Genomic DNA, 92,537 nt, shown 5'->3' on the forward strand with positions numbered 1-92,537 from the left:
TCTGTCGCGCGATCGTAACTTGAGCGAGGAAGGCCGAGTCGCAGGCTCGCACTCGCACCCGCAGCGAACGGCGGGAAGGTCTGCAGCGTGTGAGTTCGGGGATGCCTCGATCTCGCGACCGCGGCGAATGCTCGGTTCGATCGGCCGCGCCTCGGCATCTGTAGAAGAGGTAAACGGCAACTTTTGGCCGATCTTGACACTCGTTCTGTGCTGCAAACGCAAAATTCTCGGTCATCGACTGGTATCGTGTGAGCCCGGTCCCGAACTTGGGGATTTCGCGAAACTATTCCACCGCCAAGCAGGTCCGCAGACCTTGCCGCTCCTTTCGTGAAATTTCGTTTCGCGTCCGTGGGCGACTTAACCGTCTGAGCTGGTCCCTTCCCGCGTTTCTAGCCAATCGGATATCATTCGCCGGATCATTTCCGGCCTGGTCGGCACGTCCTCCTCAGTCCGCCGGACGTCATCGATAGCAGCAAGCATGTCCGCATCTATCCGGACCATGACCGGAGAAGTGTCGGCTTTCGGGCGGCCGCGAGATTTCATGATATCTTCCCTTGACTTCACAATATCATAAAACCATGTAAGACGTGCGGACGCAAGAGCGGCAACTCAAGCGCCCGCACTGACCACAGCGATCTGCAAGGAGATCCCTAATGGCTGAGCACGGCCCTACCACGCATCCGGCGCGGTCCGGAACCGATCCGGACTCTTTCTCCACCAACGCCAACGCGCTCGATCGGCTCATCGATCGGCTGCACGCCGCGATCGATCTCGAGGCGCTTGTTGCGCCGCGATTTTTTGATATCTCGCTGTCCAGCATTGCGCACGAGACGGCCGATGCCTGGGCCAGCTGCGAGACGTCCGCGATGCATTTCCTGTCGCGCGCCCACTTGCACCCGGCGCACGCACTCGCCGCCGAACACCTTCTGGATGTCCTCCATGATCGCGGGTGTGATCGTGAGCGGCTCTGCGCTGCGCCCGTCGCACTCCTGAGCGCTGCCGGACGTCTGGCAGGACAGGAGGACATCGAGAGCATCGTGCTGGTGCGGCAGCTGTCGCATCTCGCCGGCCTGCTCCGCGCCGTGGTCGAGGAGGCCGCGCGCTCTTTCGAGGCGGACCCCGATCCGGAGCAGCCGGCAGCGCCGATCCTGCACGCCTGATCTTCACCCCTACCCGCGCAGATCCGCACGTGTCGGATCTGCGCGCCCTTCCGCCAAATGTCCCGAGGAGACCCCGAATTCGCGAAGTCATCCACCCTCCCCTGTGTCATCGATGGCATCGAAGTCGCGGTCCGGCCCGCCCCGGTCGTTGCTTCCCTTCATGAAGCCGCCTCTCGCGCGGGCTTCGAAATTCTCGCCCGCCTCGATGACTGCGCCCGTCTTCTGATCCGGTGCCGCCGGTGCGGCGGTGTCTCGGTCAAACGCCGAAGCGTCGTCCGGGATCATCGTCCGGAATGTCACCACTGCATCCGCGCGCGCCGCGCCCACGCCGCGGCGGAGATCGGGGCAACCCTGCTCGGGGCCGATCCGCAGCACCGCCACTACGGCATCTTTCGGCTGGCATGCGGACACCTCGTCCGCCGGCAATACCTGCGCGTCGAGCGGGCCGCCGACGGTGGCCACGCGGCCGGCTGCGGAGAGTGCCGAGAAGCTCGGTATGCCGACGTCGCAGCTCAATTTGGCTGGTCCCTGACCGGTCCCGCCGAGACCGGCCGGGTCGGTTATCGAAGCTACCGCCACGAATGTGGTCGGACGCAGGATGTCTCGGTGGGCAACATGTCGAATGGGGACGTCGATTGCGCGCGATGCGGAGAGACGTGGACGTCGAAGCCGAGCCAGATCTACCTCTTCCGCATCGATCTAGCCTGCGGGCGGATCCTGAAACTCGGCTATTCCTCGAACCCTCGGCGGCGCCTGCGCCAGCAGCTCGGGATCGCGCGCGATGTCCCGACGCGGATCCTCCGGACGGTGCAAGTGTCGACCGGCCATCAGGCCGTCTGCGTCGAGAAGTCGGCCCATGCCGAGATGCGCCGGCACCATCCGGACCTGATCGTTCCCAAGAGCGCCTATGGCAACGCGATCAACACGCGCACCGAGATCTATCGCGCGGACGCCGAGGCCGTCCTTTGCGCGATCCTGGATCGGATAGAGCGCGACCTCGCCTCCTGATCCCGCCGCATCCTTGAGCCCTTCGATCCGGACGGCCCTCAGGCTGTCCGCTCCCCTTCCGCCACCGGAGACCCGCCCATGCCCCGATCCACTTCACTGCCATGGTCCCCTTTTGCGCGGTCCTTCGCCCGCGACGTGCTCGCGGAGCTGGCACGGGCACGCATCCTGCTCGACCGCGCGCTGTCGCAGCGCCCTCACGGCATGGCCGCTGTCGCCGATATCGAGACGCTTCCGCTCGCAGACCGGGTCGCCGCAGACTATCGCGGCGTGCCTGCCGCGAGCACCATGACCGAGGCCGAGATCGCGGCCTGCATCGCGGCCGGTCGCGATCCCTGGGCCGAGGATCTGCATGGCCGGCCGCACAAGCGCATGATCTCGGCCCCGCTCGCCGGCATGAGCATGGCGCTCCGCATCCTCGCGCAGATGCCGACCGAGGACGATCTTCGTCGCGTCGGCAAGAGCGGCGCGCTGACGGCGATCTCCATGCCATCGCGCGCGGAGCGCACGTATCTTCACCAGGAAGCGCATGATCTTCTCACCGCCGTCTCGCGCGCTGCGAAAGTCCGCGGAATCGCGTGGGAAAATCCGGCAATCCGGATCCACGGTGCAGACACGGACGGAGTGCGCCGGGACCACGCGCGGGAACGGACCGAGTTCGAAAGCGCCCTCAACCGGTCCATCGCGCGGGGCAAACCGATCTGCGCCGTCGTGGGATTTCCCCACGATCTGCCGGGCAACGGTTACGCGGTCGCGGACCGCGTGTTTCCCATGCCGACGCTCTCCGCAGAGATGGTACTGGAGCTTCTGCGCGCGACGCATTCCGTCACCGGCGAGATCGCCGAGGACGCGGTGCGGGATCGGCTCCCGAATGACGACAAGCTGGCAAGCCTGCCGCCGCCCCTCCTCGAACATGCGTTCGCCGCCGAAACCACCCTCGAGGTTACCGAGCGGCTCTCCCGATACGTCGAGCGTCGCAAGCCCGCCTCGGGCCCCATCCTCGACGACATGGCGTTACCCACATCCTTGCGCAATGACCTCGACAGCATGCTCGCCGACCTCGGCGCATGGCGGACCGGGTCACTGGACTGGTCAGAGGTCTCCAGTTCGCTCTGTCTTTCCGGCCCACCCGGCACCGGCAAGACCCTGCTCGCGAGCGCGCTTGCGGGCAGTGCTGGTATCCCACTCGTGGCGACGTCATACGCCGAATGTCAACGCCATGGGCATCAAGGTGACGCGCTGCGGGCTCTCCACGACGCCGTCGAAAAAGCCATGACCGAGGCCCCCGCGGTGGTCCTAATTGACGAGCTGGACTCGTTCATGGTCCGGGGCGGCGATAGCCACAGCGCACGCTACAACGTCGGCATGGTCAATGGATTGCTCGAGCAGCTCACGCGGCTGCATGAAGCTCCCGGCGTACTGCTCATCGGCGCGACAAATCATCCCGAGCGCGTCGATCCCGCGATCCTGCGCCACGGGCGCTTTGACCGCCACCACACATTGCGCGAACCCGATCAAGCCGGCATCAGGCTCATCCTGGCGCGTAACCTCGGCGGCGGCTCGGGGTGCCTCGACCTGGCGCCGCATGCCGTGCGCCTCTCGGGCTGTTCCGGCGCAACCGTCGCGGCCGTGGCGCGCGACGCGAAAAGCCGTGCTCGGCGCGAGGGCGCGACGATCCGCGAAGATCACCTCGACGCGGCTATCCAGCAGATGGCACCGGACCGATATGGTGAGCATGTGTGGCGTATTGCTGTCCATGAGGCCGGCCACGTCGTGGTCAATTGGCGCCTGACTGGAGAGATCCCGGGCAAGGTCCGCATCACGCCGCATGGAGGCGAGGTCGCCGGCGCGCATCGCCCGGTCGAGACGCTCGACAGCGCGCACGACCGCATCGCCGCGCTCTTGGCCGGGCGCGCTGCGGAACGCGTGCTGATTGGTTCGATCTCGAGCGGTGCAGCCGATGATCTGCGGCAGGCTACCGAGCTCGCATACAACATGAAACATGTGTGGGTGCTCGACGACGAGCATCTGCTTGCGCTCCCACCGTCGACCGGCCGCATGCTACCGGGAACACCGCTCGGCGACGACTTGGAACGCGTTCTTCGAGGCGAGGCGGAGCGTGCGGAAGAGCTCGTCCATGGAGCCAAGGACCTCGTTGCGACGCTTGCACATGACCTCGTCGAGCAACGGGAGGTCAGCGCTGAAAAAATCAAGACCATCCTGGAAAGGATGCTGGGCGATCGGCGCGTGGAGACGACTTCCAATTCGACCCGACCGACCGGTTCCACGCTTGGATAGTAGACCCCGGCCGTAGTCCTGGTACCTTCCTCTCATTATCCGAGGTCATGATCGATCTTACACTTGTAGAGAATGTCCGCCGCGAAGCGCGCAAGTCGTAGCGATCCTTGTGGAACACCACGGGATCAACGAGCGATGGACGTGTCGGGTGCTCAACTGTTGCCGGATAACCATGCGCTGCAAGCGATCTGACAAGATGACCTCTTTACCGTGAGCGACTCAAGGAATTGACGCGGGTGCCGCGCCGGTTCGGCTGCTGGCGGCTGCGAGTCTTGCCTCGCGCCACTTGGGAAACGAGCTGAACCACAAGTGCCTGTTTTGCATCTACCGTAAAGACCAGATGCACTTCCGGCGCCGCGGCGAGCGCAAGCTGGCCATAAGCACGCGGGCTCTGAGGACGTTGTCGCGGGGTCCGAGGGTACCCGCACGCCGAACTCTCATCGCCCTGAAACGTAACCCAGGTGGTCAAGCTTTGCCCATCCAGTGTCCGCAAGGGACCGACTGTATCGCCGGATTTAGCCGCGCAAGCATCTCATCTCGAAACTGCGTGGTGTCGCGATACGTCCGGTCCGTTTCGTCCTGCGGTGTGTGTCCGACGATATCCTGAACGACATCCTTTGCAATCGCGCTGTCATTCCGCATCAGGGTAACAAACCGGTGGCGCCACGAATGGAAGACCTTGCCGACAAGGTCGGGGCCAAGCTGTTCATCCAGGACCTTTTTCCAGTCCTTGTAGAACACGCCACCATAGGAGCCCCCTGCCGTAGGTTTCAGCTCCGGGAAGAGGTCGATCTCCCCGCGGTCCCGCAAGCCGTCGACGTAGTCCCTGAAGCCGAGCTCCATCAGGCCATCGTGGATTGGAACGCAGCGCCGTGAAGACTTGTTCTTGAGGCGCCTGTTCCGATTCGGCCGGATGTCGAAATGGGGAATCGAGTGATCCGTAACTACGTCGTCCAGCATCATTCCCGCGATTTCTTCCCGTCGCATACCGGTGAGATCAGCGATTATTGGCATCCAATAGAGCCCGAAATCGGCGAACGACCTACCGTCTCTGCCCGTTTCAGGGCAGCGCCCCTCACGCCAGACTGGGTGATCCGTCAACTTGGTGACGTCGTCATCCGAGAACGCAAGGCGCTCGTTGCATTCGCCATCTTCAGGGCGCGAATACAGATCCTCGAAGAACAATGTCGCCTGCGGCACGATGCCGTGTTTCGCACGTGCGAAAGTCAGGAAATCCTTGATGATACCGAAGTTGCGATTCTTTGTGTTGGCGGACAGGCCGACGTCTTCCTCTGGCAGGTCCTCTGCACGTTCTACCAATTCGTGGATGGTCCGATCTCTGTCCGCCCGGCTCTTGCCGTGGATCTTCGGAATTTTGTCCATGGTATCGCCGTATTGTGCAAGATCCGACTGGGTCAGATCGATCAGAAATCTGGCCGAGATCGCCTGGGAGAAATGACGCAGCACGGACCTCCTCTGCCTGACGTCCTTGGCGATCTTCTTGGCTTCTCCCTCGCACTTCGTCCGCTTGTTCTTGGCATCAAGATGAGCGGCAATCAGGTCCGCGATGCCGTCATTGCGCGCATTCTGCACCGCGCCTTCGGCGTTGGTCTCTCGGACTGGGCGGCCGTAGATTGCGGAGAAGTGTGCAACATTCGCCTCAGGTGTTTCGACGATCATCGACTGAGTAGGCTCTGCCTCGCCACCCTGATTTACATGATCGTAGCACGCTTTCTCATCAAGAAGACGGAAGGGGCCGACACTGGCTCGACGGTCCGAGGCCTCGATCGCCATTGCGCGCGCACGTAGCCGGAGGGCAATGCTCGCACGGACATCAGGCTGCGAAAGGTCATCTCTTCCGATCACTGTCTCCGCCGCATCCTTCACGCCACGGAGGAAATCCGGTGACCGGAGCTCCGCTCGCAGGCTCTCGATTTCTTTACAGATCGTCAGAAGATGACCTTCCGTGAACCCGTCCAGCATTAGATCACGGCGATCTTCGTCGATCAGGCAAGCGCCGGACCCGCGCGCCGCCACGATACGCAGCGCGACCGACCGGCACTTCTCGTCGAAGTACCGGGTCCGCCACTCCTCAGGTGACGACGCTTCGGGCTCGTAGTAGCGTTCCTCGTCGATCCGGGTAAGGGCTTGGGCCACTTCCGCCGCGAGAAAACGCTGAGCCTCAGCGTGAGAGATACGCTGGCTTTTCACGGCGAGGATGAATGCCAAGAATTTTTCGTTTACAATGGCAGCGAGACGATTTGCCGACGAAAAGTTTCGGGTCCTCAGGCTGACCTGCAGGAATCGACCCTTGCCGAAGGCCTTCGGCACCCTCCGGCGCCAGACGTATACGGCACCGCGGCGGTGGACATGATTGATCCCGTGCATCTTCATCTTCCCTTGTTTGGGAGATGCGGAATGACGCGCGAACGGCTGCCTGTATCACACCCATGTTGCACACCCATGTGATGCACTGGGGAAAAAGACGCTGTTCGGCGGCAGAAATTACATATCTATCAACACTTTACGGGAAGGCTGGCTGGGGTGGTAGGATTCGAACCTACGGTACACGGTACCAAAAACCGCTGCCTTACCGCTTGGCTACACCCCAACTGGCGGGCTACTTACGATGGGGCCGCGCGGGGATCAAGACCTTCCGGCGGGAAAATCGGCGGCGGGGCGATGCGGGCCCCGGAGGCGCGGATCGCAAGATCGGGCGGGGTCCCGGACACGATGTCTGCCGCCCCCTCGGGGTCGAGCGCGGCGCGGCCGCGGCCGGCGCGCTTGGCGGCGTAGAGCGCGACGTCGGCACGGGCGATCATGGCCTCGGGATCTACCGGGTCCCCACCCGCGTGCCAGGCGATGCCGATGCTGGCCGAGACATGGCAGGGCTGGCGGTCGTAAAGCACCGGCTGCTCGAGATCGGCGATGAGCCGCTGCGCCACCGCGAGGAGATGCGGCGCGGGATGCACGCCGGGCAGGACCAGCAGGAACTCGTCGCCGCCGATGCGAGCGGCGGTGTCCTCGGCGCGCAGATGGCGCACGATGGCGGCGGCGGCGTGCTGCAGCACCCGGTCGCCCGCGCCGTGCCCGAGGGAATCGTTCACCTGCTTGAAGTGGTCGAGATCGAGGTGCAGCACGGCGAAGGCCTCGCCCGAGGCGGCGGTGCGCGCCAGCACGTGATCGGCGGCGCGCCGGTTCTTGAGCCCGGTCAGCGTGTCGGTGAAGGCCTGTTCCTCCGCCGCGATGCGGGCCGCCTGCAGGCGACGGTTGAGCCTGCGCGAGGCTTCCATCGCCGCCGACTTGGCCTCGAGCACGAAGAGCATCTCGACGGTGAGGTCTGTCGGCGGGAAATCCGCACTGGTCAGCGCGTGATTCTGGACCGCGGCACCGACCGAGATCCCGAAGGAGAGGTTGACCACCGCGCCGCCGCCGCGGTCGGGCAGCAGGTGCGCGATGAAGCCGGTGCGCGGCGGGTCGCGGAAGCGCAGGTGCAGCTTCCGGTCGCCCGCGCCCTGGAGGGCCGCGAAGTCGTGCACGCGGCGGGGGCGCACCACCTCGAAGAGGTCGAGGAACGCCCGCCCCTCCCACGGCGCCGGCGCCACGAGCTTGCGCAGGGTCGGCCCGGCGTCGAGGATGCGGCCCGCGCGGTCGAGTTGCACATGCATGGGACAGAGCGCCTTGAGCAGGCGCCGCTCGAACGTCACGGCACCGCCCTCCGCCGGTCGGCGCCGAGGACGAAGCTGCGCCCCTCGGCATAATCGGCCTCGACCAGGTGGACCGTCACCTCCTCGGACCCGTCGGGCAGCGCGCGGTGCTCGAGAAGGGCCAGCGCGCCGTAATCGTCGGCCATGGCGCGCAGGAGGCCCACCAGCACGTGGCCGAAGCCCGGCCAGTCGGGCCCGCCCTCGATGCGGAAGACGAGCCCGGCGCCGTCGTGCAGCTCGATCTCGGGCAGGTCGAGATCGGGCACGGCAAGCCGCACGCGGTCGGGCAGTTCCTCCAGCGAGTGCAGGAAGTCGAGGAAATCCGTGCCGCAGAAGCGCAGGAGCCGACGGATCGACTGCGCGTTCGGATGCGAGACGAGGTAGGTGCCCACGTCCTCGAGCATCGCCTCGGGCGGTTTCTGCAGCACGCGCGCGGCGGCATCGCGCAGCCGGCGCGTCATGTCGGAATCGTAGGGCAGCATCGCCTCGAACTCCTGGTCGTCGAGCCCCGCGAGCCGCAGCGCCTCCTGCGGCGCCCATGCGCCGTAGGTGTCGAGCAGGAAGGACAAGAGCACCCCGTTCACGAGACCCAGCATCAGAACACTCCGCGGCGTGCCGGGGACGATGCCAGCCAAAGTTTAACCGTCGGGTAACGCGCTGGATTTTAACGATGCGCGGTGCGGAGGGACGGCGCGGCGGCGTCGAGCCAGCCCGGCAGCCCGCCGATATGGGGCAGGACCGCGTCCGCCGCGTCCTGCAGGTCGGCCGCCGTCGCGGGCCCGGTCAGCACGGCGAGCGCGGTCATGCCGGCGGCGCGCGCGGCGTGCAGGTCGTGCAGGCTGTCGCCGACCATCGCGATGCGCGCGGGCGGGATGCCGACCGCGTCGGCGAAGGCGAGGAGCTGGCCCGGCGCGGGCTTGCCGCCGAAGCCGCTGTCGTAACCCGCGACGAAGTCGAAGCGGTCCGCGACGCCCGCCGCGTCGAGATGCGCCCGGGCCGCGGCGGCCGCGTCGTTCGTCGCGACGCCGAGCCGCAGCCCGCGAGCGGCCAGCGCGTCGAGAAGCGGTGCGAGCGGCACCGCCGGAACCTGCGGGGCGCGCGCGGCCTCGGCGACGAGCAGCGCCTCGAGCCGCTCGAGGCGGGCATCCGGCAGGTGCGGGAGGAGGCGCAGCGCCGCCTCGCGCGTGGTACCGGCGATCACGGGGCTTTCCGGCAGGAAGCGGCAGGTCGCGCGGTCGAAGCCGATGGCGGCGGCCAGCGCCTCTGCCCTGCCCCTGTCGGGCCCCGCGAGCCGGGCGAGCAGCGCGTCCGCCCACGCGTTCCACGTGGCGGCGAAGTCGAAGAGCGTGCCGTCCTTGTCGAAGAGGATCGCCTCGATCCGTCGGGCGGTGAGGGTCACGTCCAGTGGACCGCGCCCCCGCCCGGCAGCGCCTGCCGCGCCGCCATCGGAAGGCTGTAGTCGAGGCCCGTGTCGTCGCAGAAGCGCCGGACCCAGGCATCGTCCATCAGCAGGAAGTCGAGCACCGCCCCCTGGAAGTCCGGATCGGACAGGTTGGCGCGAAAGCTGTCCTCCCCGGCGCCGGTCGAGCCCATGAAGACCGGCAACAGCTCGTCGTCCGCGGCGAGCCAGGCCACGGCCTGCAAGCCCACGGTTTCGGCAATGTCCTGCGAAATGCTCATGTCCCGTTAACCTGCGAAACGGATTCTTAACCAATCGAACTAAAGACTGGCGCAAGGTCGTGGGCAAGGCCCCGCAAAGCGGGCCACCACCACAAAGAGGATGTCCACATGCCGGGCCGCATTCTGATCGCGGACGACATCGCCACGCAGCGGATCGGCCTGCGGGTCAAGCTGGCCTCGGCATGTTACGACGTCCTCCAGGCGACGTCGGGCACCGAGGCGCTCGACGTCGTGCGCCGCCACCGGCCGGACCTTGTCATCGCCGCCGACAGCCTGCCCGACATGAGCGGCGTGCAGCTCTGCGCGTCGCTGCGGGCGCTCGGGGGCGACGCGCCGCCCTGCGTGCTCGTCCAGCCCGCGGACATGCCCGAGGCGCGGGTGGCCGCCCTGTCGGCCGGGGCCGAGGACGTGCTGGTCCGGCCGCTCGACGAACCCGTGCTGCTGGCGCGGATGCGCAGCCTCCTGCGGGCACGCGATTCGGAACGCGAGCTGCGCCTGCGCGAGGACACCTGCCGCGCCTTCGGAATGGCCGAGGCGGGCGCGGCCTTCGACCGGCCGGCACGCATCGCGCTGCTCGGCGACCGCGGCGCGGCCGACATCGAGCGTCTGGCGGCGGACCTGCGCCGTGACGTGCGCGGCGCCGAGATCGTGCTCGCCAAGCGCGAGGAACTGCTGCGGAGCGCGCCGGGCCGCTGGGAGGTCTGCGTGATCCTCGCCGGCCCGCGGCCGCGTGGCAGCCTCGACCTCCTGAGCGACCTGCGCGCCAGCGCCGCCACGCGGCGGGCGGCGATCCTCTACGTCGCGGCCTCGGGCAACGGGCCGCAGGCGGCGACGGCGCTCGACCTCGGGGCCGACGACATCCTCGTGGGCAGCCCGCCGGCCATGGAACTCGCCATCCGCATCCGCAAGCAGGTGACGCGCAAGAAGGTCGCGGACCGGCTGCGCGACACCGTGCGCGAGGGGCTGCGGGCGGCGCTGACCGATCCGCTGACCGGGCTCTACAACCGCCGCTACGCGCTGCCGCATCTCGACCGGGTGGCCGAGGCGGCGCGCGCCGCGCGACAATGCTGCTCCGTCCTGATGGCCGACATCGACGCCTTCAAGGCGATCAACGACCGGTACGGCCACGCGGTCGGCGACCGCGTGATCGCCGCCGTGGCTTTGCGGCTGTCGCAGAACCTGCGCGCCTCGGACCTCGTGTCCCGCTATGGCGGCGAGGAATTCCTCATCACCCTGCCCGATGCGGACCTCGCGCAGGCGCAGGTGACGGCGGCGCGGCTCTGCGCGCAGGTGCGTACGCACCCGGTGCCGGTGGGCCCCGACGTCGCGGCGGTGCCCGTGACGATCTCGATCGGGGTCGCCGCGGGTCCGGGCACCGGGCCCGAACCCGGCCGGCGGATGATCGAGCTTGCGGACGCTGCGCTCTACGCGGCCAAGACCGGGGGCCGCGACCGGTACTTCGCCGCGGCCGTCGTCGCGCTCGACCCCGTGCCGGGCGCCGCCGCGGACCGCGCGCCGCGCGAGCCCGCCGCGGCTCAGCGCCGCTCGGCGAGGCGCGCGATCTCGCGCGAGAGCCGCTCGGCATAGGCCGCGCGGTCCTCGGGGGCCATGGCGGCGAGGAACTCCACCAGCACCTCCTGCCCCCGCGCACGCCGCTCGGTCGCCCGCTCGTTCTGCTGCCCCAGCGCGCGGTCGAGCGCTGCGGGATCGAAAGGATCGGCGCGCAGCGCCGCGGCCGTCTCGCGGTAGCCGTCGAGGAAGGCCGCGCGGCGCGCGGCGCGGTCCTGCGGCGCGTCCGCGTCGCGGCCCATGTCCTGCCGGATGGCCTGCCGCAGGGCGCGACGTTCCTCCTCGGTGAAGGCGCGGTAGTAGACGAAGCCGTGATCGGGCCCGCGCGCGCCGCCGCGATGGGGCCCCTCGCGCAGGAACGTGCCCGCGACGATGCCGCCGACGACGAGGTTCGCGGCCAGCGACAGGACAAGCGCGATGCGCATCCAGCGGCCGCGGCGGGGTTGTGCCGTCTCCATGCCTAGCGCTCCGTCAGCAGGGCGACGTCGAAGACCGTCGCCGGTTCGACCAGCGCCGCGAACTCGCCCTCCGCGGTGCCCGCGCCCAGCACGTCGGCCACCGCGTCGGGCGGGCTGACGCCGATCCAGATGCCCGCGCAGGTCGCCGCGACGAGTGCCGCGGCCTCGGGCCAGGACCGCCGGAGCGCCGCGCGCCAGCCGCCGCGGCCGGTGCGCGCCCGCACCGCGCGGCGCCGGGCCTGCGCGGTCACGGCATCGTCGGCGATCCGCGCCAGCAGCGCCGCGGTGGGCGTCGGCGTGGCCTCGCGCGCGGCACGGAAATACGCCTCGAGCGGGTCGTCGGGCCGCGATCTGTCAGGATCGGTCATCTGTGTACCCCAGGTCTGCGCGCCGGCCGAGCAACCGCTCCTCCAGCGCCCGCTTGCCACGCGCGACGAGACTTTCCACCGCGCGCGGACCGATGTCCATGATGCGGGCGATCTCGGGATTGCCGAGACCCTCGAGGTGCCGCAGCACCACCGCCTGCCGCTGCCGCTCGGGCAGATCCGCGAGCGCCGCGTGCAGCGCCGCGGCGCGGTCCCCCGACAGCATCCGCGCCTCCGCCGAGGGCGCCTCGTCGGCGACCTCGGGCGCGTCGTCGAGCGGGCTGCCGCGCCGCCGCCGGATCCGGTCGATGCAGAGGTTCGCCGTGACCCGGTAGAGCCATGTGGTGATCCGCGCCTCGCCCGCACGCCAATCCGGGGCGATGCGCCAGAGCTTGAGCATGGCCTCCTGCGCCACGTCCTCGGCCTCGGTCGCGTCCGACAGGAGCCGGCTCGCATGGGCGAAGACCCCGGGCACGAGGCGCAGGGTCAGCGCCCGTGCGGCCGCCGCGTCCCCGGCCGCATAGAGCGCCAGCAGCTCCTCGTCGCTTCGCTCGTCCATCGCGTCCAGCGGCACCGTCTTCCCGTCCTGCGCCTATGCCGTTCCGCCCGCATCCGCAACGGCCCCGCTCCGCCAATGACGGCGGCGCGGGGCCCGTGCCTCAGCGGTCGTGATGCCGGTCGCGCATCGCCGCGTGGCCGGCCCGCATCTCCTCGCGCGAAAGCGCGCCGTCGCCGTCTGTGTCGAGCCTGTCGAACATCGCGCCGCGGTCCCGGCGGGACTCGACCTCGGCGAGACTGAGCGTGCCGTTTCCGTCCGAATCGAGCCGCTCGATCATGCGCGCGATGCGCGCGTCACGCCGGGCGACCCGCATCGTCTCGGCCTGCGCGGCCATCTCCTCGGCGGTCAGCTCGCCGTCGCCGTCCGCATCCGCGGCGGCAAAACGCGCGCCGGCCGGGTCCTCGAACTCCTCGGCGCTGACCGTGCCGTCGCCGTTCGCATCGAGCCGGGAGAAGCCCGCGCCCCGCTCGTGCTTGTGGTGCATCATGCCGCCGTCGCGTCCCTGCGCGTCGGCCGCCGCGGGGGCCAGCGCCAGCGCGGCGCAGAGAGCCGCCGCGCCCGCGGCCATGAGGGTGGATGCTCGAACCATCTGGGTCTCTCCCGTTGTCCTGTTCCTGTGTCCGGGCGGAGCGCGTCTGCCTCGTTCCGACCTGTCTGTCGAACGGGCGGGGCCGCGGCTTCCGTCGCGCGGGCGATCACGGCTGCGTGAGACGGAGCCCGCCCCGCCGCGCGACACGGAGCCGCAAGACCGCCACTGGGGGTTTCAAAACCGGGCGCATGGGACCATGGTGCCGCCGTGCCGCCCCCGGAGTGCAAGACATGACCCACGGAAACGCGATCGAGACGCGCGAGGAGCGCCCCACCTGGCCCGCGCTCCGCCGCGGCTGGCGCCGGCGTTGCCCGAATTGCGGCAGCGGGCACATCCTGTCGGGCTATCTCAAGGTGCGCGACGCGTGCCCGGTCTGCCGCGAGCCGCTGCACCATCACCGCGCCGACGACGGCCCGGCCTACCTGGCCATCCTGATCGTCGGGCACCTGATGGCGCCGCTCCTGCTGTTCGTGTTCGAGACGTGGCGGCCGGAGCCCCTCACGCTCTTCACCATCTTCGCGGTTGGTTGCACGGCGCTCACGCTGTACCTTCTGCCCCGGCTGAAGGGCGCCATCGTGGCGTTCCAGTGGGCGCGGTTCATGCACGGCTTCGGCAGAGCCGCGTGACCCGCACGCCCGCCGCGACATCGGGACGGGCCAGCGACATGACCGACGGCAAGGACAGGGTGCGCGACGCCGCGACGGTGATCGTCCTGCGGGACCGCGCGACCCGGCCACGCATCCTGATGGGCCAGCGCGGGGCGCGCGCGGCCTTCATGCCGAACAAGGTGGTGTTCCCGGGGGGCGCGGTCGACCCGGCGGATCACGCGGTGCCGCTGGCGCGGGCGGTCCCCGCCCCATGTGCCGACCGGCTGGCCGAAGGGGCCGCGACCGACCTCGTGCACGCGCTGGCCGCGGCGGCGATCCGCGAGCTGTTCGAGGAGACGGGTCAGGTTCTGGGTCGGCCCGGCGACTGGCCGGGGACCCTGCCGCAGGACTGGCAGGATTTCGCGGCGACCGGCCACGTGCCCGATGCAGGCGGGTTGCAGTTCGTGTTCCGCGCCATCACGCCGCCGGGACGTCCGCGGCGGTTCGACGCCCGCTTCTTCCTCGTCGACGCGGCCGCGCTCGCCGGCGATCCCGACGATTTCTCCGCCGCCTCGGACGAGCTGTCGCACCTGCGCTGGGTGCCGCTCGACGAGGTGCGCAAGGTGGACATGCCGTTCATCACGGAGGTGGTGCTGGCCGAGGTCGCGGCCCGCGCGCACGATCCCGCGCCGCCCGCCTCGGTGCCGTTCTTCCGCAACGACGACGAGGAAAGCCTGTTCCTGCGCCTGCGCGGGCAGGCGGCGGGCACGCCCTGAGGCGGCGCCCGCCGCCGACGGTCAGAGCGCCTTCTGCAGCGCCTCCGCGAGGTCCGTGCGTTCCCACGAGAACCCGCCGTCGGCATCCGGCTCGCGGCCGAAATGGCCATAGGCCGCGGTCCGCTCGTAGATCGGCCGGTTCAGGTCGAGATGGGTGCGGATGCCGCGCGGCGTCAGATCCATGACCCGCGGGATCGCCGCCTCGATCGCCTCGGGATCGACGCGGTCGGTGCCGTGCGTGTCGCAGTAGATCGACAGGGGCCTCGCCACGCCGATGGCGTAGGACAGCTGGATCGTGCAGCGTTCCGCGAGCCCGGCGGCGACCACGTTCTTGGCGAGGTAGCGCGCGGCATAGGCGGCCGAGCGGTCGACCTTGGACGGGTCCTTGCCTGAGAACGCGCCGCCCCCGTGCGGGGCCGCCCCGCCATAGGTGTCGACGATGATCTTGCGCCCGGTGAGCCCCGCATCCCCGTCCGGACCGCCGATGACGAAGGTGCCCGTGGGGTTGACCCACCACTCGGTCGTGTCGGTGAACCACTCCGCCGGCAGCACCTCGCGGATGTAAGGCTCGACGATCGCGCGGATGTCGGCGGAGCTCTGGCTCTCGTCGGCATGCTGGGTCGACAGGACGATCTGCGTCACGCCCACGGGCTTTCCGTCCTCGTAGCGCAGGGTCAGCTGCGACTTGGCGTCGGGACGCAGGAGCGGCTCCTTGCCGGATTTCCGCGCCTCGGCGAGCTTGAGCAGGATCTGGTGCGCGAAGAGGATCGGCGCCGGCATCAGCGCCTCGGTCTCGTTCGTCGCGTAGCCGAACATGATGCCCTGGTCGCCGGCGCCCTCGTCCCGGCCCGCCTGCCCGGTCACGCCCTGCGCGATGTGGGCGGACTGTTCGTGCAGGTAGTTCGAGATATCGCAGGTGGCGTGGTGGAAGGCATCCTGCTCGTAGCCGATGTCCTTGATGCAGGCTCGCGCGATCTCGGGGATGCGCTCCATGTAATCCTTGAGCTTGTGCTGGTCGGCGAGCCCGACCTCGCCGCCGATCACCACGCGGTTCGTGGTCGCGAAGGTTTCGCAGGCAACCCGGGCGAGCGGCTCCTCGGCGAGCAGCGCGTCGAGGACGGCGTCGGAAATGCGGTCGCAGACCTTGTCGGGATGCCCCTCCGAAACGGATTCGGAGGTGAAATAGTAGGATTTGCGGGACATTGAGTGCTCCATTGGATAACGCTGCCACGCCAGGAAGCCGTTGTGACAGGTCTGTGGCCGCCCTTGCGGCCACCGTGACGCGTCTGCCTAGACCGGGGCCCCGACAGCGTCAACGCGAAAGCTTGCGCCGCCGACCGGGCGAAACCGCGCCGGCGAGGGCCGCGAGCAGGATCGCCAGCGCCGCGGGCAGGTCGCCGCTTCGTGCATAGGGCGTGGGCGGCAGCGGCGGCGGCAGGCGGTGGTCCAGGTGACCGGCCTCGCCAAGGGGCAGCGACGCCAGCACCCTGCCGCCGCCGTCGATCACCGCAGAGACGCCGGTATTGGCCGCGCGCAGCATCGGCAGCCCCTGCTCGATCGCCCGCATGCGCGCCTGCGCGAGGTGCTGGTAGGGGCCCGACCACGTGCCGAACCACGCGTCGTTCGTCAGCTGCAGCAGCATGCCGGGCCGCTCCGGCGCGCCGCCCACGTCCTGCGGAAAGACCGCCTCGTAGCAGATGAGCGGCAGCGCGCGGCCGAGCGATCCGAGGTCCATCAGCCGCGGACCGGGCCCGGGCGTGTAGCCGCCCTCGGCCCGCGCGGCGAGCCCGGAGACGTTGATGTGCCGGAAGAGCCAGCGCGCCGGCATGTATTCCCCGAAGGGCACGAGGTGGTGCTTGTCGTAGACGTCGCGCACCTGTCCGCCGGGGCCCAGCACGTAGGCGGAATTGTAGTAGCGGCCGCCCTCCTCGCGCTGGATGCCGATGACCACGGGCGCGCCGCGGGCGGCGTCCGCGATGATCTCGTTCGCCTGCCCCGCATTGTCGAGCAGCATGGGCAGCGCAGTCTCCGACCAGACGATCAGGTCGGGGCGCTCGGGGCCCGCGGCGGTCGCATCCACCTGGCGACGGAAGAAGATGGGCACGAGTTCGCTCTGCCACTTCTCGTCCTGCGGCGCGTTGGGCTGCACGAGCCGCACGACCGGCCGGCCGTCGAGATCCGCCGCGGGCGGCGCGAGGAGCGCCCCGCCGCCGAGGAGCGCGGCGCCGGCCATGGCCACGGCCGCGCCTGCGCGCCAGTCGCGCGCGAGGACGGCGCGCGCGCCCCCCCACGCGGCGGCGAGCGTGACGAGCGTCAGGCCGTGCGGCCCGAGAAGCGCGGCCCAATGCGCGGCGGGCGTCGGCGTCCAGACATAGCCCACGAGGCCCCAGGGAAATCCGGTCAGCACGTAGGCACGCGCAAGTTCAGCCAGCGCCCAGAACGGCACGATGCGCCAGCCGCCGCCCAGGCGCGCCGCCGCCCAGAACGCCGCCGCCCAGAAAAGCGCGAGCCCGCCGGACAGGCCGAGAAGGCCGAAGGGCGCCATCCAGCCGGTGACGGCCGCGTCGATCAGGAACGGCTCGACGATCCAGGCCATGGAGACGGCGAAATAGCCCGCGCCGAACGCCCAGCCGGTCCAGCCCGCCCGCCCGGGATGCATCGCCCCGGCAAGCAGGACCAACGCGCCCACGAGCCCCGCGAGTGCGACCGGCCAGAGGTCGAAGGGCGCCTGGCCCGAGGCAAAGGCCGCGCCGCAGAGTGCCGCCGCGAGCGGACGGGCCAGTCTGCGGACGCGGCGCTCCGACGCCAGCGCGGCGTCAGCCATGGTCCGGGTGGACGGCTCCCGCGGCGCGTCCGGTCAGCGCGCCGGTCCCGGTCGCGCCGGGCAGCCGCACGCGCAGCCGCTTGATCCGGCGCGGATCGGCGTCGACCACCTCGAATTCCAGCCCGTCGGGATGCGGCACGACCTCGCCGCGGGCCGGCACGTGGCCCGCCAGCATGAAGACCAGCCCGCCCAGCGTGTCGATCTCCTCGGGGTCGATGTCCTCGTCGTCGGTCAGCTTGCGCCCGATCGCCGCCTCGAATTCCTCGAGCGGCGTCTTGGCGAGCGCGAGATAGCAGCCCGAGCGTTCCTGGGTGAAGTTCTCGGCCTCGTCGGTGTCGTGCTCGTCCTCGATCTGGCCGATGACCTGTTCGATCAGATCCTCGATCGTCACGAGCCCGTCCACGCCGCCATATTCGTCGATCACCAGCGCCATGTGCCGACGTTCGGTCTGCATCTTGGTGAGCAGCACGCCGATCGGCATCGAGGGCGGCACGAAAAGCAGCGGCCGCAGGATGCGCTTGAGGTTGAAACGGGTGTCGCGCCCGTTGAAGCCATGCTTCAGCGCGAAGTCCTTGAGGTGCGCGAGGCCGACGGGAGTGTCGAGCGTGCCGGAATACACCGGCAAGCGGGTCATCCCGCTCTCGCGGAAGACCTGAACGAGGTCGTCCCGGGTGATCGTGTCCGGAACCGCCACGATGTCGGCCTTGGGGATGGACACATCCTCCACCCGCATCCGGCGGAGGTTCAGGAGGCCCGGCGCGCCCTGCACGCCCGTCATCCCCCCGTGTCCGTTCATCTTCTCCTCGTCGTCGTCCTCCGACGATCCGAAGCTGAAGAAGCGTCTGAAGAAGCCACCCTCTGCGGGGTTCTGCTCTTCGTCCTGGTTCGTCTCGGGCGCGCTGTGCGCTGCCGTAGACGAATCGTCGCTGTCGCCCATCTGTGTCGTGAACCCTGTCATTCTACGGGCCGTTCGGCCCAGTCAGTCCGGAAGCGCAGTTCCTTACGCACCGTCACGCGGCGCATATGGGTCCTCCACCCCCAGTTCGGCAAGTATGGCAGCCTCGGTCGTTTCCATCAACGTCGCGTCGCCATCCCGTTCGTGGTCATAGCCCAGAAGATGGAGCGTTCCGTGAACGACAAGGTGCGTCACGTGATCCGCAAGCGGTTTTCCGCCGATCTCTGCCTCGCGGAGGCAGGTGTCGTATGCGATGGCGATGTCCCCCAGTTCGGCCGGGCCGTGCGGCCCGCCGGGCTCGGGCCGCGCCGGCGCACCGCCGTCCGCCTCGGCAAATAGCTCCTCCGCCGGCCAGCTCAGCACGTTCGTCGGCTGGGGTTTGCCGCGAAAAGTGCCATTCAGCTCGGCGATGCGCGCGTCGTCGCAGCCGAGGACCGCGATCTCGAAGCCCGCGGGATCGAGGCCCAGATGCGCCAGCGCCGCCACCGCGGCACGTTCCGAAAGCCGGTCGAGCCCCGCCGCGTCCCAGCGGGGATCCTCGATGACGGTGTCGGTCAGCATCACGCGCGCCGGCGCCTCACGCCGTGCCCTCCGCGTCGCGGTCGTAGGCCTCGATGATTGCGGCCACCAGCGGGTGGCGCACCACGTCGCGCGCGGTGAAGTAGTTGAACGCGATGCGCGGCACGTCCTTCAGCAGGCGCTCGGCATCGGCGAGGCCCGAGGGCACGCCGCGCGGCAGGTCGACCTGCGTGCGGTCGCCGGTGATGACCATGCGCGAGCCTTCGCCGAGACGGGTCAGGAACATCTTCATCTGCATCGACGTGGCGTTCTGCGCCTCGTCGAGCACCACGAAGGCGTTCGACAGCGTCCGCCCGCGCATGAAGGCCAGAGGCGCGATCTCGACCTGCTTCTCCTCCATCATCCGCGCCAGCATCTTGCCCGGCATGAAGTCGTTCAGCGCGTCGTAGAGCGGCTGCATGTAGGGGTCGACCTTCTCCTTCATGTCGCCGGGCAGGAAGCCCAGCCGCTCGCCCGCCTCGACCGCGGGGCGCGACAGGATGATGCGGTCGACCTGGCCGTGGATGAACATGTTCACGCCGACGGCGACCGCGAGGTAGGTCTTGCCGGTGCCCGCGGGCCCGATGCCGAAGCAGAGCTCGTTCTGGTAGAGCGCCCGAACATAGGCCTTCTGCGCCTCGGTGCGCGGCTCGACCAGCTTCTTGCGGGTCTTGATCTCGAGCGGCGAGGACCCGAACATGTCGAGCTGGTCGTCGGGCACGGGCGCGGCCGACACGCGGAACTCGCGGTCGATGTCGCCCTGCCCCACGCTCTTGCCCTGCTCGAGCCGCTGGTAGAGTGCCGACAGCACCTCCTGCGCCTCGTGCTGGGCGTCGGGTTCGCCGTGGATCATCAGCACGTTGCCGCGGCGCAGGATCTGCACGCCGAGACGCGTCTCGATGTCCGTGAGGTTCCGGTCGAACTCTCCGCAGAGCTCGATCAGAAGCCGGTTGTCGGGAAATTCAAGGACGGCTTCGCTGAGGGTGCCTGTGCTCACACGTGTCTCCGGTTCCGGGCCTTCGGCCTCAAGGTGGCGTTGACGGCGCCGATAGGCAAGGCGCGCCGGCCGCGCGTTGCCCTTCGGGCAGGCAAAAAGGGCCGCGCGGGGCCACGCGTGCAAGGCCCTGCAGCGCGTATGGGCATCCGTCCCCTCAGAGCGGGTCGCCGATGACCGAGGTGGACCCGCCCTTGAAGTCGCCGACGACGGTGTTGGGCGGCGCGATCCCCGAGCAGACGGGCTTGCCGTACTTGTCGAGTCGCTGCGAGAGGTAGCCCTCGACCCCGTCGTCGATGATCCAGTGGTCGCAGCCGTTCGGATCGATCCAGATGCCGGCCTGCATGTCGGCGAGGTCGTCGCGGTCGAAGAAGTTGCGATCCTGGCTCTTGTCGGGCCCGATCGGCGTGTCGCAGGCCGCGAGTGCGCCCAGGGCCGCGAGCGCCAGGGCCAGTCGTGCATGGATCATGGTGCTGTCCCCCGGGATCACTGGATGCAGATGATTTCGACGCGGCGGTTCTTCGCCATGCCCTCGTGCGTGCCGTTGGTGGCGACCGGCATGCGCTCGCCGTAGCCGCGCACGTCGACGATGTTGGCGCCGACCGCGCGGCCCACCGCGGCGACCGCGTTCGCCCGGTTGTAGCTCAGCCGCATGTTGTAGGCGTCCGACGCGCGGCTGTCGGTGTGTCCCGCCACGACGAAGGCCGCCGCCGTCGAGGACGCGAAGAACTGCGCCAGCCGCTGCTGGCCGGCCCTGCTGATGCGGTACTTGTCGGTGGCGAAGAACTGGTCGGTGTTCATGACCCCGCAGACGTTCTGCCGGCGGCAGACGGGGATGCCGTCGCGGGTGACGTGCGGGCTCATGTAGCCTTCGACGCCGTCGTCCATCACCCAGTGCTCGCAGCCGTCCGGATCGACCCAGATGCCCGGAATGTAGGTCTCGGTCCGCGGGGTGCGGTCCTGCGTCGAGATCACCGCGCCCGCGCCGGGCGCCTCGGCCGCGACGGGCATCGCGAGGGCGGCAGAAGCGAGCGCGGCAGCGACGGCAGCCACCGTCCTGCGCACCGATCCGGAGAAGTCTTGCACCACCTGTCCTGTCCCTCGTTACCTGTCCGTGCGCGACCGACGTCGCCGCCGCAGCGCGGCTTCGGGACGTCCCGCCCGGCTGCCCGCGACGGTCCCGGTCACGAAAAGTCTACCAAGTAAATTGCGCCTGTGAAGCCAAAAACCACCGCATCTTGTGGTCCACAGCTGCGCACGCACCGACTCGCACGAGGGGCGGCAGGACGGACGCACGCAGCCGGTCTGTCGCCGCCGCCGCAACAATGCCGCATTCCGGGCGCCACGGATGCCTGCAGGGCAACAGAATCCGAAAAGACTTGGGCAGGATTGCGGCGGCGGCTACGATGCGGATCGTGCCCGTGGGGAGGACATGCCACGAGCCCGGCCCGTCCGGTCGGCCCGGCGCCATGTCCGGGGTCGTGTGAAGAGCCTTCCGCTCGCCAGAAAAGGATACGCGGTATGAAGAAGTTTGCAATTGTGCTGGCGGTCGCGTCGGGTCTTGCCGCGCCGGTCGCGGCGGACCACAAGCACCATCATCATGGACATCACGGGGACGACATCAGCCGTTTCCAGGGCGGCACGATCATCGTGAGCTGCTTCCGCGGCCCGTGGAACGACGTGATCTGGGACCGGCCGAATTCCAAGTTCGTCGACAGCCTCGTGGCCATCGGCTACGACTTCCCGACCGCGCACGCGGTGGCGGAACGGGTCTGCCGCGACGACCGGCTGGTGAACAATCCCGAGGGCCTGAAGTCGGAGATGCGTCGCATCTACTACGACGCGCGTTCGCGCAAGACGCTCGGCCACTGATCGCTGCACGAGGGCCGGCCGGCGACGCCCGGGCGGCCCATCGGGCTCAGACCAGCGCGCCCGTCAGCGAATTGGGCCCGCTCGCCGTGATCCGGACCCGCCGGAGGTCGCCCGGAGCCACCGTGCCCTGCGCATCGGCCACGTGGACCGCGTGCAGGTAGTCGGACTTTCCGACCATCTGTCCCGGCATCCGGCCCGGCTTCTCGAACAGCACGCCGACCTCGCGGCCGACCATCGCGTCCTGAAGCGCGCGCTGCTGCCGCGACAGGAGCGCCTGCAGCCGCTGCAGGCGCTCGGCCTTCACGTCCTCGGGCACCTGGTCGCGCTCGGCCGCGGGCGTGCCCGGCCGGGTCGAGTACTTGAACGAGAAGGCCGAGCCGTATTCCACCGCCGCGATCAGGTCGAGCGTGGCCTGGAAATCCGCCTCCGTCTCCTCGGGAAAGCCCACGATGAAGTCGCCCGACAGGTGCAGGTCCGGACGCGCCGCGCGCAGCCGCTCGATCACCCGCAGGTAGCTGTCGGCGGTATGGTTGCGGTTCATGCGCTTGAGGATCCGGTCCGACCCCGCCTGCACCGGCAGGTGAAGGTACGGCATGAGCTTGTCGCAATCGCCATGCGCCGCGATCAGGTCATCGTCCATGTCGTTCGGATGCGAGGTGGTGAAGCGGATGCGCTCGAGCCCGTCGATCTCCGCGAGACCGCGGATCAGCCGTGCAAGCGACCAGTCGCCGCCGGGCCCCGCGCCGTGATAGGCGTTCACGTTCTGCCCGAGCAGCGTGATCTCGCGCACCCCGCGCTCGACGAGGTCGCGCGCCTCGGACATGACCTGCGCGACCGGACGCGACATCTCGGCCCCACGGGTATAGGGAACCACGCAGAAGGCGCAGAACTTGTCGCAGCCTTCCTGCACCGTCAGGAACGCCGTCGGTCCCCGCGCGGCCTTGGGCCGCGATCCCATGCGGGCGAACTTGTCCTCCTCGGGAAAGTCGGTGTCGACCGCCCGCGCGCCGCCGCGCGCCTGACCCACGAGATCCGGAAGGCGGTGGTAGCTCTGCGGTCCGACCACGAGGTCGACGAGCGGCTGCCGGCGCAGGATCTCCTCGCCCTCGGCCTGCGCCACACAGCCCGCGACGCCGATGCGCAGGTCGGGTCGCGCGGCCTTCAGCTCCTTGTAGCGGCCAAGCTCGGAATAGACCTTCTCGGCCGCCTTCTCGCGGATGTGGCAGGTGTTCAGCAGGATGAGATCCGCGTCCTCGGCCGTGTCGGTGGCCACGTAGCCCTCGCCCGCGAGCGCCTCGGACATGCGTTCGCTGTCGTAGACGTTCATCTGGCAGCCGTAGGTCTTGACGAACAGCTTCTTCGGGTCGGCCATGGCGCGGCGCCTCCGGTCCGGGTCGGAACATGCGACGGGATGTCGAGCGCGGCCTATACCGCAGAAGGCGCGAGGCTTGCAATGCACGCCGTCTTCACGGATCGTGCCGCAAAAGGCGGGCGTGACGGGCAACATGCGGCATGACGGGCTGAAGGCGTTCCTGCGGGGCGCGCGCGGCGCCCTCGAGGGCGGCCCGGTGGCGCTGGTCTTCGCCGAGGACGGGGTCGAGATCGACACGACGCTCCGGCACCACCGGCAGACGGGATTCGCGACGGTCGCGGCGTTCATGTCGCCCCATTTCGACCTCGCGCCCGACGTGGCGGAGGTCGTACACCGCGTCGACTACGACATGACGGTCGAGAACGCGGCCATCCATGCCGTCAACGCGGTGATCGCGGCCGCGCCCGGGACGTGGCTCTACTACTGCTACAACGCGGAATACCTGTTCTATCCCTATTGCGAGACGCGCACCGTGTCGGAACTTCTCGCGTTCCACGCCGAGGAACGGCGCGATGCGATGCTGACCTACGTGATCGACCTCTATGCCGACGACCTCGCGCGGCACCCGGACGCCGTGTCGCTCGACCGCGCCTGCCTCGACCGGGCGGGATATTACGCGCTGGCGCGGCCCGATCCCTCCAACCACAACCACCCCAAGGAACGGCAGCTCGACTTCTTCGGGGGATTGCGCTGGCGGTTCGAGGAACACGTGCCGCCCGACCGGCGCAAGATCGACCGGATCGCGCTGTTCCGCGCGCGGCCGGGGCTCAGGCTGCGCCCCGACCACACGTTTTCCGACGAGGAATACAACACCTATGCCTGCCCGTGGCACAACAACCTGACCGCGGCCATCGCGTCCTTCCGGACCGCCAAGGCGCTCAGGCGCAACCCGGGCTCAGCCTGCGACATCCACAGCTTCACCTGGCACAATTCGGCACCCTTCGAATGGCACTCGCGCCAGCTGCTGGATCTCGGCCTGATGGAGCCCGGGCAATGGTTCTGACGGGCGTGGCTCAGTCGAAGCTTTCCATGACGATGTCGTCCTCGGGCACGCCGATGGCCTTCAACGCCGCCTCCACGTCCTCGAGCATCTCGTCGGGCCCGCAGACGTAGACCTTGCCCTTGCCCGGCGTGATCCTCGAGCGCAGGTAGTCCTCGTCGGGCTGCGGGCCGGACAGCGGGCTCTGCGGCTCCTCGGTCACGATGAAGTCGCAGGTGAGGCCCGGCATCTTCTCGAACGTGTCGCGCAGGATGATGTCGGCCTCGGTCTTGTTGGCGAAGATCAGCGTGGAGCCGCCCAGCGTGCCGGTTTCGTCGAGCCGCGCCTTGAGGATCGAGATGAACGGCGTGACGCCCGCGCCGCCGGCGATGAACCAGCCCGGCCCCTTGTCCTGGATGGCTCCCCAGGGATCGTCCACGATCACCGTGTCGCCCGGCACCATCTCGGCGATGCGCTTGGTTACGCCGTCATGGTCCGGATAGGACTTGATGACGAATTCGAGCGTTCCGTCCTCGGGCAGGCAGGTGAAGGTGAAGGGGCGCTTCTCGTCGCGCCAGCCGTCGCGGTCGAGCGCGAGGTCCACCGCCTGCCCCGGCCGGAAGGAAAAGCCCTCGGGCCGGTCGAAGACCAGGTGGTTGGTGTCGTGGGTGACGGGCGAGATCGATTGCAGCGTCAGGGTGTGCGTCATGCCGGGAGGTCCTTTCGGTCGTTCCGGCTTCAACATCTACCCCGCGGACGCGGTTCCGCGACGGGGCGCCGCAGCGGGCGCCGCGCGGATCACAGGTTCTCGAACTGCGGCATGCCGAGGATGTGGAAGCCGCCGTCGACGCAGATGACCTCGCCGGTCGTGAAGGAACCGGCGTCGGACACGAGCCACACCGCCGTGCCGCCCACCGCCTCGAGCGTCGCGTTCGAGCGGAGCGGCGCGTTGGCCTCGGTGTGCTTGTAGCTGCGCCGCGCGCCGCCGATCGCCGCCCCCGCGAGGGTCTTCATCGGCCCGGGCGAGATCGCGTTCACGCGGATGCCCTCGGGGCCGAGATCGTTCGCCAGGTAGCGCGTCGCCGATTCGAGCGCCGCCTTCGCCACGCCCATCACGTTGTAGTTCGGCACGACCCGGTTCGAGCCCTGGTAGGTCAGCGTCAGGATGGTGCCGCCGTTCTCGACCATCATCGGGTGCGCGCGACGCGCCACCTCGATGAACGAGTAGCAGGAGATCTCCATCGAGTGCTTGAAGTTCTTGCGGCTCGTGTTGAGGAACCGCCCCTGCAGCTCGGACTTGTCGGAAAACGCGATGGCGTGCACGAGGAAGTCGAGGCTGTCCCAGCGTTCGGCCAGCCCCGCGAAGGCCGCGTCGAGCGAGGCGTCGTCGCAGACGTCCACGTCGAACAGCATGTCCGAGCCGACGCTTTCCGCCAGCGGCTTCAGCCGCGCGCCGAACGCCGCGCCCTGGTGTGTGAACGCCAGCTCCGCCCCCGCCTCGTGCAGCGCCCGCGCGATCCCCCAGGCGATCGAGCGGTCATTGGCGACCCCCATGACCAGACCGCGCTTGCCCGACAAAATTCCCATGTGCAGATCGTCCTGTCCTTGCGGCACGCGCCGCCTGTCCCGCCTCAGGCCGCGTAGCGGCTGAGCAGCATCGACCCGTTGGTCCCGCCGAAGCCGAACGAGTTCGTCATGATCGTGTCGAGGCCCGCGCCTTCGACCAGTGCCGTGGCGATCTCCTCGGGGCGCAGCGCGGGGTCGAGCGTCTCGACGTTGATCGACGGCGCGATGAAGTCGTGCTCGAGCATCAGGAGGCAGTAGATCGCTTCCTGCGCGCCGGCAGCGCCCTGGCTGTGGCCGGTCATCGACTTGGTCGAGGAGACCGGCGGCGTGTGGCCCTCGCCGAAGACGCGCCGCAGCGCCTCGATCTCGCCCACGTCGCCCACCGGCGTCGAGGTGCCGTGCGCGTTCACGTAGCCCACGCTCCGCTCGTTGCCGAGCGTCCCGATCGCGAGCCGCATGGCCCGCTCGCCGCCCTCGCCCGAGGGCGCGACCATGTCGTGGCCGTCCGACGTCGCGCCGTAGCCCGTAATCTCGGCGTAGATCGTCGCGCCACGCGCCTTGGCGTGTTCGAGTTCCTCGAGCACAAGCATGCCGCCGCCGCCCGAGATCACGAACCCGTCGCGGCCGGCGTCGAAGGCGCGGCTCGCCGTCGCGGGCGCGTCGTTGTACTTGGAGGACATCGCGCCCATCGCGTCGAAGAGGCACGACAGCGTCCAGTCGAGCTCCTCGCCGCCGCCGGCGAACATCACGTCCTGCTTGCCGAGCATGATCTGTTCGGCCGCGTTGCCGATGCAGTGCAGCGAGGTCGAGCAGGCCGAGGTGATCGAGTAGTTGATGCCCTTGATGCGGAACGCCGTGGCGAGGTTCGCAGAGATGGTCGAGGACATGCATTTCGGCACGGCGAGCGGCCCGATGCGCTTGGGCGAGCCCGAGTTCAGCACCGTCTGGTGCGCCGCGAACATCGCCGAGGTCGACGGCCCGCCCGAGCCGGCAATGAGGCCGGTGCGCGGGTTCACGATGTCGCTCTCCTCGAGCCCCGCCTCGGCGATGGCCTGGCGCAGCGCGATGTAGGCATAGGCCGCGCCCGGCCCCATGAAGCGGAGGGTCCGCTTCTCGACATGCTCGGCCAGATCGATCCGGATGTCGCCCGCGACGCGGCTGCGGAATCCCCGCTCGGCCATCTCGTCGTTGGCGCTTATTCCCGAGCGCCCCGCCTTCAGCGAGGCGAGAACTTCGGATGTGTCGTTCCCGATGGACGAGACGATCCCCCGCCCGGTGACCACAACGCGGCGCATCGCGCCCTCCTTCCTCGGAATGGCCGACTCTCAGCTTTCCGAGAGCGCGACCTTCATGTCCTTGACCTGATAGATGGTCTCGCCGTCGGCTTCCACCCGTCCGTCGGCGACACCCATGGTCAGGCGGCGCGTCTGCACCGCCTTGGTGAAATCCACGAAATAGCGCAGGAGCTTGCGGTCCGGACGGACCATGCCCGTCAGCTTCACCTCTCCCACGCCCAGAGCGTAGCCCCGCCCCTGCCAGCCGCGCCAGCCCAGGTTGAATCCGGTCAGCTGCCACAGGCCGTCGAGCCCGAGGCATCCGGGCATGATCGGGTTGCCCGGGAAATGGCACTCGAAGAACCAGAGGTCCGGGGTGATGTCGAACTCGGCCACCACGTGGCCCTTGCCGTGCGGACCGCCGTCACCGGAGATGTCCGTGATCCGGTCCATCATCAGCATGGGTGGTTCGGGCAGCTGCGCGTTGCCGGGGCCGAAGAGCTCTCCGCGCGCGCATTTCAGAAGATCGTCCTTGTCGAAGGCGGTCGGGTAATCGGCCATGTACGAGCGGGCGCCTCGGGGTGCGTCTGTTTCGGTCCGGGCCGGTCTATCACCGCGTTCTCCCCCCTTGCAAGCCTCCCGGACAGCGTGTGCGTCGCGGCACCGTGCGGGGAATTCGTTTGAATTCCGGGTGGGTCGCGTCCTATATATCCGGACGTGGGCAAGCGACGAGAGGCAAGCCACGACGATGACACCTGATGCAGTGGAACGGGGATCGGGCTGGCTGGGCCAGGCCGGACTGCGCCCGACGCGCCAGCGTGTCGCCTTGGCGGCACTCCTGGTCGGTGACGGCCAGAACCGTCACGTGACCGCCGAGAGCCTGTTCGACGCCGCCAAGCGCAACGGCGAGAAGGTGTCGCTCGCGACCGTCTACAACACCCTGCGGGCCTTCTGCGATGCGGGGCTGATGCAGGAAGTGACCGTCGACGGCTCCAAGAGCTATTTCGACACCAATGTCCACGACCACCCGCATTTCTACTGGGAAGAGGATGGCCGGCTGACCGACGCGCCGGCCGACCAGCTCCAGATCGCCCGCCTGCCCGACGCCCCGCACGGCGCCGAGATCGCGAGCGTTGACGTGGTGATCCGCCTGCGCCGCCGCTGAGCCGCGGCCCCCGATTCTCGGAAAGTGGTACCCGCGGCCGGACTCGAACCGGCACGGCGCTGTGGCCTAGGGATTTTAAGTCCCCTGTGTCTACCGTTCCACCACGCGGGCGCGCGGCGACCATAGCGGCGGCGCCGGCCGAGGAAAAGGCGGGGACGGCTCAGAGTTCGGTCTCGGGACTGTTCTTCAGCATGTGACGTTCCGACAGCCACGGATTGAGAGCCAGGGCGCGGCGCAGGACGATCCGGGCCTCGGCGTCGCGGCCGAGCCCGAAGAGCGTCAGTGCCTTGCCCGACAGCGCTGCCACGTGCCGCGGCGCCCGCTCGAGCGCGGCGTCGAGATCCGGCAGCGCGGTCGCGTAATCCTGTCGCAGGAAGTTCACGAAGGCGCGCTGGTTGTAGCCCTCGGCGTAGTCCGGGCAGTACGACACCAGCCGGTCGAAGGCGTCGAGCGCGCCGAGCAGGTCGAAGGCCCGGCGCGCCTGCATTCCGCGGTCGAGCAGGTCCTGCGCGGTCTCGTCCGGCGCGTCGGCCCAGTAGGCCCACATCTCGTTGGCGATCTCGCGCGCCGCCATCTCGGTCTCGGCGGCCTGCACGCGGGCGAAGAGCGCGTCGAGCGCCGCCGCGTGATCGGGCGGCGGCGGACACTCGGCCCGCAGCGCGGTCGCGGTGACAAGAGCCAGCAGGGTCGCGGGAACGAGGCGCATGGTCGGATGAGAGGCCCGGACATGCCGCTCGGTCAAGTCACGTCGGCGAGACCGTCCTCCTTGACCGCCTGCATCGCGACATAGGTGGAGGTCGAGGAGATGTGCGGCAGGGTCGAGATGTGGTCCGCCAGCACCTGCCGGTAGCTGCGCATGTCCTGCGTGCGCACCTTGAGGAGGTAGTCGAAATTTCCCGCGATGAGATGCGCCTGCTCGATCTCCGGTATCCGCGCGACGGCGGCGTTGAAAGCCGCGAGCGCCTCTTCCCGCGTGTCGGACAGCCGCACCTCGACGAAGGCGACGTGGTCGAGGCCCAGCCGGATCGGATCGAGGATCGCGCGGTAGCCGCGGATGGCGCCCAGGTCCTCGAGCCGGCGCAGCCGGGCCTGCGTCGGCGATTTCGACAGGCCGATTCGCCGCGCGAGCTCGGTGATCGAGATGCGCCCGTCCTCGGCGAGTGTCGTCAGAATCGCCCGGTCGAAACGGTCGAGGTCAAGAATGTCGGTCTGCATCGCCTCTCAACCAGATTTCAGGCGGATCGACCGAAAAGCACCCCCTGTTCGGGAGGAAGCACTGCCGATCTTGCGCTAGACTAGCGCATCTTTCCGGAGGACACCATGCCCAGAGACATCGCATCCGACCTGCGCCAGACGATCGACGCCCTGACCTACGCGGACGAGGCCAAGTGCGTGGCCGACCTGCGGGGTCACGCCGCGCTGGACGAGGCCGACCGCGCGGCGATCTCGACACGCGCGGCGGGCTACGTGCGCGACATCCGCGGCAGCGCGAAACCCGGGCTGATGGAGGTCTTCCTCGCCGAGTACGGCCTGACCACCGACGAGGGCATCGCGCTCATGTGCCTTGCCGAGGCGCTGCTGCGCGTGCCGGATGCCGAGACCATCGACGCGCTGATCGAGGACAAGATCGCGCCCTCCGACTGGGGCCGGCACATGGGCCACTCGGCCTCGCCGCTGGTGAACGCCTCGACCTGGGCACTGATGCTGACGGGCAACGTGCTCAAGGACCGCGACCCGGGCATCGCGTCGCACCTGCGCGGCGCCATCAAGCGCATGGGCGAGCCGGTGATCCGCCGTGCCGTGGGCCAGGCCATGCGCGTCATGGGCCAGCAATTCGTGCTGGGCGAAACGATCGACGGCGCGATGAAGCGCGCGGCCAAGATGGAGGCCAAGGGCTACACCTATTCCTACGACATGCTGGGCGAGGCCGCGCGCACCGAGGCCGACGCGCGCCGCTACCACCTGTCCTATTCCCGTGCGATCAACGCGATCTCCGAGGCGGCGAAGGCCAGGACCACCCGCGACAATCCCGGCATCTCGGTCAAGCTGTCGGCGCTGTCGCCCCGCTATGACGAGCTGCAGCGCGACGTCGTGATGGACAGCGTCGTGCCGCGGCTCCGGACGCTCTGCCAGCTCGCGCGGTCCGCGGGCATCGGCCTCAACATCGACGCGGAAGAGGCCGACCGGCTGGCGATCTCGCTCGACGTCATCGAGGAGGTACTGTCCGAGCCCTCGCTCAAGGGCTGGGACGGCTTCGGCGTGGTGGTGCAGGCCTACGGCAAGCGGGCAGGCGCGGTGCTCGACTGGCTGCACGACCTCGCCACCCGGCTCGACCGCCGGATCATGGTCCGGCTCGTCAAGGGCGCCTACTGGGACACCGAGATCAAGCGCGCGCAGGTGGCGGGGCTCGAGAGCTTTCCGGTCTTCACCTCGAAGGCCGCGTCGGACGTGAGCTACATCGCCAACGCGCGGAAGCTCCTGCAGATGACCGACAGGATCTACCCGCAGTTCGCCACCCACAACGCGCACACCGCGGCCGCCGTGCTGCATATGGCCGAGGCGCTTGAGACGCCCAAGGAAGCGTGGGAATTCCAGCGCCTGCACGGCATGGGCGAGACGCTCTACGACATCCTGATGAGGAAGGAAGGCATCCGCTGCCGCATCTACGCGCCCGTGGGCGCGCACCGCGACCTGCTGGCCTACCTCGTGCGGCGGCTCCTGGAAAATGGCGCGAACTCGTCCTTCGTGAACCAGATCGTCGACGAGAACGTGCCGCCCGAGACCGTCGCGGCGGATCCGTTCGACAGGGTCAGCGACAGCGGCCTGACCACCGGGCCCGACCTCTTCCGCCCCGAACGGGCCAATTCCCGCGGATGGGACCTGCGTCACCGTCCGACGCTCGCCGCCATCGAGGAGGCCCGCGGCGCCTATGCGCACCACCGCTGGGAGGCCGCGCCGATCCTCGCCGCCGAGGCCGAGGCCGGCGACACCGAGGAGGTGCGCAACCCGGCCCGTCCCCGCGACACCGTCGGCACCGTGACATGGGCCGCGCCCGGCACCGTCGCCGCGGCGGCAGAGGCCGCGCGCACCTGGGACGCAACCCCCGAGGAACGCGCGCGCGTGCTCAACCGCGCCGCGGATCTCTACGAGGCCAATTACGGCGAGATCTTCGCGATCCTGCACCGCGAGGCTGGCAAGTCGCTGATGGACGCGGTGGCCGAGCTGCGCGAGGCGGTCGACTTCCTGCGCTACTACGCGGCGCGCACCGCGGGCGATCCGCCGGTCGGAACCTTCGCCTGCATCAGCCCGTGGAACTTCCCCCTCGCCATCTTCACCGGGCAGATCTCGGCCGCGCTCGCGACCGGGAACGCGGTCCTCGCCAAGCCCGCGGAGCAGACGCCGCTCGTCGCCTGGCGGGCAACGCAGCTCCTGCACGAGGCCGGCGTGCCGCGGACCGCGCTGCAGCTCCTGCCGGGTGCGGGCGAGGTCGGCGCGGCGCTGACCGCGGCCCCGGCGGTGGGCGGCGTGGCCTTCACCGGCTCGACCGAGACCGCGCAGGTCATCCACCGCGCCATGGCCGAGAACCTCGCACCCGGCGCGCCGCTCATCGCCGAGACCGGCGGGCTGAACGCCATGATCGTCGATTCGACCGCCCTGCCCGAACAGGCCGTCGCGGCGATCGTCGAAAGCGCGTTCCAGTCCGCGGGACAGCGCTGCTCGGCGCTGCGCTGCCTCTACGTGCAGGAAGACATCGCCGAGGACTTCCTCGAGATGCTGACCGGCGCCATGGACGCGCTGCGCATCGGCAAGCCGTGGGACCTGACCACCGACGTCGGCCCCGTCATCGACGCCGAGGCCAAGGCGAACATCGCCGGCTACATCGACGCCGCGTCCGAGGCGGGCCGCGTGGTCAAGACCTGCGACACTCCCGACCAGGGGCATTTCGTGGCCCCCACGCTCATCCGGGTGAAGGGCATCGCGGATCTCGAGCGCGAGATATTCGGCCCGGTGCTGCACGTCGCGACCTTCAAGGCCGACCAGATCGACCGGGTGATCGACGCGGTGAACGCCACGGGCTACGGGCTGACCTTCGGCCTGATGACCCGGATCGACGACCGCGTGCAGCACGTCTCCGAACGCATCGAGGCCGGCAACGTCTACGTGAACCGCAACCAGATCGGGGCGATCGTGGGCTCGCAGCCCTTCGGCGGCGAGGGCCTGTCGGGCACCGGTCCGAAAGCGGGCGGCCCCACCTACCTCGAGCGCTTCCGCGCGCATCCCGCCGACGCGCCGTCGGGCGACTGGGACCGCGACGCCGATATCGGCGCGCTCGGCCGCGCGGTTGCCGGCGCCGCGAGGCCGGCCGACACCCGCAGGACCGAGCTGCCCGGGCCCACGGGCGAATCGAACGTGCTGTCGACCCATCCGCGCCCGCCCGTGCTCTGTCTCGGGCCCGGGCGGCAAGCGGCCGAGGCGCAGGTCGCGGCGATCGCGGCGCTGGGCGGCGTGGGCGTCGCGGCCGAAGGCCATGTCGCGCCCGAGGCGCTGAGCACGCTCGACGGGTTCTCGGCGGCGCTCTGGTGGGGCGACGCGGAACGCGGCCGCGCCTATCGCCAGGCGCTGTCGCGTCGCGGCGGGCCGATCCGCCCGCTGGTGACCGGCATGCCCGACGCGGGCCATGCCCGCCTCGAACGGCATGTCTGCGTCGACACCACGGCAGCGGGCGGCAACGCCAAGCTCCTGAGCGGCATGTCCTGACCGCCGGCGCGGCGCGGGGCCCGCATCCCCGCGCCGCGCACGGCCGCTTGACGCGGGCCCCCGCCGCGCACAGCTTGGCGGTCATGTTTCCCATCCGCGATCACAACCCGTCGGGGCGGACGCCCGTCGTCACCTACCTGCTGATCGCGGCGAATGTCCTGGTCTTTCTCAACTATTTCAGCCTTTTCCAGAACGACCTCGCGCTCGGGCGGTTCTTCTGGGACTGGGCGCTGATCCCGGCGCGCATGAGCGCGGGCGAGGGCTATTCCGGCCTCGTCACGTCGATGTTCCTGCACGGCGGGATCCTGCACCTGGCCGGCAACATGCTGTTCCTCTTCATCTTCGGCGACAATGTCGAGGACGAGATGGGCCACCTGCCCTTTCTCGGCTTCTACGTGGCGAGCGGCGTCGGCGCGGGGCTCGCGCAGTTCCTGACCGCGCCGTTCAGCCAGGTGCCCATGGTCGGCGCATCGGGCGCCATCGCGGGCGTCATGGGCGCCTACCTGCTGATGTTCCCGCGCGCCCGGGTCGACATCCTCGTGATCCTGATCATCATCTTCCGCATCGTGACGATCCCCGCCTGGATCATGCTGGCGCTCTGGCTCGCCTTCCAGGTCTTCGGCGGCTTCGGCACGCCCGCGGACGAGGGCGGCGTCGCCTACTGGGCGCATGTGGGCGGCTTCGTGCTGGGCGCGGCCCTCTGCGTACCGCTCTGGCTCCGGCGCGGCGGGCCGGCCTTCTGGGCCCGCTCGCACGGCACGCCGCCCCATCCCGCCGCGCGCTACCGGATCGCGCGCACCAACGTTCCGAGGGTAAGGAGACGACGATGACCGAGGATTCCGTGCGCGCCACCTGCCATTGCGGTGCCGTCGCGCTGAACGTGCGCCTGTCCGACGGGTTGGCCACAGCGCGGCGCTGCGACTGCTCGTTCTGCCGCCGCCGCGGCGCCCCTGCCGTGACCGCGCGGAAGGAGGACGTGGAGGTCGTCCGCGGCGCCGACGCCCTGACGCTCTACCAGTGGGGCACGGGCACGGCGCGGCACCATTTCTGCAAGGTCTGCGGCATCTACATGTACCACGTCCGCCGGTCGAACCCGTCCGAATGCGGCGTGAACCTCGGCGCGATCGAGGGCGTCAATCCGCGGGACCACGAGCCGATCCCGTGGGCCGATGGCGTGAACCACCCCTCCGACCGCTGACGGCCCGGATCAGACCTCGCGGATGGTTCGGGCGAACTGGTCGTAGAGGTTGCTGTTCGCGCAGAGGATCGAGCCCGCCTCGAACGGCGTGTCGCCCTCGCGCACGGCACCGACAAGCGCGCCCGCCTCGATGGCGATGAGGCTGCCCGCGGCCATGTCCCAGATGCTGAGCTCGCGTTCCCAGTAGCCGTCGTAGCGGCCCGCCGCCACGTAGGCGAGGTCGAGCGCCGCCGATCCCCAGCGCCGCACGCCCGCGCATTGCGGCATGAGCCGCGCGAGATCCTTCAGCATCGCCGGCAGCGTCCGCTTGGCGCCGTAGGGCACACCCGTGGCAAAGAGCGCGTCGACCATGCGCGACCGGCCCGAGACCCTGAGCCGGCGGCTGTCGTTCAGCCACGCGCCCGATCCCTTCTCGGCATAGAACATCTCGTCCTTGGCGGCATCGTAGACCACCGCGGACACGATCTGTCCCTTGTGCTCGAGCGCGATCGAGATCGCCCAGTGCGGCATGCCGTGCAGGAAGTTCGTGATGCCGTCGAGCGGGTCGACGATCCAGCGGCGCGTCGGGTCCTCGCCCGGGATCTCGCCGCCCTCCTCGGCCACCCAGCCATAGGTCTTGCGTGCGCCCAGAAGCTCCTCGCGCAGGATCTTCTCGGCGGCGAGGTCGGCGCGGCTGACGAAGTCGCCCGCGCCCTTCATCGAGACCTGCAGGTTCTCGACCTCGCGGAAGTCCTTGACCAGGGAGCGGCCCGCCTTTCGGGCGGCCTTCATCATGATGTTCAGATTTGCGCTGCCCTGCATCTGCACCGGCCTTCCCGAAACGTGTCAGGCCGGGCCTATACGCGGGCGGGCGCGGGATGTGAAGGGCCGCCGCCGCCGCGACCGCGATCTAGCGCCAGAGGACGCCCTTCTCGCCCACGGGGGCATGGGCGCGCGGCCGGTGGTGGCCCTGATCCGCCCGGGCCGCGCCCGCGCGGTCCACGTAGGGCCCCGCATCGGGTGTGCCGCAGAAGATGACGCCGCCGCGGGTGACAGGCCGCAGCCCCGCGGGGCAGTGGTTCGCGGCCGAGGGATAGGCGTGCGTCAGGACGGTCGTGTCGGGATCGTGCGTGGCGTCGCCACGATAGGCGTCGTCCCGGGCCAGCGCGGTCCCCGCGCCGAGCGACAGCAGGACGGACATCGCGAGCGGGAACACCAGGCGCATGGAACGGACCTCGATCGAGCGGAACACAGGACCGAAGGCTACACGCGGCCCCGCGCATGTCAAATCCCCAAGGGTCCCGGAACGGAAAGGGCCGGCGCGGTGTCCCGCGCCGGCCTCCTGCCCTGCCGGGTGTCCCGATCAGAAGCGGTAGTTGACCGAGATGTTCGCCGTCGTCGCGTCGGCCTCGAGATCGCTCGCGTCGAAGTCCGAGAACTTGTGGTAGAGGACCTCGGCGCCCGCGGTCACGTTGTCGGTAAGGAAGACCTCGTAGCCCACGCCGCCGAACCAGCCGTCCGAATCCCCGACGCCGCCGCCGTCGGTATACGCCTTCGCGTAGCCAGCGGTGCCATAGATCCAGTTGCGGTTCAGGTCGTAGCCGACGCGCGGGCCGACCCGCAGGATGCCCTCGACATCCGTCGCGCCGTCGAGGTCGATGTCGCCGCGGTCGTACTGCACGCCACCGCCGACGATCACGTCGCCCATGTCGTAGTCATAGTAGCTGCGCAGACCGTAGAGCCCGCCATCGCCGTCCAGGTCGGGATCCTCGGTCTCGATGTTGCCGTAACCGACCTGGCCACCGAGAGAGAACCCGGTGAAGTCCGACAGCGGCTCCTGCGGAACCGGCGCCGGCACCGGCGCGGCGACGACCGGGTCGGGCTGCGTCTGCGTCGGCCCGGCGGCAAACGCGCTGGTGGCGGTTGCGGCGACTGCGGTGGTGAGGATGAGAATGCGTTTCATCGGCTCTGCCTCTTCTTGGTGCGTTTCCTGTCTGCCACCGGTTGGCCCCGGCGGCGTCGTGACAGCGAAATGTCCATCCCCCCGCCCATGTTCCACCCCCCGAAGGTCACGTGTGCGTGGAGGCACGGACGCAACGGGGCGCTGGTTTTTCAAAGACTTGCGGGAACAGGCAAGGATTGGCCGGTGGACGTCGCGGCAGCGCTCACGGCACGTTTCAGCGCGCGCGGGCGTGTTGCCCGGCGTGAAGGCGCACATGCCCTTCAGGCCGGGAGAGGTTTCGACACGGGGGACGTGTCAGTCGATCGCCGCGCGGAACTCGCGCCATTCGCCCTTGGACATGCCCGAGGTCTCCTGCGTGACCTCCTCGCCCTTCAGCATCCGGCGGAGGCAGTCGAGCGCGGTGGCCGACAGCGTCGCGCCGCCCAGCCGGTAATCCTCGAAGGCGCGGTAGGCGAAGGGCACCCAGTCGCGGACGATGTCGCAGATGGCCTCGGCATAGACGCGGATCTCGTACTGGGCATGCGCGTCGGCCCGCAGGCGCAGGAAGTGCAGAAGGTTGTGCAGGTCCACCTTCCAGTACCACTGCGTGTAGACGTTGGCGGGCAGGTTCATCCGCGCCAGTTCGCGCGCGAGCCCCTGCTGGCCGTCCTGCGAGATCATCGCCTCGTAATGGTCGTAGGCACGGTCCGCATCGTCGCGCAGCCAGCGCAGCACGCGCGCGGCCTCCTCACCCTCCAGCACCGCGCCGCGGCCCTGGTTGTTCGTGGTCGACTGCGCGGCCAGCGTATCGGGCGCGGGGATATAGAATTCGCGGTCGAGGATCGAGTAGCGCGCGGAATATTCGTTCACGTTCGCGGTGCGGTGGCGGATCCATTGCCGCGCCACGAAGACGGGCAGCTTCACGTGCAGCTTGACCTCGCACATCTCGAAGGGCGTCGAATGCCAGTGCCGCATCAGGTAGCGGATGAGCCCCTCGTCGTTCGACACGCTCTTGGTGCCGCGCCCGTAGCTGACCCGCGCCGCCTGGCAGATCGCCGCGTCGTCGCCCATGTAGTCCACCACCCGCACGAAGCCGTGGTCGAGCACCGGTGCCGCACGGTAGAGATGCGCCTCCATCCCGTCCGAGACCGCACGCAGGGTCGGACGGGGCTCCGCGCGCAGCGCGTCGATCTCGGCCTGTTGCTCGGGGGACAGGGGCATGGGGCGGTCTCCTCCACCAGATGAGTCGCGGTTTTCTCCACATGTTGCAGATGCGGCGGGGAAAAACCACCATATCGGGTGGCGGCAATTCCGCCGCACCTGCGGGAAAAGTCCCCTGCCCACACGGGCCCGTGATTGACTCGAGCGCCCCGTCCGCAACAATCGCCACAAAACAAGACACATTGCAGGCACAATCGAGGCAGTGACGACATGACCCGTATCGCGACGCTGTTGCTCGCCCTGGCGCTCGTGGGGGCGTGCGGCGATACCGGCAACGACGACAAGAACCCGTTGCAGGAAGAGCCGACCGACCCCACCGATCCGGAAGACCCGGACGCCGAGCCTGATCCGGATCCGGATACCGACCCGGACACCGGCGAACCGATCGACAGCGACGGCCGCCTGCCCCCGGGCACCGCGAGCCCCACGCCGACCGAGGGCATCTTCCGCAAGGAGCCGCTCGACGAGGAGGCCGGCAACGGCTTTGCCCGCGAGCTGAGCTACGACGGCGACAGCGACACGTTCTTCGTGCAGGGCCTCGCCTTCGACGGCGACCAGCCGGACGGCGCCGCGTTCTCGCGGTCGGCCCTCGGCAGCCTGACGAGCGCGGGTTCGCCCGGCCAGGCCTTCGCGCTCTACGAGGCGCCGATCACCAATCCCGACTTCTTCACCGGCGAACAGATCGGCCAGTTCCAGCACCGCGCGCTCTACGGCGTGGGCGACGACACCGAGTTCGCGATCGTGCGGACCGGCAGCTACGTACCCTACGGCTTCGGCGGTTTCGTCTACCAGCGCGACGGCGACGTGGTGCTGCCGACCGAAGGCCAGGCGGTCTATCGCGGACTCTACGGCGGCCTGCGCGACTTTGACGGCGCGGGTGGCCTCGAGTCGGTGTCGGGCGACGCGCAGGTCACCATCGACTTCGGCGGGTTCCAGGGCAATTGCGAGGGCGCACGCTGCGCCGACGCGGTCAGCGGCTTCATCGCCAACCGCCGCGTCTACGACGCCTCCGGCCAGGAGGTGACGTCGGACATCCTGACCGCCATCAACGAGGATCAGGGCACCGCGCTGACCAGGCTGCCGACGCTCAACATGCGCGTCGGTCCGGGCGTGCTCGACGCCAACGGCGAGATCACGGGCGAGATCGATTCGATCGTGGACGGCACCGCCTTCGAGACGGGGAACTATTACGCGATCATGTCGGGCGACCACACGTCGGGCGGCGAGATCGTGGGCATCGTGGTGGTCGAGGCGACGGATCCGCGCTTCGAGGGGTCGGTCACGGTGCGCGAGACCGGCGGTTTCATTGTGGACCGATAACGCCCGGTAACGGGGGACATTGTGCGAGTAATCGATCCGGGCCTGCGGCGCATGGGCGCCGCGGCCCTTCTTTCCCTTCTGGCCGCGACGGCCGGCGCGCAGGACGTGGCGCTGTCGCCTGAGGAATTGCGCAGCGCGGCGGTGGCCCAGTTCGAACTGGGCCGCCCCGACCGCGCGCTGATCTATTCGGAGGGCCTCGTCCGGCGCGATCCGGACGATTTCGCCGCGCACCTGATCCGGGCGCGGGCGGCACGCGATCTCGGCCGGTTCGGACCCGCCGACGAGAGCGCGCGCGCCGCCTGGGCGCTCGCAGACACACCGTCCGAACGCTACGCCGCGGCGATGATGCGCGCCCGCGTGCTCTCCTCGCGGGGGGCGCGCACGCGCGCGCAGTTCTGGCTGCGCCGCGCCGCGCAGAACGCGCCGACCGACGCGGACCGGGCCCGCGCGGTGCGCGATTTCCGCTACGTGAAGGCGCGCAACCGCTGGTCGAGCGAGCTCAGCTTCTCGATCGCGCCGTCCTCGAACGTGAACGGCGGGTCGTCGAGCGACACGACCGAGTATTACGGCATCCCCTTCGAGCTGCAGGGGACGGCCAAGGCGCTGTCGGGCATCGAATTCGCGCTCGGCATCTCGACCACCTACACCCTGGTGGAACGGGAGCATGCCAAGACCGACATCCACCTGTCGGCCTTCCACCAGACCTACACGCTGTCCGATGAGGCGCGTGACACCGCGCCGGATGTCGAGGGCTCCGACTTCGCGTATTCCTCGCTGTCCTTCGGGCTGACGCAGGACTGGCTGGCGCCCGGGCGGCGGCTCGGCGGCAGCGTCGGCGCGACACTCTCGCAGGGCTGGTATGGTGGCGACCCGCTGACCCGGACGGCGCGGCTGACAGGCTCCCTGCGCTATGTGCTCGGCCCCAAGCTCGTCGGCGAGGCGAGCCTCTCGCGCGACTGGCAGACCGGGCTCGGGGACCGCGAGGACGCGGACAGCTGGCGCGCGGCGCTGGGTGCCGTGACGGTCCTCGGACCGGGCCACAGGCTCGGCCTCGCGGTCTCGCGGCTCGAAAGCGTCTCGGACGCGGATTTCCTCGACTACGACCGCACCGGCATCGACCTGACATTCTCGCTGGCCAAGCCGCTGCCGCTGCTCGACACCGCCGTGGGCTTCGGGCTCTCGGCCGCGCGCAAGCACCACGACGAGACGACCTTCGGCCCCGACGGCCGCGAGGAGCACATCTACGGCGCCCGCGCGTCCTTCACGTTCAACGCGATCGACTATTACGGCTTCGCGCCGGTGCTGACGCTGCGCGCGGACCGCACGGTCGCGAATATCGGGGTCTACGACAGCGAGGAATTCGGCATGGAAATCGGCATCCGCTCGCGCTTCTGACCGCTCCGGCCGGGTCGACTTTGTCCGGCGCGCGTCTATCCTTGCGGCGACCGCGTACGAAAACCGGAAGGACATCCATGTCGATCGAATACCTGCACACCATGGTCCGCGTGAAGGACCTCGACGCCTCCGTCGCGTTCTACAAGCTGCTGGGGCTGACCGAACGGCGCCGCATCGACAACGAGAAGGGCCGCTTCACGCTCGTCTTCCTCTGCCCGCCGGGCCAGGACGACGGCCACAACGACGTGGAGCTGACCTACAACTGGGACGGCGACGACGGCCTGCCGTCGGACAGCCGCCATTTCGGCCACCTCGCCTATCGCGTCGACGACATCTACGCGCTCTGCCAGACGCTGATGGACAACGGCGTGACCATCAACCGTCCGCCGCGCGACGGCCACATGGCATTCGTCCGCTCGCCCGACAACGTGTCGGTGGAGCTTCTGCAGAAAGGCGACGCCAAGCCGCCGCAGGAGCCCTGGGCGAGCATGGAAAATACCGGGCATTGGTAGGCCGGCTCGGCCTTTCCGCGCTCTTCGGCGCAACGCTCTGGGCCGCACCGCTCGCGGCCCAGAGCACCGAGTGCCGGCTCGCGCTGCTCCTCGCGCTCGACGTCTCCTCCTCGGTCGACGACCGCGAATACACGCTTCAGAAGGACGGGCTGGCCGCCGCGCTGGCCGATCCGGACGTGCGGCGCGCGATCCTCGACGGCGCGGGCACCGTCGCCCTGTCGATCTACGAGTGGAGCGGGCGACGCCAGTCCGAGGTCATCCAGGACTGGGTGATCCTTGCCGACGACGCCGCGATCGACGCGGTGGTGGCGCGGCTTCTCGCGACGCCGCGCACGCAGACCCGCTTCCCCACGGCCATGGGCTACGCGCTGGGCTACGGTGCCGCGCTTCTCGACAGGGCGCCCGACTGCCTGCGGCAGGTCATCGACGTCTCGGGCGACGGCGTCACCAATGACGGCTTCGGCCCGGACCTCGCCTACCGGCACTTCCCCTTCGAGGACATCACCGTGAACGGGCTCGCCGTGCTCGGCGCCGATCCCGAGGTCGACACCTATTACCGCGACATCGTGCGCCACGGCCCCGGCGCCTTCGTCGAATTCGCCGACGGCTATGCCGGGTTCCGCAACGCGATGACGCGCAAGCTCTTCCGCGAGACCAACGACCTCGTCATCGGGACGCCGTCGGGGCATCCTCCCGAGGCGCCGGCCGACCGGGCCGGCGACGCCGGAAAATCCTGAGCGCCGTCTTCAGAACACGAAATCGTCGGCATCGAGACGGGCGGCACCCGCCGCCGGGTCCCATGCCCGGTCGATGCGCAGCGTGTCGCCGTCGACCGACACGAAGGCGTGCCCGCGTGCATCGCCGGTCACCCGGAGCGCGGCCCAGGAAGTGTGCCAGCCCGACAGGTCGATGCGGTCGACCCCCTGCTCGAAATCGATGATCCGGTCGGTCGCACCGTCGCGCCCGAGAAAGACGAAGAGGTCGGCGCCCGCGTCCCCCCGCATCTGCTCGGCGCCTCCCGCGTCGACGATCACGTCCGCGCCGGCACGGCCGTCGCCGCGGACGCCCGGCGCAAGATGCAGCGCGTCGTTGCCCGCCCCCCCAAGCACGCGCTCGATCCCGGCAAAGGTGTCGCCCCGCGCGATGCCGGTGCCGCCCGCCGCGTCCTGCATGTGGATCACGAGGTCCGCCGCCCCCTTGTACTGCACGAGATCGTAGCCCGCGCCGCCGTCGAAATGGTCGGCGCCCGCCGAGCCCACGAAGCGGTCGTTGCCCGCCCCGCCCGACATCCAGTCGTTGGTGGGCGACCCCGCGAGGCTGTCGTCGCCGGAGGTGCCCTCGCTCAGGACGTAGAAGACCGGGCCCGACCCGATCTCGCCGCCCGCGTCCTCGGGTTCGGGCGCGAGGCGGATGTCGCCGAAGCCGATCCGCGGTGCCGCGGCCGCCACGTCCCACATGTCCTGCAGGATCAGCCGGTCGCCGCCGAACGCCACCAGCAGGTCGTCGCCGCCCGTGCGCGAGAACACGACCTGCGCCTCGGCATGGATGCCCTGCGCGCTGAGGTCGAGCAGGTCCTCGCCCGGTTCGAAATCGGTGATGACGTCGATGGCGCCGCCATCGGACCAGAAGCTGAAGAAATCGCTGTCCGCGCCGCCGCTGATCGTGTCGGGACCGGCCCCGTCGCGGATGAAGTCGTCTCCGCCGAGCGCCTCGATCCGGTCGCCGGCCGCGCTGCGCGGCGTGCCGTTCCGGCCGACGAAGGCGAGGTCGATGTGGTCGTAGCCCTCCCTCCCGACGACATGGTTGCCGGTCAGCTCGGGGCTCTGCTCGGGCTCCGGCTGCGGCTCGGGCTCGGGTGCCGGTGCGGGCGCCGCCGGTTCGGGCGTCTCCGCAGCCGGCGGCGTCGGGTCCACCACCACCGGCGGGGTATCGGGCGCGCCGTCCTCGGTGTCGCGCGGATGGGCGTCTAGAAAGGCGCGCACCGCGTCGTGGCGCGCGGTCTCGTCGTCGAGATGGCGCAACGAGCCCCAGCTGCCCCATTTCGACGGGCCCGCAACCTCGACGAAGCTGTTGAAGAGCGTGCCGCCCGCGGCGACCCAGCCCTCCAGCAGCTCCTCGTAGAGCGTGCCCATGCCGGCGCTGTAGTTCAGGTGCACGAAGAAGTCGGTGAGCGTGGCGTCGTTCACCGCGTCGCCCAAGGCGACCACGTGCGTGCCGCCCTCGTACATCACGAGGTCGAGCCCGTACCGCTCGGCGACCCGCGCATGGTAGGCGAAGGTTTCGAAGAGCTCGGCGAGGCTGCCAGAGGGATCGCCCGTCACCGACCCGTCGCGGAGCTCGCGGATGGCAAGGTCGGTCGCGACGTCGAAGCGGTGCTCGGCCAGGTAGGCGTCGCGCGCGGCCCCGCTCAGCCCCTGCGCCCGGGCCGCGGCGGTGGCCGCCGCGGCGCTCTCCGCGATCCAGCCGCGGACGGCGTCGAGCTTCGCGCTGCCGAGCGGGCCGCCGAAATAGCCGGTGACCGCGTAGGCGTCGAACCGCGTGTGCGGCGCGGCGTGGCCCTGCGCCACGTAGGCCGGCGCCTCGAGCATCGAGGCCTCGAGCCCCGGCCAGCCGGTATGGGTGGCGATGGTCTTGACCAGCCGGTCGCCCTGGCCGGCGTAGACCGCGTCGAGTATCGCGGCCATCTCGGAGGCGCGCGCGCCATATTCCTGCATCCAGCCGTCGCCCAGGTCCCGGCCGAAGCGCACCCGCGCATCGGCGGCGGAATCGCGCGCCTGCTCGAACATGAAGTTCCAGACCTCGTTCGAGAACTCGAAATGCGCCCGGAGGTCCGGATCGAGCGTGTCGCGCACATAGGTCGCGAAGGCGCGGATATAGGCGTCGTCGGCGTCGTGGGGGATGTTGAACCAGGGATCGGACCCGGTCTGGTTGGCGAGCGCCACCATCACCTCGACCGGCGCGCCGCGGCTGTAGGTGAAGGACGACGCGGTCGGGCGGTCCTCCCAGTGCGCGAGATCGGAATTGTTGGTCTGCATCCAGTCCATGAAGCGCAGCGCATGCGCGTCCTCGATCACCTCGAGCCAGCGCGGGTTGAAGATCGCGCCCGCGTCGTGGGCGGCTGCGTGGTCCTCCTTGACCAGCGCGATGTTGCGCAGGTGGTCGCCGGTGCCCGCGGGATCGGTCGCGGTGATGCGCACCGCCACGAGCCCGCTGCCCGTCGGCGTGTAGTCGAAGCGGATCTTGCCGTCGGACCGGGTGACATTGGTGCCGCCCAGGATGTCGATGCGGCCCGCGCCGTCATAGGTCAACCGGTAGCGGCCGGCCGTGTAGTCCGCGTCGGCCGGCATCTCGGTCAGCACGAAGGATTCGACCGCGACGATTCCCTGCGGCATCCGCGTCAGGTAGCCGTCGGCGTCGAGGAGCCCGCCGCGCTCCATCTGCTCGAAGCTCAACGCCCCCCAGGTCCCCGCGGAATGGCCGATCCATTCGCGCGCAGTCTTGAACAGGTTGAGGAACGGTTGCGCGGGGGACCAGTCGCTGATCCCGTTCAGTCCGAAGGCAAGGCCGGGACGGTCGGTGGTGGTCGGCACGGGGGGCGTCTCCTTCATGCGTGATACGCGTCCTCGGCGAGCAATCGGGCCAGAGTGAGGCCGTGCCGGGACCGCGGCGACGGGCGGAGGAGACGGTGCAGGAAGGGACCGGCGAGATCGCGGCCCGGACCGGGACGGATTCGGGCGAACGCCAAAGACTTCCGGAAAACTGTCAGCGTCCGCGTGCCCCGGCGCCGCGGGGCCGCCGGCCGGTCGCGACAAGGCCCGCGGCGGGACCGCGGGCCTGTCGGGCGTTCCGGTGGCCGGCGGGATGCCGGCGGGGGCGCGTCAGTAGATGTAGCGGATCTGGTCGGTCCAGTAGCGTTCGAGCCGCTTCAGCGCATGCGTGATCTCGTCGAAGCCCTCGCGTCCGACCGCGCCGCTTTCCGCCAGTCCCTTGGCGTGGCGCTCGAACAGGGCCGCGACGATCTCGCGGATCTCGCGGCCGCGGGCGGTCAGGCGCACGCGCACCGAGCGGCGGTCGATCTCGCAGCGCTGGTGGTGCATGTAGCCCGAATCCACCAGCTTCTTGAGGTTGTAGCTGACATTCGAGCCCTGGTAGTAGCCGCGCGTCTTCAGCTCGCCCGCCGTCACCTCGTTGTCGCCGATGTTGAACAGCAGCAGCGCCTGCACCGCGTTGATCTCGAGGATGCCGATGCGCTCGAACTCGTCCTTGATCACGTCGAGCAGCAGCCGGTGCAGCCGCTCGACCAGCGACAGCGCGTCGAGATAGCCGGCCAGAAGGGCATCGCGTTCCGCCGCGCCCATCTTGGAATGAATGCTCATGCTGGTCTCCGCCACAATCCGTGGAGGCGGAAACTGCAGCAGAAAGCCCAACAACCCGTTAAATTCCCGGCGTTCTTTCCGGAAACTTCAGTCGATCCGAGCGGTTGTCGCGGCGATCTCGCCGATGAGCCCGGCATAGTGTTCGGGCGGCGCCGATTGGCCGCTGATCCAGGCATAGAGGTCCTGGTCGTTCTCCTGCAGCAGCGCCTCGTAGCGGTCGAGCGCGTCGTCCGACATCTCCGTCAGCCGCTGCGCGGCAAAGCGCATGAGGATCAGGTCCATCTCCTTGGTGCCGCGGCGCGACGACCGCATGGTCAGCCGTTTGAGGCGGATCTCGCGGGTCTCGCCGGTCATGCGGCACCTCCGAGCGTGCGGCGCAACCGCTTCTCGAGACGGCCCACCCGGTCGGCCTGCGCCTTCATGTCGGCCTGGATCTCGCGCAGGTCGATCAGCAGCGCGCGCAGGTCGTCCTCCGGCACGATCTCGTCGACCGGCGCCCCCACGCCCTCGCCCTCGCCGGTAAGGAGCCACAGGATCGATACGTTCAGGAGCCCCGACAGCATCTGCAGGCGGTTCGCCCGCGGCTCCGCGCGGTCGTCCTCCCAGGCCTGCAGCGTGGTCAGCTTGACGCCCAGCCGCTTGGCCAGCTGGTCCTGCGTCATGCCGGAGGCCTCGCGCGCGGCGGCGAGCCGATCCCCGAAGGTGGCCATGTCCGGGCCGTACCAGTCGCTCGTGTCCTGCATGATGTCTCCCGCCGGGGGCCGGCGCGGCGCCCGCTTGATCGTTGCCATGCCGAAGCCTAAGACAGCCGGACGGGCTTTTCAAACCGGTGACGACACGATGGCATTCCTCTCCGACACGCTGGCGCGCGTCCGGCCCTCTCCCACGGTGGCGGTGACCCAGCTCGCGCGCGAGCTCGCGGCCGAAGGGCGCGACATCATCGGACTCGGCGCCGGAGAGCCCGATTTCGACACGCCGCAGAACATCAAGGACGCCGCCATCGCGGCCATCGCGCGGGGCGAGACCAAGTACACGCCGCCCGACGGCATTCCCGAGCTCAAGCGCGCGATCTGCGCCAAGTTCGCGCGCGACAACGGGCTCGACTACACGCCCGCGCAGATCTCGGTCTCCACCGGGGGCAAGCAGATCCTCTACAACGCGCTGATGGCGACGCTCAATCCCGGCGACGAGGTGGTCATCCCCGCCCCCTACTGGGTCAGCTATCCCGACATGGTGCGCATGGGCGGCGGCACGCCGGTGATCGTCGAGACGCGCGCCGCGGACGGCTTCCGCATGCGTCCCGAGGCGCTCGAGGCGGCGATCACGCCGAACACCAAGTGGCTGATCTTCAACTCGCCGTCGAACCCCACGGGCGCGGGCTACGCGCGCGAGGAGCTCGCCGCGCTCTGCGCGGTGCTGATGCGCCACCCGCATGTCTGGATCATGTCCGACGACATGTACGAGCACCTCGCCTTCGGCGACTTCGTCTTCTGCACCCCGGCCGAGGTCGAGCCACGGCTTTACGACCGCACGCTGACCGTGAACGGCGTGAGCAAGGCCTACGCCATGACCGGCTGGCGCATCGGCTATGCCGGCGGCCCCGAGCCTCTCATCGCGGCCATGCGCAAGGTGCAGTCGCAATCGACCACCAACCCCTGTTCGATCAGCCAGTGGGCGGCGGTCGAGGCGCTCGAGGGGCCGCAGGACATCCTCGCCGAGCGTGCCGAGGCCTTCCGCCGCCGTCGCGACCTCGTGGTGGCCGCGCTGAACGCCTGCCCCGGTCTCGACTGCCCGGTGCCGGAGGGGGCGTTCTACGTCTATCCCTCCTGTGCCGGCACGATCGGGCGCACCAGCGCCGGTGGCACCCGCATCGACGACGACGAGACATTCGCCCGCGCGCTGCTCGAGGAGACGGGCGTCGCCGTGGTGTTCGGTGCGGCCTTCGGGCTCAGTCCGCATTTCCGCATCAGCTATGCCGCCGCCGACGCCACGCTCGCCGAGGCCTGCCGACGCATCCGCACCTTCTGCGACGGGCTCACCTGACGGAGGCACCAGCATGTCCGAGCTGCCCGAATATTACTTCCGGGTGCGCGACAACGGCGCGGCGGTCTTCCGGCTCGACCCCGAGAACCGCCAGCGGCGGATCGAGATGGAGCAGATCGCGGTCGTGAACGTCCGCAGCGGCGAGGTGAAGCCGCAGGGCCACCGGGCGCTGACCGACCGCGACCGCGCCGAGATCGACGCCTGGCTCGCGGAACGCCGCGCGCTCGTCGAGATGCGCGAGATGGACGACATCCTGCGCGCGGTCGACACGCTGAACCACACCGCGCACTGGGCGCAGGCGCGCGCGAGCGACGAACAGCTCGAGATGGTGACGGACGCGCTGCTCCTTGCCATGCACGACCTGCGCACGGTGCTTGTGCGCCGCAAGGCCGACCGGCTGACGCGGGACTGACCGCCGTCAGAGCCCCCGCGCCCAGGTCACGATGCGTTCGACCAGCGGCGCCGTCAGGCGCGGCGACAGGATGTCCCCGGCGATCACGTGCGCGTAGGGATCGTCGCCCTCCGCGGTCTCGACCCGCTCGACCTCGACCGGCCCGCCCCAGGCGCCTGCCACGGCTTCGGTCGCGCGCGCGTCGACGACGCGGTCGTCGGGCGAGAACAGGAAGAGCGCCGGCACCGTGATGGCGGAATGGTCGAGCCCGCGCGCCACCGCGACGGACGCCGCCATGGGCAGCACCGACACCGTCGGGTAGCGCGTGGTCCAGTAGCGCGCCTGGGCCTCGTTCACGGGGGTGAAGCCACGCTCGCGCCCGGCGACGAGCGGTCCCCACCAGCGCACGCCGGGCCAGGTCAGGATCCGCGCGGCCTCGGCCTTCACGCGGTAATTGGGCGAGATCAGCGCCATCCCCGCGACGTCCCGCCCCATGTCCGGATCGGCGGCGGCCAGGGTGGCGAGCGTCGCGCCGGTCGAGGTGGCGATCACCAGCACGCGCTCGCCCGTCGCGCGCCCGATCGCCAGCGCCTCGGCGGTGTCGTGCATCCAGTCGGCAAGGGCGGGCTCGGCCATGGCTGCGCCGGTCCGGCCGTGCCCGGCGAGCCGGGTGTAGAAGAGGTTCGCGCCGAGCGCCTCGGCCACGTGATCGGGCAGCGGGCGAACCTCCTCGGAGGTGGCGGAGAAGCCGTGCAGGTAGACCACCGACAGGGGTGTCCGCGCGCCGGGCGCGCCGGCCCAGACCATGCGTTTCCGGGTGCCGGGCACGATGTCGTCGAACGCGGCCTCTTCCTCCGCGAGATAGGCGTCGATGCCGGCCTCGAGGCGCGCGGCGTCGAAGCTCACGTCGACCTCGCGCGGCTCGCGGGGCGCCACGACCCAGAAGACCGCGAGGATTGCGGCCAGCGCCAGCAGCGCCCGCCCGGTCCATCGCAGGATCCCGCGCATGCCACCCCTCCTCACCTCCGCCGCGCCCGACCGCTCATCCGCCGACCTCGACCACCGCGCGCTCGATGAGCGACAGGCAGGCAGGGTCCGAGAAGCGGTGGTCGGCGCCCTTGACCAGCGTCAGGCGCACGTCGTCGCCCGCGATCCGCTCGAGCAGGCGCAGCGGCACGTCGGGGGCGACCGCCTCGTCCTCGGTGCCCTGCATCAGCCGCACCGGGAACGGCATCGCAAGCGTGTCCCGCAGCACGAGGTGACGCCGCCCGTCCTCGATCAGGCGGCGCGTGACGATGTAGGGCTCGCCGTAGCCGGACGGCAGCGCCACCTGCCCGTCCTCCTCGATGGTGCGGCGCTGCTCCGCGCTGAACCCCGCCCAGAAACTGTCCTCGGTGAAATCGGGCGCCGCGGCGATGCCGACGAAACCCGCCACGCGGGCGAGCCGCCGCGTCAGCAGGCAGCCGATCCAGCCGCCCATGGACGACCCGACCAGCACCACGGGGCCCGCGGTCGCATGCGCGATCACCGCCTGCGCGTCGTCCGCCCAGTCACCGATGCAGCCCTCCTCGAACACGCCGCCCGAACGGCCATGGCCGGAATAGTCGAGCCGCAGGAACGCGCTCCCGCGCGCCCGCGCCCAGGCCTCGAGGTGAACCGCCTTCGTGCCCTCCATGTCCGACTTGTAGCCGGGCAGGAACACGGTGCAGGGGCCCCGCCCCTCGGTCAGCGCGTATGCGAGCCGCGTGCCCCGCGGTCCGTCCAGATAGGTGATCTCGCCCATGTCCGCTCCCTGCCCGTTGCCGCGCGAGAGTGCCAAGGGCCGGCGCGGGTTTCCAGTCCCGACGCCGCGCGGCCGGGCCGTCAGCTGCGCTCCACCTCCCTGAGGCCGAAGGCGAGCGCCGCGCCCAGCGCCGACAGGACCGCGAAGCCCGACAGCGCCCAGAGCGCCCCCGCGACGCTGAGCGCACCGCCGAAGGCGCCCGCCGCGAGCAGGAGCACCCCGATCGAGGTGTTGGCGATGGCCGCGTAGGTCGAGCGCCGTTCCTTGGGCGCCATGTCGACCAGGTAGGTGCTGCGCGCCACCCGCACGCCCTGGTAGGCGATCTGCATCACGAAGAGGAGGAGCGGCGCGACGATCAGCCCCTCGGTCCAGCCCAGCGCGCCGGCCGCCACCGTCGCCGCCATGGAGGCCGCACCGGCGAGCCCGGCCAGGATCAGAACCTTGCGCGAGGACCGGTCGGACAGGCGCCCCCAGACGAAGGACGACACGAACGCCGCCGCGGCCGAGGCCAGCAGCAGCGCGCCCAGCTGCTGCAGCGCGCCGTCGCCGCCCGACAGGATCACCAGATAGGGTGGCGCGAGGGCGGTCGCCGTCAGCGCGCCGCGCGCGGCGATGAACCGGCGGAACTGCGGGTCCTCGCGCAGGGGCGTGAGGTCGATCGCGGCGCGTTCCTCGGGCTCGGACGGACGTTCCTCGAGCGTGGCGAAGATCAGCGCGGCGAGGATCCAGAGCGCCGCCGCGAGCGCGATCGCGGCGACGAGCGGCGCGCGGTCCTGCAGGAGCCCCGATACCAGCAGCCCCGCGAAGACCAGCACCGCCGCCGAGGACGCGCTGCCCGCGACGCCCTTCACGGCGCCGCGGCGGGTCTTGGCGACGGTCTTGCCGAGGATGTCCTTGTAGCTGACCGAACAGGCCGCGCGGGCAAGCGCCAGGACCGCGAGGCAGCCGCAGATGGCGAGCCCCGCCGCCCAGCCCTGCAGCGTCAGCGCCGAGAGCGCGATGCCCGCGGCGGCCACGCCCTGCAGCGCGCAGCCCGCGACCCAGACCCACTTGCGGATGCGCCGCGCCTCGACCACCCCCGAGAGAAGGATCTGCGGCAGGAGCGCGCCGGCCTCGCGGATCGGCACCAGCGCCGAGACGAGCACCGCCGGCGCGCCGAGCGCGTTCATGAGCCAGGCGAGCACGAGCTTGGGGTCGATCAGGCCGTCCGCGACCTTCTGCACCGACAGCGACACCATGTGCCGAAGGCCGTTGCGGGCCTCGCGGGCGCCCGCCTCCCCGTCGTCGTCGGTGACCGCGCCATAGATGCCGCGGACGTCCGCCTCGTGCGCGTCGCTCATGTCTGCCGTCCTCGCTGCCGTTCCGGTGGCTGGCCGCGCGCCTTGACACCGGGCGCGGCCCCCGTCAGATAGCGCGCAAGACATCACCCGCAACCGGGCGTTCCGTGGGCGCCGAACCGACGAGGAGCAAGGCCGATGAGCCTCATTTCCCTGACCTTTCCCGATGGCAACCAGCGGCAGTACGAGACCGGCGTGACCCCTGCCGAGGTCGCGGAATCGATCTCGAAATCGCTGGCGAAGAAGGCGATCTCGGCGCAGGTCGACGACGCGCACTGGGACCTGCAATGGCCCATCACCGAGGATGCGCGCATCGCCATCAACACGCTGTCGGACGATGCCGCGGCGCTCGAGCTGATCCGCCACGATTTTGCCCACGTGATGGCGCGCGCGGTGCAGGAGATCTGGCCCGACACCAGGGTGACCATCGGTCCCGTGACCGACAAGGGCTGGTTCTACGACTTCGACCGGGCCGAACCGTTCACGCCGGAGGATCTCGGCGCCATCGAGGCCAAGATGAAGGAGATCGTGAACGCGCGCGAGCCCGTGACCACCGAGGTCTGGGACCGCGATCGCGCGCGCGCCTTCTACGAGGAGCGCGGCGAGCCCTACAAGGTCGAGCTCGTGGACCGCATCCCCGAGGGCGCGCCGATCCGCATGTACTGGCACGGCGACTGGCAGGATCTCTGCCGCGGCCCGCACCTGCAGCACACCGGCCAGCTGCCCGCCGATGCGTTCAAGCTGATGGGCGTCTCGGGCGCGCACTGGTTCGGCCAGACCGACCGGCCGATGCTGCAGCGCATCTCGGGCGTGGCCTTCCGAAATCGCGACGACCTCAAGGCGCACCTGACCTTCCTCGAGGAGGCGGCGAAGCGCGACCACCGCAGGCTCGGCCGCGAGATGGACCTCTTCCACATGCAGGAAGAGGCGCCGGGCCAGGTGTTCTGGCATCCGAACGGCTGGACCGTCTACACCACGCTGCAGGATTACATGCGGCGCAAGCAGCGTGCCGGCGGCTACCGCGAGGTGAACACCCCGCAGGTGGTCGACCGCAAGCTGTGGGAGGCGTCCGGGCACTGGGAGAAGTACCAGCACCACATGTTCCTGGTGGAGGTCGACGAGAGCCGCGACGGCGAGAACGACGACGCCGCCGCCCGGAACCGCGACCACACGCGCATCAACGCGCTCAAGCCCATGAACTGCCCGTGCCACGTGCAGATCTTCAACCACGGGCTCAAGTCCTACCGCGACCTGCCGCTGCGGCTGGCCGAGTTCGGCTCCTGCGCGCGGTTCGAGCCCTCGGGCGCGCTGCACGGCATCATGCGCGTGCGCGGCTTTACCCAGGACGACGCCCACATCTTCTGCACCGAGGACCAGATCCAGGAGGAATGCGCGCGGTTCATCGACTTCCTCGCCGGGGTCTACCGCGAGCTGGGCTTCCCGGATTTCGAGATCCGCTTCGCCACGCGGCCCGAAAAGCGCGTGGGCACCGAGGAAAGCTGGGACCATGTCGAGGGCGCGCTCGAGAACGCGATCAAGGCGGTCGGGCGCGACTACGTGCTCGAACCCGGAGACGGCGCCTTCTACGGGCCGAAGCTCGACTTCTACCTGACCGACGCGATCGGCCGGGTCTGGCAGTGCGGCACGTTCCAGGTCGATCCGAACCTGCCCGAGCGGCTGGGCGCGGTCTACGTGGCCCCGGACGGCGACAAGAAGCGGCCCTACATGCTGCACCGCGCCTGCCTCGGCTCGTTCGAGCGCTTCATCGGCATCCTGATCGAGGAACATGCCGGCCGCCTGCCCTTCTGGCTCGCGCCGCGGCAGGTGGTGGTCGCCTCGATCGTGTCCGAGGCCGACGCCTACGTGCAGGAGGTCGTGGCGGCGCTGCAGGCGGCGGGCGTGCGCGCCGAGGCGGACCTCCGGAACGAGAAGATCAACTACAAGGTCCGCGAGCACTCGGTCGGCAAGGTGCCGGCGATCCTCGCGATCGGCCATCGCGAGGTCGAGGAACGCACCGTCACCCTGCGCCGGCTCGGCGAGAAGGCGACCGAGGTCGTCGCGCTCGACGAGGTGGTGGCAAGGCTCGGCCGCGAGGCGACGCCGCCCGACCTCCTCTAGGACGGCGGGCGGGCGCGGGCGTCAGTCCGCGCCGAGCGCCTGCCGCACCTGTGGCGTCCACCCGAGATACATGTCGTCCCCCGCAACGATCAGGGGCCGTTTCATCAGCGCGGGATGCGCGGCGAGCAGCTCCTCGGGCGGCGCCGCGCGCTCGGCGTCGGACAGGCCGCGCCAGGTGGTGGAGCGCGTGTTCAAGAGCTCCGTCCCGAACCGGTCGAGTGCCGCGCGACGCACGTCGTCCGTCATGCCGTCCTCGCGCACGTCCACGAAGTCCGCGCCGGGCAGCGCCTTGCGTGCCTTGCGGCAGGTGTCGCAGGCCTTCAGGCCGTAGAGAATCATCCGGTATCACTCCCGTCCGCTGTTCGTCCGAGAAGGTGAATTATCGTGCAATCCTTCGGACCGCGACCGCGTTTCGCTTGCTTTTTGCATTGTCCATGCAATCCTTCCGCTGGCGACTCTCGCGTCTCGCTTCCGGACCGGCCCCGCTCCCGCGACCGTCTCCAGCGCCCTGACGCGGCAGTGGCACATCGGCCCGTCGCCGCGGGCTGCACTTGAGAGTACCGAAAGGAGACACGGGTCATGCCGACGGGCACCGTGAAATGGTTCAATACCACGAAGGGCTACGGCTTCATTGCGCCGGAGGATGGCGGCAAGGATGTCTTCGTCCACATCTCGGCCGTGGAACGGTCCGGGATGACCGGCCTCGCGGACAACCAGAAGGTCAGTTACGAACTGCGCGAGGGCCGCGACGGCCGCAAGATGGCCTCCGACCTCAAGGCGCTCTGACCGCCGGACGCTGACCGCCGGGGTCGGTCCGGCACCGGCGGCGCCATCGGGAAACGCGATACGCGGCGGCAGACCACCCGAACCACGTCGCGCGGCGCGTTGCCCGCCGACGGGATCCGCGTGGGGTGGGTGACCCGGTCACGCCGTCTGCAGGCGCGTCGCCTCCTGCCGCGCGAGGCGGATCAGATCTGCGACGTACTGCTTCTGCACGTCGGTCTCGCGCGTCGCGGCATATAGCCTGCGCGTGATCCCGCGCTCGGTCAGCGGGCGGGTCACGTAGTCGGAATTGTACTTCACCTCGCGCACGACCCAGTCGGGCAGGACCGCGACGCCGCGGTTCGACGCCACGAGAAGCAGGATCACCGCGGTCAGTTCCACCTGCCGCACGCTTGCCGGCTCGACCTTGGCCGGTGTCAGAAGCTGGCTGAACACGTCGAGCCGCGAGCGTTCGACCGGGTAGGTGATGAGCGTCTGGCCGCGGAAATCCTCGGCCTCGACCCAGGGCTTCTGCGCGAGCGGATGCGACGAGGCCGCGACGAAGACCGGCGCGTAGTCGAAGAGCTCGGAGAACCGCACGCCGTTCAGATCCTCGGGGTCCGAGGACACGACGAGGTCCACCTCCTCCTTCAGGAGCGCGGGCAGCGCGTCGAAGGCGAGGCCGGGCCGGATGTCCACGTCGACGTCCGGCCAGAGCTTGCGGAACCCTTCGAGCACCGGGAACAGCCATTCGAAACAGGCGTGGCACTCGATCGCGATGTGCATGCGGCCCGACGATCCCTTGCGCAGGCCGTCGAACTCCGCCTGCAGCGCCTCGACCTGCGGCAGCACCTGTTCGGCCAGCCGCAGAAGACGCAGGCCCGCCGGCGACAGCTTCATCGGCTTCGAGCGGCGCACGAACAGTTCGACCCCCGCCTGGTCCTCGAGCCCCTTGATCTGGTGGGACATCGCGCTCTGCGTGATGTTGAGAAGATCCGCGGCACGCGCCACGCCGCCCGCCTCGTGGATCGCCTTGATGGTGCGCAGGTGGCGGAACTCGATGTGCATGACCGTGGTTTGGCTCATGTTGTTCTTGAGATTTATGAGTTTGTCTCACGACGCCTGCGCTGGCACAAGGGACGAAAGAGATGCGAAGGATTCCCTCCATGCCCCGCCCCGAGATCTCGCTCGAATTCTTCCCGCCGAAGTCGCTCGAGGCGTCCTTCCGGCTGTGGGACACCGTGCAGACCCTCGCGCCGCTCGGACCGCGCTTCGTCTCGGTCACCTACGGTGCCGGCGGCACCACGCGCGAGCTGACCCGTGACGCCGTCAAGGCGATCCACAACCATTCCGGCCTGCGCACCGCCGCGCACCTGACCTGCGTCGACGCCACCCGCGAGGAGACGCTCGAGATCGCGCGCGGCTTCTACGACGTGGGCGTGCGCGACATCGTCGCGCTGCGCGGCGACCCGCCCAAGGGCCAGGACACGTTCGTGCCGACCGATGGCGGCTTCGCCAATTCCTGCGAGCTGATCGAGGCGCTGAAGGCCACGCGCGACTTCACCATCCGCGTCGGCGCCTATCCCGACAAGCACCCCGAGGCGCCGTCGTCGCAGGCCGACGTGGACTATCTCAAGCGCAAGTTCGACGCCGGGGCGGACGAGGCGATCACGCAATTCTTCTTCGAGGCCGAGACGTTCTTCCGCTTCCGCGACGCCTGCGACAAGGCCGGCATCGACAAGCCGATCGTGCCCGGCATCTTCCCTGTCGAGAACTGGAAGGGCGCGCGCCGCTTCGCCGAGAAGTGCGGCACCGTGATCCCCGCCTGGGTGATCGAGGCCTTCGAGGCGGCCGAGCGCGACGGTCGGTCGGACCTTCTCGCCACCTCGCTCTGCAGCGAGCTCTGCGCCGAGCTGATCGCGGGCGGCGTCGACAAGCTGCACTTCTACACGCTGAACCGGCCGGAGCTCACCCGCGACGTCTGCCACGCCATCGGCGTGACGCCCGAGACCCGGCTCGAGAACGTCGCCTGATGCGCATGGCGGCCTTGCGCCGCCAGCCTCCCCCTTGCGCCCGGCGGCGATCTGAACCAGCGTCCGCGCCGACGGAACGGTGTGGGGAGAGGGGCACATGCGTATCGCCATCAACGGGTTCGGCCGCATCGGCCGGACCATCCTGCGCCAGATCCTGACCCGGACGGACTGCGCCGGCATCGAGGTGGCGTCGATCAACGACATCGCGCCGCTCGACACCTGCGCCTACCTCTTCCGCTACGACAGCGTCTTCGGCCCGTTCCAGGACGCCGTCACCGCAGGCCCCGGCCGGCTCGGTGTCGGCGACCGCGCCATCCCCTTCACCTCGAAGCACGATCTCGGCGCGCTCGACCTCTCGGGCGTGGATGTCGTGCTCGAATGCACCGGCACCGTCGGCACGCGCGAGGGCGCCGCGCGGGGGCTGTCGGCCGGCGCGCGCAACGTGCTGATCTCGGGGCCCTGCGACGCGGCCGAGCGCACGCTGGTCATCGGCGCGAACGAGGACACGCTGGGCGACGCGCGCATCGTGTCGAACGCCTCCTGCACCACGAACGCGCTCGCTCCCCTCCTGCGCGCGATCCACGACGACCGGGGCATCGCGCGGGGTCACACGACCACCATCCACTGCTACACCGGCAGCCAGCCCATGGTGGACGCGCCACGCGGCGACCTCGCGCGGTCGCGCGCCGGCGCGCTGTCGATGGTGCCCACCACGTCGAGCGCCACGCGCCTCGTGGGCCGCGTCCTGCCCGCGCTTGAGGGCCGCATCACCGGCGCCGCCGTGCGCGTCCCGGTGGCGAGCGTGTCGGCCATCGACGCGGTGCTGACGCTCGAACGTCCGCTCGAGGGCGACCCGAAGGACCTGCTGCGCCGGATCGCCACGGCGAGCCCGGTCATCGGCGCCATCGACGACCCCTGCGTGTCGAGCGACCTGCGCGCGCGGCCCGAGAGCCTGGTGATCGCCCTGCCCGAGACGCTGTCCGCGGACCCGCACCAGGTCCGCGTCTTCGGCTGGTACGACAACGAATGGGGCTTTTCGGCGCGGATGATCGACATGGCGCGGGCCATGGCCGCGCGCTGATCCCTAGCGCGCGAGCGCCGCGAGCTGCGCCGCCGCGCGCCGGGCGTCCTCGACCCGCCCCGCGTCGAGCAGGCCCACGAGACCGTGCAACGCGTCCCCGAGCGTCGCCCGGTCGAGCCGCGGCCCCGCATCCCCACCCGTGCGCCGCACCGTCACCTGCGCCGGCCGGAAGGGCCGCCCGCCAAGCCCGCGCTTGTAGGCCGCGTCGCCGTTGCCGAAATCGTAGTACGTGAAACCGTGCGAGATCGCCCAGCGGATCGCCTCGGCATGCAGGACGAGGCCGATCGACGCCTCCGCCCCACCCGCATCCGCGCCGCCCAAGAGCACGTGCACGCGGTCCGACTCGTGATCGAGCACGTGGGCGAGCCCGCCCACCACGCGGTCGCCCTCGCGCAGGACCAGCATCAGCAGGCACTCGGTCCGAAGCGCGTTGGCGAGCGCGGCGCGCACCTGCGCTGCGCGCCGTCCCGCCCCGTCGGTCCCCTGCGCAGCGTCCCAGCCCGGGCGGCAGAGCGCCAGGAGCGCGTCGCTGTCGCGGGAAAAGCTGTCCCGGTCGGTCTGGTCCAGCCGCCGCGCGGCGCCGGGCTGCCCGAGCAGCCGGCAGAACCGGCGCACCCGGCGGGCCGTCTCGCGGCTGGCGCCGGTCTGCAGCCAGGTCTCGAACGTGTCGGGCAGCGGGACCTGCAGGCGGATCGCGCCCTCGCCTGCCTCGACCGCGAACCGGTCCGCCGGAAAGCAGGCGGCGAGCCGTGCGGCGCGCGCAGGCGCGGCGTCCTGCGCCAGAACGAGCCGCCCCCAGGGCCGCGCGGCGAGCGCGCGGGCAAGCGCCGGCAGCGCCTCGGCCTCGTGGTCGGGATCGCAGAGGATGCCGGTCAGCTCCGCCCCGGTCAGAAGACCGCCGGTGGCGAGCGTCGTCTCCATGGCGCCCGCGTCGGCGTTCCACCCGCCGTGCAGGACCGTGGTGCAGATCGCGACCGGCGCGCCCTGCGCCGCGGCCGAGCGGACCACGTAGACGCGCCAGCGCCCGGCGCCGTCGCGCAGCACGCGTTCGAGCCAGGCATGGCCCACGAACACCGAGGAAAACGGATCGCGCGCCTCGAGCGCGCGCCATGCCGGGCGCAGCTTGCGGAAACCCTCGAGGCTGTCGACCACGTGCACGCTCGTCCCGGCGCGCGCGGGCCCCTGCGCCGAACCCTCGGCCCAGGTCGGTCCCATCGCGGCTTGGTCGAACATCATGCGGCCTCCGGCGTGCACGGGCGCGGTCTGTCCCGCCCGGAAGGCGTGCTAGCCCCGGATTCGGGCGATTTTGAGGAGGCGGGGCCGCCTCAGGCGGCGAGTGCCGTGTCGATCGCGCGGCCGAGCTTGTCCGTGAGTTCCCCGATCTGGTCGTCCGAGATGATGAAGGGCGGCGCGAGCAGCACGTGGTCGCCGAGCCGCCCGTCGATGGTGCCGGACATGGGATAGCAGATCAGCCCCGCCTCGAAGGCCGCGGCCTTGATGCGCGCGGCGAGCCGCCGCGCGGGATCGAACGGCGCCTTGGTCGCGCGGTCCGCCACGAGCTCGAGCCCGAGAAAGAGCCCCCGGCCGCGGATGTCGCCCACGTGCGGATGCTGGCCGAAGACCGCGTCAAGCGCCTCGCGCAGCGCCGCGCCCTGCGCGGCCGACCGCGCCACGAGCCCCCGCTCGAGGATCGCCGAGACCACGGCATGGCCCGCCGCCGCCGCGGTCGGGTGACCCACATAGGTATGCCCGTGCTGGAAGAAGCCCGAGCCCTCCGCGATGGCGTCGTAGATCCGCCCCGTGCAGAGCATGGCGCCGATCGGCTGGTAGCCCGCGCCGAGCCCCTTGGCGATGCAGAGGATGTCCGGCGCGACCCCGTCCTGCTCGCACGCAAAGAGGCTGCCGGTGCGGCCCATGCCGCACATCACCTCGTCGAGGATCATCAGGATGCCGTGGCGGTCGCAGATCTCGCGGATGCGCCGGAAGTAGCCCGGCACCGCGGGCACCGCGCCCGCCGTGGCGCCCACCACCGGCTCGGCCATGAAGGCCATGACGGTCTCGGGACCCAGCCTCTCGAGCTCCGCCTCGAGCGCGTCGGCGGCGCGCAGGGCGTAGTCCTCGACGCTCTCGCCCTCCGCCCGCAGGCGGTACTCGTAGCAGGGATCGATGTGGCGTACGTCGAGGAGGAGCGGCCCGAACTGCTGGCGGCGCCACGCGTTGCCGCCCGCCGACAGGGCGCCGATCGTGTTGCCGTGATAGCTCTGCCGGCGCGCGACGAGCCGCCCGCGCTGCGGCTGGCCGGTCTCGACGAAGTATTGCCGCGCGAGCTTGATCGCGGCCTCGGTCGCCTCGGAGCCGCCCGAGACCAGGTAGACCCGGTCGAGATCGCCGGGCGCGTGCGCGATCAGGAGGTCTGCCAAGCGTTCGGCGGGCTCGGAAGTGAAGAAGCCCGTATGCGCGAAGGCGAGGCTGTCGAGCTGCGCCTTGACCGCGTCGATCACCGTGCGGTCGCCGTGGCCGAGGCAGCTGACCGCCGCCCCGCCCGAGGCGTCGAGATAGGCCTTGCCCGCGGCGTCGTGCAGGTAGCACCCCGCGCCCCCGGTGGCGACGGGTGGCGCGGACTTCGCGTGGCGCGGAAAGATGTGGGACATGGGTTAAGGGTTCCGGGTCAGGGGACCGCCCCAGTCTAGGCGGCCGGCGCGCCGGTGGGAACCTCTCCCGCGCGCCCGGCCGGCGCGCCCGCGGCGGGTGCGGGAGCCTCCGGCGGGGATATTTCGGCCAAGAAGAAGCCCGGACGGCGCGCCCGGGGATCAGGCGGCGCCCGGCACCTCGACGAGGCGGACGCCCTCCTCGAAGCGGGCGAGGCTCTGGCTCCAGACGGTGCCGGGCCAGCGCACCTCCATCTGCCCTTTCCGCGGCCGGTAGACGGCGGTGTAGAGCGTGCCGAAGCCGTGCGCGAAGGCGGTGGAATAAAGCGGCGGCTTGAGGAAGGCGCGCACGAACCTGTCCTCGGGGTCGCGGTGCAGGGTCAGACGCTGCAGCAGGAAGCGCTCGCGCTCGACCGTGGCGGTGAAGCGCGCGTGGCTCACCCATTCCACGTTCTCCTGGTGGTTCGTGGCGACCGCCGCGTGGGTCACGATGGTCGGGCGGTCGGGGGCCATCATCGCCGTGAGGTAGCGCCGCTTGCGGTCGAGGACGGTGACGTTGTAGCTCATGTGGGTCGGAAGGCGCGCCAGCGCCGCGCCCGCCTCCTCGGCGGTCGTGCAGGTCTGCAGCACGTAGCGCAGGATCACCGGCACGCCGAAGCCCTGCCCCACGATCCGCCGCCCGCCGAAGGTGAGCGAGATCGCGAGGCCCGCATCGTTCATCCCGTCGACGAGGCCCCAGAGCCCGTCCGAGACGCCCACCACCGTGCGGCCCTGCCAGCGCGTGCGCAGGATCAGGCTGTCGAAGGCATCCGGGGCGTAGTCGTAGTTCCGGACCATGACCGGCTCGCGTCCCGGCCAGATCGCCTGGCTGCAGCCCGAGAGGTAGGGCGGCGGCGTGTGGAAGGACAGGAACCGCGCCGCCTGGTCGCCGCCGCCCGCAAGTTCGCAGAGCTCCTCCCAGAGCGGGACGATCTCGGGCATGTGGGCCGCGAGCGCGCGGCGGCTCTCGAGGTAGGAGGGACGCGCGGCGTCCCCCTCCTTCAGCCACCAGCGGCGGTAGCCCGGCCAGTATTCGTGGAAGAGCGCCGCCCATTTCGGGCCCGGCGCGTCCTCCGAGATCGCACGCCAGAGCGGCATGGGAACCCTTTCGCTTTTGTGCGGACGGACCGGCCCCGGGCGGCGCGGCAGGCCGCCCGGGCGCGCGCCCGTCACATGATCTTGAAGGCCGGGTCGGCCAGCGCCGGGCCCGCCTGCGCCACCGGCAGCGCCTTGCCGGAGACCTGGCTCTTGATGCCGTGGATCCACTTCTTGGCGCGCTCGTTGAGCTGGAAGCCCTTGGTCATGGACCGCCCCCGCGTCACGAGGATGCCGAGATCGGCGCCCTCGTAGCGGTAGTCGCCGGGGCGGATGATGCGCAGGAAGAACGCCTCGTTCTCGCTCTCGACCGCGCGGCGGTGGTAGTCGAAGCGGTCGAACACCACGCGGCCGTCCTCGAGCATCCGGTAGATGCCGGTCTCGGGCGCCGCGGTGCAGATGTCCACGCTGTCGTCGGTGTGCTTGATCACCATCTGCGACCACGAATCGATGTTGTCCGGGTCGGCCCAGCGTGCGTTCAGCTCGTCCACGTCGAGGCTGAACTTCTTCTTCGAGAACTCGAGCAGGTGGAACAGGAAGAGCGGCGCGTCCGCATGCGCGAAGGCCGCGTGGTTCGTCATCGACGAGGCGCCGGTGATGCGCGGGTTGAGCTCGCCGAGCCAGAGGTCGCCGGTCTTCTTGTCGATGAGGAAGTCGAGCTCGAAATAGCCGCGGTAGCCCTCCTTGCGGAGCTGCTCGCCGAACTTGAAGGTGAGATCGCGGGCCTGTTCGCGCACCTTCGGCGGGAAGGCGGTCGAGAGGATCTCGTTGCCGCACCAGCCGCCGCGATAGGGCGTGAGATCCTTGAACCCCACGAGCTCGGTCATCAGCGGGCCGACGATCGTGCCTTCGCTGGTGGCGCAGGCCTCGATCGCCGAGCCGCGGCAGTCGATGCGCTTCATCACCTTGATCTCGCCCTGCCCCACGATCTCGTGCTCGTGGCGTCGGAAATCGGCCTCGGAGCGGATGAAGAACGTGGTGTGCCCGCTGTCGCCGAAGGCCGATTGCAGCACGAGGTCGTAGCCGATCCCGGCCTTCTCTGAGACCGATTTCAGGTGCGCGTAATCCCTGATCTCGGACAGGGTGTTCGGCACCGAGGGCACGCCCGCCTTGTTGCCCACGCGCACGGTCTCGATCTTGTTGTCCATCTTCTGGCGCAGCTTGGCGCGCGGGAACCAGACCTCGGCGCCGAGCTCGCGCGACAGCCGCTCGGTCTCCTCGTCGAACATGAGGAAGACGAACTTGGGCTTGCCGCCGCGCCGCTTGATGAAGTCGATCACCTCCTTGTGCTGCAGGAGGTAGTTGTTGATGTCCTCGATCGACTGGAACTCCGCATGCGGCTGCTCGGAGGGGCAGAACACGTTCGGATGCTTGCCGTCATAGCAGTCGATGTAGCAGATGTACTTGAAGTTCTTGGCCCATTCGTCGAGCCCCAGCAGGTTGAAGTTGGTCGCGGAGATGAAATAGATCGGGTCCTCGTTCCGGTGGAAGAAGCGCCGGATTTCCGAGATGTTGCGAAGCTCTTTGGCGGCCATGGTGCTGTCGTCTCCCTGTTGTCATTCCGCTGCGTGGGACAGTTTCGTTCCGGACAGGCGGTCGAGCGCCTCGGTCGTGAAGACCCTGAGGCCGAGATCCGGCCGGTAGCCGTGGATCTCGTTCACGTCGAGCGCGCGCATGAAGGCGAGGATCTCGCGGCTGATCACCTGTCCCGGCACGAGGATCGGGAAGCCCGGCGGATAGGGAATGATGAAGGAGGCCGAGACCACCTCCTCTCCCGCGTCGAGCGCCGCCTTGAGCGATCCGTCGAGTTCGAGGTAGTCGCAGTTCCCCTCGTCGTAGGCGAGGAAGAAGGCCGAGCGGATGTCGCCCTCGGGCGTCTCGCTGTCGGCCCGGAAGGCGTCGTGGAACCGCGAGAAGTCCGGTAGCGGCGGCAGGTCCTCCATCAGGCCCTTGACCCGCCGCTCGAAGGCGCGGCGCTCCATCTTGCTGGCGTCGTCGATCAGGTCGTCGAGACCCTTGGCGATCTCGACCAGCACCTCGATCAGGTAGGCGACCGAGGACCGCGTGGTGCCGATGTTCGTCATGAACAGCACCGTGTTGCGCGAGGTCTTGTTGATCTGGATGCCGTACTTGTCCATCAGGATCTGGGTCTTGAACGTGTCGCCGTCCCAGCCCGTGCCGCCCACGGCGAGCGTCACGCGCGTCGCGTCGAGAACGAACTCGTCGCGGTCCCAGGCGTCCCAGATCTCGGCCCAACCCTCGTCGGCGGAGTAATAGGCCTGCACGCCGCTCTCGCGGTACTCCTCGGGCACCATGTCGCCCACGGTCAGCACCTTGAAGTACTTCTGCAGGAGCGGGTGGGTGCCGATGGCGCGCCGCATCGCCATCGCCGCCTCGATCTGGCGCTGCACGAACTCGAAGCCCTCGAGCTCGACCTGCCGGCGGCCCACGTCGAGCGACGCGATGATCTGGTAGTTGGGCGAGGTCGAGGTGTGGGTCATGTAGGCTTCGTGGAAGCTCTGCTCGACCTCTCCCTTGAAGTCCTGGTCGTTGACGTGGATCATCGATCCCTGCCGGAGCGAGGTCAGGGTCTTGTGCGTCGACTGCGTGGCGTAGGCCCGGACCCGCGCCGACGGCGGCGGCAGGAGCCGGGTGTTCATCAGCGTCTCGGTGTCCGCGTCCTTCAGGACCGCCTGCTGCGCCTCGTAGGCATGGCGGTGCTCGTCCGACCGCAGCCGCACGCGCAGCTCGTTCGCGGCGTTCATCGCCGTGCGGTGCCGGTAGGTCGGGTTGAAGCGCGCGAAGGCGAACCACGCCTCGTCCCAGAGGAACACCAGGTCCGGCTTGATCGCCAGGCACTCCTCCATGATCCGCTCGACGTTGTAGACGATGCCGTCGAAGGTGCAGTTCGTCAGCAGCAGCATCCGCACGCGGTCGAGCTTGCCCGCGGCCTTCAGCTCCAGCAGGCGGTGCTTGATCTCGCGGATCGGGACGGCACCGTACATCGAGTATTCGTTGAGCGGATAGCTGTCGAGGTAGCTGACCTGCGCCCCCGCCAGCACCATCCCGTAATGGTGCGACTTGTGGCAGTCGCGGTCGACGAGCACGATGTCGTTCGGCCGCACCAGCGCCTGCACCACGATCTTGTTGCAGGTGGACGTGCCGTTCGTGGCAAAGAACGTCTGCTTGGACCCGAAGGCCCGCGCCGCCAGTTCCTGCGCCTGCTTGATCGGTCCGTGCGGCTCGAGCAGCGAGTCGAGCCCGCCCGAGGTCGCGGAGGTCTCGGCAAGGAAGATGTTCGGCCCGTAGAACGCGCCCATGTCTTGGATCCAGTGCGAGCGCGTGATCGACTTGCCCCGGCTGATCGGCATGGCGTGGAAGACGCCGGTCGGCTGCTTGGAATATTCCGTCAGCGCGGTGAAGAACGGCGTCTTGTAGCGCGCCTGCACGCCCCTGAGGATGTTCAGGTGCAGCTCCATGAAGTCTTCCTGGTTGTAGAAGACGCGCCGGCAGATGCCGAGGTCGAGCCCCGCGATGTCCTCGACCGAGCGCTCGGTCACGAGGTAGGCGTCGAGTTCGGGGCGGACGCGCGCGATCAGGCGGCAGAGCTCGGGCCCGTAATTGTGCGGATCGACGTCCTCGAGCGCCTCCTGCCCGCCCGCGCCGGCGAGGTAGCGCTTCAGCAGCGGCATGTTGAACTTGGATTTCAGGGTGAGGCCCGGCCGCACCACGATGGCCTGGATGTTGTGGTTGAACAGGACGCCCATCAGCGCGTCCTCGAGGCTCGGCACCACCACCGCCTCGTAGAGGAACGGATCCTCGGGCCGGCGCATGCGCGCCACGTTCGACTTCAGCCACCGCTCCTGGTGCTCGTTCACCTGGTCGACGATCAGCACCTCGAAATAGGGCTTGGTCAGCGCGCGTGCCTCGGGCGACAGCATCGCCTCGTCGTCGTTGTCGTCGGGCTCCATCGAGTCGCGGTCGAGCGGGATGTGACGGCGGCGATAGGCGCCGCTGGTCAGCGCGCGCAGGATCCGGTGGGTGGTGTAGGACAGGTCCTCGTAACTGCCGTGCTCGAACTGCCGGCGCATGTACTCGAACGCCGTCATGCCCGGGAACGCCCAGTAGGGCTCGATCATCGACAGGGAATCGAGCAGCGCCTGCGTTCTCTCGCGCAGCTTGATCATCTGGCGCTCGGTGCCGCCGCGGGTCAGCGCGTCGGTGGCCTCGCGCAGCGCCGACCACCGGTCCGACCGCAGCTGGATCGCGGAGTAGTATTCGTTGACGGATTCCATCGTCAGCCCTCCCTCGTTCGGGGCCGACGATCGTGCAGGCGTCAGCCTGACCGTCAGCCGTTATGCGTGCCGCCCCCCATGCCGCCGGCATGATGAGCGGAGTAGAACCCGTTCGGCCCGCTGTCCGCGGGCGTCTGGTCGGCGGCGGCCTCGACATCGACGCGCGGCAGGCCGCGGCGCGACCCCTGCTGCGGCATCTCGAGCGGCCCGAGCGTGTGCAGGTAGGCGTCCGTGCCGGACGACCGGTCGTAAACCGGGAAATCGTTCGACCGGTCGCGGAAGCTCTTCAGCACCTGGCCGAGGCCCTTCATGCCCGTCTCGCGCTGGCGGCGCACCACGGCGAGGTCGACCTCGATGGGGAACATGTCCTCCTGCCCCGCCGACTGGTGCAGCACCGTGGAGGAGGGGTCGACCACGCAGGACTTGCCCACACCGCCCGCGCCGAGCCCGTTCACGTCGAAGACGTAGCACTGGAACTGCGCCGCGGTGGCCCGCGCGATGGCAAGCTCCGCGTCGCGGTCGGTGGTGCCGGTCAGGACCGGGTGCAGCAGCACCTCGGCGCCCATGGCGGTCAGCTGGCGCGTGGTTTCCGGGAACCAGATGTCGTAGCAGATCGACAGGCCGAAGCGGCCCACCTCGGGCACGTCGAACACGCAGAAATCGGTACCCGCGGTCACGCCCTGCTCGTAGGGCCGGAACGGGAACATCTTGGAGTAGCGCGCGACGACCTCGCCTTCGGGATCGATGACGATCGCGGTGTTGCGCACGAGCCCGGTCTCGTCCTTCAGGAACATCGACCCCGGCACCAGCCACACCCGGTTGCGGCGCGCGGCCTCGCGGAACCGCTCGATCGTCTCGTTCTCGGGTGGCAGCGCGAACTTGTCGAGCGGCCCGAAGGGAGCGAGCTCCGAGAACAGGACCATCTGGGTCCACGGGAACCGCGCTAGGCACACGTCCAGCCGGTGGATCATGCCGTCCACGTTGGACTGCAACGGGTTCACGTATTGCTGGATGCCAGCGATTGCGAATGGGGTCATGCGAAGAGATCTCCTGAACCGATGCCGCGCGGGAGGGAGAGGCCCCGCGAGCTTCGTTCGATTCGCATCTCTTACGCCCTAACGACCAGGACCGAAACAGGCGATCTGCGCACCACCTTGTCGGCATTCGAGCCGAGCAGGAAGTCCCGCGTCCGGTCCGGGTCGTGGCTCGCCATCACGATCAGGTCGGCCGCATGCGCCGCCGCCGCCTCGATGATCCGGTCGTAGACCCGGCCGAGCGCCACGTGCTGCTCGTGGGGTATCTCGGCGGGCAGTTCCGCCCGCGCGAGAATGTCGAGCTTGCCCTTGGCCGATTGCAGGGCGCGCTCCTCGTAGCGCTCGGGGAAGAAGCCCTCGACCAGCGGCATCCCCATGTCTGGGACGACCGCGAGGAGGTGCAGCGTCCCGCCCGAAAAACGGGCGAGTTCCACCGCCTGCGGCAGCGCCGCCTTCCACGACGCGTCCGCGGTCAGGTCGACGGGAACGAGGATGTTTCTGTACATGTCCCCGTCCCCTATGCCGCGGCCTTGCGCGTCCGCGTCGCGGCCGACGCCCGGCCGCGCTGCATCCACACCACGAGCGCGAGCAACAGGAGCGCCGGGATGAACATCAGGTATTTCGACGGCTGCGGCAGCGGCTGCAGCACGCGCAGCACCTCCTGGTCCCAGTCGAGGCCCGCCTCCTGTGCCGTGCTGTCGAAGGCCACGTCGTCGATGATGAGGCTCTCGCCGTCCTGGCGGAAGATGATACCCGCCGCCTCGAGACGTTCGGCGCCGGTCTCGCCCTCGGGCAGCGCCAGGAGCGCGGTGAACTCGAGCGGCTCGCCGATCTCGTTCACGCCGGCGATGCGCAGGCGCAGCCGTTCGCCCGGCGGCGTGGTCTCGGCCGCCTCCTCGATCTGCGCGGGCGGCACGGCCTCGTAGGGCGGATAGACCATGTCCATCCAGAACCCCGGCCGGAACAGCGTGAACGCGATGAGCAGCAGCGCCAGCGTCTCGTGGATGCGGTTCTTGGCAAGGAACCAGCCCTGCGTCGCCGCGGCGAAGAGCAGCATCGCGATCGTCGCGATGACGAAGACGAATATCCCTTGTATCCAGCCCACGTCGATCAGCAGGAGCTGCGTGTTGAAGATGAAGAGGAACGGCAGCGCCGCAGTGCGCAGCGAGTAGAAGAACGCCACCGCGCCGGTCTTGATCGGGTCGCCGCCGGACACCGCTGCCGCCGCGAACGACGCGAGGCCCACGGGCGGCGTCACGTCCGCCATGATCCCGAAGTAGAACACGAAGAGGTGCACCGCGATCAGCGGAACGATCAGCCCGTTCTGCTCGCCGAGCGTGACGATCACCGGCGCCAGCAGCGCAGAGACGACGATGTAGTTTGCCGTCGTCGGCAGGCCCATCCCGAGGATCAGCGACAGGATCGCGGTCAGGAACAGGATGGCCAGGATGTTGCCGCCCGACAGGACCTCGACCACGTCGGCGAGCGCCGAGCCCACCCCGGTCTGGCTGACCGCGCCCACGATGATGCCCGCGGTCGCCGTGGCGATGCCGATGCCGATCATGTTGCGCGCACCGGTCACGAGCCCGTCGACCAGGTCGATCACGCCGCGGCGCGCCGCCTCGCCGTAGCGGCTCTGGTTGCGGAACATCGCCATGAGCGGCCGCTGCGTCAGCACGATGAAGATCATGTAGGCCGCGGCGTAGAACGCCGAGAGCCCCGGGCTCAGCCGGTCGACCATCAGCGCCCAGACCAGCACCACGACGGGCAGGATGTAGTGCAGGCCCGACCGGATCGTCGGCCCGGGCAGCGGCAGCGTCTGGACGCCCTCGCCCTCCTTGTCGAGGGTCGGGATCTCCTCCTTCGAGGCGATGTAGACGAGGCCCACATAGACCGCGGTCAGCAGAGCGAAGAGGATCCATCCCGCGGTGTCCGGGAACACCGTGCGGATCCAGCCCATGCCGTAGTAGACGGCGAAGGACAGCGCGCAGATCGCGGCGATGATGAAGGCCATGCCGATCAGGCGCTGGACGATGGGCTTCGGCGTGTAGGCGCGCGGCAGCCCTTCCATGCCCTGCTTCATCGCCTCGAGGTGCACGATGTAGACGAGCGCGATGTACGAGATCACCGCCGGCAGGAAGGCGTGCTTGACCACGTCGAAATAGGGAATGCCCACGTATTCGACCATGAGGAAGGCCGCGGCGCCCATGACGGGCGGCATGATCTGCCCGTTCACCGAGGATGCGACCTCGACCGCGCCGGCCTTTTCCGAGGTGAAGCCCACCTTCTTCATGAGCGGGATGGTGAAGGTGCCGGTGGTCACCACGTTGGCGATGGACGAGCCCGAGATGAGGCCGGTCATCGCCGAGGAGACGACCGCAGCCTTCGCGGGGCCACCCCGCATGTGGCCCATCAGGCTGAACGCCACCTGGATGAAGTAGTTGCCCGCGCCGGCCTTGTCGAGGAGCGACCCGAACAGCACGAACAGGAACACGAAGGACGTGGACACGCCGAGCGCGATGCCGAACACGCCCTGCGTCGTGATCCACTGGTGGTTCATCACCACGCCCAGCGATTTCGACGAATGCGCGATGAGCTGCGGCATGTAGGGGCCGAGGAAGGTGTAGGCGAGGAACACCGTCGCCACGATCATCAGCGCCGGGCCGAGCGAGCGGCGCGTGGCCTCGAGCAGCAGCAGGAGCCCGATGACGCCCACCACGAGGTCCTGCGTGATCGGCGCGCCGACCCGGTTGGCGATGCCGTCATAGGCGAAATAGATGTAGAGCGCGGAGGACGCGCCGATGAGCGCGAGCGCCCATTCCCAGGGCGGCACGCGGTCGCGCGGCGACCCGAGCACGACGCAGACGATGACCGCCGCGCCGATCAGCAGGGACCACCAGGCAGAGCCTCCCGACCCGACCCAGAAGAGGATCGACAGGAACAGCGGCACCACGATCCCGAGGCCCATCTGGAACGGCGTGCGCGCGGCCGGGAACGCCATGAACGCGAGGAACATGGCAAAGCCCAGGTGGAAGGCGCGGGCCTCGGTCGCGCCGAAGACGCCGAAACCCAGCATGTAGGGGATGGGCGAGGCGATCCAGAGCTGGAACAGCGACCAGGCCAGCGCGACCACCGTGATCAGGATGCCGACCGAACCAGCGGGCGAGCGTCCACCTGCATCCGTGGATGCGACGAGTTCGTCGAGCTCCTCCTGGCTGAGCGCCTTGCCGGCGCCCCGGTTGGGATCCTGGCTCATGTTCGTCGCTCCCTGTCGTCCCGCTGCGTGCCGTTGCTTGTCAGGCGATTTCAACAGCCTGCACGACACCATTATTGTTATCTACAAAAAACGCGTTTTTGCGGAGCCCCATCGCGCGATGGGGCTCCGTCCGGCGCGGGAACGATCAGGAACCGCCGTCCATCCAGCCCTTTTCCTGGTAGTACTTCTCGGCACCCGGGTGCAGCGGCGCGGAAAGGCCCGCCGACACCATCTCTTCCTCGTTGAGGTTCTCGAAGGCCGGGTGCAGGCGCTTGAAGCGGTCGAAGTTGTCGAACACTTCCTTGACCACCGTGTACACGGTGTCCTCCGGCACGTCGGCCGAGGTCACGAAGGTGGCGCGCACGCCGAAGGTCTCGGTGTCCTCCTCGATGCCCTCGTAGAGCGATGCGGGGATGGTCGCCTCGGCGTAGAAGCTGTTGTCGGCGATCAGCTGGTCGATGTAGTCGCCGCTCACGTCGACGAAGACCGCGTCACAGCTCGAGAACGCTTCCTGGATCGACCCGTTCGGGTGGCCGACCTGGTAGACGAAGGCGTCGATGTTGTTGTCGCAGAGCGCCTGCGCCTGCTCGGTGGCCTGCAGCTCGGAGGCGAGCGAGAAGTCGTCGGTGGTCATGCCGGCGGCCTGCATCACCACGTCCATGGTGGCGCGCTGGCCCGAGCCCGGGTTGCCGATGTTGACCCGCTTGCCCTTCAGGTCCTCGAAGGTCTCGATGCCGGAATCGGCGCGTGCGACCACGGTGAACGGCTCGGGGTGGACCGAGAACACCGCGCGCAGGTTCTCGAACGGTGCGTCGAAAGACCCTTCGCCGTTGTAGCCGTAGTACTGCTGGTCGGACTGTGCGACGCCCATGGTCTGGTCGCCGGCCTTGATCGCGTTGATGTTCGCGACCGATCCGCCGGTCGACGGCGCGGTGCACTGCAGGTTGTGCTCGGAGGTGCCGCGGTTGACCAGCCGGCAGATCGACTGGCCCACGACGTAGTAGACGCCTGTCTGCCCGCCCGTGCCGATGGTGATGAACTCCTGCGCCGACGCGGCCGAGCCGGTCATCAGCGCCGCAACGGCGGCGAGTTTGGTGAAATGCGTCATGTGATGGCTTTCTCCCGGTTATCGTTGTGTCTTTCCGAACCGGCGGACGGGTCCGCCGGCGGAGAACTGGAGCGACGGGCCGCGTGCGGCCCCGCAAGGGAGCGACTTAGTCGGCCGCGTCCGCGCGGCCACACGAAGGCCTTGTCTGCCCAGCATTTATCGTCGGACCCGCAACATCGGACCCGGTGGTTCGTTAACGTTAGTCGGTGAATTTCGCGTGATCAAGCGCCAGTGCCTCGGCGGTGGCACGGGGCTCAGCGCAGCGCGCCGACCGCCCATTCGGCGAACGCCACGAGGAGCTGCGCCGACGCCGCGTCGAAGGCGGCGACGATGGTGCGCGTCTCGGTGTCCGCGGCGCGCGCCGTCGCCTCGAACGTCCGGCTCGACAGGATCGCGACGTCGCTCTCGCGCACCGCCTGCACGCTGAGCTGCAGGCGCACGGTCGCCCCCGGCCCGTCCGCGTCCGCCTCGGCCTGGAAATCGATGACGTCGGCGACCACCGCGACGTCCCCCGAGATGCCCAGGGGGTCGCGTCCCACGTAGGCGAAGGCCTCGGTCTCCTGCAGCGTGCGCAGCATCAGCGACTGCACCAGCACCGGCACCTCCTCGCCCCAGCGGGCGTCGGGCAGGTACTGCGCCGCGAGCGGATCGGGCTTGACCATGATCCGGTCGGTGTCGAGCGCGCCGGTGGTGGTCGGCAGCACCACCGTCACCTCGAGCGACCGCCGCGGGCCGGTCGGCACCGCCTCGGGCGCGCGCAGCTCGTAGACGTCGAGGACCGCGGTCGCCTCGCCCAGCGCCGACAGGGCGGAGCAGCCGGGGCCGAGGAGAAGCGCAAGGATCGGCAGGAGGAACGCGGGGCGCATGGGCGGTCTCATCGTCTGAAGGCGGGGGCGTCGGTGCCGAGGAAGAACCGCGCGGGATCGCGCGAGAGCTGCTCGGTCAGCCGGTCGAGGTTGCGGATCAGCGTGCGGGTCTCGCTGGCGAGCGCGGTGTATTGGGGCAATCCCTCGCCCGCGAAGTCTGCGATGGGCCGGCCGCTCTCGGCCACGAGGCGCTGCACCTCGGCGAAGGTCTCCTGCGCCGAACGTGCCGCCGCGCGCAGGTCGGCGGTGACCGCCGGGATGTCGCCCGAGACCTGCGCCACCGCACCGTCGAGCGTCGCGATGGCCCGGCGCAGGTCGGTGGTGATGGTCGCCACGTCCTCGTTGATCACCCGGTCGGCACCGGCAAAGGCGCTCTCGGCCGCCTCGAGCGTGCGCTCGCCGGTCTCGAGCGCGCGGTTGACGGCGAGAAGCGTCGCGTTCGCGTTCGAGAAGGTCAGCGTCGCCGTGCCGATCGCCGCGCGCGCCTCGTCGGTCAGGCCCGACACCTGCGACGAGGCATCGGAGAGGTTCGCGCCCACCTCCTCGATCACCCGCGCGGCGGTTGCGGTGGCCGCGCGCACGTCCGCGACCACCACCGGCAGGTCGGTCTCGGCGGTCTCGGCGATGGCGCGGATCGCCACCGTCGCCTCGGCGATCGCGGTGCGGGCCTCGGCCACCAGCGCCGCGCCGTCCCCGGTCAGAAGCGCCGTGAACTCGCCCGCGGCGGCGTCGATGCTGCCCGTGGCCTCGGTCAGGCGGACGACCAGAGTCTGCAGCTCGGCGATGACGGGCTGCGCCTCGGTCAGTCGCTCGGTCGCGGCGCCGCCCGTGGCCTCGAACGTGGCGATCAGCTCGCGCGCGTCGCCGGTGAGCGCGGCCAGCTGGGTGCGCAGGTCGCCCACCGCGCCCTCGACCGCGGTCGCGAGCGCCGGCAGCTCCGTCGAGAGCAGCCCGTCGGCGCGGTTCAGCGCGCCCGTCGCCGCGGCCACCGTGCCGCGCCCCTCGGAGAGGAGCGTCCGCCCCTCCTCGGTCAGGCCCTCGAACGACGCGATGGCGCCGTTGGCGAGGTCGAGCGCCGCGCGCGCCTCGGCCACGAGCGCCGTTCCGTCGCCCATCATCAGCAGGTCGAAATCGACCGCCGCCTGCTCGATCTCGGCCGTGGCGCGGTCGAGGTCGGCGACCAGCGCCAGCGTGTTGTCGATGAGCGGCTCGGCCTCCTCGAACCGCGCGGTGGCCGCGCGCCCCGCCGCGTCGAAGGTCACGAGCACGTCCTCCGCTTGCCGCGAGAGGCCCAGCAGCTCGCGCCGGATGTCCGAGATCGCGCCCTGAAGCTCGACGGTCAGCGCCGGCAGGTCGTTCGACAGGTACCCGCCCGCATCCTCGACCGTGCCGGTCGCGGCCTCGAGCGTCACCTGCCCCCGTTCGAGCAGCGTCTGCGCCTCGCGCGCCGCGCCGCCGATGTTCACGAGCGTCTGGTCGGCGGTGGCGAGCACCGTCGACAGCTCGCCGGTCAGCGCCTCGAGCGTCGCGTTGAAGCGGTCGATCTGCGCGGCAAAGCCCGATATCTCGGAGGTCACGTCCGAGAAGTCGCTCAGCACGTCGGCAAAATCGCCGGACGCGCCCTCGACGTTGACGAGGATGGTCTCGATCCGTCCGCGGTTCTCGGGGCTGATCAGGGCGTTGAGCTCGCGCACCGTCACGAGCGTCTCGCGCAGAAGCTCGGGCGCGTCCTCGGACAGCGACTGCAGCACCGACCGGCCCGCCGGAATGCGCGGGATGTCGTCTTGGGACGCCTCGGTCAGCAGCGGCGAAGCGGGTTCCCCGGCCGAGATGCCCACATAGGCGACCCCGGTCACCCCCTGGCTCTCGACCGTGGCCTCGGACGTGGTGCGCACCGGCGTCTCGGCGTCGACCTCGAGCCGCACCAGCACCGTGCCGTCACGGTCGGGCGCCAGCCGCACGTCCACCACCTGCCCCACCGGCAGCCCGGCAAAGCGCACGTCGGAGGCGTTCGACAGCCCCGACACGCTGTCGAAGCGCACGTCGTAATAGGCGAACTGCCGGTCGATCTGCACGTTCGCGAACCACAGGAAGAACCCGAGCAGGCCCAGCAGGCCCGCCAGCGTGAACGCCCCGATCAGCACGTAGTTGGCGCGCGTTTCCATGCCTCACTCCTTCCCGGCCGTGGCCAGCGCGGCCCGCGCGCGGGGACCGTGAAAGTAGTCGTGCACCCACGGATGGTCCACGTCGAGCATCTCCTGCATGGTTCCGGTCACCAGCACGCGCCGTTCGGCCAGCACCGCGACCCGGTCGCAGACCGCGTGCAGCGTGTCCAGATCGTGCGTCACGAGGAACACCGTCAACCCCATGGCGCGGCTCAGCCGGTGGATCAGCCGGTCGAAGGCCGACGCGCCGATCGGGTCGAGCCCCGCCGTCGGCTCGTCGAGAAAGACGATCTCGGGATCGCGTGCCAGCGCCCGGGCGAGGCCCGCGCGCTTGCGCATGCCCCCGGACAGTTCCGACGGATACTTGTCGCCCGCGAGGTAAGGCAACCCCGCGAGCGAGATCTTGAGATCGGCGAGCGCGGCGCGCGTCGCGGGATCGAGCCCCGGGACCGCCCGCATCGGCACCTCGACGTTCTCGCGCACCGTCAGCGACGAGAACAACGCGCCGTCCTGGAACATCACGCCGATGCGGCTTTCGAGCATGGCGCGCTCGGCCTCGGTCGCCTGCTGCACGTCGGTGCCCAGCATCTCGATCTGCCCCGCCGCGGGACGCATCAGGCCGACGATCTCGCGCAGGAGCACCGACTTGCCCGTGCCCGATCCGCCGACGATGCCGAGGATCTCGCCCCGGCGCACGTCGAGGTCGAGCCCGTCATGGACCACCTGCGGGCCGAAGCGCGTGACGAGGCCGCGCACCCGGATGACGATCTCGGCATCGGCATTGCGCATGGCTCAGATCCCCACCTGCGCGAAGAAGACCGAGAACACCGCGTCCGCCACGATGACGGCGAAGATCGCCGCCACCACCGCGGACGAGGTCTGCCGCCCGAGCGATTCGGCGTTCGAGCCGACCTTCATGCCCGCGTGGCAGCCCACCACGCCGATGATGACGGCGAAGGCCGGCGCCTTGACCAGGCCCACCATAACGTTCTCGACGTCGGTGCCGTCGACGAGGCGCGTCAGGAACATCCCCGGCGAGATGTCGAGCGTGAGCCACGCCATCAGCCCGCCGCCGAACAGCCCCGCCACGTTGGCGATGAGGCCGAGGATCGGCAGCATCAGCAGCAGCGCCAGGATCCGCGGCACGAACAGCATCGCCGCAGGGTCGAGCCCGAGCGTGCGCATCGCGTCGATCTCCTCGCGCATCTTCATGGACCCGATGGCGGCGGTGAAGGCCGACGCGGTCCGTCCCGCCACGATGATCGAGGTCAGCAGGATGCCGAGCTCGCGCAGGATGGAGATGGCGATGAGGTCGACCACGAACACCTCGGCACCGAACTGGCGCAGCTGCACCGCCCCCTGGAACGCCAGCACCACGCCGATGAGGAAGGCCATCAGCGCGACGATCGGCACGGCACGGAACCCCACCTCCTCGCAATGATGCACGAGCGCGGTCAGGCGGAACTCGCGCGGATGCACCAGGCTCCGCCCGAGCCGCGCGAGGAACAACCCGAAGATGCCCAGCATCTCGGCCCCCGTATGGCCCGCGCCCGCCACCCGCCGGCCGAGGGCGTCGAGCCGGTCTGGCAGGCTCCGCCGCGGGCGGGGCTCGCTCTCGGCGCGGGGCAGCGCGGCCTCGACCGCGACAAGCAGGCTCTCTACCTCGGGCGCCGCGTGCTCGATCCGCAGCGCGTGCCCCTCGGCCGCGAGCCGCGCGCGCAGCGTGACGATGGCCCAGGCGCCCGCCGTGTCGAGCCGCAACAGCCGCGACAGGTCGAGCGTCACCGGCCGGTCGGCCGCGACCGCGCGCAGCCGCGCGCCGGCCCCCGCCATCTCGGCGAGCGTCAGGCGGCCGCGGATCCTCAGGATCAGCGCGGGCTCGGTCGCTACGGTGTCGATTTCTGCGGCGGCGTCGGTCATCACCGCCCCACCAAGCGCAAGCCGGGCCGGAAAGGCAAGCGGCCCCCGCCGCGGGGGCTGCGCGCCGCATTGCTTTTGCCACAGCCCCGGGCGGGCGGTGGCCTGTCAGCCGCGCCAGAACCGCACGGTGAAGATGACCAGCACCGCCATCAGCTCGAGCCGGCCGAGCAGCATGGCGAAGATCAGGATCCACTTCGCCGCGTCGTTGATGTTCTGGAAATTGCCCGCCGGCCCGATCTCGTCCCCGAGACCCGGACCGATATTGCCGAGCGCCGTCGCCGCACCCGACAGCGCGGTGATGAAGTCGAGCCCGGTCATGCCCAGCGCCACCGACACGATGCCCAGCACCACGAGGAAGAACATGAAGAACGACATGACCGAGGCGAGCACGTCGTCGCCCACCGGCCGGCCATCGTAGCGCGGGGTGAAGATGCCGTGCGGCGCGCGGATCTTGCGCAGCTGCGTGCGTACCGAGGCGAACAGCAGCTGGTAGCGGAACACCTTGACCGAACACGCGGTCGACCCCGCGCAGCCGCCGATCAGCCCGATGAAGAAGAAGAGCGCGATGAGGAACGGCCCCCATCCCATGTAGTCGACGCTGGCATAGCCCGTGCCCGAGATGATCGAGACGATGTTGAAGAGCGACTCGCGCACCGCCTGCTCGGGGTGGTGCGGAAAGAGCCGCAGCAGCACCGTCACCGTCACCGCGACCAGCGCCGCGATGATGAGGAGGAAGGTGCGCACCTGGCTGTCGCGCAGGATCGCCAGCGAATTGCCGTTGATGAGCTGCACGTAGCGCACGAAGGGCAGCGCCGCGAGGATCATGAAGACCGAGGCCACGTATTCCGCCGGCCCCTGGTAGGCGCCGAACGAGGCGTCGGTATTGGCGAATCCCCCCGTCGACACGGTGGTGAGCGCGTGCACCGAGGCGTCGAACGCGTTCATGCCGGTGCCGATGTAGCACAGCGCGCAGGCAAGCGTCAGCGACACGTAGATGGTCGAGATCTGCGCCGAGATCTGCGTGGCGCGCGGCAGGATCTTCCCCATCGTGTCGAAGGCCTCGGTGCGGAAGATCTGCATGCCGCCGACCCGGAGCTCGGGCAGGAAGACCATGGCGACCACGATGATGCCGATGCCCCCCAGCCATTGCAGCAGCCCCCGCCAGAGAAGGATGCCCTTGGGCAACGCCTCGAGGCCGGTGAACACCGTGGAGCCGGTCGTGGTCATGCCCGACATCGCCTCGAAATAGGCATCCACGAACCGCGCCTCGGTCGCCCCGAAGACGAAGGGGATCGCGCCGAAGAAGGGCAGCACCACCCAGACCAGGGTGGTCAGCAGGAAGGTCTGCTGCAGCGACAGTCGCTCGCGCACCGCGTTCGCCGAGGCGATCGACATCAGCGTGCCCGCCAGCACCGTGATCATCGACGCCTCGAGGAACACGGCCCACTCGCCGCGCCCCTCCGCGATGTCCACGAGCATCGGCAGGAGCATGGTCAGGCCGAGGCACGTGACGAGGATGCCGATGACATAGGCGACGGGACGCAGGTCGAACATGCGCGCGAGCGTTGGCGCGGCCCGTGCGGGCTGTCAAGCGCGCCCTGCGGGCACCCGGCCTCCCGGGTCCGCCGCCCGATGCGACGCCGCCGCACGAGGCGCGACCGCCGCCCGGCGCGCGATGCGGGACGGCGGCGCGGCGCCCCCGTGTCACGCCTGCCGCGGCGGCGCGCGAAATCCGGGAAAATTTCCTCTTGCAGCCCCCCGCCCGAGACTTTACATCGCCGTCACCCAAGGAACGCGGGCGTAGCTCAGGGGTAGAGCATTACCTTGCCAAGGTAAGGGTCGTGAGTTCGAATCTCATCGCCCGCTCCATTGGGACAGATCGCCGGGCCCAGGCCCGGAACGGAGCGCGGGCGTAGCTCAGGGGTAGAGCATTACCTTGCCAAGGTAAGGGTCGTGAGTTCGAATCTCATCGCCCGCTCCAATCCGGCCTCGGGCCGGATGTCCGGTCACCTTCCTCATCCGAACGCCACCGACAGCCGCAGGTCGAGCGCGTCCGCCTTGGCGCGCTGGTAGGGTGTCGCACGGGCGCGCGCGCCGCGCAGCCGCTCGATCACCAGCCGCGCGCGCAGGCAGAACCGCAGGACGTCCCGGTCGACCTCGCCGCCATATCCCTCGAGGAAGGCGGCGAGATGCGCCGCCGCGATGCCCTCGGGCGCGATCTCGGCGCGGTCGGCCGGGCAGAGCGCGTCGAGTTTCAGGAAATCCGCCATGTCGTAGACGGCGAGCTTGCGCGTCGCCTCCGTCAGGTCGAGCGCCACCGTCCGCCCGGGGCAGATCATCAGGTTCCCGCCGTGGAAATCGCCGTGCGCCACGACCTTGGCCGCGGGCCGCCGGACCAGTTCCCGCGCGGTGCGGGCCAGCGCGCCGACCGCGCCCGCGCAGGAGGGCGGCAGGTCCGTGCCCGTGCACAGCGCGTCGATCTCGCGCAGCATCCAGCGCGGCCAGAACGGCACCTTCTCGGCCGGCGCCGAGCCGTGCAGCACCGAGAGCCACCGTCCCGCCCGGCGGAAGATGTCGGCGCGCACCGCCGCGGGCGCGCCGCGCCGCAGGATCTCGCGCGCGGGCTCTCCCGGCACGAGCCGGGTCACCAGCGCCGTGCCGTCTGGCGACAGCATCTCGGGCACCGCCACGCCCAGTGCCGCGTGGTCCGCGAACTCCTGCGCCAGCCGGTCGAGCGCCGCCGCCTCGGCCGCGAGGCGCCCCGCGCCCGTCCCGCCCGGGGCGAGGTCGAGCTTCAGCGCGTAGGCTGCGCCGTCCGCGTAGCGCAGGGCAAAGACCGCGCGCGTGTCAGGAAAGTCCGGCGGATGCGCCAGCGGCTCGAGGACGACCGGCACGCCCGGCCGGAACAGCGCGGCCCGCTCCGCGGCGGCGCGCGTGAGGACATCGGGCATGGACACAGGGCGGGACCTCCGGGCCGCAACGCGCAGGTCCGCAGGGAAGCAGCCCCGCGCCGCGGCATCAAGCCATCGCCTGCCGACCGTACACGAAAAAGGGGGCGCCCCCCGGACCACGGCGGCGCCCCCGGCACCCGCCCCGCCATCGCGGGACGGGCGAGTTCCTCCGGCCCGGTCAGGCCGGCATGTCGGCGCGGTCCCCGAGCGTCACGGTCACCGACTGCTCCTTGCCGCCGCGCAGGAAGGTGATGTCCACCTCCGCGCCCGGCCGCTCGATGGCGATGGCACGGGTCAGGTCGCGCGGGCCCTCCATCTCCTGGCCGTTGACCGACGTCACGATGTCACCCGGCTCGAGACCCGCGGCGCGCGCCGGCGTGTCCCTGGTCACGCGCTCGATCATCACGCCGCGCGGGGTCTCGAAGCCCAGCGCCTGCGCCACCTCGTCCGAGACCGGCTTGATCTGCACGCCGAGCCAGCCGCGCGTCACCTCGCCGTCATCGGCCAGGTCGGCCACGATGTCCGACGCGATCTCGGACGGGACCGAGAAGCCGATGCCGACCGAGCCGCCGGTGGGCGAGATGATCGCGGTGTTGATGCCCACGACCTCGCCCGCCTCGTTGAACAGCGGACCGCCGGAATTGCCGCGGTTGATCGCCGCGTCGGTCTGGATGAAGTCGTCGAAGGGCCCCGCGTTGATGTCGCGCCCCAGCGCCGAGACGATGCCGGTCGTGACCGTGTTGCCGAGCCCGAACGGGTTGCCGATGGCGATCACGTTCTGGCCCACGCGCAGCTCGGTCGAATCGCCGAAGGTCACGTGCGGCAGGTCCTCCGCGTCGACCTCGACCACCGCGAGATCCGTCGCCTCGTCGATGCCCTTGACCTCGCCGTCGAAGCTGCGGCCGTCCTCGAGCTTGACCGTCACCGTGTCCGCGCCGCTGACGACGTGGGCGTTGGTCACGATCTGCCCGTCGGCCGAGATCACGAAGCCGGTGCCGGCGCCCTGCATCGGGCCGCGCGGACCGCCGGGGCCGCCCGGCCCGGGCATCTGCCCGTGCGGCATCGGCATGCCGAAACGCTCCATGAACTCCTCCCACGGGAAGGCGCCCTGCGGTCCGCCCTCGGCCGAGACCGGCTGCGACTTCGTCACCTCGATGGTCACCACCGCCGGCGACAGCTGCGCCACGAGGTCGACATAGTCGCCGCCGGACCGCGTCGCCGCCGCCGCCGGCACAGTGGTGTCCCGGGCCGTCGCCGCCGCGTCGTCGTCCTGCGCCACGACCATGCCGCCGGTGGCCAGCGCCGCCATCATCGCCACGCCCGCGGCCGTGCGCCGCGCCGTCTTTGCCTGCATCTTCATTCCCGAACTCTCCATCTTCGTCCCGGCCCCGCGTCCGGTCGCCGCCCGTCGGGCGGCGGGTCCCGGCCGGGGGCCCTGAAAGCCGCGCAACGGGTCGTCCCGCCGCACGAGGCCAAGATGGACCCGCCGCATTGCAGGACACCCGCCGCCGCGATTACAAATCCGCAATGTGGGCCGCGGGCGGCGGGCCCGGCGCCCCCCGCCCCTTGCAATTCCGCGTGTCCTTCCCTTGGTGGATCGCAGGGGCGGACCAGCGCCCGAGCCGCAAGGAGCCACGCCTTCGCCCATGAGACTGCTCGTCGTCGAGGATGACCGCACCACCGCCGACTTCATCGTGCGCGGCCTGACCGAGGAAGGCCACGCCGTCGACCGGCTGGCCTCGGGGCGCGACGCGCTCGCCGAGGCGACGCGCACCTCCTACGACGTGCTGGTGGTCGACCGCATGCTGCCCGACCTCGACGGGCTCTCGCTGGTCAAGGCGCTGCGCGCCGCGCGGGTGGCGACGCCGGTCCTGTTCCTGACCGCCATGGGCGGCATCGACGAGCGCATCGAGGGCCTGCGCGCGGGCGGCGACGACTACCTGACGAAACCCTTCGCCTTCGGCGAGCTCTCGGCGCGCATCGCGGCCCTCGCCCGCCGCCTGCCGCTGTCGGAAGAAGCCGAAACCGTGCTGCGGGCAGGCGACCTCGAGATGGATCTCGTGCGCCGCCGCGTGACCCGCGCCGGGCAGGAGATCGACCTGCTGCCGCGCGAATTCGCGCTGCTCGAGCACCTCCTGCGCCGCAAGGGCCGCGTGCAGACCCGCACCATGCTGCTCGAGGCGGTCTGGAACATCCACTTCGATCCGCAGACCAACGTGGTCGAAACGCATGTCTCGCGCCTGCGCGCCAAGGTCGACCGCCCCTTCGACCGCGACCTGATCGTCACCGTGCGGGGCGCGGGCTACCGGATCGACGGCTGATGGCGCGCCGGCTGTTCCGCTCCACGCCCGTACGGCTCGCGCTGATGCTCGCGGCGCTCTTCACGGCGGTGAACCTCGTGACGCTGGGCGGCGCCTACCTCCAGCTGCGCGCCGCGGCGCAGGCGCAGATCCGCGAAAGCCTCGATGCGGGCATGGCGGGTTTCGACGTGACCGCCACTCCCGCCGCGCTCGCCACGCTCGTGCGCGCCCGCGCCCGCGCCGCCGACCCTGCCGACAGTATCTACGTGTTCCTCGGCGACGACGGCCGGCGCGCGGGCAACGCGGCCGCGGTCCTGAACGACGGCCGCCCTCGCCTGACCGCCCTGCCCGACGGCCGCCCCCTGTCGGACGAGGGCTACCTGCACGAGGTGCGCCGGCTGTCCTCGGGCGTGCTGATCCTCGCCGAGAGCCTCGCACCGCTCGCGGACCTGCGGCGCACCTTCCTCGCGCTCCTCGCGTTCTCGGTCGTGCCGACCGCGCTCCTGTCGCTGGGGCTCGGCACCCTCATCGCGCGCCGCTCGGCGCGGCGCGTCGCGCGCATCGAGGCGACGCTCGGCCGGCTCGAGGCGGGCGAGCTGTCGGCGCGCTACGACGGGCGGGACCATGCGGGCGACGACCTGTCGCGCATCGGCCAGCGGGTGAACCGCATGGCCGAGCAGCGCGAGGCCGCGACCGAGGCGCTGCGCCAGGTCTCGGCCGACATCGCGCACGACCTGCGCACGCCGCTGCAGCGCATCTCGGTCCTGCTGGCCGACCTGCGCGGGCATCTCGCGGAGGATACCGAGCCCGCGCGGATCGCCGAGGCCGCGGGCATCGAGGCCGACCGCGCCACGCAGGTCTTCCGCGCGCTGCTCGAGATCGCGCAGATCGAGGGCGGGGCGCCCGCAGCGCGGTTCGCGCCGGTCGACCTCGTCGCCGTCGCGCGGGAGATCGTCGAGCTCTACGAGCCCGCCGCCGACGATGCGGGCATCGTCCTCGAAACCGACCTGCCCGCCGCGCCGGTCATGGTGTCGGGCGCCCGCGACCTCGTGGGACAGGCGCTCGCGAACCTCATCGAGAACGCGCTCCGGCATGCGGGCGCCCGGGCGCGCGTCACGGTGGCCGTGGCCGCGGACGGCCCCTGCCTGGTCGTGCGCGACACCGGCCCCGGCATCCCCGAGGACGAGCGCGACCGCGTCCTGCGCCGGCTCTACCGGCTCGAACGCTCGCGCACGACGCCTGGCAACGGGCTCGGCCTCTCGCTGGTGGCGGCGATCGCGCAGGCCCACGGGGCGCAGCTCGTGCTGGGCGACGCGGGCCCCGGCCTCGTGGTCACCCTGCGCTTCCCGCCCGCCTGAGGCGCGGGCCTCAGTGCAGCGCGTCCGCCCCGTGCCGCAGGATCACCGGCACGATCAGCTCCTCCTCGTCGACGAGATGCCGGTCGAGCAGCGCGTCGAAGGACAGAAGCTCCTCGCGGAACGGGCCCGCCTCGCCGCCCTGCAGGACGCCGTTCGCCGACAGCGTGAACCGCTCCAGAAGCCCGTCCATCGCGTGGTGGTCGCGGTCGAGCAGGGTGAAGCCCCGCACCAGCTGCGGCTCCATGCCGCTCAGCGCCGGGAAGTAGTGATGGTCCTCGATCCGGTGATGGCCGTGCAGCTCGTTCACCAGGAGGTTGCCGTACTGCGCCAGCCGCGCCTTCTGCACCTCCGGGTCGAGCCGCCCGTCCATCGCGCCTTCCGCGTCCTCGCGCAACAGCGCGGTCAGCTTGCGGAACATAACGTGCCGCTCGAGCCAGAACTGCACCAGCCCGTTGAAGTTGGAATGTCCCTCCCAGCTGTCGCGCGGATACGCCTCGAGCAGCTGGCGCAGGGCGTCGGGCAGCCCCTCGCGGGCCCCGAGCGCCAGGTCGTCGTCGGTCATGTCGGTGTCTCCTTGCCCGCGCCAGATAGGGCGGGCGTCGCCTCTGTCAGTCCGGCACCCCGAACACTGCCGCCACGTCGTACATCACGGGCTCGAAGCCGCGGCACAGGGCGGCGAAGCGGCGGTTGTGGGCGCGCATCTCGTCCGAGCGCAGCATGGCGAGGAAATCCTCGCGCCGCCGCCATTGCGAGTAGTTGGCGATCCGCGTCTGCGCGTCGTTCACGTGCAGGCCCGCCGCCACGAAGCCCGGCTGCCGCGAGATGAAGCCGTCATAGGCCTCCTGCAGCGCGTCGAGCAGGTCCTGGCAGGTGCCGGGGCTCGTCTCGAAGGTGGTGAGAACGGTCTGCACGTCGCTGGGGTGGGTGATCCGGGGCATGCGCCTCTCCCTGTTCGCCGGGTTCCATCCCATCCTGACACGGGCGGGCCGGGCGGGCCAGCGGCGTTGCGGGCGGATTCGCCCCGCAGGTCGGGTATCCCGCACCTCGGCATCATGGCCGGCGCGTGCTACGGTCCTCGCATGCGGTCGTTTTTTTCCGCACGCCACGTTTGAAAGCAAGAATTCGAGGGACCCGTTTCATGATGACCAAGCGCACGTTCACGCTCCTCTGCGCCCTGCTGCTCTGCCTCCTGCCGATCGTCGGCGCCTCGGCCGACGACAGGATCCCCGGGCTGCCGGCCGCCACCGACCTCTCCGCCCGCTGAACCCCGGCCGGGCGGCGGTCAGCTCGACCCGTAGAGCCCGCCCCAGCGCTTGATGAGCGCCATCTGGAACTTCTTGGCGCGCGTGTTGTAGCCGCGCGCGCCCGGCGGTCCCTCGCGGTCCTCGCGCGGGATCGCGTCGCGCCGCGGAATGTCCGCCGAGAAGATCGCGAAGGCCAGCTCCGTCCCGTCCGGGCAGTCGAGGTAGCCCGCGAGCCCGCTCACGAAGTTCAGCGTGCCGGTCTTGGCGTGCACGTCGAGCGGATGGTTCGGCAGCACGCGGCGCGAGTCGTCGCGGATCGGGATCGGCTTCAGCAGCGGCTTCAGCTCCATCCGCTCCCGCAAGGCCACGAGCGCCCCCACCATGTCGGCCGCGGCGATCTGGCTCGCGTCGCCGAGCCCCGAATGGTCGACCAGCGCCACGCCCGGCAGGTCCAGCGCCTCGGCCGCCCAGCGGTTCATCCCGTCCGCCGAGGCCGCCAGCGTCGCGGGCGCCAGGCCCCGCGCCACGCTCGCCGCGCAGCCCACCGCCTCGGCGGTCAGGTTGGTCGAGTATTTCAGCATGTCGCGCAGCACGTCGGTCAACGGCAGGCTCTCGCGCCGGGCGATCTCGGTCGCGCCCTCGGGCAGCGCGTCGACCACCTCGGGCGCCTTCAGCCGCAACCCGGCGCTGCCCGCCACCGCCTGGAACACCTCGCCCGCGTAGAGCTCGGGATGGCGCACCGGCAGCCAGCGCGCGCCGCCCGAGCCCAGCGCCCCGCGGGCCACCGTCCAGTCGTCGCGCCCCTCGGCGCTGCGGTAGGTGTAGACGGGCGTGCCCCGCGCCACGACCACCATGCGCGCCATGTTGACCGGCGGGCGCAGCCGCGCCGACCGGCCGTCCATGGTCACGGCATAGCTCTCGCCCGTGCGGGTCCACTCGAAATGCACGCGGTTGAAGTTCAGGTTCAGCCCCGACACCGACGGGCTGTAGCCCACGTGGTCCGGCTGGCCGGGATCGATCGCGGCGACCTGCGGCAACGCCCCGCCCCAGACGAGAAGCCGACCCGTCACATTCCTGACCCCCGCCGCGGCCGCGTCCTCGGCCAGCGCGGCGAGCCCGTCGGTGTCGAGGGTCGGATCGCCCCCGCCCGCGAGCACGAGGTCGCCCTCGAGCGTGCCGTCCTCGCCCACCGGACCCGTCGCGAGAAGCCGCGTGGCAAAGCGGTGCCCCTCGCCCAGGTGCTCGAGCGCGTAGGCCGCGGTCAGCGCCTTGGCCACCGAGGCCGGCGGGTGCGCGTCGCCCGCGTTCACACCCTCGACGAGGCGCCCGGTCTCCACGTCGCCCACCGCCACGCTCCACGTGCCGTCGAGGCCGGCGTCGCGCACGATCTCCTCGAGCGTCGGCAGCGTGCGCTTGAACAGGTCCTCGCCGCGTGCAATGGGACGCAGCGACGTCTCGGGCGGTGCCGCCCATGCGGGCACCGCGGCCCCGACCGTCGTGGCACCGAGAGCGGCGACGAACCGCCTGCGGGAGAGAAGCGCAACCATGGGGCGGAGTTAACCCGAGCCGAATGACCGAGACAAGAACCGGCGCGCTGCAAAACCGGGGCACGTTCGCGTGAACCCCGCAGAGCGGCCCGGCGGATCGGCCTGGACGGCCGTCGCGCTCATGTTCGTGGCCATGTCCTGCATCCCCGCGGGCGACACCGCCGGCAAGATCCTCCTGACCGATCACGGCCTGCCGCCGGTCTTCGTGGCCTGGGCACGGTTCTGCGTCGGCGCGCTCGCCGTGCTGCCCTTCGTTCCCGCAGGCACGCTCCGGCTCCTGCGCGACTGGCGCATCTGGGGCCGCGCGGTGCTCATGGCGTCGGGCATCGTGTCGATCCAGGCGGCGCTCGCCACCGCGCCCATCGCCTCCGTCTTCGCCGCCTTCTTCATCGGACCGATCGTCAGCTACGCGCTGTCGGCGCTGGTCCTGCGCGAGCCCGTGACGCGGCTGCGCACGGCGCTCATGGCGGTGGGGTTCGCGGGCGTGCTGCTCGTGGTGCGGCCGGGCTTCGACGCGGCGCCCGGGCTCTGGTTCGCCGTGCTCGCGGGGCTCTTCTACGGCAGCTTCCTCACGGCGTCGCGGGCGGTGACCGGGCTCGGCAGCCCGCTCGCGCTGCTCTTCACGCAGCTCCTGTGCGGCGCGGCGCTGCTCGCGCCGGCGGCGCTCCCGCGCGTGCCGCCCGTCGATGCCGGGATGGCGGGGCTGCTCCTCGCCTCGGGGCTCTTCTCCATGGCAGGGAACCTCCTCCTGCTCATGGCCTACCGCATCGGCACCGCATCGGCGATCGCGCCGCTCGTCTACTTCCAGCTCGTGGCGGCGACGGTGCTCGGCTGGGTCGTCTTCGGCGACCTGCCCGACGCGCTGACCTGGGCGGGCCTCGCGCTCATCCTCGGTGCCGGGATCGCCTCGGCCCGCGCCGGCCGGGCGGCCTTCGGGGTCGCGCGGCGCTGAACGCGCATCTCCTTGCGCCGCGCCGTCCGCCCCGGTAACGTCGCCGTGTTCGACACCTTCATCCGAAGGACATCAGGGAAGCCGGTCCGATGCCGGCGCTGCCCCCGCAACTGTAGGCGAAGAGCCGTTCCCGAAACGCCACTGGCCCCCTCCCGGGGCTGGGAAGGCCGGGGCCGGCGGTGACGCGCGAGCCAGGACATCTGACCGTCGGACGGACAGTGAAACCGCAGATCGGGGCGGAGGGCCCCGGAAAGGATCGACCCATGTTCAGACGCACCTTCCTCGCCGCGGCGCTCGCCGCGGGCACGGTGATGCCCGTGTCGGCGCACCACGACGGCGACACCTTCGCCAATGCCGGCATCACGGTGAGCCACGCCTACACCGTCGCGGGCAGTGCCACCGCGCACGCGATCGAGGTCTTCGTCACCATCGAGAACGCCTCCGACACCGCCGTCACGCTGACCGCGGCCGAGATCGACTTCGCCGCGCCGGGCGTGTTCCAGGCGCCGACGGTGGACGACCAGGGCGTGCTGGCCGTGCGCGACATCGCCGCGGTCGAGATCGCGGCGGGCCAGACGCTGACCATGCAGCCCGGCGGCATCCACATCGTGTTCAACGACGTGCAGCAGCCGCTCGCGCCGGGCGACCACTTCCACGCCCATCTCGACTTCGCCGACCTGGGCGAGATCGAGATCGAGGTCGAGGTGGAGCGCGCCGACGAGCAGGAGCACCAGCACGACGATCTCGGCTGATCGCCAGCCGCACTACGAGACACGGGCGCCCGCCGGGTTCCGGCGGGCGTTTCCGTGTCTCGTGCCGCGGCCTAGTCCGCGCGCCACTCCCCCGCCGCGCGGATCGCGGTGGAGCTCACGTCGAGCATCGGCACGTTCAGGAAACACCACGCCGGCGGCTGCATGAGCGGCAGGAGATGCGCCGCCGCCTGGTCGAGCCGCGCGGTCGCATGGACCCGCGCCGCGACCGAGGTCTGCGCGCTGATGCGTTGCCCGGGCCGCGCCAGCACGCCCACCGGCACCTGCGCCATGATCGCCTGCCAATTGTCCCAGCAGTGCAGCTGGCGCAGGTTGTCCGCCCCCATCAGCCAGACGAAGCGCACGCCCGGATGCAGCGCGATGAGCCGCGCCAGCGTCTCGGCGGTATAGCGGGTGCCGAGCCGCGCCTCCGCGTCGCTCACGACCACGCGGGGATGCGCCATGACCCCGCGCGCCGCCGCCATGCGGTCGGCGAGCGGCGCGGGTCCGCGCGGCTTCAGCGGGTTCCCGGGGCTCACGAGCCACACCACGCGGTCGAGCCCGAAGCGTTTCAGCGCCTCGCGGGTGATGTGCGCGTGCCCCCTGTGCGGCGGGTCGAACGAGCCACCCAGCAGCCCAACCCGCAGTCCCTGCGGCAATGTCAGTCCGGTTCCGCCCATCGGCGCCCCTGTCCCCTCGCGTCGTGCCGCCCCAGAAACACCGCTTTGGCGCCGGACGCAACGCCGCCCGCCCGATCACGCGATGGTGAACGATGGCACTCCCCCGGCGACCTACGCTCCGCCGCGACCCCGCGGTGCCGTCCGAGCGCCCGGTTCCAGACCGAGAGGAGAGACACATGCACAGACGCCAGTTCCTGTCGACGGCCCCCGCGACCGGGCTCGCCGCGGCCACCGGCCTCGTCGCCGGCACCGCCCCCGCCCGCGCGCAGGAGGCGCCCTGGGCCCCCCCCGGCGCGCAGGTGCCCGCCGTCCAGCGCTTCACCGTGGGCGACATCACCGTCACCGCGATCTGCGACGGCAGCCTCGTGATCGGCCACGACGCCCTCATCGGGATCGAGAAGGACGCCTTCGACTCGCTGATGACCGACGCGTTCCAGGACCCGGCCGCATTTCCGGCCGCAGTCAATACCTTCGCGATCCAGTCGGGCGACGAGACGATCATGATCGACGCCGGCACGGCGAACGCCATGGGCCCGTCGCTCGGGCAGATGGCCGCGAACCTCGCCGCGGCCGGGATCGCGCCCGACAGCGTCACGCGGCTGATCGCCACCCACCTGCATCCCGACCACGTGGCGGGCGCGCTGACCGGGGACGGCGGCGCCTTCTTCCGCAATGCCGAGCTCGCGGTCAGCGAGACCGAGCGCGCGTTCTGGACCGACGAGGCCAACTTCACCGGCGCGCCCGAGATGATGCAGACCTTCGCGCAGCTCGCCCGCAACGTGCTCTCGGCCTATGGCGACCGCGTCGCGCCGTTCTCGGGCGAGGCCGAGCTTGGCCGGGGCCTGACCGCCATGCCGCTGCCCGGCCACACGCCGGGCCATTCGGGCATCATGCTGTCCTCGGGCGACGCGAGCCTGCTGATCTGGGCCGACATCGTGCATGTGACCCCGGTGCAGTTCGCCCGTCCGGACGTGGCCATCGGCTTCGACGTGGACCCCGAGCAGGCGGTCGCGACACGCAGGCAGATCCTCGACCGCGTGACCGCCGACCGCCTCATGGTGGCGGGGTCGCATATCGGCTTTCCCGGCATGGCCCATGTCGTCGCCGACGGCGAGGGCTACCGCATGGTTCCCGCGGGCTGGCAGTACACGCTCTGATCCGCGCGGGCGGCGCGCGTCACTCCGGCACGACCGCGTCGCCCACCCTGACCGCACCGGGCGCCACGACCTCGGCGCACCAGCCGCCATGCCCGCGCATGGCGGCGTAGCCTCCGGGCCCGAGGGCCGCCTCCATCCGCGAGCAGGGCGCGCAGGGCCCGGTCACGCGCAGCACCGCGCCGCCCGCCCGCAGCACCCGGCCGCGCAGGGCCGACAGGTTCACCCCGGACACCAGAAGGTTCCGCCGCAGCACTTCCGCCGCGACCGGACCCTGCCCCAGATAGGCGCCGATCGGCGCGAGATGCTCCGCCTGCATCAGCGTCACCGCCCGCTTGCCGGCGCGCCCGTGATCGCCCTCGAGGCCGTCGGTCCCGATCCGCGCCGCCGCGACCGCCGCCACCTCCGCCAGCCGCACCTGCCGCAGCCCGATCCAGTCGATCCGCCCGGGCTGCGCCACCCGCGTCATCATGTCGTGCAATGCGCTCATGGCCGCCATCTTGACCGAGGCCGCACGCCTGCGCCAGATGCGCGCCATGTGCCGCCATACCCTCACCGACGCCGATCCCGAGGACGCCGACGCGCGCGCCTGCCTCGCGGCCTACTACGCCGAACTCGCACGCCTCTTCGACACGGGCTTCGACGTCGGCCGCAGCCGCGACCTCGAAGCGCGCGACATGCGTCCGCCGCGCGGCGCGTTCCTGATCGCCCGCGGCACCGAAGGCGCCGCGGCGGGCTGCGTCGGCCTCAAGGGAACCGGCGGCCCCGAGGCCGAGATCAAGCGGCTCTGGGTCGCGCCCGGCGCCCGAGGGGCGGGCCTCGCCCGCGCGCTCATGGCTGCCGCCGAGGACCGCGCGCGGGACATGGGCATCACCGTCCTGCGGCTCGACACCAACCGCGTGCTGACCGGCGCCATCGCGCTCTACCGCGCCACCGGCTGGAGCGAGATCCCCGCCTACAACGACGAACCCTACGCCCACCACTGGTTCGAGAAGCGCCTCTGAGCGCACGGGATGTCGCGCCCTCTTTCGGCCCGCGCGACAATACCGTACACAGCCCGCCAACCCGACATCAGAACGACGGAGCGGATCCACATGGCGTCCTACCAGTACGTGTACCACATGGACGGGGTCTCCAAGACCTATCCCGGCGGCAAGAAGTGTTTCGAGAACATCCGGCTGTCCTTCCTGCCCGGCGTCAAGATCGGCGTCGTCGGCGTCAACGGCGCCGGCAAGTCGACCCTGATGAAGATCATGGCCGGCATCGACAAGGACTTCTCCGGCGAGGCCTGGGCGGCCGAGGGCGCGCGCGTGGGCTACCTGCCGCAGGAACCCCAGCTCGACCCGAACCTCGACGTGCGCGGCAACGTCATGCTGGGCGTCGCCTCCAAGAAGGCCAAGCTCGACCGCTTCAACGAGCTCGCCATGAACTACTCGGACGAGACCGCCGACGAGATGGCGCAGCTCCAGGACGAGATCGACAGCGAGAACCTCTGGGACCTCGACAGCCAGATCGACGTCGCCATGGAGGCGCTGCGCTGCCCGCCCGACGATGCCGACGTCGCCTCGCTCTCGGGCGGCGAGGCGCGTCGCGTCGCGCTCTGCAAGCTCCTGCTCGAGGCGCCGGACATGCTGCTCCTCGACGAGCCGACGAACCACCTCGACGCCGAGACCATCGCCTGGCTGCAGAACCACCTCATCGCCTACAAGGGCACGATCCTGATCGTGACCCACGACCGCTACTTCCTCGACGACATCACCGGCTGGATCCTCGAGCTCGACCGCGGCCGCGGCATTCCCTACGAGGGCAACTACTCGAGCTGGCTCGAGCAGAAGGCCAAGCGCCTCGAACAGGAAGCGCGCGAGGACAAGGCCAAGCAGCGCACCCTCTCGCGCGAGCTCGAATGGATGCGGCAGGGCCAGAAGGCCCGGCAGGCCAAGTCCAAGGCGCGGATCCAAGCCTACGAGAAGATGGCCTCGCAGAGCGAGAAGGAACGCGTCGGCAAGGCCCAGATCGTCATCCCGAACGGCCCCCGCCTCGGCGGCAAGGTGATCGAGGTCGAGAACCTGAAGAAGGCCATGGGCGACAAGCTCCTGATCGAGGACCTGTCGTTCTCGCTGCCGCCAGGCGGCATCGTCGGCGTGATCGGTCCGAACGGTGCGGGCAAGTCGACGCTCTTCAAGATGCTGACCGGGCAGGAACAGCCCGACGACGGCAGCATCGAATACGGCGACACGGTGCAGCTGTCCTATGTCGACCAGACCCGCGACGACCTCATCCCCACCGACACGGTATGGGAAGCGATCTCGGGCGGCGCCGAGCTCATCAAGCTCGGCGATGCAGAGATCAACAGCCGCGCCTATTGCGGCGCCTTCAACTTCAAGGGCGGCGACCAGCAGAAGGTGGTGAGCCAGCTCTCGGGCGGCGAGCGCAACCGCGTGCACATGGCGCGGCTCCTGAAATCGGGCGGCAACGTGCTGCTGCTCGACGAGCCGACCAACGACCTCGACGTCGAGACGCTCCGCGCGCTCGAGGACGCGCTCACCGACTTCGCCGGCTGCGCCGTGGTCATCAGCCACGACCGCTTCTTCCTCGACCGCATCTGCACCCACATCCTCGCCTTCGAGGGCGAGGCGCACGTGGAATGGTTCGAGGGCAACTTCGAGGACTACGAGGAAGACAAGAAGCGTCGCCTCGGCCCCGACGCGGTGGAACCGAAGCGGGTGAAGTTCAAGAAGTTCTCCCGCTGACGCACCTGCGGCACGCATGAAGAAGGGGCCGCGCCCGGGCGACGGGCGCGGCCCCTGTCGTTCTGGCCGGCAGAGGGTCCTCAGACCTTCTTGCGGGCGAAATTCAGCAGGCCACGCACCAGCTGACCCTTGCCACCCGTGCGGCGGACCGGACGGTTCACCGGGCGGCGCGCGGCGCCGTGGCCGCTCTTGCTGCGTGCATAGCCTTTTGCGACCTTCGTCACGATACCCTTGATCGACATCTCGTCTCTCCTTTGCGGGGGCGAGTCCGTCTCGCCATTTGCACCCCAACACGTGCGCCGCGCGCTCCGTTCCGAGGCCGCCCGCGGGATCGGCAGGGGTCCGCGCACTGGACATGGCCGGCGCGGCATGCATCAACTCCCGCCATGCAGCCGCACCAAGACCGTCCGCTGCTCGGCATCCTGCTCATGCTGGGCTTCTGTGTCACCGCGCCCCTCGGCGACGCGGTGGCGAAACTCCTGGGTGGCGTGCTGCCCGTCCTGCAACTCGTCTTCCTGCGCTTCGCTCTGCAGGCGGTGCTGCTCGCGCCGGTCGTGGCGGCCACCGGGCGCGACTGGCGGATGACGCGGCGGCTCGCGGGGCTGACGCTCCTGCGGACGCTCCTGCATATCGGCGGAATCGCCATGATGTTCGCGGCCCTCGTGCACCTGCCGCTCGCCGACGCCATCGCCATCGCCTTCGTCATGCCGTTCCTGCTCCTCCTGCTCGGCCGCTTCGTGCTCGACGAGGAGGTGGGCGCCCGGCGTCTCGGCGCCTGCGCCGTGGGCTTCGCGGGCACGCTCATGGTCGTGCAGCCCGCCTTCGAGGAGGTCGGCCCGCCCGCCCTCCTGCCGCTCGGCGTCGCGGTGACCTTCGCGCTCTTCATGCTCGTCACCCGCAAGATCGCCCGCGACACCGACCCGGTGGCGCTGCAGGCGGTCTCGGGCGTGATGGCGGTCGTGCTTCTCGCCCCGGCGCTGCTGTTCCTGCCCGGCCCGGTCTTCGCCTGGGTGGCCCCCGCGGGCGGCGACTGGGCGCTGATCCTGACGCTCGGGGCACTCGGCACGGCGGGGCACCTCCTGATGACGTGGTCGCTGCGCTTCGCACCGGGTGCCACGCTCGCGCCCATGCAGTATCTCGAGATCCCCGTGGCCACGCTCATCGGCTTCGCGATCTTCGGCGACCTGCCCGACCCGCTCGCGGCCGCGGGCATCGCCGTCACCGTCGCGTCGGGCCTCTACATCGTGCTGCGCGAACGGGCACTCTCGCGCGCGGCGACCCGCGTGGCCCCGCCCGCCGCCTGACCCCCGAAACGCAAGGACGGCCGCGGATCGCGCCGCGGCCGTCCCCTGGTCCCGATCCCGCGGGGGTCAGCTCGCGGCGCGTTTCGGACGGAAACCGATGCGGTCGGCGGCGGTGAACCGCCCGCCCTCGAGCTTCGCGATCTTGCCCTCGCGCAGCAGCTGGCCGAACGACCGCAGCCGGTCCTCGCGGCTCGATTCGCGGGCCTCGGCCTCGCGCAGCTTGGTCATGAGCTGCGGGCGCGAGAATTGCGGCATCTCCTCGACGAAGGACATGTAGGCCGCCGCCGCCTCGAGCAGGTCGGGAAGCGCCGTCGCCCCCTGCGCCCGGGCGAATTCGGCAAAGCCCTGCCCGCCCGCCCGCTGCGCCGCCGGCATCTCGGCCACCGGCTCGGGGCGCACCCGGCGCGGACGGACCGCCTGCGCGGCCTCCTGCACGGGCGCGGTCTCGTCCGCGTCGACGCGCTGCTCGGCCACGAGCTTCAGCGGCGCGGGGCGCGGCGTCGGGCCCGGGCGGGGCGCGGCGGGACGCTCGGTCGCCGCGGGCGCGGCCTGCGGCCGGCG

Annotated in this window: 91 protein-coding genes, 4 tRNA genes, 1 pseudogene and 2 riboswitches; of the genes and pseudogenes, 33 read left to right on the forward strand and 63 right to left on the reverse strand. The window is 70.2% G+C overall.

What is annotated here, in order from left to right; translation table 11 throughout:
• Nucleotides 1–357: 357 nt before the first annotated feature.
• A complete protein-coding gene (locus tag RISW2_RS23990) occupies nucleotides 358–543 on the reverse strand; it encodes a ribbon-helix-helix protein, CopG family (RefSeq protein ID WP_341872013.1) in 186 nt (61 codons plus the stop codon).
• A gap of 110 nt (nucleotides 544–653) precedes the next feature.
• Between RISW2_RS23990 and RISW2_RS12885 the strand changes: the two genes are divergently transcribed.
• On the forward strand, nucleotides 654–1,160 hold the full coding sequence (locus RISW2_RS12885) for a hypothetical protein (RefSeq protein WP_043771876.1): 507 nt from the start codon (nucleotides 654–656) through the stop codon (nucleotides 1,158–1,160).
• A gap of 87 nt (nucleotides 1,161–1,247) precedes the next feature.
• Here the strand turns inward: RISW2_RS12885 and RISW2_RS23545 are convergent, their stop codons facing one another.
• Complete coding sequence (locus RISW2_RS23545) at nucleotides 1,248–1,676, reverse strand: hypothetical protein (RefSeq protein ID WP_156943847.1); 429 nt, start codon at nucleotides 1,674–1,676, stop codon at nucleotides 1,248–1,250.
• 99 nt (nucleotides 1,677–1,775) lie between these two features.
• Between RISW2_RS23545 and RISW2_RS23550 the strand changes: the two genes are divergently transcribed.
• Nucleotides 1,776–2,168 carry a GIY-YIG nuclease family protein gene (locus RISW2_RS23550; RefSeq protein WP_156943848.1) on the forward strand — a complete coding sequence of 131 codons (393 nt, stop codon included), beginning with the start codon at nucleotides 1,776–1,778 and terminating at the stop codon, nucleotides 2,166–2,168.
• A gap of 78 nt (nucleotides 2,169–2,246) precedes the next feature.
• Entirely contained in the window at nucleotides 2,247–4,463 is a 2,217-nt protein-coding gene (locus RISW2_RS23555; protein ID WP_051492016.1) for an AAA family ATPase, read from the forward strand.
• A 465-nt stretch (nucleotides 4,464–4,928) separates the two neighbouring features.
• On the opposite strand, the gene RISW2_RS12900 is transcribed toward RISW2_RS23555, so the two are convergent.
• From RISW2_RS12900 to RISW2_RS12925, 6 genes are all read right to left on the reverse strand, one after another.
• Nucleotides 4,929–6,851 (reverse strand): site-specific integrase, encoded by a 1,923-nt coding sequence (locus RISW2_RS12900; RefSeq protein ID WP_162164329.1) that lies wholly within the window; start codon nucleotides 6,849–6,851, stop codon nucleotides 4,929–4,931.
• Nucleotides 6,852–6,999: 148 nt separating this feature from the next.
• Nucleotides 7,000–7,074: transfer RNA gene (locus RISW2_RS12905), tRNA-Gln, on the reverse strand.
• A 13-nt stretch (nucleotides 7,075–7,087) separates the two neighbouring features.
• Nucleotides 7,088–8,170 carry a GGDEF domain-containing protein gene (locus RISW2_RS12910; protein ID WP_244437560.1) on the reverse strand — a complete coding sequence of 361 codons (1,083 nt, stop codon included), beginning with the start codon at nucleotides 8,168–8,170 and terminating at the stop codon, nucleotides 7,088–7,090.
• Nucleotides 8,167–8,766, reverse strand: a complete 600-nt coding sequence (locus RISW2_RS12915; RefSeq protein WP_043771885.1) for a heme NO-binding domain-containing protein — start codon at nucleotides 8,764–8,766, stop codon at nucleotides 8,167–8,169. Before RISW2_RS12915 ends, RISW2_RS12910 begins: the two co-directional genes overlap by 4 nt.
• 68 nt (nucleotides 8,767–8,834) lie before the next feature.
• A complete protein-coding gene (locus tag RISW2_RS12920; protein ID WP_043771887.1) occupies nucleotides 8,835–9,569 on the reverse strand; it encodes an HAD family hydrolase in 735 nt (244 codons plus the stop codon).
• On the reverse strand, nucleotides 9,566–9,850 hold the full coding sequence (locus RISW2_RS12925) for a DUF3572 domain-containing protein (RefSeq protein ID WP_043771889.1): 285 nt from the start codon (nucleotides 9,848–9,850) through the stop codon (nucleotides 9,566–9,568). Before RISW2_RS12925 ends, RISW2_RS12920 begins: the two co-directional genes overlap by 4 nt.
• Before the next feature lie 108 nt (nucleotides 9,851–9,958).
• Between RISW2_RS12925 and RISW2_RS12930 the strand changes: the two genes are divergently transcribed.
• Nucleotides 9,959–11,437 carry a diguanylate cyclase gene (locus RISW2_RS12930; protein ID WP_051492017.1) on the forward strand — a complete coding sequence of 493 codons (1,479 nt, stop codon included), beginning with the start codon at nucleotides 9,959–9,961 and terminating at the stop codon, nucleotides 11,435–11,437.
• On the opposite strand, the gene RISW2_RS12935 is transcribed toward RISW2_RS12930, so the two are convergent.
• The 4 genes from RISW2_RS12935 to RISW2_RS12950 all read right to left on the reverse strand — a co-directional run bounded on the left by RISW2_RS12935 (nucleotide 11,386) and on the right by RISW2_RS12950 (nucleotide 13,390).
• Entirely contained in the window at nucleotides 11,386–11,877 is a 492-nt protein-coding gene (locus RISW2_RS12935; RefSeq protein ID WP_043771891.1) for a periplasmic heavy metal sensor, read from the reverse strand. The two genes, RISW2_RS12930 and RISW2_RS12935, sit on opposite strands and share 52 nt — an antisense overlap.
• Before the next feature lie 2 nt (nucleotides 11,878–11,879).
• Nucleotides 11,880–12,245, reverse strand: a complete 366-nt coding sequence (locus RISW2_RS12940) for a hypothetical protein (protein WP_051492018.1) — start codon at nucleotides 12,243–12,245, stop codon at nucleotides 11,880–11,882.
• Nucleotides 12,232–12,801: an RNA polymerase sigma factor gene (locus RISW2_RS12945; RefSeq protein ID WP_051492028.1), complete on the reverse strand. Its 570-nt coding sequence runs from the start codon at nucleotides 12,799–12,801 to the stop codon at nucleotides 12,232–12,234. The genes RISW2_RS12940 and RISW2_RS12945 overlap by 14 nt, the downstream gene beginning before the upstream one ends.
• A gap of 100 nt (nucleotides 12,802–12,901) precedes the next feature.
• Nucleotides 12,902–13,390, reverse strand: coding sequence for an EF-hand domain-containing protein (locus RISW2_RS12950; RefSeq protein ID WP_084615387.1), 489 nt, complete (start codon nucleotides 13,388–13,390; stop codon nucleotides 12,902–12,904).
• A 230-nt stretch (nucleotides 13,391–13,620) separates the two neighbouring features.
• Here RISW2_RS12950 and RISW2_RS12955 point away from each other — a divergent pair, with 230 nt between their 5' ends.
• Nucleotides 13,621–14,016 carry a DUF983 domain-containing protein gene (locus tag RISW2_RS12955; protein WP_043771895.1) on the forward strand — a complete coding sequence of 132 codons (396 nt, stop codon included), beginning with the start codon at nucleotides 13,621–13,623 and terminating at the stop codon, nucleotides 14,014–14,016.
• A gap of 38 nt (nucleotides 14,017–14,054) precedes the next feature.
• Nucleotides 14,055–14,753 carry an NUDIX hydrolase gene (locus RISW2_RS12960; protein WP_043771897.1) on the forward strand — a complete coding sequence of 233 codons (699 nt, stop codon included), beginning with the start codon at nucleotides 14,055–14,057 and terminating at the stop codon, nucleotides 14,751–14,753.
• Between the two features lie 21 nt (nucleotides 14,754–14,774).
• Here RISW2_RS12960 and metK read toward each other — a convergent pair whose 3' ends face one another.
• The 7 genes from metK to RISW2_RS12995 all read right to left on the reverse strand — a co-directional run bounded on the left by metK (nucleotide 14,775) and on the right by RISW2_RS12995 (nucleotide 21,095).
• Nucleotides 14,775–15,956 (reverse strand): methionine adenosyltransferase, encoded by a 1,182-nt coding sequence (metK, locus tag RISW2_RS12965; protein ID WP_043771899.1) that lies wholly within the window; start codon nucleotides 15,954–15,956, stop codon nucleotides 14,775–14,777.
• A gap of 4 nt (nucleotides 15,957–15,960) precedes the next feature.
• A riboswitch (SAM-SAH riboswitch) is annotated at nucleotides 15,961–16,008 on the reverse strand.
• Between the two features lie 57 nt (nucleotides 16,009–16,065).
• Nucleotides 16,066–17,577, reverse strand: a complete 1,512-nt coding sequence (gene lnt, locus RISW2_RS12970; protein WP_156943849.1) for an apolipoprotein N-acyltransferase — start codon at nucleotides 17,575–17,577, stop codon at nucleotides 16,066–16,068.
• The gene (locus RISW2_RS12975; protein WP_043771901.1) at nucleotides 17,570–18,514 is read right to left on the reverse strand and encodes a hemolysin family protein; all 945 of its coding nucleotides are present in this window, start codon (nucleotides 18,512–18,514) and stop codon (nucleotides 17,570–17,572) included. The genes lnt and RISW2_RS12975 overlap by 8 nt, the downstream gene beginning before the upstream one ends.
• A gap of 63 nt (nucleotides 18,515–18,577) precedes the next feature.
• Entirely contained in the window at nucleotides 18,578–19,093 is a 516-nt protein-coding gene (ybeY, locus tag RISW2_RS12980) for an rRNA maturation RNase YbeY (RefSeq protein WP_043771903.1), read from the reverse strand.
• Between the two features lie 16 nt (nucleotides 19,094–19,109).
• On the reverse strand, nucleotides 19,110–20,087 hold the full coding sequence (locus RISW2_RS12985; RefSeq protein WP_043771905.1) for a PhoH family protein: 978 nt from the start codon (nucleotides 20,085–20,087) through the stop codon (nucleotides 19,110–19,112).
• Nucleotides 20,088–20,241: 154 nt separating this feature from the next.
• The gene (locus tag RISW2_RS12990; RefSeq protein ID WP_043771907.1) at nucleotides 20,242–20,553 is read right to left on the reverse strand and encodes a hypothetical protein; all 312 of its coding nucleotides are present in this window, start codon (nucleotides 20,551–20,553) and stop codon (nucleotides 20,242–20,244) included.
• Between the two features lie 17 nt (nucleotides 20,554–20,570).
• Nucleotides 20,571–21,095, reverse strand: a complete 525-nt coding sequence (locus RISW2_RS12995; RefSeq protein WP_051492029.1) for an OmpA family protein — start codon at nucleotides 21,093–21,095, stop codon at nucleotides 20,571–20,573.
• Nucleotides 21,096–21,605: 510 nt separating this feature from the next.
• Between RISW2_RS12995 and RISW2_RS13000 the strand changes: the two genes are divergently transcribed.
• Nucleotides 21,606–21,956, forward strand: a complete 351-nt coding sequence (locus RISW2_RS13000) for a hypothetical protein (protein ID WP_043771909.1) — start codon at nucleotides 21,606–21,608, stop codon at nucleotides 21,954–21,956.
• A gap of 46 nt (nucleotides 21,957–22,002) precedes the next feature.
• On the opposite strand, the gene miaB is transcribed toward RISW2_RS13000, so the two are convergent.
• Nucleotides 22,003–23,328 (reverse strand): tRNA (N6-isopentenyl adenosine(37)-C2)-methylthiotransferase MiaB, encoded by a 1,326-nt coding sequence (gene miaB / locus RISW2_RS13005; protein WP_043771911.1) that lies wholly within the window; start codon nucleotides 23,326–23,328, stop codon nucleotides 22,003–22,005.
• Nucleotides 23,329–23,461: 133 nt separating this feature from the next.
• On the opposite strand from miaB, the gene RISW2_RS13010 reads away from it, so the two are divergent.
• Nucleotides 23,462–24,331, forward strand: coding sequence for a hypothetical protein (locus RISW2_RS13010; protein ID WP_043772026.1), 870 nt, complete (start codon nucleotides 23,462–23,464; stop codon nucleotides 24,329–24,331).
• 10 nt (nucleotides 24,332–24,341) lie between these two features.
• On the opposite strand, the gene RISW2_RS13015 is transcribed toward RISW2_RS13010, so the two are convergent.
• The 4 genes from RISW2_RS13015 to fabA all read right to left on the reverse strand — a co-directional run bounded on the left by RISW2_RS13015 (nucleotide 24,342) and on the right by fabA (nucleotide 27,708).
• Nucleotides 24,342–25,016, reverse strand: coding sequence for an FAD-binding oxidoreductase (locus RISW2_RS13015; protein WP_043771912.1), 675 nt, complete (start codon nucleotides 25,014–25,016; stop codon nucleotides 24,342–24,344).
• Between the two features lie 89 nt (nucleotides 25,017–25,105).
• Nucleotides 25,106–25,894, reverse strand: coding sequence for an enoyl-ACP reductase FabI (locus tag RISW2_RS13020; protein WP_043771914.1), 789 nt, complete (start codon nucleotides 25,892–25,894; stop codon nucleotides 25,106–25,108).
• 44 nt (nucleotides 25,895–25,938) lie between these two features.
• Complete coding sequence (fabB, locus tag RISW2_RS13025; RefSeq protein WP_043771916.1) at nucleotides 25,939–27,168, reverse strand: beta-ketoacyl-ACP synthase I; 1,230 nt, start codon at nucleotides 27,166–27,168, stop codon at nucleotides 25,939–25,941.
• A 30-nt stretch (nucleotides 27,169–27,198) separates the two neighbouring features.
• Nucleotides 27,199–27,708, reverse strand: a complete 510-nt coding sequence (gene fabA / locus RISW2_RS13030) for a bifunctional 3-hydroxydecanoyl-ACP dehydratase/trans-2-decenoyl-ACP isomerase (protein WP_043771917.1) — start codon at nucleotides 27,706–27,708, stop codon at nucleotides 27,199–27,201.
• Between the two features lie 187 nt (nucleotides 27,709–27,895).
• Here fabA and irr point away from each other — a divergent pair, with 187 nt between their 5' ends.
• Nucleotides 27,896–28,312, forward strand: a complete 417-nt coding sequence (irr, locus tag RISW2_RS13035; RefSeq protein WP_043771918.1) for a Fur family transcriptional regulator Irr — start codon at nucleotides 27,896–27,898, stop codon at nucleotides 28,310–28,312.
• Nucleotides 28,313–28,337: 25 nt separating this feature from the next.
• Here the strand turns inward: irr and RISW2_RS13040 are convergent.
• From RISW2_RS13040 to RISW2_RS13050, 3 genes are all read right to left on the reverse strand, one after another.
• Nucleotides 28,338–28,423 (reverse strand) — tRNA-Leu (locus RISW2_RS13040).
• 49 nt (nucleotides 28,424–28,472) lie between these two features.
• On the reverse strand, nucleotides 28,473–29,018 hold the full coding sequence (locus RISW2_RS13045) for a tetratricopeptide repeat protein (protein ID WP_043771920.1): 546 nt from the start codon (nucleotides 29,016–29,018) through the stop codon (nucleotides 28,473–28,475).
• A 32-nt stretch (nucleotides 29,019–29,050) separates the two neighbouring features.
• Nucleotides 29,051–29,527, reverse strand: a complete 477-nt coding sequence (locus RISW2_RS13050) for an Lrp/AsnC family transcriptional regulator (protein WP_043771922.1) — start codon at nucleotides 29,525–29,527, stop codon at nucleotides 29,051–29,053.
• 105 nt (nucleotides 29,528–29,632) lie between these two features.
• Between RISW2_RS13050 and putA the strand changes: the two genes are divergently transcribed.
• The 3 genes from putA to RISW2_RS13065 all read left to right on the forward strand — a co-directional run bounded on the left by putA (nucleotide 29,633) and on the right by RISW2_RS13065 (nucleotide 34,268).
• Nucleotides 29,633–33,070, forward strand: a complete 3,438-nt coding sequence (gene putA, locus RISW2_RS13055) for a bifunctional proline dehydrogenase/L-glutamate gamma-semialdehyde dehydrogenase PutA (protein ID WP_043771924.1) — start codon at nucleotides 29,633–29,635, stop codon at nucleotides 33,068–33,070.
• Nucleotides 33,071–33,153: 83 nt separating this feature from the next.
• A complete protein-coding gene (locus tag RISW2_RS13060; RefSeq protein WP_043771926.1) occupies nucleotides 33,154–33,900 on the forward strand; it encodes a rhomboid family intramembrane serine protease in 747 nt (248 codons plus the stop codon).
• Nucleotides 33,897–34,268, forward strand: coding sequence for a GFA family protein (locus RISW2_RS13065; protein WP_043771927.1), 372 nt, complete (start codon nucleotides 33,897–33,899; stop codon nucleotides 34,266–34,268). The genes RISW2_RS13060 and RISW2_RS13065 overlap by 4 nt, the downstream gene beginning before the upstream one ends.
• A 9-nt stretch (nucleotides 34,269–34,277) precedes the next feature.
• On the opposite strand, the gene RISW2_RS13070 is transcribed toward RISW2_RS13065, so the two are convergent.
• From RISW2_RS13070 to thyX, 4 genes are all read right to left on the reverse strand, one after another.
• Nucleotides 34,278–35,069, reverse strand: a complete 792-nt coding sequence (locus RISW2_RS13070; RefSeq protein ID WP_043771929.1) for an inositol monophosphatase family protein — start codon at nucleotides 35,067–35,069, stop codon at nucleotides 34,278–34,280.
• 88 nt (nucleotides 35,070–35,157) lie between these two features.
• Nucleotides 35,158–35,472 (reverse strand): hypothetical protein, encoded by a 315-nt coding sequence (locus tag RISW2_RS13075; protein WP_043771931.1) that lies wholly within the window; start codon nucleotides 35,470–35,472, stop codon nucleotides 35,158–35,160.
• 138 nt (nucleotides 35,473–35,610) lie between these two features.
• Nucleotides 35,611–36,210 carry an outer membrane protein gene (locus tag RISW2_RS13080; protein WP_043771933.1) on the reverse strand — a complete coding sequence of 200 codons (600 nt, stop codon included), beginning with the start codon at nucleotides 36,208–36,210 and terminating at the stop codon, nucleotides 35,611–35,613.
• 294 nt (nucleotides 36,211–36,504) lie between these two features.
• Nucleotides 36,505–37,410, reverse strand: coding sequence for an FAD-dependent thymidylate synthase (gene thyX, locus RISW2_RS13085; protein WP_043771935.1), 906 nt, complete (start codon nucleotides 37,408–37,410; stop codon nucleotides 36,505–36,507).
• 210 nt (nucleotides 37,411–37,620) lie between these two features.
• Between thyX and RISW2_RS13090 the strand changes: the two genes are divergently transcribed.
• From RISW2_RS13090 to RISW2_RS13105, 4 genes are all read left to right on the forward strand, one after another.
• A complete protein-coding gene (locus RISW2_RS13090) occupies nucleotides 37,621–38,730 on the forward strand; it encodes a hypothetical protein (RefSeq protein WP_043771936.1) in 1,110 nt (369 codons plus the stop codon).
• Nucleotides 38,731–38,751: 21 nt separating this feature from the next.
• Nucleotides 38,752–40,125 carry a surface lipoprotein assembly modifier gene (locus RISW2_RS13095; protein ID WP_156943851.1) on the forward strand — a complete coding sequence of 458 codons (1,374 nt, stop codon included), beginning with the start codon at nucleotides 38,752–38,754 and terminating at the stop codon, nucleotides 40,123–40,125.
• A 77-nt stretch (nucleotides 40,126–40,202) separates the two neighbouring features.
• A complete protein-coding gene (locus RISW2_RS13100; RefSeq protein ID WP_043771940.1) occupies nucleotides 40,203–40,637 on the forward strand; it encodes a VOC family protein in 435 nt (144 codons plus the stop codon).
• Nucleotides 40,631–41,374, forward strand: a complete 744-nt coding sequence (locus RISW2_RS13105; RefSeq protein WP_051492020.1) for a DUF1194 domain-containing protein — start codon at nucleotides 40,631–40,633, stop codon at nucleotides 41,372–41,374. The genes RISW2_RS13100 and RISW2_RS13105 overlap by 7 nt, the downstream gene beginning before the upstream one ends.
• A gap of 9 nt (nucleotides 41,375–41,383) precedes the next feature.
• Here the strand turns inward: RISW2_RS13105 and RISW2_RS23560 are convergent, their stop codons facing one another.
• From RISW2_RS23560 to RISW2_RS13125, 4 genes are all read right to left on the reverse strand, one after another.
• On the reverse strand, nucleotides 41,384–44,245 hold the full coding sequence (locus RISW2_RS23560) for a M10 family metallopeptidase C-terminal domain-containing protein (RefSeq protein WP_051492021.1): 2,862 nt from the start codon (nucleotides 44,243–44,245) through the stop codon (nucleotides 41,384–41,386).
• A gap of 270 nt (nucleotides 44,246–44,515) precedes the next feature.
• Nucleotides 44,516–45,013, reverse strand: a complete 498-nt coding sequence (locus tag RISW2_RS13115) for a MarR family winged helix-turn-helix transcriptional regulator (RefSeq protein ID WP_043771941.1) — start codon at nucleotides 45,011–45,013, stop codon at nucleotides 44,516–44,518.
• 87 nt (nucleotides 45,014–45,100) lie between these two features.
• Nucleotides 45,101–45,367, reverse strand: a complete 267-nt coding sequence (locus tag RISW2_RS13120) for a succinate dehydrogenase assembly factor 2 (protein WP_043771943.1) — start codon at nucleotides 45,365–45,367, stop codon at nucleotides 45,101–45,103.
• Nucleotides 45,364–45,756: a helix-turn-helix domain-containing protein gene (locus RISW2_RS13125; RefSeq protein ID WP_043771945.1), complete on the reverse strand. Its 393-nt coding sequence runs from the start codon at nucleotides 45,754–45,756 to the stop codon at nucleotides 45,364–45,366. The genes RISW2_RS13120 and RISW2_RS13125 overlap by 4 nt, the downstream gene beginning before the upstream one ends.
• A 97-nt stretch (nucleotides 45,757–45,853) precedes the next feature.
• Between RISW2_RS13125 and RISW2_RS13130 the strand changes: the two genes are divergently transcribed.
• The gene (locus RISW2_RS13130; RefSeq protein ID WP_043771948.1) at nucleotides 45,854–47,056 is read left to right on the forward strand and encodes a pyridoxal phosphate-dependent aminotransferase; all 1,203 of its coding nucleotides are present in this window, start codon (nucleotides 45,854–45,856) and stop codon (nucleotides 47,054–47,056) included.
• Nucleotides 47,057–47,069: 13 nt separating this feature from the next.
• A complete protein-coding gene (locus tag RISW2_RS13135) occupies nucleotides 47,070–47,468 on the forward strand; it encodes a hypothetical protein (RefSeq protein ID WP_043771950.1) in 399 nt (132 codons plus the stop codon).
• A gap of 6 nt (nucleotides 47,469–47,474) precedes the next feature.
• On the opposite strand, the gene RISW2_RS13140 is transcribed toward RISW2_RS13135, so the two are convergent.
• The 3 genes from RISW2_RS13140 to RISW2_RS13150 all read right to left on the reverse strand — a co-directional run bounded on the left by RISW2_RS13140 (nucleotide 47,475) and on the right by RISW2_RS13150 (nucleotide 50,570).
• Entirely contained in the window at nucleotides 47,475–48,455 is a 981-nt protein-coding gene (locus tag RISW2_RS13140) for an alpha/beta hydrolase (RefSeq protein ID WP_043771952.1), read from the reverse strand.
• 34 nt (nucleotides 48,456–48,489) lie between these two features.
• Nucleotides 48,490–49,230: an alpha/beta hydrolase gene (locus RISW2_RS13145; protein WP_043771954.1), complete on the reverse strand. Its 741-nt coding sequence runs from the start codon at nucleotides 49,228–49,230 to the stop codon at nucleotides 48,490–48,492.
• An 80-nt stretch (nucleotides 49,231–49,310) separates the two neighbouring features.
• Complete coding sequence (locus RISW2_RS13150; protein WP_043771956.1) at nucleotides 49,311–50,570, reverse strand: MFS transporter; 1,260 nt, start codon at nucleotides 50,568–50,570, stop codon at nucleotides 49,311–49,313.
• 135 nt (nucleotides 50,571–50,705) lie between these two features.
• Here RISW2_RS13150 and thrS point away from each other — a divergent pair, with 135 nt between their 5' ends.
• Nucleotides 50,706–52,685: a threonine--tRNA ligase gene (gene thrS / locus RISW2_RS13155; RefSeq protein WP_043771958.1), complete on the forward strand. Its 1,980-nt coding sequence runs from the start codon at nucleotides 50,706–50,708 to the stop codon at nucleotides 52,683–52,685.
• 21 nt (nucleotides 52,686–52,706) lie between these two features.
• Here thrS and RISW2_RS13160 read toward each other — a convergent pair whose 3' ends face one another.
• Entirely contained in the window at nucleotides 52,707–53,024 is a 318-nt protein-coding gene (locus tag RISW2_RS13160) for an arsenate reductase family protein (protein WP_043771961.1), read from the reverse strand.
• A 240-nt stretch (nucleotides 53,025–53,264) separates the two neighbouring features.
• Here RISW2_RS13160 and RISW2_RS13165 point away from each other — a divergent pair, with 240 nt between their 5' ends.
• Entirely contained in the window at nucleotides 53,265–53,471 is a 207-nt protein-coding gene (locus tag RISW2_RS13165; RefSeq protein WP_043771963.1) for a cold-shock protein, read from the forward strand.
• 138 nt (nucleotides 53,472–53,609) lie between these two features.
• Here the strand turns inward: RISW2_RS13165 and RISW2_RS13170 are convergent, their stop codons facing one another.
• Nucleotides 53,610–54,515 (reverse strand): LysR family transcriptional regulator, encoded by a 906-nt coding sequence (locus tag RISW2_RS13170; RefSeq protein ID WP_043771965.1) that lies wholly within the window; start codon nucleotides 54,513–54,515, stop codon nucleotides 53,610–53,612.
• 98 nt (nucleotides 54,516–54,613) lie between these two features.
• Here RISW2_RS13170 and metF point away from each other — a divergent pair, with 98 nt between their 5' ends.
• Together metF and RISW2_RS13180 are read left to right on the forward strand one after the other, a co-directional pair.
• Complete coding sequence (gene metF / locus RISW2_RS13175) at nucleotides 54,614–55,480, forward strand: methylenetetrahydrofolate reductase [NAD(P)H] (RefSeq protein WP_043771967.1); 867 nt, start codon at nucleotides 54,614–54,616, stop codon at nucleotides 55,478–55,480.
• A gap of 97 nt (nucleotides 55,481–55,577) precedes the next feature.
• Nucleotides 55,578–56,561 carry a type I glyceraldehyde-3-phosphate dehydrogenase gene (locus RISW2_RS13180; protein WP_043771968.1) on the forward strand — a complete coding sequence of 328 codons (984 nt, stop codon included), beginning with the start codon at nucleotides 55,578–55,580 and terminating at the stop codon, nucleotides 56,559–56,561.
• A gap of 3 nt (nucleotides 56,562–56,564) precedes the next feature.
• Here the strand turns inward: RISW2_RS13180 and RISW2_RS13185 are convergent, their stop codons facing one another.
• The 14 genes from RISW2_RS13185 to RISW2_RS13250 form a co-directional block, all read right to left on the reverse strand.
• Nucleotides 56,565–57,797, reverse strand: coding sequence for a GNAT family N-acetyltransferase (locus tag RISW2_RS13185; protein ID WP_043771970.1), 1,233 nt, complete (start codon nucleotides 57,795–57,797; stop codon nucleotides 56,565–56,567).
• 89 nt (nucleotides 57,798–57,886) lie between these two features.
• Nucleotides 57,887–59,212: an aspartate aminotransferase family protein gene (locus RISW2_RS13190; RefSeq protein WP_043771971.1), complete on the reverse strand. Its 1,326-nt coding sequence runs from the start codon at nucleotides 59,210–59,212 to the stop codon at nucleotides 57,887–57,889.
• A gap of 159 nt (nucleotides 59,213–59,371) precedes the next feature.
• The gene (locus RISW2_RS13195; protein ID WP_043771973.1) at nucleotides 59,372–60,346 is read right to left on the reverse strand and encodes a C45 family autoproteolytic acyltransferase/hydrolase; all 975 of its coding nucleotides are present in this window, start codon (nucleotides 60,344–60,346) and stop codon (nucleotides 59,372–59,374) included.
• Nucleotides 60,347–60,417: 71 nt separating this feature from the next.
• Nucleotides 60,418–61,878, reverse strand: coding sequence for a biotin carboxylase (locus tag RISW2_RS13200; RefSeq protein WP_043771975.1), 1,461 nt, complete (start codon nucleotides 61,876–61,878; stop codon nucleotides 60,418–60,420).
• Between the two features lie 21 nt (nucleotides 61,879–61,899).
• On the reverse strand, nucleotides 61,900–64,638 hold the full coding sequence (locus RISW2_RS13205; RefSeq protein WP_043771977.1) for an aminotransferase class I/II-fold pyridoxal phosphate-dependent enzyme: 2,739 nt from the start codon (nucleotides 64,636–64,638) through the stop codon (nucleotides 61,900–61,902).
• Between the two features lie 53 nt (nucleotides 64,639–64,691).
• Nucleotides 64,692–65,675, reverse strand: a complete 984-nt coding sequence (locus RISW2_RS13210) for a carbon-nitrogen hydrolase family protein (protein WP_084615389.1) — start codon at nucleotides 65,673–65,675, stop codon at nucleotides 64,692–64,694.
• A 71-nt stretch (nucleotides 65,676–65,746) separates the two neighbouring features.
• Nucleotides 65,747–66,178: a universal stress protein gene (locus RISW2_RS13215; RefSeq protein ID WP_043771978.1), complete on the reverse strand. Its 432-nt coding sequence runs from the start codon at nucleotides 66,176–66,178 to the stop codon at nucleotides 65,747–65,749.
• Between the two features lie 11 nt (nucleotides 66,179–66,189).
• On the reverse strand, nucleotides 66,190–68,928 hold the full coding sequence (locus RISW2_RS13220; RefSeq protein WP_043771980.1) for a TRAP transporter permease: 2,739 nt from the start codon (nucleotides 68,926–68,928) through the stop codon (nucleotides 66,190–66,192).
• A 145-nt stretch (nucleotides 68,929–69,073) separates the two neighbouring features.
• Nucleotides 69,074–70,036: a TAXI family TRAP transporter solute-binding subunit gene (locus RISW2_RS13225; protein WP_043771982.1), complete on the reverse strand. Its 963-nt coding sequence runs from the start codon at nucleotides 70,034–70,036 to the stop codon at nucleotides 69,074–69,076.
• Between the two features lie 254 nt (nucleotides 70,037–70,290).
• Nucleotides 70,291–70,902, reverse strand: a complete 612-nt coding sequence (locus RISW2_RS13230) for an ABC-type transport auxiliary lipoprotein family protein (RefSeq protein ID WP_043771984.1) — start codon at nucleotides 70,900–70,902, stop codon at nucleotides 70,291–70,293.
• A gap of 8 nt (nucleotides 70,903–70,910) precedes the next feature.
• On the reverse strand, nucleotides 70,911–73,067 hold the full coding sequence (locus tag RISW2_RS13235) for an MlaD family protein (RefSeq protein ID WP_051492023.1): 2,157 nt from the start codon (nucleotides 73,065–73,067) through the stop codon (nucleotides 70,911–70,913).
• Between the two features lie 3 nt (nucleotides 73,068–73,070).
• On the reverse strand, nucleotides 73,071–73,856 hold the full coding sequence (locus tag RISW2_RS13240) for an ABC transporter ATP-binding protein (protein ID WP_043771987.1): 786 nt from the start codon (nucleotides 73,854–73,856) through the stop codon (nucleotides 73,071–73,073).
• A 3-nt stretch (nucleotides 73,857–73,859) separates the two neighbouring features.
• Nucleotides 73,860–74,987, reverse strand: coding sequence for an MlaE family ABC transporter permease (locus RISW2_RS13245; protein WP_051492024.1), 1,128 nt, complete (start codon nucleotides 74,985–74,987; stop codon nucleotides 73,860–73,862).
• A gap of 105 nt (nucleotides 74,988–75,092) precedes the next feature.
• A complete protein-coding gene (locus tag RISW2_RS13250; RefSeq protein WP_043771989.1) occupies nucleotides 75,093–76,541 on the reverse strand; it encodes a TrkH family potassium uptake protein in 1,449 nt (482 codons plus the stop codon).
• A gap of 240 nt (nucleotides 76,542–76,781) precedes the next feature.
• Here RISW2_RS13250 and RISW2_RS13255 point away from each other — a divergent pair.
• Nucleotides 76,782–76,856, forward strand: a tRNA-Gly gene (locus tag RISW2_RS13255).
• A 37-nt stretch (nucleotides 76,857–76,893) separates the two neighbouring features.
• Nucleotides 76,894–76,968: transfer RNA gene (locus tag RISW2_RS13260), tRNA-Gly, on the forward strand.
• Nucleotides 76,969–77,002: 34 nt separating this feature from the next.
• Here RISW2_RS13260 and RISW2_RS13265 read toward each other — a convergent pair.
• The gene (locus RISW2_RS13265) at nucleotides 77,003–77,938 is read right to left on the reverse strand and encodes a phosphotransferase (protein WP_043771991.1); all 936 of its coding nucleotides are present in this window, start codon (nucleotides 77,936–77,938) and stop codon (nucleotides 77,003–77,005) included.
• 178 nt (nucleotides 77,939–78,116) lie between these two features.
• Nucleotides 78,117–79,298, reverse strand: a complete 1,182-nt coding sequence (locus tag RISW2_RS13270) for a S1C family serine protease (RefSeq protein ID WP_244437561.1) — start codon at nucleotides 79,296–79,298, stop codon at nucleotides 78,117–78,119.
• A gap of 286 nt (nucleotides 79,299–79,584) precedes the next feature.
• On the opposite strand from RISW2_RS13270, the gene RISW2_RS13275 reads away from it, so the two are divergent.
• Both RISW2_RS13275 and RISW2_RS13280 read left to right on the forward strand, forming a co-directional pair.
• Complete coding sequence (locus RISW2_RS13275) at nucleotides 79,585–80,259, forward strand: winged helix-turn-helix domain-containing protein (RefSeq protein WP_043771993.1); 675 nt, start codon at nucleotides 79,585–79,587, stop codon at nucleotides 80,257–80,259.
• Nucleotides 80,259–81,596 (forward strand): sensor histidine kinase, encoded by a 1,338-nt coding sequence (locus RISW2_RS13280; protein ID WP_051492025.1) that lies wholly within the window; start codon nucleotides 80,259–80,261, stop codon nucleotides 81,594–81,596. Before RISW2_RS13275 ends, RISW2_RS13280 begins: the two co-directional genes overlap by 1 nt.
• A gap of 10 nt (nucleotides 81,597–81,606) precedes the next feature.
• Here the strand turns inward: RISW2_RS13280 and RISW2_RS13285 are convergent, their stop codons facing one another.
• Both RISW2_RS13285 and RISW2_RS13290 read right to left on the reverse strand, forming a co-directional pair.
• On the reverse strand, nucleotides 81,607–82,158 hold the full coding sequence (locus RISW2_RS13285) for a hemerythrin domain-containing protein (protein WP_043771997.1): 552 nt from the start codon (nucleotides 82,156–82,158) through the stop codon (nucleotides 81,607–81,609).
• Between the two features lie 46 nt (nucleotides 82,159–82,204).
• Entirely contained in the window at nucleotides 82,205–82,534 is a 330-nt protein-coding gene (locus tag RISW2_RS13290) for an antibiotic biosynthesis monooxygenase family protein (RefSeq protein ID WP_043771999.1), read from the reverse strand.
• Between the two features lie 200 nt (nucleotides 82,535–82,734).
• On the opposite strand from RISW2_RS13290, the gene RISW2_RS25820 reads away from it, so the two are divergent.
• Nucleotides 82,735–82,860 carry a hypothetical protein gene (locus tag RISW2_RS25820; RefSeq protein ID WP_280113168.1) on the forward strand — a complete coding sequence of 42 codons (126 nt, stop codon included), beginning with the start codon at nucleotides 82,735–82,737 and terminating at the stop codon, nucleotides 82,858–82,860.
• 18 nt (nucleotides 82,861–82,878) lie between these two features.
• Here the strand turns inward: RISW2_RS25820 and dacB are convergent, their stop codons facing one another.
• Nucleotides 82,879–84,387, reverse strand: coding sequence for a D-alanyl-D-alanine carboxypeptidase/D-alanyl-D-alanine endopeptidase (dacB, locus tag RISW2_RS13295; RefSeq protein ID WP_043772001.1), 1,509 nt, complete (start codon nucleotides 84,385–84,387; stop codon nucleotides 82,879–82,881).
• 121 nt (nucleotides 84,388–84,508) lie between these two features.
• Between dacB and RISW2_RS13300 the strand changes: the two genes are divergently transcribed.
• The gene (locus tag RISW2_RS13300) at nucleotides 84,509–85,339 is read left to right on the forward strand and encodes a DMT family transporter (RefSeq protein WP_051492032.1); all 831 of its coding nucleotides are present in this window, start codon (nucleotides 84,509–84,511) and stop codon (nucleotides 85,337–85,339) included.
• 33 nt (nucleotides 85,340–85,372) lie between these two features.
• Nucleotides 85,373–85,565, forward strand: a riboswitch (cobalamin riboswitch).
• Nucleotides 85,566–85,602: 37 nt separating this feature from the next.
• Complete coding sequence (locus RISW2_RS23565; protein WP_051492026.1) at nucleotides 85,603–86,091, forward strand: copper chaperone PCu(A)C; 489 nt, start codon at nucleotides 85,603–85,605, stop codon at nucleotides 86,089–86,091.
• A 71-nt stretch (nucleotides 86,092–86,162) separates the two neighbouring features.
• On the opposite strand, the gene RISW2_RS13310 is transcribed toward RISW2_RS23565, so the two are convergent.
• On the reverse strand, nucleotides 86,163–86,768 hold the full coding sequence (locus RISW2_RS13310; RefSeq protein WP_043772004.1) for a nicotinate-nucleotide adenylyltransferase: 606 nt from the start codon (nucleotides 86,766–86,768) through the stop codon (nucleotides 86,163–86,165).
• Nucleotides 86,769–86,944: 176 nt separating this feature from the next.
• Between RISW2_RS13310 and RISW2_RS13315 the strand changes: the two genes are divergently transcribed.
• Nucleotides 86,945–87,925, forward strand: coding sequence for an MBL fold metallo-hydrolase (locus tag RISW2_RS13315; RefSeq protein ID WP_043772006.1), 981 nt, complete (start codon nucleotides 86,945–86,947; stop codon nucleotides 87,923–87,925).
• A 19-nt stretch (nucleotides 87,926–87,944) separates the two neighbouring features.
• Here the strand turns inward: RISW2_RS13315 and RISW2_RS13320 are convergent, their stop codons facing one another.
• Complete coding sequence (locus tag RISW2_RS13320; protein WP_043772008.1) at nucleotides 87,945–88,412, reverse strand: MOSC domain-containing protein; 468 nt, start codon at nucleotides 88,410–88,412, stop codon at nucleotides 87,945–87,947.
• On the opposite strand from RISW2_RS13320, the gene RISW2_RS13325 reads away from it, so the two are divergent.
• Nucleotides 88,411–88,926 (forward strand): GNAT family N-acetyltransferase, encoded by a 516-nt coding sequence (locus tag RISW2_RS13325; protein ID WP_244437562.1) that lies wholly within the window; start codon nucleotides 88,411–88,413, stop codon nucleotides 88,924–88,926. The genes RISW2_RS13320 and RISW2_RS13325 overlap by 2 nt on opposite strands.
• A gap of 90 nt (nucleotides 88,927–89,016) precedes the next feature.
• Nucleotides 89,017–90,672: an energy-dependent translational throttle protein EttA gene (gene ettA, locus RISW2_RS13330; RefSeq protein ID WP_043772009.1), complete on the forward strand. Its 1,656-nt coding sequence runs from the start codon at nucleotides 89,017–89,019 to the stop codon at nucleotides 90,670–90,672.
• 80 nt (nucleotides 90,673–90,752) lie between these two features.
• On the opposite strand, the gene RISW2_RS24575 is transcribed toward ettA, so the two are convergent.
• Nucleotides 90,753–90,914, reverse strand: coding sequence for a hypothetical protein (locus RISW2_RS24575; RefSeq protein WP_156943852.1), 162 nt, complete (start codon nucleotides 90,912–90,914; stop codon nucleotides 90,753–90,755).
• A 144-nt stretch (nucleotides 90,915–91,058) separates the two neighbouring features.
• On the opposite strand from RISW2_RS24575, the gene RISW2_RS13335 reads away from it, so the two are divergent.
• Complete coding sequence (locus RISW2_RS13335; protein ID WP_043772011.1) at nucleotides 91,059–91,976, forward strand: DMT family transporter; 918 nt, start codon at nucleotides 91,059–91,061, stop codon at nucleotides 91,974–91,976.
• Nucleotides 91,977–92,042: 66 nt separating this feature from the next.
• Here RISW2_RS13335 and RISW2_RS25060 read toward each other — a convergent pair.
• Nucleotides 92,043–92,537: pseudogene (locus RISW2_RS25060) on the reverse strand (hypothetical protein); the annotation flags it as partial.

Origin of the sequence: Roseivivax isoporae LMG 25204 (assembly GCF_000521865.1) — a bacterium.
GTDB lineage: Bacteria > Pseudomonadota > Alphaproteobacteria > Rhodobacterales > Rhodobacteraceae > Roseivivax > Roseivivax isoporae.

Excerpts from the sequence above, each read along its gene's own strand:
- RISW2_RS13120 (WP_043771943.1), bottom strand. The coding sequence starts at position 45,367 with ATGACCGGCGAGACCCGCGAGATCCGCCTCAAACGGCTGACCATGCGG.
- RISW2_RS13135 (WP_043771950.1), top strand. The coding sequence starts at position 47,070 with ATGTCCGAGCTGCCCGAATATTACTTCCGGGTGCGCGACAACGGCGCG.
- RISW2_RS12975 (WP_043771901.1), bottom strand. The coding sequence starts at position 18,514 with ATGGGCGACAGCGACGATTCGTCTACGGCAGCGCACAGCGCGCCCGAG.
- RISW2_RS13275 (WP_043771993.1), top strand. The coding sequence starts at position 79,585 with ATGAGACTGCTCGTCGTCGAGGATGACCGCACCACCGCCGACTTCATC.
- RISW2_RS13065 (WP_043771927.1), top strand. The coding sequence starts at position 33,897 with ATGACCGAGGATTCCGTGCGCGCCACCTGCCATTGCGGTGCCGTCGCG.
- RISW2_RS12915 (WP_043771885.1), bottom strand. The coding sequence starts at position 8,766 with ATGCTGGGTCTCGTGAACGGGGTGCTCTTGTCCTTCCTGCTCGACACC.
- RISW2_RS13215 (WP_043771978.1), bottom strand. The coding sequence starts at position 66,178 with ATGTACAGAAACATCCTCGTTCCCGTCGACCTGACCGCGGACGCGTCG.
- RISW2_RS13210 (WP_084615389.1), bottom strand. The coding sequence starts at position 65,675 with ATGACCCCATTCGCAATCGCTGGCATCCAGCAATACGTGAACCCGTTG.
- metF (WP_043771967.1), top strand. The coding sequence starts at position 54,614 with ATGCCCCGCCCCGAGATCTCGCTCGAATTCTTCCCGCCGAAGTCGCTC.
- RISW2_RS13070 (WP_043771929.1), bottom strand. The coding sequence starts at position 35,069 with ATGCAGGGCAGCGCAAATCTGAACATCATGATGAAGGCCGCCCGAAAG.
- RISW2_RS13160 (WP_043771961.1), bottom strand. The coding sequence starts at position 53,024 with ATGATTCTCTACGGCCTGAAGGCCTGCGACACCTGCCGCAAGGCACGC.
- RISW2_RS23555 (WP_051492016.1), top strand. The coding sequence starts at position 2,247 with ATGCCCCGATCCACTTCACTGCCATGGTCCCCTTTTGCGCGGTCCTTC.
- RISW2_RS12990 (WP_043771907.1), bottom strand. The coding sequence starts at position 20,553 with ATGATCCATGCACGACTGGCCCTGGCGCTCGCGGCCCTGGGCGCACTC.
- RISW2_RS13075 (WP_043771931.1), bottom strand. The coding sequence starts at position 35,472 with ATGCGCCTGGTGTTCCCGCTCGCGATGTCCGTCCTGCTGTCGCTCGGC.
- thyX (WP_043771935.1), bottom strand. The coding sequence starts at position 37,410 with ATGCCCCTGTCCCCCGAGCAACAGGCCGAGATCGACGCGCTGCGCGCG.
- RISW2_RS13050 (WP_043771922.1), bottom strand. The coding sequence starts at position 29,527 with ATGCAGACCGACATTCTTGACCTCGACCGTTTCGACCGGGCGATTCTG.
- RISW2_RS13115 (WP_043771941.1), bottom strand. The coding sequence starts at position 45,013 with ATGAGCATTCATTCCAAGATGGGCGCGGCGGAACGCGATGCCCTTCTG.
- RISW2_RS13140 (WP_043771952.1), bottom strand. The coding sequence starts at position 48,455 with ATGCGCGGGATCCTGCGATGGACCGGGCGGGCGCTGCTGGCGCTGGCC.
- RISW2_RS23565 (WP_051492026.1), top strand. The coding sequence starts at position 85,603 with ATGTTCAGACGCACCTTCCTCGCCGCGGCGCTCGCCGCGGGCACGGTG.
- RISW2_RS12940 (WP_051492018.1), bottom strand. The coding sequence starts at position 12,245 with ATGACCGATCCTGACAGATCGCGGCCCGACGACCCGCTCGAGGCGTAT.
- RISW2_RS13265 (WP_043771991.1), bottom strand. The coding sequence starts at position 77,938 with ATGCCCGATGTCCTCACGCGCGCCGCCGCGGAGCGGGCCGCGCTGTTC.
- RISW2_RS12885 (WP_043771876.1), top strand. The coding sequence starts at position 654 with ATGGCTGAGCACGGCCCTACCACGCATCCGGCGCGGTCCGGAACCGAT.
- RISW2_RS13060 (WP_043771926.1), top strand. The coding sequence starts at position 33,154 with ATGTTTCCCATCCGCGATCACAACCCGTCGGGGCGGACGCCCGTCGTC.
- RISW2_RS13320 (WP_043772008.1), bottom strand. The coding sequence starts at position 88,412 with ATGAGCGCATTGCACGACATGATGACGCGGGTGGCGCAGCCCGGGCGG.
- RISW2_RS13310 (WP_043772004.1), bottom strand. The coding sequence starts at position 86,768 with ATGGGCGGAACCGGACTGACATTGCCGCAGGGACTGCGGGTTGGGCTG.
- RISW2_RS13130 (WP_043771948.1), top strand. The coding sequence starts at position 45,854 with ATGGCATTCCTCTCCGACACGCTGGCGCGCGTCCGGCCCTCTCCCACG.
- RISW2_RS13150 (WP_043771956.1), bottom strand. The coding sequence starts at position 50,570 with ATGAGCGACGCGCACGAGGCGGACGTCCGCGGCATCTATGGCGCGGTC.
- RISW2_RS13045 (WP_043771920.1), bottom strand. The coding sequence starts at position 29,018 with ATGCGCCTCGTTCCCGCGACCCTGCTGGCTCTTGTCACCGCGACCGCG.
- RISW2_RS12900 (WP_162164329.1), bottom strand. The coding sequence starts at position 6,851 with ATGCACGGGATCAATCATGTCCACCGCCGCGGTGCCGTATACGTCTGG.
- RISW2_RS24575 (WP_156943852.1), bottom strand. The coding sequence starts at position 90,914 with ATGTCGATCAAGGGTATCGTGACGAAGGTCGCAAAAGGCTATGCACGC.
- RISW2_RS13195 (WP_043771973.1), bottom strand. The coding sequence starts at position 60,346 with ATGCCGCTCTGGCGTGCGATCTCGGAGGACGCGCCGGGCCCGAAATGG.
- RISW2_RS13200 (WP_043771975.1), bottom strand. The coding sequence starts at position 61,878 with ATGGCCGCCAAAGAGCTTCGCAACATCTCGGAAATCCGGCGCTTCTTC.
- ybeY (WP_043771903.1), bottom strand. The coding sequence starts at position 19,093 with ATGCTGACCGACACCGTCATCGAGGATCCCCGCTGGGACGCGGCGGGG.
- RISW2_RS13220 (WP_043771980.1), bottom strand. The coding sequence starts at position 68,928 with ATGAGCCAGGATCCCAACCGGGGCGCCGGCAAGGCGCTCAGCCAGGAG.
- RISW2_RS23990 (WP_341872013.1), bottom strand. The coding sequence starts at position 543 with ATGAAATCTCGCGGCCGCCCGAAAGCCGACACTTCTCCGGTCATGGTC.
- RISW2_RS12945 (WP_051492028.1), bottom strand. The coding sequence starts at position 12,801 with ATGGACGAGCGAAGCGACGAGGAGCTGCTGGCGCTCTATGCGGCCGGG.
- RISW2_RS13170 (WP_043771965.1), bottom strand. The coding sequence starts at position 54,515 with ATGCACATCGAGTTCCGCCACCTGCGCACCATCAAGGCGATCCACGAG.
- RISW2_RS12960 (WP_043771897.1), top strand. The coding sequence starts at position 14,055 with ATGACCGACGGCAAGGACAGGGTGCGCGACGCCGCGACGGTGATCGTC.
- RISW2_RS13000 (WP_043771909.1), top strand. The coding sequence starts at position 21,606 with ATGAAGAAGTTTGCAATTGTGCTGGCGGTCGCGTCGGGTCTTGCCGCG.
- RISW2_RS12930 (WP_051492017.1), top strand. The coding sequence starts at position 9,959 with ATGCCGGGCCGCATTCTGATCGCGGACGACATCGCCACGCAGCGGATC.
- RISW2_RS13225 (WP_043771982.1), bottom strand. The coding sequence starts at position 70,036 with ATGACGCATTTCACCAAACTCGCCGCCGTTGCGGCGCTGATGACCGGC.
- putA (WP_043771924.1), top strand. The coding sequence starts at position 29,633 with ATGCCCAGAGACATCGCATCCGACCTGCGCCAGACGATCGACGCCCTG.
- ettA (WP_043772009.1), top strand. The coding sequence starts at position 89,017 with ATGGCGTCCTACCAGTACGTGTACCACATGGACGGGGTCTCCAAGACC.
- RISW2_RS13020 (WP_043771914.1), bottom strand. The coding sequence starts at position 25,894 with ATGGGAATTTTGTCGGGCAAGCGCGGTCTGGTCATGGGGGTCGCCAAT.
- RISW2_RS13125 (WP_043771945.1), bottom strand. The coding sequence starts at position 45,756 with ATGCAGGACACGAGCGACTGGTACGGCCCGGACATGGCCACCTTCGGG.
- RISW2_RS12935 (WP_043771891.1), bottom strand. The coding sequence starts at position 11,877 with ATGGAGACGGCACAACCCCGCCGCGGCCGCTGGATGCGCATCGCGCTT.
- RISW2_RS13165 (WP_043771963.1), top strand. The coding sequence starts at position 53,265 with ATGCCGACGGGCACCGTGAAATGGTTCAATACCACGAAGGGCTACGGC.
- RISW2_RS13080 (WP_043771933.1), bottom strand. The coding sequence starts at position 36,210 with ATGAAACGCATTCTCATCCTCACCACCGCAGTCGCCGCAACCGCCACC.
- RISW2_RS13300 (WP_051492032.1), top strand. The coding sequence starts at position 84,509 with ATGTTCGTGGCCATGTCCTGCATCCCCGCGGGCGACACCGCCGGCAAG.
- RISW2_RS23560 (WP_051492021.1), bottom strand. The coding sequence starts at position 44,245 with ATGAAGGAGACGCCCCCCGTGCCGACCACCACCGACCGTCCCGGCCTT.
- RISW2_RS13290 (WP_043771999.1), bottom strand. The coding sequence starts at position 82,534 with ATGCCCCGGATCACCCACCCCAGCGACGTGCAGACCGTTCTCACCACC.
- RISW2_RS13145 (WP_043771954.1), bottom strand. The coding sequence starts at position 49,230 with ATGGGCGAGATCACCTATCTGGACGGACCGCGGGGCACGCGGCTCGCA.
- RISW2_RS13250 (WP_043771989.1), bottom strand. The coding sequence starts at position 76,541 with ATGTTCGACCTGCGTCCCGTCGCCTATGTCATCGGCATCCTCGTCACG.
- RISW2_RS13180 (WP_043771968.1), top strand. The coding sequence starts at position 55,578 with ATGCGTATCGCCATCAACGGGTTCGGCCGCATCGGCCGGACCATCCTG.
- irr (WP_043771918.1), top strand. The coding sequence starts at position 27,896 with ATGACACCTGATGCAGTGGAACGGGGATCGGGCTGGCTGGGCCAGGCC.
- RISW2_RS12950 (WP_084615387.1), bottom strand. The coding sequence starts at position 13,390 with ATGGTTCGAGCATCCACCCTCATGGCCGCGGGCGCGGCGGCTCTCTGC.
- RISW2_RS23550 (WP_156943848.1), top strand. The coding sequence starts at position 1,776 with ATGTCGAATGGGGACGTCGATTGCGCGCGATGCGGAGAGACGTGGACG.
- RISW2_RS13285 (WP_043771997.1), bottom strand. The coding sequence starts at position 82,158 with ATGACCGACGACGACCTGGCGCTCGGGGCCCGCGAGGGGCTGCCCGAC.
- miaB (WP_043771911.1), bottom strand. The coding sequence starts at position 23,328 with ATGGCCGACCCGAAGAAGCTGTTCGTCAAGACCTACGGCTGCCAGATG.
- lnt (WP_156943849.1), bottom strand. The coding sequence starts at position 17,577 with ATGGCTGACGCCGCGCTGGCGTCGGAGCGCCGCGTCCGCAGACTGGCC.
- RISW2_RS13205 (WP_043771977.1), bottom strand. The coding sequence starts at position 64,638 with ATGGAATCCGTCAACGAATACTACTCCGCGATCCAGCTGCGGTCGGAC.
- fabB (WP_043771916.1), bottom strand. The coding sequence starts at position 27,168 with ATGCGCCGCGTTGTGGTCACCGGGCGGGGGATCGTCTCGTCCATCGGG.
- RISW2_RS12925 (WP_043771889.1), bottom strand. The coding sequence starts at position 9,850 with ATGAGCATTTCGCAGGACATTGCCGAAACCGTGGGCTTGCAGGCCGTG.
- dacB (WP_043772001.1), bottom strand. The coding sequence starts at position 84,387 with ATGGTTGCGCTTCTCTCCCGCAGGCGGTTCGTCGCCGCTCTCGGTGCC.
- RISW2_RS13185 (WP_043771970.1), bottom strand. The coding sequence starts at position 57,797 with ATGATGTTCGACCAAGCCGCGATGGGACCGACCTGGGCCGAGGGTTCG.
- RISW2_RS12995 (WP_051492029.1), bottom strand. The coding sequence starts at position 21,095 with ATGCCCGTCGCGGCCGAGGCGCCCGGCGCGGGCGCGGTGATCTCGACG.
- RISW2_RS13315 (WP_043772006.1), top strand. The coding sequence starts at position 86,945 with ATGCACAGACGCCAGTTCCTGTCGACGGCCCCCGCGACCGGGCTCGCC.
- RISW2_RS13090 (WP_043771936.1), top strand. The coding sequence starts at position 37,621 with ATGACCCGTATCGCGACGCTGTTGCTCGCCCTGGCGCTCGTGGGGGCG.
- RISW2_RS13010 (WP_043772026.1), top strand. The coding sequence starts at position 23,462 with ATGCGGCATGACGGGCTGAAGGCGTTCCTGCGGGGCGCGCGCGGCGCC.
- RISW2_RS12955 (WP_043771895.1), top strand. The coding sequence starts at position 13,621 with ATGACCCACGGAAACGCGATCGAGACGCGCGAGGAGCGCCCCACCTGG.
- RISW2_RS13190 (WP_043771971.1), bottom strand. The coding sequence starts at position 59,212 with ATGTCCCACATCTTTCCGCGCCACGCGAAGTCCGCGCCACCCGTCGCC.
- RISW2_RS13100 (WP_043771940.1), top strand. The coding sequence starts at position 40,203 with ATGTCGATCGAATACCTGCACACCATGGTCCGCGTGAAGGACCTCGAC.
- thrS (WP_043771958.1), top strand. The coding sequence starts at position 50,706 with ATGAGCCTCATTTCCCTGACCTTTCCCGATGGCAACCAGCGGCAGTAC.
- fabA (WP_043771917.1), bottom strand. The coding sequence starts at position 27,708 with ATGGCCGATTACCCGACCGCCTTCGACAAGGACGATCTTCTGAAATGC.
- RISW2_RS13230 (WP_043771984.1), bottom strand. The coding sequence starts at position 70,902 with ATGCGCCCCGCGTTCCTCCTGCCGATCCTTGCGCTTCTCCTCGGCCCC.
- RISW2_RS13245 (WP_051492024.1), bottom strand. The coding sequence starts at position 74,987 with ATGACCGACGCCGCCGCAGAAATCGACACCGTAGCGACCGAGCCCGCG.
- RISW2_RS13270 (WP_244437561.1), bottom strand. The coding sequence starts at position 79,298 with ATGAAGATGCAGGCAAAGACGGCGCGGCGCACGGCCGCGGGCGTGGCG.
- RISW2_RS13240 (WP_043771987.1), bottom strand. The coding sequence starts at position 73,856 with ATGCGCAATGCCGATGCCGAGATCGTCATCCGGGTGCGCGGCCTCGTC.
- RISW2_RS13015 (WP_043771912.1), bottom strand. The coding sequence starts at position 25,016 with ATGACGCACACCCTGACGCTGCAATCGATCTCGCCCGTCACCCACGAC.
- metK (WP_043771899.1), bottom strand. The coding sequence starts at position 15,956 with ATGTCCCGCAAATCCTACTATTTCACCTCCGAATCCGTTTCGGAGGGG.
- RISW2_RS13325 (WP_244437562.1), top strand. The coding sequence starts at position 88,411 with ATGGCCGCCATCTTGACCGAGGCCGCACGCCTGCGCCAGATGCGCGCC.
- RISW2_RS13235 (WP_051492023.1), bottom strand. The coding sequence starts at position 73,067 with ATGGAAACGCGCGCCAACTACGTGCTGATCGGGGCGTTCACGCTGGCG.
- RISW2_RS25820 (WP_280113168.1), top strand. The coding sequence starts at position 82,735 with ATGATGACCAAGCGCACGTTCACGCTCCTCTGCGCCCTGCTGCTCTGC.
- RISW2_RS13335 (WP_043772011.1), top strand. The coding sequence starts at position 91,059 with ATGCAGCCGCACCAAGACCGTCCGCTGCTCGGCATCCTGCTCATGCTG.
- RISW2_RS13280 (WP_051492025.1), top strand. The coding sequence starts at position 80,259 with ATGGCGCGCCGGCTGTTCCGCTCCACGCCCGTACGGCTCGCGCTGATG.